95 protein-coding genes and 1 riboswitch (1 of these 96 only partly in view) are annotated in these 115,343 nt (G+C 49.3%); of the genes, 72 read left to right on the top strand and 23 right to left on the bottom strand.

Features of this window, described 5'->3' with window-relative positions; all coding sequences use genetic code 11:
• The first annotated feature begins 169 nt into the window (after positions 1-169).
• From JFN88_RS13560 to JFN88_RS13510, 11 genes are all read left to right on the top strand, one after another.
• On the top strand, positions 170-628 hold the full coding sequence (locus JFN88_RS13560; protein WP_199019821.1) for a hypothetical protein: 459 nt from the start codon (positions 170-172) through the stop codon (positions 626-628).
• A gap of 32 nt (positions 629-660) precedes the next feature.
• Entirely contained in the window at positions 661-1,812 is a 1,152-nt protein-coding gene (locus tag JFN88_RS13555; RefSeq protein ID WP_199019820.1) for a transglutaminase domain-containing protein, read from the top strand.
• A gap of 216 nt (positions 1,813-2,028) precedes the next feature.
• A complete protein-coding gene (locus tag JFN88_RS13550) occupies positions 2,029-2,775 on the top strand; it encodes a Cof-type HAD-IIB family hydrolase (RefSeq protein ID WP_199019819.1) in 747 nt (248 codons plus the stop codon).
• Positions 2,776-2,888: 113 nt separating this feature from the next.
• Positions 2,889-3,374: a DUF456 domain-containing protein gene (locus JFN88_RS13545; RefSeq protein WP_199019883.1), complete on the top strand. Its 486-nt coding sequence runs from the start codon at positions 2,889-2,891 to the stop codon at positions 3,372-3,374.
• Positions 3,375-3,401: 27 nt separating this feature from the next.
• On the top strand, positions 3,402-4,121 hold the full coding sequence (locus JFN88_RS13540; RefSeq protein ID WP_199019818.1) for a ThuA domain-containing protein: 720 nt from the start codon (positions 3,402-3,404) through the stop codon (positions 4,119-4,121).
• 33 nt (positions 4,122-4,154) lie between these two features.
• A complete protein-coding gene (locus JFN88_RS13535; RefSeq protein WP_199019817.1) occupies positions 4,155-5,810 on the top strand; it encodes a putative polysaccharide biosynthesis protein in 1,656 nt (551 codons plus the stop codon).
• 133 nt (positions 5,811-5,943) lie between these two features.
• On the top strand, positions 5,944-7,548 hold the full coding sequence (locus JFN88_RS13530; protein ID WP_199019816.1) for a copper amine oxidase N-terminal domain-containing protein: 1,605 nt from the start codon (positions 5,944-5,946) through the stop codon (positions 7,546-7,548).
• Between the two features lie 3 nt (positions 7,549-7,551).
• Positions 7,552-7,899, top strand: coding sequence for a thioredoxin family protein (locus JFN88_RS13525; protein WP_199019815.1), 348 nt, complete (start codon positions 7,552-7,554; stop codon positions 7,897-7,899).
• Positions 7,900-8,124: 225 nt separating this feature from the next.
• Complete coding sequence (locus JFN88_RS13520; RefSeq protein WP_379167001.1) at positions 8,125-9,057, top strand: COX15/CtaA family protein; 933 nt, start codon at positions 8,125-8,127, stop codon at positions 9,055-9,057.
• Positions 9,058-9,237: 180 nt separating this feature from the next.
• Positions 9,238-9,939 carry a Cthe_2314 family HEPN domain-containing protein gene (locus JFN88_RS13515; RefSeq protein ID WP_199019813.1) on the top strand — a complete coding sequence of 234 codons (702 nt, stop codon included), beginning with the start codon at positions 9,238-9,240 and terminating at the stop codon, positions 9,937-9,939.
• Positions 9,939-10,763, top strand: coding sequence for an SDR family oxidoreductase (locus JFN88_RS13510; RefSeq protein ID WP_199019812.1), 825 nt, complete (start codon positions 9,939-9,941; stop codon positions 10,761-10,763). Before JFN88_RS13515 ends, JFN88_RS13510 begins: the two co-directional genes overlap by 1 nt.
• Before the next feature lie 124 nt (positions 10,764-10,887).
• Here the strand turns inward: JFN88_RS13510 and JFN88_RS13505 are convergent, their stop codons facing one another.
• Complete coding sequence (locus JFN88_RS13505) at positions 10,888-11,133, bottom strand: NifU family protein (RefSeq protein ID WP_199019811.1); 246 nt, start codon at positions 11,131-11,133, stop codon at positions 10,888-10,890.
• An 80-nt stretch (positions 11,134-11,213) separates the two neighbouring features.
• On the opposite strand from JFN88_RS13505, the gene JFN88_RS13500 reads away from it, so the two are divergent.
• Positions 11,214-11,486, top strand: coding sequence for a YuzB family protein (locus JFN88_RS13500; protein ID WP_199019810.1), 273 nt, complete (start codon positions 11,214-11,216; stop codon positions 11,484-11,486).
• A gap of 18 nt (positions 11,487-11,504) precedes the next feature.
• Here the strand turns inward: JFN88_RS13500 and JFN88_RS13495 are convergent, their stop codons facing one another.
• Both JFN88_RS13495 and mqnE read right to left on the bottom strand, forming a co-directional pair.
• Positions 11,505-12,566 (bottom strand): NAD(P)/FAD-dependent oxidoreductase, encoded by a 1,062-nt coding sequence (locus JFN88_RS13495; protein ID WP_199019809.1) that lies wholly within the window; start codon positions 12,564-12,566, stop codon positions 11,505-11,507.
• Positions 12,567-12,647: 81 nt separating this feature from the next.
• Positions 12,648-13,751: an aminofutalosine synthase MqnE gene (gene mqnE / locus JFN88_RS13490; RefSeq protein WP_199019808.1), complete on the bottom strand. Its 1,104-nt coding sequence runs from the start codon at positions 13,749-13,751 to the stop codon at positions 12,648-12,650.
• Between the two features lie 384 nt (positions 13,752-14,135).
• On the opposite strand from mqnE, the gene JFN88_RS13485 reads away from it, so the two are divergent.
• The 3 genes from JFN88_RS13485 to JFN88_RS13475 all read left to right on the top strand — a co-directional run bounded on the left by JFN88_RS13485 (position 14,136) and on the right by JFN88_RS13475 (position 15,640).
• Entirely contained in the window at positions 14,136-14,498 is a 363-nt protein-coding gene (locus tag JFN88_RS13485; protein ID WP_199019807.1) for a HesB/IscA family protein, read from the top strand.
• Positions 14,499-15,164: 666 nt separating this feature from the next.
• Positions 15,165-15,377: a hypothetical protein gene (locus JFN88_RS13480; RefSeq protein WP_199019806.1), complete on the top strand. Its 213-nt coding sequence runs from the start codon at positions 15,165-15,167 to the stop codon at positions 15,375-15,377.
• Positions 15,374-15,640: a hypothetical protein gene (locus JFN88_RS13475; RefSeq protein WP_199019805.1), complete on the top strand. Its 267-nt coding sequence runs from the start codon at positions 15,374-15,376 to the stop codon at positions 15,638-15,640. Before JFN88_RS13480 ends, JFN88_RS13475 begins: the two co-directional genes overlap by 4 nt.
• Positions 15,641-15,817: 177 nt before the next feature.
• Here the strand turns inward: JFN88_RS13475 and JFN88_RS13470 are convergent, their stop codons facing one another.
• The 3 genes from JFN88_RS13470 to JFN88_RS13460 form a co-directional block, all read right to left on the bottom strand.
• Positions 15,818-16,786 (bottom strand): MraY family glycosyltransferase, encoded by a 969-nt coding sequence (locus JFN88_RS13470; RefSeq protein ID WP_199019882.1) that lies wholly within the window; start codon positions 16,784-16,786, stop codon positions 15,818-15,820.
• A gap of 292 nt (positions 16,787-17,078) precedes the next feature.
• The gene (locus JFN88_RS13465) at positions 17,079-17,219 is read right to left on the bottom strand and encodes a hypothetical protein (protein ID WP_199019804.1); all 141 of its coding nucleotides are present in this window, start codon (positions 17,217-17,219) and stop codon (positions 17,079-17,081) included.
• 8 nt (positions 17,220-17,227) lie between these two features.
• Positions 17,228-17,443 carry an alpha/beta-type small acid-soluble spore protein gene (locus tag JFN88_RS13460; RefSeq protein ID WP_199019803.1) on the bottom strand — a complete coding sequence of 72 codons (216 nt, stop codon included), beginning with the start codon at positions 17,441-17,443 and terminating at the stop codon, positions 17,228-17,230.
• 253 nt (positions 17,444-17,696) lie between these two features.
• Here JFN88_RS13460 and JFN88_RS13455 point away from each other — a divergent pair, with 253 nt between their 5' ends.
• The 5 genes from JFN88_RS13455 (at position 17,697) to pflA (ending at position 25,098) form a co-directional block, all read left to right on the top strand.
• Positions 17,697-18,368 (top strand): YheC/YheD family protein, encoded by a 672-nt coding sequence (locus JFN88_RS13455; RefSeq protein ID WP_199019802.1) that lies wholly within the window; start codon positions 17,697-17,699, stop codon positions 18,366-18,368.
• 273 nt (positions 18,369-18,641) lie between these two features.
• The gene (gene sda, locus JFN88_RS13450) at positions 18,642-18,785 is read left to right on the top strand and encodes a sporulation histidine kinase inhibitor Sda (protein ID WP_199019801.1); all 144 of its coding nucleotides are present in this window, start codon (positions 18,642-18,644) and stop codon (positions 18,783-18,785) included.
• 569 nt (positions 18,786-19,354) lie between these two features.
• Positions 19,355-21,958 (top strand): bifunctional acetaldehyde-CoA/alcohol dehydrogenase, encoded by a 2,604-nt coding sequence (adhE, locus tag JFN88_RS13445; protein ID WP_199019800.1) that lies wholly within the window; start codon positions 19,355-19,357, stop codon positions 21,956-21,958.
• A gap of 37 nt (positions 21,959-21,995) precedes the next feature.
• Entirely contained in the window at positions 21,996-24,269 is a 2,274-nt protein-coding gene (gene pflB / locus JFN88_RS13440; protein ID WP_199019799.1) for a formate C-acetyltransferase, read from the top strand.
• A 91-nt stretch (positions 24,270-24,360) separates the two neighbouring features.
• A complete protein-coding gene (gene pflA, locus JFN88_RS13435; protein WP_199019798.1) occupies positions 24,361-25,098 on the top strand; it encodes a pyruvate formate-lyase-activating protein in 738 nt (245 codons plus the stop codon).
• An 878-nt stretch (positions 25,099-25,976) separates the two neighbouring features.
• Here pflA and JFN88_RS13430 read toward each other — a convergent pair.
• Positions 25,977-26,981: an NAD(P)/FAD-dependent oxidoreductase gene (locus tag JFN88_RS13430; protein ID WP_199019797.1), complete on the bottom strand. Its 1,005-nt coding sequence runs from the start codon at positions 26,979-26,981 to the stop codon at positions 25,977-25,979.
• 281 nt (positions 26,982-27,262) lie between these two features.
• On the opposite strand from JFN88_RS13430, the gene JFN88_RS13425 reads away from it, so the two are divergent.
• Positions 27,263-28,456, top strand: a complete 1,194-nt coding sequence (locus JFN88_RS13425; protein WP_199019796.1) for an NAD(P)/FAD-dependent oxidoreductase — start codon at positions 27,263-27,265, stop codon at positions 28,454-28,456.
• A complete protein-coding gene (locus JFN88_RS13420) occupies positions 28,456-28,701 on the top strand; it encodes a hypothetical protein (protein ID WP_199019795.1) in 246 nt (81 codons plus the stop codon). The genes JFN88_RS13425 and JFN88_RS13420 overlap by 1 nt, the downstream gene beginning before the upstream one ends.
• A 157-nt stretch (positions 28,702-28,858) precedes the next feature.
• On the opposite strand, the gene hemQ is transcribed toward JFN88_RS13420, so the two are convergent.
• Positions 28,859-29,605: a hydrogen peroxide-dependent heme synthase gene (gene hemQ, locus JFN88_RS13415; RefSeq protein ID WP_199019794.1), complete on the bottom strand. Its 747-nt coding sequence runs from the start codon at positions 29,603-29,605 to the stop codon at positions 28,859-28,861.
• Between the two features lie 265 nt (positions 29,606-29,870).
• Between hemQ and JFN88_RS13410 the strand changes: the two genes are divergently transcribed.
• The 3 genes from JFN88_RS13410 (at position 29,871) to dnaI (ending at position 32,838) form a co-directional block, all read left to right on the top strand.
• Entirely contained in the window at positions 29,871-30,158 is a 288-nt protein-coding gene (locus tag JFN88_RS13410) for a YuiB family protein (RefSeq protein ID WP_199019793.1), read from the top strand.
• Between the two features lie 211 nt (positions 30,159-30,369).
• Positions 30,370-31,872, top strand: a complete 1,503-nt coding sequence (locus JFN88_RS13405; RefSeq protein WP_199019881.1) for a replication initiation and membrane attachment family protein — start codon at positions 30,370-30,372, stop codon at positions 31,870-31,872.
• A gap of 12 nt (positions 31,873-31,884) precedes the next feature.
• Positions 31,885-32,838: a primosomal protein DnaI gene (dnaI, locus tag JFN88_RS13400; protein ID WP_199019792.1), complete on the top strand. Its 954-nt coding sequence runs from the start codon at positions 31,885-31,887 to the stop codon at positions 32,836-32,838.
• A 226-nt stretch (positions 32,839-33,064) separates the two neighbouring features.
• On the opposite strand, the gene JFN88_RS13395 is transcribed toward dnaI, so the two are convergent.
• Positions 33,065-33,508, bottom strand: coding sequence for a protein-tyrosine phosphatase family protein (locus JFN88_RS13395; protein ID WP_199019791.1), 444 nt, complete (start codon positions 33,506-33,508; stop codon positions 33,065-33,067).
• Positions 33,509-33,791: 283 nt separating this feature from the next.
• Between JFN88_RS13395 and JFN88_RS13390 the strand changes: the two genes are divergently transcribed.
• The 7 genes from JFN88_RS13390 (at position 33,792) to JFN88_RS13360 (ending at position 39,792) form a co-directional block, all read left to right on the top strand.
• Positions 33,792-34,892, top strand: a complete 1,101-nt coding sequence (locus tag JFN88_RS13390) for a sulfate ABC transporter substrate-binding protein (protein ID WP_199019790.1) — start codon at positions 33,792-33,794, stop codon at positions 34,890-34,892.
• A 35-nt stretch (positions 34,893-34,927) separates the two neighbouring features.
• Entirely contained in the window at positions 34,928-35,773 is an 846-nt protein-coding gene (gene cysT / locus JFN88_RS13385) for a sulfate ABC transporter permease subunit CysT (protein ID WP_199019789.1), read from the top strand.
• A 10-nt stretch (positions 35,774-35,783) separates the two neighbouring features.
• Positions 35,784-36,644, top strand: a complete 861-nt coding sequence (gene cysW / locus JFN88_RS13380; protein WP_199019788.1) for a sulfate ABC transporter permease subunit CysW — start codon at positions 35,784-35,786, stop codon at positions 36,642-36,644.
• Between the two features lie 95 nt (positions 36,645-36,739).
• Positions 36,740-37,564 carry an alpha/beta hydrolase gene (locus JFN88_RS13375; protein ID WP_199019787.1) on the top strand — a complete coding sequence of 275 codons (825 nt, stop codon included), beginning with the start codon at positions 36,740-36,742 and terminating at the stop codon, positions 37,562-37,564.
• A gap of 102 nt (positions 37,565-37,666) precedes the next feature.
• Complete coding sequence (locus tag JFN88_RS13370; protein ID WP_199019786.1) at positions 37,667-37,870, top strand: YezD family protein; 204 nt, start codon at positions 37,667-37,669, stop codon at positions 37,868-37,870.
• Between the two features lie 55 nt (positions 37,871-37,925).
• Positions 37,926-38,495: an NADPH-dependent FMN reductase gene (gene ssuE, locus JFN88_RS13365; protein ID WP_199019785.1), complete on the top strand. Its 570-nt coding sequence runs from the start codon at positions 37,926-37,928 to the stop codon at positions 38,493-38,495.
• A gap of 274 nt (positions 38,496-38,769) precedes the next feature.
• On the top strand, positions 38,770-39,792 hold the full coding sequence (locus JFN88_RS13360) for a hypothetical protein (RefSeq protein WP_199019784.1): 1,023 nt from the start codon (positions 38,770-38,772) through the stop codon (positions 39,790-39,792).
• A 121-nt stretch (positions 39,793-39,913) separates the two neighbouring features.
• Here the strand turns inward: JFN88_RS13360 and JFN88_RS13355 are convergent, their stop codons facing one another.
• From JFN88_RS13355 to JFN88_RS13340, 4 genes are all read right to left on the bottom strand, one after another.
• A complete protein-coding gene (locus JFN88_RS13355; protein WP_199019783.1) occupies positions 39,914-40,696 on the bottom strand; it encodes an ABC transporter permease in 783 nt (260 codons plus the stop codon).
• A gap of 7 nt (positions 40,697-40,703) precedes the next feature.
• Positions 40,704-41,507, bottom strand: a complete 804-nt coding sequence (locus JFN88_RS13350; protein ID WP_199019782.1) for an ABC transporter permease — start codon at positions 41,505-41,507, stop codon at positions 40,704-40,706.
• Positions 41,504-42,484 (bottom strand): ABC transporter ATP-binding protein, encoded by a 981-nt coding sequence (locus tag JFN88_RS13345; RefSeq protein ID WP_332908476.1) that lies wholly within the window; start codon positions 42,482-42,484, stop codon positions 41,504-41,506. Before JFN88_RS13345 ends, JFN88_RS13350 begins: the two co-directional genes overlap by 4 nt.
• A 95-nt stretch (positions 42,485-42,579) precedes the next feature.
• On the bottom strand, positions 42,580-43,815 hold the full coding sequence (locus JFN88_RS13340; protein ID WP_233167792.1) for an MFS transporter: 1,236 nt from the start codon (positions 43,813-43,815) through the stop codon (positions 42,580-42,582).
• A gap of 240 nt (positions 43,816-44,055) precedes the next feature.
• On the opposite strand from JFN88_RS13340, the gene JFN88_RS13335 reads away from it, so the two are divergent.
• The 20 genes from JFN88_RS13335 to JFN88_RS13240 all read left to right on the top strand — a co-directional run bounded on the left by JFN88_RS13335 (position 44,056) and on the right by JFN88_RS13240 (position 80,413).
• A complete protein-coding gene (locus JFN88_RS13335) occupies positions 44,056-45,684 on the top strand; it encodes a response regulator (protein WP_199019781.1) in 1,629 nt (542 codons plus the stop codon).
• Between the two features lie 144 nt (positions 45,685-45,828).
• Positions 45,829-47,646, top strand: a complete 1,818-nt coding sequence (locus JFN88_RS13330) for a cache domain-containing sensor histidine kinase (RefSeq protein ID WP_199019780.1) — start codon at positions 45,829-45,831, stop codon at positions 47,644-47,646.
• Between the two features lie 109 nt (positions 47,647-47,755).
• Complete coding sequence (locus JFN88_RS13325; protein ID WP_199019779.1) at positions 47,756-48,682, top strand: ABC transporter permease; 927 nt, start codon at positions 47,756-47,758, stop codon at positions 48,680-48,682.
• A 26-nt stretch (positions 48,683-48,708) separates the two neighbouring features.
• A complete protein-coding gene (locus JFN88_RS13320; RefSeq protein ID WP_199019778.1) occupies positions 48,709-49,593 on the top strand; it encodes a carbohydrate ABC transporter permease in 885 nt (294 codons plus the stop codon).
• Positions 49,594-49,648: 55 nt separating this feature from the next.
• On the top strand, positions 49,649-51,211 hold the full coding sequence (locus JFN88_RS13315) for an extracellular solute-binding protein (RefSeq protein WP_199019777.1): 1,563 nt from the start codon (positions 49,649-49,651) through the stop codon (positions 51,209-51,211).
• 97 nt (positions 51,212-51,308) lie between these two features.
• Positions 51,309-56,756 (top strand): S-layer homology domain-containing protein, encoded by a 5,448-nt coding sequence (locus tag JFN88_RS13310; protein WP_199019776.1) that lies wholly within the window; start codon positions 51,309-51,311, stop codon positions 56,754-56,756.
• Positions 56,757-56,849: 93 nt separating this feature from the next.
• The gene (locus tag JFN88_RS13305) at positions 56,850-58,523 is read left to right on the top strand and encodes a carbohydrate-binding protein (RefSeq protein WP_199019775.1); all 1,674 of its coding nucleotides are present in this window, start codon (positions 56,850-56,852) and stop codon (positions 58,521-58,523) included.
• Positions 58,524-58,818: 295 nt separating this feature from the next.
• Positions 58,819-59,943: an ABC transporter ATP-binding protein gene (locus tag JFN88_RS13300; RefSeq protein WP_199019774.1), complete on the top strand. Its 1,125-nt coding sequence runs from the start codon at positions 58,819-58,821 to the stop codon at positions 59,941-59,943.
• Positions 59,940-62,888 (top strand): extracellular solute-binding protein, encoded by a 2,949-nt coding sequence (locus tag JFN88_RS13295; protein WP_199019773.1) that lies wholly within the window; start codon positions 59,940-59,942, stop codon positions 62,886-62,888. Before JFN88_RS13300 ends, JFN88_RS13295 begins: the two co-directional genes overlap by 4 nt.
• Positions 62,885-63,856: a carbohydrate ABC transporter permease gene (locus JFN88_RS13290; protein WP_233167790.1), complete on the top strand. Its 972-nt coding sequence runs from the start codon at positions 62,885-62,887 to the stop codon at positions 63,854-63,856. Before JFN88_RS13295 ends, JFN88_RS13290 begins: the two co-directional genes overlap by 4 nt.
• Before the next feature lie 3 nt (positions 63,857-63,859).
• On the top strand, positions 63,860-64,717 hold the full coding sequence (locus JFN88_RS13285) for a carbohydrate ABC transporter permease (protein WP_199019772.1): 858 nt from the start codon (positions 63,860-63,862) through the stop codon (positions 64,715-64,717).
• A 27-nt stretch (positions 64,718-64,744) separates the two neighbouring features.
• Positions 64,745-66,760 carry a YIP1 family protein gene (locus JFN88_RS13280; protein WP_199019771.1) on the top strand — a complete coding sequence of 672 codons (2,016 nt, stop codon included), beginning with the start codon at positions 64,745-64,747 and terminating at the stop codon, positions 66,758-66,760.
• On the top strand, positions 66,753-68,978 hold the full coding sequence (locus JFN88_RS13275; protein WP_199019770.1) for a DUF5696 domain-containing protein: 2,226 nt from the start codon (positions 66,753-66,755) through the stop codon (positions 68,976-68,978). Before JFN88_RS13280 ends, JFN88_RS13275 begins: the two co-directional genes overlap by 8 nt.
• On the top strand, positions 68,978-69,871 hold the full coding sequence (locus JFN88_RS13270) for a carbohydrate ABC transporter permease (protein WP_199019769.1): 894 nt from the start codon (positions 68,978-68,980) through the stop codon (positions 69,869-69,871). The genes JFN88_RS13275 and JFN88_RS13270 overlap by 1 nt, the downstream gene beginning before the upstream one ends.
• Entirely contained in the window at positions 69,868-70,839 is a 972-nt protein-coding gene (locus tag JFN88_RS13265; protein ID WP_199019768.1) for a carbohydrate ABC transporter permease, read from the top strand. Before JFN88_RS13270 ends, JFN88_RS13265 begins: the two co-directional genes overlap by 4 nt.
• Positions 70,840-70,883: 44 nt before the next feature.
• Positions 70,884-72,245: an ABC transporter substrate-binding protein gene (locus JFN88_RS13260; RefSeq protein WP_199019767.1), complete on the top strand. Its 1,362-nt coding sequence runs from the start codon at positions 70,884-70,886 to the stop codon at positions 72,243-72,245.
• Between the two features lie 418 nt (positions 72,246-72,663).
• Positions 72,664-73,371, top strand: a complete 708-nt coding sequence (locus JFN88_RS13255; RefSeq protein ID WP_199019766.1) for a 4'-phosphopantetheinyl transferase family protein — start codon at positions 72,664-72,666, stop codon at positions 73,369-73,371.
• Positions 73,372-73,703: 332 nt separating this feature from the next.
• Positions 73,704-76,730: a histidine kinase gene (locus JFN88_RS13250; RefSeq protein WP_199019765.1), complete on the top strand. Its 3,027-nt coding sequence runs from the start codon at positions 73,704-73,706 to the stop codon at positions 76,728-76,730.
• 136 nt (positions 76,731-76,866) lie between these two features.
• Positions 76,867-78,027, top strand: coding sequence for a response regulator (locus JFN88_RS13245; protein ID WP_199019764.1), 1,161 nt, complete (start codon positions 76,867-76,869; stop codon positions 78,025-78,027).
• Between the two features lie 283 nt (positions 78,028-78,310).
• Positions 78,311-80,413, top strand: coding sequence for a DUF5054 domain-containing protein (locus tag JFN88_RS13240; RefSeq protein ID WP_233167789.1), 2,103 nt, complete (start codon positions 78,311-78,313; stop codon positions 80,411-80,413).
• 273 nt (positions 80,414-80,686) lie between these two features.
• Here JFN88_RS13240 and JFN88_RS13235 read toward each other — a convergent pair whose 3' ends face one another.
• The 3 genes from JFN88_RS13235 to JFN88_RS13225 all read right to left on the bottom strand — a co-directional run bounded on the left by JFN88_RS13235 (position 80,687) and on the right by JFN88_RS13225 (position 84,956).
• Positions 80,687-81,088: a hypothetical protein gene (locus tag JFN88_RS13235; RefSeq protein WP_199019762.1), complete on the bottom strand. Its 402-nt coding sequence runs from the start codon at positions 81,086-81,088 to the stop codon at positions 80,687-80,689.
• 238 nt (positions 81,089-81,326) lie between these two features.
• The gene (locus JFN88_RS13230; protein WP_199019761.1) at positions 81,327-83,972 is read right to left on the bottom strand and encodes a glycoside hydrolase family 3 N-terminal domain-containing protein; all 2,646 of its coding nucleotides are present in this window, start codon (positions 83,970-83,972) and stop codon (positions 81,327-81,329) included.
• A 117-nt stretch (positions 83,973-84,089) separates the two neighbouring features.
• A complete protein-coding gene (locus JFN88_RS13225) occupies positions 84,090-84,956 on the bottom strand; it encodes a helix-turn-helix transcriptional regulator (protein WP_199019760.1) in 867 nt (288 codons plus the stop codon).
• 257 nt (positions 84,957-85,213) lie between these two features.
• Between JFN88_RS13225 and JFN88_RS13220 the strand changes: the two genes are divergently transcribed.
• Together JFN88_RS13220 and JFN88_RS13215 are read left to right on the top strand one after the other, a co-directional pair.
• Positions 85,214-86,437 carry an enolase C-terminal domain-like protein gene (locus JFN88_RS13220; protein ID WP_199019759.1) on the top strand — a complete coding sequence of 408 codons (1,224 nt, stop codon included), beginning with the start codon at positions 85,214-85,216 and terminating at the stop codon, positions 86,435-86,437.
• Between the two features lie 29 nt (positions 86,438-86,466).
• Positions 86,467-87,312, top strand: a complete 846-nt coding sequence (locus JFN88_RS13215; RefSeq protein ID WP_199019758.1) for an NAD-dependent epimerase/dehydratase family protein — start codon at positions 86,467-86,469, stop codon at positions 87,310-87,312.
• A gap of 71 nt (positions 87,313-87,383) precedes the next feature.
• Here the strand turns inward: JFN88_RS13215 and JFN88_RS13210 are convergent, their stop codons facing one another.
• Positions 87,384-87,530 (bottom strand): YqzM family protein, encoded by a 147-nt coding sequence (locus tag JFN88_RS13210; RefSeq protein WP_199019757.1) that lies wholly within the window; start codon positions 87,528-87,530, stop codon positions 87,384-87,386.
• A gap of 368 nt (positions 87,531-87,898) precedes the next feature.
• Here JFN88_RS13210 and uvrC point away from each other — a divergent pair, with 368 nt between their 5' ends.
• Positions 87,899-89,815, top strand: coding sequence for an excinuclease ABC subunit UvrC (gene uvrC / locus JFN88_RS13205; protein WP_199019756.1), 1,917 nt, complete (start codon positions 87,899-87,901; stop codon positions 89,813-89,815).
• A 110-nt stretch (positions 89,816-89,925) separates the two neighbouring features.
• Here uvrC and JFN88_RS13200 read toward each other — a convergent pair whose 3' ends face one another.
• Entirely contained in the window at positions 89,926-91,566 is a 1,641-nt protein-coding gene (locus JFN88_RS13200; RefSeq protein ID WP_199019755.1) for a CPBP family intramembrane glutamic endopeptidase, read from the bottom strand.
• Positions 91,567-91,894: 328 nt separating this feature from the next.
• On the opposite strand from JFN88_RS13200, the gene JFN88_RS13195 reads away from it, so the two are divergent.
• Positions 91,895-92,557, top strand: a complete 663-nt coding sequence (locus JFN88_RS13195; RefSeq protein WP_199019754.1) for a potassium channel family protein — start codon at positions 91,895-91,897, stop codon at positions 92,555-92,557.
• Between the two features lie 68 nt (positions 92,558-92,625).
• Here JFN88_RS13195 and JFN88_RS13190 read toward each other — a convergent pair whose 3' ends face one another.
• Positions 92,626-93,540: a LysR family transcriptional regulator gene (locus tag JFN88_RS13190; RefSeq protein WP_199019753.1), complete on the bottom strand. Its 915-nt coding sequence runs from the start codon at positions 93,538-93,540 to the stop codon at positions 92,626-92,628.
• Between the two features lie 256 nt (positions 93,541-93,796).
• On the opposite strand from JFN88_RS13190, the gene JFN88_RS13185 reads away from it, so the two are divergent.
• The 5 genes from JFN88_RS13185 (at position 93,797) to JFN88_RS13165 (ending at position 99,320) form a co-directional block, all read left to right on the top strand.
• Complete coding sequence (locus JFN88_RS13185; protein WP_199019752.1) at positions 93,797-94,471, top strand: succinate dehydrogenase cytochrome b558 subunit; 675 nt, start codon at positions 93,797-93,799, stop codon at positions 94,469-94,471.
• 42 nt (positions 94,472-94,513) lie between these two features.
• Positions 94,514-96,265, top strand: a complete 1,752-nt coding sequence (gene sdhA, locus JFN88_RS13180) for a succinate dehydrogenase flavoprotein subunit (protein ID WP_199019751.1) — start codon at positions 94,514-94,516, stop codon at positions 96,263-96,265.
• A gap of 28 nt (positions 96,266-96,293) precedes the next feature.
• Complete coding sequence (sdhB, locus tag JFN88_RS13175) at positions 96,294-97,058, top strand: succinate dehydrogenase iron-sulfur subunit (RefSeq protein ID WP_199019750.1); 765 nt, start codon at positions 96,294-96,296, stop codon at positions 97,056-97,058.
• A gap of 195 nt (positions 97,059-97,253) precedes the next feature.
• The gene (locus JFN88_RS13170; protein WP_199019749.1) at positions 97,254-98,294 is read left to right on the top strand and encodes a FecCD family ABC transporter permease; all 1,041 of its coding nucleotides are present in this window, start codon (positions 97,254-97,256) and stop codon (positions 98,292-98,294) included.
• Positions 98,295-99,320: a FecCD family ABC transporter permease gene (locus tag JFN88_RS13165; protein ID WP_199019748.1), complete on the top strand. Its 1,026-nt coding sequence runs from the start codon at positions 98,295-98,297 to the stop codon at positions 99,318-99,320.
• A gap of 85 nt (positions 99,321-99,405) precedes the next feature.
• On the opposite strand, the gene JFN88_RS13160 is transcribed toward JFN88_RS13165, so the two are convergent.
• From JFN88_RS13160 to corA, 4 genes are all read right to left on the bottom strand, one after another.
• The gene (locus tag JFN88_RS13160; protein WP_199019747.1) at positions 99,406-100,296 is read right to left on the bottom strand and encodes a DMT family transporter; all 891 of its coding nucleotides are present in this window, start codon (positions 100,294-100,296) and stop codon (positions 99,406-99,408) included.
• Positions 100,297-100,537: 241 nt separating this feature from the next.
• Positions 100,538-101,347, bottom strand: a complete 810-nt coding sequence (locus JFN88_RS13155; protein ID WP_199019746.1) for a histidinol-phosphatase — start codon at positions 101,345-101,347, stop codon at positions 100,538-100,540.
• 25 nt (positions 101,348-101,372) lie between these two features.
• Positions 101,373-102,275 (bottom strand): LysR family transcriptional regulator, encoded by a 903-nt coding sequence (locus tag JFN88_RS13150; protein WP_199019745.1) that lies wholly within the window; start codon positions 102,273-102,275, stop codon positions 101,373-101,375.
• Positions 102,276-102,483: 208 nt separating this feature from the next.
• Positions 102,484-103,419 (bottom strand): magnesium/cobalt transporter CorA, encoded by a 936-nt coding sequence (corA, locus tag JFN88_RS13145; RefSeq protein WP_199019744.1) that lies wholly within the window; start codon positions 103,417-103,419, stop codon positions 102,484-102,486.
• A gap of 439 nt (positions 103,420-103,858) precedes the next feature.
• A riboswitch (SAM riboswitch) is annotated at positions 103,859-103,966 on the top strand.
• Positions 103,967-104,052: 86 nt separating this feature from the next.
• Between corA and metA the strand changes: the two genes are divergently transcribed.
• From metA to JFN88_RS13090, 11 genes are all read left to right on the top strand, one after another.
• The gene (metA, locus tag JFN88_RS13140) at positions 104,053-104,970 is read left to right on the top strand and encodes a homoserine O-acetyltransferase MetA (protein WP_199019877.1); all 918 of its coding nucleotides are present in this window, start codon (positions 104,053-104,055) and stop codon (positions 104,968-104,970) included.
• Positions 104,971-105,004: 34 nt separating this feature from the next.
• Positions 105,005-106,165 carry an aminotransferase class I/II-fold pyridoxal phosphate-dependent enzyme gene (locus JFN88_RS13135; RefSeq protein ID WP_199019743.1) on the top strand — a complete coding sequence of 387 codons (1,161 nt, stop codon included), beginning with the start codon at positions 105,005-105,007 and terminating at the stop codon, positions 106,163-106,165.
• Positions 106,166-106,172: 7 nt separating this feature from the next.
• A complete protein-coding gene (locus JFN88_RS13130; protein ID WP_199019742.1) occupies positions 106,173-107,336 on the top strand; it encodes a trans-sulfuration enzyme family protein in 1,164 nt (387 codons plus the stop codon).
• A 359-nt stretch (positions 107,337-107,695) separates the two neighbouring features.
• Positions 107,696-108,829, top strand: a complete 1,134-nt coding sequence (gene mqnC, locus JFN88_RS13125) for a cyclic dehypoxanthinyl futalosine synthase (RefSeq protein WP_199019741.1) — start codon at positions 107,696-107,698, stop codon at positions 108,827-108,829.
• A 165-nt stretch (positions 108,830-108,994) separates the two neighbouring features.
• Positions 108,995-109,957 carry a putative sporulation protein YtxC gene (gene ytxC, locus JFN88_RS13120; protein ID WP_199019740.1) on the top strand — a complete coding sequence of 321 codons (963 nt, stop codon included), beginning with the start codon at positions 108,995-108,997 and terminating at the stop codon, positions 109,955-109,957.
• A gap of 376 nt (positions 109,958-110,333) precedes the next feature.
• On the top strand, positions 110,334-112,271 hold the full coding sequence (gene thrS, locus JFN88_RS13115) for a threonine--tRNA ligase (RefSeq protein WP_199019739.1): 1,938 nt from the start codon (positions 110,334-110,336) through the stop codon (positions 112,269-112,271).
• 60 nt (positions 112,272-112,331) lie between these two features.
• Positions 112,332-112,895: a 3D domain-containing protein gene (locus JFN88_RS13110; protein ID WP_269846558.1), complete on the top strand. Its 564-nt coding sequence runs from the start codon at positions 112,332-112,334 to the stop codon at positions 112,893-112,895.
• Between the two features lie 164 nt (positions 112,896-113,059).
• On the top strand, positions 113,060-113,566 hold the full coding sequence (locus JFN88_RS13105) for an RNA polymerase sigma factor (protein ID WP_233167787.1): 507 nt from the start codon (positions 113,060-113,062) through the stop codon (positions 113,564-113,566).
• Between the two features lie 83 nt (positions 113,567-113,649).
• A complete protein-coding gene (locus tag JFN88_RS13100; RefSeq protein ID WP_199019737.1) occupies positions 113,650-113,793 on the top strand; it encodes a hypothetical protein in 144 nt (47 codons plus the stop codon).
• A 163-nt stretch (positions 113,794-113,956) separates the two neighbouring features.
• On the top strand, positions 113,957-114,955 hold the full coding sequence (liaF, locus tag JFN88_RS13095; protein ID WP_233167786.1) for a cell wall-active antibiotics response protein LiaF: 999 nt from the start codon (positions 113,957-113,959) through the stop codon (positions 114,953-114,955).
• A gap of 8 nt (positions 114,956-114,963) precedes the next feature.
• On the top strand, positions 114,964-115,343 hold the 5' portion of the coding sequence (locus tag JFN88_RS13090; protein WP_199019735.1) for a sensor histidine kinase. Its footprint extends 676 nt past the window's final position; 380 of the gene's 1,056 nt are visible here — the first part of the coding sequence; it begins with the start codon at positions 114,964-114,966; its stop codon lies beyond the right edge, outside the window.

The raw sequence follows: 115,343 nt of genomic DNA, 5'->3' as shown, positions 1-115,343 counted from the left end.
ATTAACTTGTACGTTGCAAATGGACGGGTTATGCCAACTGTCTGTTCAAACGCCTTTTTGCCTGCCGGGATCAGACTTGTCCGTCCTGGACCTGGGTCCGTTTACGGGTAGCATCGGGTGGGTTATAATGTGTACTAGGCAACTTTAGGGAAATAGGGGGATATAAACCTTGGATTACAATTGGGAAACATGGTCTTTATTTTTAAAAGAGAATTGGATTATGCTGCTTGTTGCACTCGTTATTCTATTTATTGTCGTGCGAATTGTTAAGACCGTTGTGAAGTGGGCGATTGTTGCGGTGATTGTCTTGGTGGTCATTGTTTACAGCGGCTACAATCTTCAAGACCTTAAGAACGGCATGGACGGGCTGAAGGAAATGGGGAATCAGTTCACCGACAGCTTGACGGGCAGTGTCAAGCAGGAAGCCTTGAGTTTGATGGAAAAGGAAGCAGGTGAGGCGGTCTATACCTCCAATCCCGACGGCAGCTTCTCGGTTAAGACCAAAAATATCGAACTGAGCGGCAAAACAGGAGAAGATGAGGTAGCTGTAAGCCTGCGAGGCCTTCCGATTGGCAAATGGAAAATTGACGATACAATCAAAGGTCTGATTGAAGCCTCGAAGAAGTAAAAGATGCTTTACAGTTTGGGAGGAGATGCATCATGAAAGACTGGATTCAGGCGGTTGCGACAGTGGACCTGGTTTCTGTGATCGTCCTCCTTATTTTGGGTTTCTCTCTGCTTCAAGGGGTTCGGCGCGGGGCGGCCGGCTCGGCGGAGCATCTGGTGTTTTTCATCATGGATGTCATTTGGATGGTAGCTGCTTTGCTTCTGGCAGGCAGGGCTGCCTCATTCCTGTCCTCCCCTGTGCAAGGTTGGCTGGTTCAGCGCAATATTGAGCTGCCGCAAGGTGAAATTGGAGGGCTGACCCAGCTTTGGTATACGCTCATTACAGGCATCAGAGATTTCTCCATGCTGCGCTTTGGCATTTTGTTTATGATCAGTTATTTTGTAATCCGCCTCCTGTTAAATCAGCTGATTCCTTGGCTGATGTCTCTGATTTTCAGCCCGAAAAGAAGCAGGGAGCCGGGGCGAGATGCAGGATCAAAATTTTCAAGCCGTATTGTCGGTGCGCTGCTTGGCGGATTGCATGGTCTTGGAAGAGGGCTGATGCTGATGGCGGTCCTGTTCATTTATGTCTCGCTCATTCCTTCCGGTCCGCTGGTCGCAGATATTAGCAGTTCTCCCCTTTATAAGAAAGCGTCGGCAGAACTGATGGAACGGGCAGCCGGCCAGGTGCTGGCGAAGCAGGGACCGGTACTTGCGCAGGCGGTCGAAGCGGAATTCAAGCGTGTTCTGCAGCGCAAGTATGAGATTATTGATTATGATGTTCCGAACCAGATTCGGGAAGCTGCCCTCCATATAACCAGAGACATCGACAAGGAGGAGGACAAGGCAAGAGCGCTTTATGAATGGATCGGGTCCAGAATTGCCTATGATTGGGACAAAGCCAACAATTATGAGCAGCGTGGTGTCTGGAAGGAGCAGACACCACAAGAGACGTTCGACACGCGCAAGGGTGTCTGTATCGATGTGGCGCGTCTCTATTCCATGATGGCCCGCAGCTCCGGTCTTGAGGTGCGCGTTGTCACCGGTCTCGGCGCCGACGGTCGGGGCGGCTGGGGACCGCATGCGTGGAATGAGGTGTTGTTGTCTGAACAGAACAAGTGGATTCCGCTTGATGCGACATGGCAAAGCTCGGGGGATTGGTTCAACACGCCTGATTTCCATGAGACGCATATTGCCGATGTATAATCTAGACCTTTAATTTCTGGGTAGATGAGTGGAGAAAGACGCTTTCGGAACGTTATCCGGGAGCGTCTTTTAAATATAGAAAGAATCCTCTCAGCCGCAGGGTTCCCTCTCTCTGGAGTCAAGCCTGTTCTGATGCGAATCGAGGCATTCCTTGCTATTTTTAAACCTAGGCAAGTGTGCTAAAATGGCTGTAGAGCAAGGTGAGGGAGGAGCTTCATGCAGACATATAAATTGATTGCGTTGGATATGGATGGGACATTGCTCAATGATACAAGTGAAATTAGCAGTAAAAATGCAGCTTGGATTCATAAGGCGAGAGAGGCGGGGATGATCGTTTGCTTCTCTACCGGCCGCGGCTTTCAAAGCGCTCTGCCTTATGCAGAGCAGCTGCAGTTGGATACCCCGATGATTACCGTAAATGGCGGTGAAATTTGGCACCGGCCGCATGTGCTCTATCGCCGTACGTATTTGAATGAAGGAATTATAGGCCCGCTCTTGAAGTTGGCACAAGAGTACGATACCTGGTTTTGGGGCTATACCGTGGACAAGGTATACAATAGAGAAAACTGGCTTGAGCCGGGGCAATCGCCGGATGATCTGCATTGGTTGAAATTCGGTTATGACACAAAGGATGATAAAGCGCGTGAGGAGATCGTTCAGGAAATCAGCAATTGGGGGGGACTGGAAATATCGAATTCCTCCCCGACCAATCTGGAGATTAATTCGGGAGGCATCTCCAAGGCCAGCGCCTTGCAAGAACTATGCGGGCTGCTGAATTTGAATATGTCCCAGGTGGTTGCAGTAGGGGACAGTCTCAATGACATCGCAGCGATCCGGGAAGCAGGACTCGGCATTGCGATGGGCAATGCGCAAGATCTGGTCAAGCAGGCTGCTGATGCCATTACTGTATCCAATAATGAGGACGGCATTGCTCATGTGCTGGAACATATCGTGAAAATTTAAACGGATACTCTTCAAAGTCGATGCCCGAGCCTGTCCATCCTGTACGGTTGTCAGGCTCCGGGCAGACACAAGGCATATGCCAGTATGAAGCTTGAAGGGAGGAAGCAGGGATGATGGAAATCGTTGGATGGGTTCTGGTAGTCATCCTGTTTGCTATCGGAATGGCGGGCGCGATTTTTCCGATTTTACCTGGAGCGCTAGCCATTTACGGCGCCTTTTTTGTATACGGAGTTATGATCAGCTTCGAACCGTTTAACTGGTTTTTCTGGGCCGTGCAGACGTTGATTGTCATTGTGCTGTTTGTTGCCGATTACGCGGTCAACGCTTGGGGTGTCAAGAAGTACGGCGGCTCCAGGGCCTCCGTAATCGGCAGTACGATTGGCATCCTGATTGGACCGTTTCTCATCCCGGGCTTCGGCTTGCTCATTGGTCCCTTCATAGGCGCTGTTATTGGAGAGTTGATTGCCGGCTCCAATTCGAATCAGGCACTGAAGGTCGGGTACGGGTCAGTCATTGGCCTGTTCTCCAGTACAGTGGTCAAGATTATTTTGCAGTTGATGATGATTATCCTGTTTGTAGTGTGGCTGTTGATTTACTAATTTAAGGATTGGGAGTGTATAGCTTCAATGATTAAAGTGACTGTATGGAATGAATTCCACCACGAGAAGAACAACGAAGCTGTTGCGAAAATTTATCCGGACGGCATTCATGAAGCGATTGCCAAAGGAATTGCAGAGGGCGGGATTGAAGTTCGAACCGCAACGCAGGACGAGCCGGAGCACGGCTTGACGGAGGAAGTGCTGGCACAGACCGATGTCCTGATCTGGTGGGGACATCGAATCCATGATCAGGTCGATGATGCCATTGTTGAGCGTGTAAAAGCAAGAGTACTCTCTGGCATGGGTCTTATTGTGCTGCACTCGGGACACTTTTCCAAAATATTCAAGTCCCTGATGGGAACAAGCTGTGATCTGAAATGGCGTGAAGTCGGCGAGAAGGAAAGGCTGTGGGTTGTTAACCCGTCCCACCCGATTGCTGCAGGACTGCCTGAATATATTACCATTGAGCATGAGGAAATGTACGGAGAACATTTTGACATCCCGGCTCCAGACGAACTCGTATTTGTCAGTTGGTTCGAAGGAGGGGAAGTGTTCCGCAGCGGGTGCACATTTTATCGCGGACAGGGCAAAATCTTTTATTTCAGACCGGGGCATGAGACTTATCCAACCTATTACCATCCTGAAGTCCTCCAGGTTATCCGCAATGGAGTCCGCTGGGCAGCTCCATCGGGAGCGGCGGCCCCTGTCAGAGGCCATCATCAAGCGCTGGAGCCGATTAAAGGCTAGCCGGACGCAAGAACAGGCGGTAATGAATAAGAAATGATAAAGAAAGATTCTCTTCTCAAAGGAACTCTTATATTGGCGGCCGCCGCTCTGGTCGCCCGTTTTTTAGGCTTGTTCCAACGAATTCCCCTGGATCGTATACTTGGCGAGGCGGGCGGAACCTATTTCGCTCAGGCGAACAACGTGTATCTGTTTCTGCTTATTATCGCAACAGGCGGTATTCCGAGTGCAATCAGCAAGATGGTTTCCGAGCGCTATGCGCAGGGACGCGTACATGAGGGGCAGCAGATATATCGGGCCGCGCTGTTGTTCGGCGCGCTCTCCGGCATGGTAATGGCTGTGCTCCTGTATGTGCTGTCACCGTTTATTGTTGCTGAGATTTCCGGTTATCCAGGGGCGAAGCTGGCACTTCAAGCGATTGCCCCTTCATTGCTCCTGTTCCCCGCGATTGCGATGATGCGCGGTTATTTCCAGGGGAGACAGATCATGAGCGCGGGGGCTATCTCCCAAATCATAGAGCAGATTTTCCGGGTGATTACAGCAGTTGGACTGGCTCTGTTATTGCTGTCCATCGGTTATAACAGTGAATGGCTAGCAGCAGGAGCATCGTTTGGCAGCGTGCTCGGCAGCGTAGGCGCTTTCCTTGTCATGCTCTGGTATGCCCGTAAACTGCGCCGTCAGGATGCGGCGGACAAGACTATGCAAGCGACGATACAACATGAGAAAAACGCCGGTGTCGCCAAGCTGAAATTGAGAACAATCTATGGCGAGCTGTTTCGGCTGTCCGTGCCGATTGTCATTACAGCGATGACCGTGCAACTGTTATATATGTTTGACACCATGTTGTTCAACCGTGTGACGGGTGCTTTCTATTCTCCGGAAGATGCGCTTGCTGCTCTCAATTGGCTGGGGATGAGGGCGCAGGGGATTGCGGGCATCCCGCCGATTTTGGCCATTGCGCTTAGCACCTCGATTATTCCGGTTATCTCATCGGCGTACTCAGTCGGCAATATGACGGAGGTCCAGCGCCAAAGCTCGCTCGTAATGCGTATGGTGTTGTTTACGGGCATTCCTGCCGCCCTCTCGCTTACTGTTGCCGCAGTATCAGTCACCGGATTTTTATTTGAAGGCACCGGCGGCAGCGCCGTTGTTGCGGCCCTTACAGCCGGGACCATTTTTCAGATTACGATGATGACAACGAACTCCATGCTGTTCGGCATCGGCAAACAGACTAGTCCATTGCGGCATACGTTTGCAGGCATCGCAGTAAAAGTGATCGGCAGCATCGTACTTGGGCCTTTTCTTGGTGTATACGGTCTTATTATCGCTTCTACATTGTGCTTTATTATCATTACTGCACTGAACCTGGGCGTTATCCGCAAGGAGGTCAGTCTTAATGTGCTGGGTGGGCGCTGGGTTCGGTATATCCTGACGGTAGCGATTACGGGTACTCTGGGCTATGCGGTGGACGTTGGCGGAAGGACATTGCTGGAATCTTTGCCGAACAAGCTGCAGTTTTTCCTGTCGGCGGCATGTTCCGGTCTTGCCATGATTGCCAGCTATTTGATCCTGCTTGTACTGCTTAAAATTGTCACTGCGCAGGATGTGGCTTCGTTTCCGGGACCGCTGCGCAAAGTATTTACGCTGCTTCTTCGCCGTTTGGGAGGTAGTCCGTCACCGGGTCAGCCATAAAGGCTCCATGATGTTTACAGCCATTATTCAGCTGGTTATATAATAGTCGTACACCTAAATTCCCGTTACCAAAAAACAGTGGATATGCTACAATTAGTGCTGTTATCATTTATTATCGAAAGGAGAAAGAAACTTGAATAAAAAGCGGGTAAGCAAAAAAGGATTCATTGCATTATTGCTTTCATTAGTATTAATTATCGTAGCAGGCTGCCAATCCATAGGGGGGTTGGATTTTAACGCGGTTCTGAAGCAGTCCTTAAAGGTGACATCCTCTGAGGGCAGCCAAAATGTAGAGTTCAAGCTATTGTTGAAGGAGAACGCGGCAGAAGGGCTTGATCCTGATGAAGCAGCGTTGATGGAACTGTTCTCCAATATAAAGCTGGAATTGAAAGATATTAAGTTGAGTAAAGAGCAGCAATTTTCCACAAACGGTGTTCTTTCACTGGGCAGCGAGAATGTTGCATTCTCCGTGTACAGCGACAATAAGCAGGCAGTGGTACATATTGACGGGGCCAAGCGCCCATTTGTGATTACATTGAGCGACATTGCCAATTACGGCTATGGACTGGAGCCTGAAGAGGAGAATTTGGCCAATGAGCTTTCGAATGAGGAAGTGCAAAAAAAGGCTGCTGAACTCCAAAGAAAGGTCGCGGAGACTGCAGGCGGTTTTATTATTGATAAACTCCCGAATCCGAAACGGATTTCCGTCAAGCCAGGGTCTGAAACTGTTCATAATGAAAATTTGACTGGTCTGCATGTTGAGGCTGAAATTGACGGCTCTGAACTGCTGCCTTGGGCACAAAACTTCCTGTCCGCACTCATCTCTGACCCTGAAGGGATTCGCAATTTGCTGACGGAGCTGGTTCGCATTACATCCGAGCAAACTGATTTTTTGGATTCTCTTGGTCTTGAAGATCCGTTCTCCGAAGAAAATCTGGAAGGAAAAACAAAAGAGCAATTTGTTGCTGAAATCGCGGATCAGATTATCAACTTCCTCCAGGAAATCAAATCCCAGCTGGACAGCACAATCGAGGATGGCGATACAGAGCTGGCGGAAATTCTGAATGCCAATTCCTATCTGAAATTCAACCTGTTTGTAGATAGCAAGCTGGACATTCGCAAATCCGCCTTCACAGCAGTAATCAAGCCTGAAATCCCGCAGGAAGATGATGAGCTGAGCAATCTATTTGAAGGGGTCAGTCTTAATATTACAAGTGAAGCATGGAATGTGAACGGCAATGTAACTCCTGTTAAACCTGCTGAAACTTTGGCTTCGTATGGCCTCGAAAATCTTGTAAATGCCGAAAGTTTCCAAGTGATGGATTACTTCAATGAGTATTCCACGGTCTATAACTTGATGAAGAAGTTTGGTCTGAACAAGCAAACCTTGTATTTCAGCAATTATGCTTATAATCCGCCAATCTTGCTGCCGCAAGGCATTACATTGCTACCTCTGCGCGACACACTGGATCAGTTCGGCGCCAGTCTCGATTACACAGAGGATGATACGACATTCAAGATTTATGACAAACCGACCAACACAAGAATTTCACTTGTTAAAGGTTCCGATTCTTTGACTGTGAATGGAAATGTGGTAAAATGGTCCACACCAACAATCAATGTAGACGGAACGCTCTATGTGCCTGCGCGTGATCTGATTCAGGCTTTGGGCGGGAAGCTGCATTGGGAGGATTGGGGAGACGATTACAGAATCCTGATTGCAGAAAGGGAGCTGTAGACCATGCAAAAACTGCAGACTGAGCAGCAGTTTCGTGAACTAACGGGCAAGCAACAACTAACCATTGCAGTATTCAAAACGACATGGTGCCCGGATTGTCATTTCATTGATCCCTTTATGCCGGAGGTCGAAGAGAAGTACAAGGATCAGGTAACCTTCGTAGAAATCGACCGCGATGATCTGGCTGAACTGTGCAGCGAGCTGAATATCTTGGGGATTCCAAGTTTTATTGCTTTCTATGAAGGCAAGGAACTTGTGCGCTTCGTCAATAAGCTTCGCAAAAGCCGCGACGAAATTGAGCAATTCATTGACCGGGCCATTCAGGTGCAAGGTGCTTTGACCGGCAAGTAAGACTCGCGCAGTTGGGATGAATAGTAAGAATACCCGTAGTGCGGCCTGTAAAAATAGGGCTGTCCTGCGGGTATTTCATTTGGTATGGATTACGTGCTCATGAAGTGTGACAGGGTATTGACACGTTGCGAAAACCGTTGATTTGACGGGGATTGTCACATTTTCAACATGGCTTTTGCCCTTTTTTATCGCTATAATGGGTTGTAATTATTTATACGAAAAGTGGTGAATGTTTTGGTACCCAAAAGCTACCGCTTGCTTGCGCTTGTATCCTGCATAGGGATGCTGCTTGTACTATTGAACGGGGCGCTAGTAACCAACACAGGTTCGGGCAGAGGATGTGGAGATGATTGGCCGCTTTGTCATGGCAAATTCATTCCTGCCTATACGCTCGAATCTTTTATTGAATATTCTCATCGCCTGGTTACCGGGATGGTAGGAATTGTCGTTGTATTGGTATTTATATATACACTGCTCAAATTCCGCAGTCACAAGGAAGCGGTCCTTTATTCCGGAAGCGCGCTGTTTTTTACCGTATTGCAGGCGCTGCTTGGCGCTGCTGCAGTCATGTGGCCGCAGACACCGCCGGTAATGGCGCTGCATTTTGGCTTTTCGCTTATGGCATTTGCAAGCACGATGCTGCTTGTCATCTGGATATCGCGTTTCAGGAAGGGCAAGACGGAAGCCCAGTGGAATACGGTGCCAGCCTCTGTCTACAAGCTTTCGTTTGCTTTATTTGTTTATACGTATATTGTTGTCTACATGGGAGCCTATATCCGGCACACCAAATCAGGCGGGGGTTGTTTGGGCTGGCCGCTATGTAACGGAGAAGTGATCCCTGAGCTTAGTGGGGCATCCGGGATTGTGTTCCTGCACCGTATTGCCGCATTAATTCTTGTGCTGTTTGTTATCTTGCTGACCATCCATATTCACAAGCGCACCGCTCATGAAGGATTGCTAAAGGTCAGTCGCTGGGCCGTATTTTTGGTCGTTGTGCAAGTATTCAGCGGAGCGCTTTTGACGTATTCGATTGGTGATGAGAATGTGTTTATCTTCACAGGTCTGCTTCATAACCTGATTATATGCGGCTATTTTGCACTTCTAATCGATATATGCATTCAGGCATGGAGGTCCAAAGTGGGACATGCAAGGTCCTGAGTTTGAGCAAGACATGTCACTGATGTAGCTGCGCGGAGCAGTACATGATAAAATAAACAGGATGGATACCGTGCAGGGTTGTGGCTGGTGATGAAGAATATTTCAACCTTGCTTCACCATACTACCTAAGTAAGGCGCAAATTGTTGGCAGCAACAGAGTTGAGGAAAGGTGGCCTTGCGATGCTTCGTATGATGTTTGGTGAACCGCCGCGCAAGCTCGAAGGCCGATTGGGAGAGACCATTCATCTGATCCGGCGCTTCGTGTCCCTAATGCAGGAGCGGATCGAGAAAGACCCGCGGCAGGAGCATAAATTGCGGAAGTATGAAATCTGGACCCTGGGACTATTGGCTTCGCTGGATGAGCTGGAAGAGAGCCAGTATGCTGCCCATCGTTTTGCAGAACGGATCAAGACAACATCCATGGCGGAGATGACGGAAGAGGATTTGCTTAGCTATTACCGTCATGTTTATTTTGATAAAAATGCGTTTATACGCGTTTTTTCCTTGTTGGATAAACTGGGAACCTTGATGAACGATATGTTCCAACTTCAAACAGAGCGGGTTAAGCCGCATTTTTCGTATTTTACCGTTCTGCGCAATATGAGAGAGAAGAAATTGCACCCCCCTCTATCCAAAATACTGAATGAGCTGAAGGATGGCTATAAAGAACCTTTATCTCGATTGCGCAAAAGACGCAATACTGAAATTCACTACATGAACCCCGAAATGCAGGATGATCTACGCCGTCTGGACAGCATAAACAGTCAGGAAGCGGAGTTGGAGAACGTCAAAGAGCAGCTAATTGATCTGGACAAGGGCTGTGAAATGGTTGTGGAGTCCTTATACCATACGTTTGACTATGCTTACGCCAGATTTCGCTAATGGCACAGGGGCTATTTGGCGATCAAGCTGTGGAGAGGAGAAATTCCGTGGGTTTAAAGGGGAAAACAGCTTTAATAACCGGCAGTGCCAAAGGGCTTGGAAAAAGCACGGCGCTGCTTCTTGCCAGCCAGGGCTGCAATATTGTATTAAATTATGTCCACAGCGAGCAGGAAGCACTCCAGCTTAAAGCGTACATTCAATCTCTGGGTGTGGGAGCGGAGGCGGTTCAGGCGGATATTTCCGACCCCGAGCAGGTCAAGTTTCTGGCGGATGAGGCAGAGAGGACCTTCGGTAGCATTGATATTCTCATTAATAATGCTGGTCCCTTCATCAGGGAACGGAGAGTATTCCTGGATTATAGCACGAATGAGATTTATCAAATGCTGAATGGAAATTTGCTGGGCGTGATGCTGCTCGACCACCATGTGCTGCCAGGAATGCGTGAGCGTCGATGGGGGCGGATTATTCACTTTGGATTCGGTCATGCCGGAGAGGCAAGAGCGTGGCCCCATAGAGCCGTATACGCCGCAGCAAAGACAGGACTTGTATCGTTCACGAAGACGCTGGCTGTAGAGGAAGCGGCGCACGGCATCACGGTGAATATGATATGCCCGGGTGACATTCGCGGCATTAACAAAGAAAAGTCCATTGATGATGTGGAAGGGGAAATCGATGAAGAATCGCCTCGCGGCAGACCTGGGACGGGTGAGGATGTGGGGCGCGCCATCTATTTTCTTTGCGATTCGAGATCGGATTTTATTACGGGCAATATCCTGGATGTGACAGGCGGGCTTGATCCGATCAAGCGCACGCTTAAAGGATAGATCAAGCTCTAAATATAGAAAGCAAAAAAAGAGTCTGTCTGCAATATCGCCTCGGAAGGGGGCTGTGCAGACCAGACTCTTTGCTAAAGCTGAGCATGATCCGTTGTCAGGTACATGCATATCATTAAAATACTTGAACGACCTCTTGAATGCCCTCTACTTCTTCAACAAGGGCGCGTTCAATACCGGCTTTCAAGGTGATTGTTGAGCTTGGGCAGCTGCCGCAGGCGCCAACCAGCTTCAGCTTTACGATGCCATCCTCTACATCAACCAATTCAACGTCGCCGCCATCACGTTGCAGGAACGGGCGCAGCTTGTCGAGAACGTCCAATACTTCATCATACATGGTGCTTTGTGCGTTTTCGCTCATTGCCATTCACTCCTTTCTTTCTTTATTATAGTATAAAGCAAGTCAAATGAAAATGGAACTAACAAGGTCAGGTGACAAATATGCTTAAGCCAATGATTGAATTTTGCGCCAGCAATATGCATCATGGCACGTATCAGGTTATGAAACAGCTTGAAGAGCAACCGGAGTTTGAAGTCGCTGAATACGGCTGTCTGGGCAACTGCGGGGAGTGCTATCTTTCGCCTTATGCGTTGGTCGAAGGCGAGATCGTAGCCGTCGAGAATGTTGAAGAGCTATACGATCAAATTATGAAAGTACTCAAACGGCAAACAGACGATCAGGAAGCATTGGACAAGTTGCTTGATGATTTATAATCCAGCCGATGCAAGTTGTTAACCAAGATGGTGTTTCGACATCCAAAGCACTCCGCTTTTCAAAACCCGCGGCACATAGCCGATAATGGTCCGTTTGCCCATCAGGCCAAAGCCTGATTTTTTACCCAGAGAGCCGAGGACGCCCTTCAGCTTGATTTCGCCAAGCTTGCACTCTTTGTTATGCCAGATGGCATGTACAACCTCGGCGATCTGCTTGCCCTGCGCCTCAGCGGCCTGAGCGCTTGGCGAGAATGGCAGGCTGGCGCAATCTCCTAGCACGAACACCTCCGGGTGATCGGGAATCTGGTGAAGCTCGTTTATGATCAGCCGGCCTTGCGAATCCTTGGGCAGATCCATTTGCTGAACGAGAGGAACCGGCTGGATGCCGGCAGTCCATACTGTGACATCTGTTTCGATGCTTTTGTTCTGGTCGTATAGAACGCCTTGCTCCAGTCTGGTCAGTGAGACATGGCCGCACATCTCCACATGATGATTATAGAACCATGAGGCAACATAGTGTTGAAGCTTTGTCGGGAAGGCGGACAAGATATTGCTGCCGCGGTCCAGAATGCGAATGTTCAGGTCAGGCCGACTTTCTCTAAGCTCGGCGGCAACTTCGACGCCGCTCAGTCCGCCCCCGACAATCGTGACTTGTCCATAAGGCTTTACATCGCATAGCTGACGGTAGGTCTCCCGTGTTGCCGAGAACGTCTGAATAGAGGTAGAGAACTGTTCTGCACCTTCAATCCCGTGATAACGATCCGTACAGCCGAGGGCAATGGCAAGTCCGTCATATTCAATCGGGTCCTGCCCTTCTATGTGGACGGTACGGGTGTTAAAATCAATGCCGCTTACTTCCCCATAAGCAAGCTTCAGACGGGGATCAGACGGGAACGCCACTCTTAGCTCTAAATCAGAGGCCGTCCCCGCTGCTAATGCATAATACTCTGTCTTCAGTCCTTGAAAAGGCATTCTGTCGATTAAGGTAATTGTCACATCATCTGGAATCGTATCTTCGAGCAAACTTTGGGCGAGGGTAAGTCCGCCGTAGCCGCCTCCTAAAATTACAAACCGTTTCATGCGTATCCCAACCTTATCTTGTTTGGCTTTAATGAATTACTTTCATGACTTCCGGCCAGTTCTGCATTAGTATGTGCTGAATTACTCGTACACTTTCACTACGTTGTAGTAGGTATCGCGTTCGATTGGTGTCCGGCCTGCGCCTTTGACAAGCCAGATCAGATCCTCTCGAGTAATGCCCTCAGGCGTAAGAGCGCCTGCCGCGTGGCTGATGCGTTCCTTAACAATTGTCCCGTGGACATCGCTGGCTCCCATGGCCAAGGATACTTGAGTAAGCTGTGTTCCGATGTTGATGAAGTAGGCTTTGATATGCTGAATGTTGTCAAGCATCAGCCGGCTGATTGCGATTGTCTTCAAGTCTTCAAAAGCCGAGTTGCGGCGTCTGATGCCTGCCTTCGGATTGATCGGCTGCATGGACAGTGGAATGAACACCATAAAGCCATTCGTATCATCCTGCAGCTCGCGAATTTGCATCATATGCTCAATGCGCTGTTGATGGGTCTCAATTGAGCCATAAAGCATTGTCGTATGCGTGCGCAGCCCGAGTTCATGAGCAGTGCGGTGAACTTCTAAATACTGGCTGACATCCGCCTTGTTGACGCGCATTTTTTTCCTGTATTGGTCAGATAGAATCTCTGCACCACCGCCAGTGAGCGTGCCAAGTCCGGCATTGATCAATTCCTGCAGCACTTCCTTGTAGCTCAAGCCGCTAATACGGGAGAAGAAATCAATTTCCGCCGCCGTGTAAGCCTTCAAAGTAACTTCAGGAAAACGCTCCTTCAGCGCTTTGAGCGAATCGACATAATACTGGAAAGGCACATGCGGGTTATGTCCGCCGACAATATGGAACTCCCGTACGCCAGGGTGGAAATGCTTTTCTACATAATCAATCATTTCGGGACCGCTCAGCGTATAAGCGCCCTCGTCGCCCTGATCCTTGCGGAAGTTGCAAAAAGCGCAGTGCGCTTCACAGACATTGGTGAAGTACAGGCTCATATTTTCTATAAAATAAACGTTCTTGCCGTTCTTGCGAAGATTGACCTCATTGGCCAACTGTCCGACAGACAATAAATCATCGGTTTGGTACAAAAATATACCGTCCTCTAATGACAGGCGTTCGCCATGACGAACTTTCTCGGATATCTCCTGAAATCGCTTTTCTGGTGTAGTCACGACGATGTTCATGACCAAAACCTCCTTCAAAAATGACCTCTCATTCAGTGTTAACTCTTTTTGAAAATATAAGAATTTATAAAGTTCCTTCTATAAATGAGCTTATATTTCACCACGAAACGAAGTTTTTGCTCGTCCAAGGACGGCAAAGCCGTTTGCGCTTGACCAAAGCAATAAGACCGTCATCTCTACACTGATATCAGGCTATCAGGCAGGGATGCGGTTTGTGAAAAAAGTAACAAGCAATACCTTAAAGAATTAACTGTCCTCATTATAAACCTCTTGTCAAGCAGCAGCAACAAGAAAGTAGTGACCGGTGTCATTTGGAACGGTTGAGAGAAATGAAAATGTGCAGTATACTAAAGGGGCAAGACAGTCAGGTCAGGAGGGATATCCATGATTGAAATCAGTTCAGCTGCGACATCGAGAATTAAAGATATGTTGCTGGAGGAAGACACGCCGGGTCTGTTTCTCCGCATTGGCGTAAAAGAAGGCGGTTGCTCCGGATTTTCCTATGGAATGGGATTCGACGACGAGCAGCACGATAACGATAAAGAATTGTCCATTGAGGGGCTTAAGGTGGTCGTGGATGATGACAGCTTAAAATATTTAAACGGCCTGCAGATTGACTTCAAGGAATCGTCCATGGGCGGAGGGTTTACAATTGAGAATCCCAATGCTACTGCTACCTGCGGATGCGGCTCCAGCTTCAGAACGGCTGCCGATGCGGGCAAACCGGCTCCTGCGGGCGAGTGTTAATTGAAGAGCCTGCCAAGATTTTCGGGATTTTTAACGGTGGTTTTCACGGTGATTTATACCGGATTGCTTAACGTTGGCATTGACGATTTAGGGTTGATAGTTACAACGGATTTTTGAACGTTATAAATCCCGAATATAATAACAATCCCTAAATATTCATTTAAGGGTTGTCAATTACGCCTCTTTGACGATCTGTCTCGTACAGATAACCGTTAGGAGGCGTTTTTATTTGGCTTTAGCGAAATGTAAGAGAAAGATTCAAGTTACCTGACAAGAGTTTCCCGAACTAACGTTCCAAGAAGCATTGGATATGGTAATGGCTACGAAAAAGGCGGAGGGTCTTCGAGAACGTACTGTGAGGGACTACGTTAAAGGTTCGTTTACTTTACTGATTGGTTAACTAAATATCATCCGGGTATAACAATGGTTCTATCTCCTGCAATTTTTCGGGATCATATTGCGTGGATGAAGTATGAGGCACGGAGATAACTAGAACGAGATGGGTTGATAGGGGGAAATCATTTGCTGGCGTATAGCTCCTTCGCCAAGACGTTGATTTAACTAATTGTTTGTCCCGGGTTACAGGTGGAAACTCTTGTAAAAAGTGGTATAATTAACTTATTAGTGGCATACACTACGTTTAAAACTGTAGTGGAGGCTTGGTAAATGTCATCTGATTCTAATACATATAAGGAGGGAGACAGTGTGAAGAGCGCCCTCAAAAAGAAATACCCAAATCTTGACGTCAAAGTTGATTACGCTAAGTTGCTTAAAGAATTCGAGCTTCCGGAAATAAAGGGCGAAACCATCATACTAAACCCAGATAACCCCACACACAGAGATTGGTTGGAACCAGAAGATGTTGAAAATGAAGAGTGAGTTTGCACGAGCCGGGGAATGTCTATAAGGGAGAGTTTCAATATCAAGATTCTTCTAAAAAAAATTTCAGAAGAATGGTTTTAATTGATGTAGTAACACATAATGATGAAGAAGTTGGCCTGATGACGCAAATCACCGGGCAAGGGCCGAAGTTTCCCCCAGGATATTACGATCAATTTCGTGAACCGATAAATCATTGGCAACTAAGTGGTTTAACAAAAATGTCATATGCAAGAGTGAATAAAAACTTTTTCTCCCTGTGAATGTCCTACGCAAACCTATAGGTAAAATGGAAGAAGAAGAGTTTCTTAGGATAGCATCAGCGGCGCTCTCATACATTCGTGAAAATGGATTTAACCACTAGCCCCGGTAACCCCAACGTAATCAAACGGATACGATCCGAATGGTCTACGAAGGTTACGGGGCTTTTTTGCGTGCATTTAACTATCAATTAACAGCAATATAATAGAAGACAGCGAGAAGCAGGCGCTGATCAGGAACAGAAATGAAATCACTTGTACAGGTTTGAGTCCTGTATGCAAAAGCCGGTAATGTATTTGGGTGGCATCCGCTTTATAAATCGGCTTTTTTTGTATGAGCCGCTTGAACACAACGAACAGATTATCGAAGATCGGAACGCCAAGCGCCAGAATCGGAATGAATAGCGAGAGTACAGTTGCCTGCTTGAACGCGCCATCCAAGGCAATTACGCTTAGTATGAAACCGAGGAACGTCGCTCCCGCGTCCCCCATAAATACCCGTGCAGGCGGTTTGTTGTATCGCAGATAAGCTAATGCTGAGCCTGCCAAAATAATCGCCATAATCGCTGATTCTGTCTGTCCCATTGCAAGGGCGACAATAAACAGCGTCGCAGAAGAAATTGTGGATAAGCCTCCAGCAAGACCATCCATCCCATCAGAGAAATTAATCACAGTCGTCACGCCGAATATCCAGGCGATCGTCAAAATAAATTGCAACATATAAGGAAGATGAATAAATTCAGAGGTAAAAGGATTAATAAAGCCTTCAAACGCGATGCCCGAGAAAAAAACGATTGCGGCTGCCATGACTTGTACAATAAATTTGGGCAGCGCCGGGAAGTCTTTGCCGCGTGTCTTGTACCAGTCATCGAGCGTACCGATTGTCAGAAGCAGCACAGATCCCGCCAAAATAGCGTACGTCCCGGGGGTAATTTTCTGTGTAAAGATGAAGTACGCAATAAAAAAGCCTGAAAATATAGCATAGCTTGCTGTAAGCGGAATCGGCTCTTTATGTATTTTTCGTTCAGAATCTTGTCTTGGCTTATCCAGGAAATCAATACGAAACGCGAGCCTGCTAAGTGGAGGAATCAGAAAAAGAACAATTGCAAATGCTGTTGAAAATGAAGCCAGGTAAACAATAAGGATCAGCTCCTATTCTTATAAGATTCCTTTTTGCCCGTCAAAGAACGGAAAACCCATTGCGCTTGAAAAGTGAAATTTGTTGAGGTTTGTTGGTCTCTCTGCACGTTCATCGCTGAAAATAGGCTGAATTTGATTCATTTCGAGCTTTTTTACAATTTTTTCATAGTATTAGACGATGTACAAGTCGAAAAGGTTTCAAAAATACCCGTGGTTCAGGCGGATTCCAACAGGAATTCACCAAAGCCGCCGGGTATTTTTTAATAAAGATTTTATAAACTTCTCATAAAAGGAGCAGGGGTCAGCTTTCTTGCTCCTCGCGCTGCTGATAGGCAATCACGACGATGTCCTCGCCTGTGATGTCCCGGCAATGCGCCTCAAACTTCTGCAATTCCTCCAACAGGGAGTCAGGGAGCTTGGCCGGAAGATACTCGTTGTCCATAGCAGAGCCTAGATGGAACGGGCGCCGAGTTGCTCCTGAGCAATCTGCACCAGACGGCGGGTGATGTATCCACCGAGAGACCCGGCGTCACGGGTCGCCATGTTGCCATAATAGCCGTCCGGAGGAATTTGAATGCCGAGCTCCTGCGCGACCTCGTATTTCATTTGCTCCAGTGCTGCACGCGCTTGCGGAACGAGGAGTTGATTGGAACGGTTTCTTGCCATAATATCCACCTCCTGATTTATTCATGAGTATTATGTAACCAGTATCGTTGCTTTATGCACAATATGGTGTGGAACCATAAATTTTCCTCGACATGATGAGAAGTTTTCTAGCTGTCAAAGAACGGCAAGAGCCGCTTACGGGTGGTCGAGCATAGCCAATTTTAAGGCGTCTGACAGGTGTCAATCATCCAAGAGACATCTGTCTCTCATACATACATATAGAGTATAACCCCAAGAAAGGAGACTTGAAGAGATGGGCGAAGGTATCGGAAGGCAACTTGCCAGCAAATGGGCTAAGACATCTGCATTGCTGTCGCACCCGCGGATTGCTCCCCATATTCCTCCGACACGAATGTATACGAAAGAAAATCTGCGCAGCATGCTCTCCTCCTATGGCATGGTCGTCATCAAACCGGTCAGGGGGGCAGGGGGACATGGCGTTATTAAAGTCAGCCGTACACAGGGGGGCTATAGCTATACGTATTACTCTCACCGAAAAAGCTTCTCCTCCTTTGAAGCCTTGACCTCTTCCTTGGCGAGCACGAAGAAAAACCGCAAGTATTTGATCCAGCGCGGCATTCACCTGGCTACTATTAGCGGCAGGCCGATTGACTATCGGGTTAAGAACGTCAAGACAGGAGAAGGCTGGGCTATCCGCTCCATGGTTGGGCGTCTGGCGCGTCAAGGGCTGTTCGTCACCAATTTGTGCCGGGGAGGCACACGATTGACAGCTGCTCAAGGGATTAGGGGGTCGCTTTCGGCTGGATTGGTCAAGCGCAAGAAGCGGGAAATGCGGGAACTGACCCGAATATCCACACAAGTGCTGGAGAGCAGATATCCGGGAATCGGTCAGCTTGGCTTCGACTACGGTTTGGACAAAAACGGGAAGATATGGATCTTTGAAGTCAATACCCGGCCGCAATAATAGAGAAGAAACGCGCAGGGAACGATGAATTTTAATTCAGGAAAATTTATCAAAGATTGGATATTCATTTGATTTTTTTATGGAACTGTTCTGAAAATAGCATGTGAATAAAATTATCCACATCATCCCCAAGGGATTTTCCTCACAATTCGACGTCTGTCCACAATCTATGCACATGATTTCCACATGGTAATGTGGATAAATGGAACAGTTGTTCTGATAAATAGGACATGTTAAGATGATGAGGAAGAAAAAGGGAAGGATGTGTTGGACATGGAGATCCTTTCAGATGAAATGCTTGTCGACAGTTACAATCTGGCGATACAGTTGGACTTGGACCCTGAATTTATTGGCATGCTTTTCGAGGAAATTACAAAAAGAGATATTGAGCCCAAAAAGTATCGGCTGGGTGCGTAAGGGGTAGGGGGTCATATCCCATACGATTTCCACTCGGCAACCATGATTTCCGTCACATTCCCGCGTTTCTCGCAGTGACAATGATGCTGGCAGTAGAATGGATTGCGGGGGTTGGACAAGTGTCCCGCTTCAATCATTCATAGGCTGATAGGGAACGTAGGCCCCGTTCTTTTTGGCCTCTTCCATCATCATGCCGTCACATGCAGGACATTCAACTGTCAACACATGAATTTCATTGCACACCGGACATAGCATCGGCAGGGTGTTCTCCTTTGGCCGTTAAGCGCTTGCTTGACGTCGTTTGAAGCCAAAGGCAGGATGCCCTGTCTTTATATTTTTAAACCAAACGAGTTCGACTCCCTCCAGATTTGATGCTTCGACAATGGAACATATTTTAGCACCAATTTATGTGAAATAAATCACATACAAATAAAACTATCCCATGTACGATAAGGGTAACAACAGTGATCCCACTTCAGAGACTGCTGCAGCAATCTTGTCACAAGGTCCAGGCTTCATGTTAGAGCGGCCCTAGCAGGATGTCCGCATACTCAAAAGGAGGAATTATCATGGCTGTTAAGGAGAGCAATTTGAATTCCATGCCTGCACAGGAGGAAGTCAATCAATTAGTGACACGCGCAAAGCGCGCGCAGGAGGCGTATCTGAGACTGGATCAGGCACAAGTCGACCGGATTGTCCAATCCATGGCGCTCGCAGGACTGGACCGTCATATGGAGCTTGCTAAAATGGCGGTTGAAGAAACGGGACGCGGCGTATATGAGGACAAAATCACGAAAAATATTTTTGCAACGGAGTATATTTACCACAATATTAAAAACAACAAAACGGTTGGCATTATTGAGGAAAATTCCTATGAAAGCTATCAGTTGGTGGCGGAGCCGATTGGTATCATTGCCGGAGTTACACCAGTTACCAACCCGACATCGACAACGATGTTCAAGACACTTATCGCAGCGAAGACGCGCAACCCGATTATTTTCGCCTTCCACCCATCAGCACAGAAGTGCAGCGCAGCGGCAGCAAAAACATTGCTTGAAGCTGCTGTGGCAAGCGGAGCGCCAGCGCATTGTGTGCAGTGGATCGAATCCCCTTCCCTGGAAGCGACACAGCTATTAATGAATCACCCGGATATTTCCCTTGTACTTGCAACAGGCGGCGCGTCGATGGTGAAAGCGGCATACAGCACCGGCAAGCCAGCGCTTGGGGTGGGACCTGGCAATGTGCCTTGCCTGATCGAGAAATCTGCTGATTTGGAGCAGGCCGTGACCGATCTGATCCTGTCTAAAACGTTCGACCACGGCATGATCTGCGCCTCGGAGCAATCCGTCATCATCGAGGAGCCGGTCTATGATCAGGTGAAACAACTAATGAAGGAAAACGGCTGCTATTTTCTGACCAAGGCGGAGACAGAACAGGTTTCGGGGCTCGTCATTAATAAGGAGAAATGTGCGGTTAATGCCGTTATCGTTGGACAAAGCGCGGTGAAAATTGCAGCGATGGCGGGCATTCAAGTGCCAAGCGATACAAAAATATTAGTCGCAGAGCTGCAAGGCGTCGGGGAAGCCTACCCGTTGTCCGCCGAGAAGCTGAGTCCTGTACTCGCCTGCTATAAAGTAAAAACGGCGGAGCAAGGCATCGAACGAGCCGCTGAAGTCGTCGCTTTTGGCGGGATGGGCCACTCGTCGGTCATTCATTCGCGCAACAGCAAAGTCATCGATAAATTCGCGAATCGGTTGAAAACCGGTCGCGTCATCGTCAATGCGCCTTCGACGCACGGAGCGATTGGTGACTTGTACAATACGAATCTGCCATCGCTCACACTGGGCTGCGGCTCGTACGGGCAAAACTCGACAACCTCTAATGTAACAGCCGTCAATCTGTTGAATATGAAGCGCGTCGCCTTCCGGACAGTTAATATGCAATGGTTTAAGGTTCCGCCTAAAGTCTATTTTGAGAAAGGCTCGACGCAGTACCTGGAGAAGATGCTGGATATTTCCCGGGTCATGGTTGTCACCGATGCAACGATGGTGAAACTGGGCTATGTGGAGAAGCTGGAATATTATTTGCGCAAACGTCCGAATCCGGTCTATATCGAAGTATTCTCGGATGTTGAGCCGGACCCGTCGGTCGATACAGTGGAGCGGGGCAGAGCGATGATGGAGGACTTTCAGCCAGATTGTATTATAGCGCTCGGCGGAGGCTCGCCAATGGATGCGGCCAAGGCAATGTGGCTGTTCTATGAGTATCCCGACACTAGCTTTCATTCGCTCAAGCAGAAGTTCCTTGATATCCGCAAGCGGGTGTACAAATATCCGCGGCTCGGCCGCAAAGCCAAATTCGTAGCGATCCCGACAACTTCGGGTACCGGTTCGGAGGTGACCTCTTTCGCCGTCATTACCGACAAGCGGGAGGGCAACACGAAGTATCCGCTGGCAGATTATGAGCTGACGCCGGATGTGGCGATCATTGATCCGGATTTTGTCTACAGCCTGCCGAAGACAGCGGTGGCGGATACGGGGATGGATGTGCTTACTCACGCCATCGAAGCGTATGTGTCGGTCATGGCCAACGACTACACGGACGGCTTGGCACTGCAGGCGATCCGGCTCGTCTTCCAATACCTGGAGCAGTCGTATCATGAGGCGGACCCCGTGGGCCGGGAAAAAATGCACAATGCTTCGACGATAGCCGGCATGGCTTTTGCCAACGCATTCCTCGGCATCAATCACAGCCTCGCGCATAAATGGGGTGGTCAATACCATACCGCTCACGGGCGCACCAATGCGATTTTGCTGCCGCATGTCATCAAGTACAATGCCGGGAAACCGACGAAATTTGCTTCGTTCCCGAAATATGCCCGCTTTATCGCGGATGAGCGGTATGCGGAGATTGCCCGGATGCTGGGATTGCCGGCGAATACCAAGGAGGAGGGTGTCCGCAGTCTGATCGAAGCGATCCGCAAGCTGAACCGCTCGCTTGGCATTCCGGAGAGCTTTAGTGAGCTGGGCTTTGACAAGGCGGATTTTGAAGCGAAGGTTGCTGGACTGGCAGATCGCGCCTTTGAAGACCAGTGTACAACTGCCAATCCGAAAATGCCGCTCGTGACCGAACTGGCAGATGTTTACCGCAATGCGTTTTATGGCAAATTTTAAGGATTTGAATCCATTCAACCTTGGAGGTGCTATTGAGATGGCGATGAAGGAACGGGAAGTTGCCGCACGGACTCAGCAAGGAAATCAGGCATGGCGCGGATTCGAAGGATTGTCATGGAAAAGAAAGATTGATATGAATGCCTTTCTGGAAAGCAATCTCATCCCCTATGCCGGGGATGAGTCTTTCCTTGCAGGACCGACGGCTCGGACGGAGGAGCTATGGCAGCGTGTGAGAGAATTGCTCCAGGCGGAGCAGCACAATGGGGGAGTGCTGGATATTGATGTTCGTACGGTATCCTCGATTACTTCTCATGCTCCAGGCTATATTGACAAGGACAAAGAGACCATTGTCGGCTTGCAGACCGATGCGCCGTTGCGAAGAGCGATTCAGCCCTACGGCGGAATTCGGATGGCCGCTGATGCGTGCTCCGCTTACGGCTACCAGCTGCCGGATGAACTGTTGCGGCTGTTCACCGAAGTTCGCAAGACACATAATCAGGGTGTATTCGATGCTTATACCACAGAGATGCGAACCGCACGCAGAGCGGGGATCGTTACGGGACTGCCGGATGCTTACGGTCGTGGACGAATTATCGGGGATTATCGGAGAGTAGCGCTGTATGGCGTAGATCGGCTGATTCAAGGTAAGCAGGAGGAATTGCTCCAGCTTGAGGTTGATGCCATGAGCGAGGAGGTCATCCGGCTGCGCGAAGAGCTGTCGGAGCAGATTCGCAGCCTGAATGAACTGAAGAAGATGGCGGCCTCTTATGGATTTAATATTTCACAGCCTGCGGGCAATGCGAAGGAAGCGGTCCAGTGGCTCTACTTTGCCTATCTTGCGGCCATTAAGGAGCAGAATGGCGCGGCGATGAGCCTCGGGCGTGTATCAAGCTTTTTGGACATTTATCTGGAGAGGGATTTGACCGAAGGGATACTGACAGAGGAACAGGCGCAGGAGTTAATTGACCATTTTGTCATGAAGCTGCGGATCGTGAAATTTTTACGTACGCCGGATTACAATGAGTTGTTCAGCGGCGACCCGACCTGGGTAACGGAGTCGATTGGCGGGATGGGGCTGGACGGAAAGACGCGGGTGACGCGAACCTCCTTCCGCTTCCTTCATACGCTGTACAACCTGGGACCGGCGCCAGAGCCGAACCTGACCGTGCTGTGGTCCCAGCAGCTTCCGGAGAAGTTCAAGCGCTATTGCGCCAAGGTCTCATCGGAGACCAGCTCGATCCAATATGAAAATGATGATTTGATGCGGCCACGCTTCGGAGATGATTATGGGATTGCCTGCTGTGTATCGGCAATGAGGATCGGCAAGCAAATGCAGTTCTTCGGAGCACGCGCTAACCTGGCCAAGGCGCTGCTGTACGCGATTAATGGCGGTGTCGATGAAAAGCTCGGCATTCAGGTCGGGCCGCCGATTGCCCCCGTCACCTCCGAGGTGCTTGATTATGAAGAAGTGGCGGCAAAATTCGAGGTCATGCAGGAATGGCTGGCAAAGCTGTATATGAACACCTTGAACGTCATTCACTATATGCACGATAAATACTGTTACGAGCGTATCGAGATGGCGCTGCATGACCGGGATATTGTACGTACGATGGCTTGCGGCATCGCCGGATTGTCTGTGGCGGCCGACAGCTTGAGCGCGATCCGTTATGCCAAGGTGCGTCCGGTACGCAATGAACAGGGGCTGGCGGTAGATTTTGAAATCGAAGGGGAATATCCGCAGTATGGCAACAACAACGATCAGGTCGACAGCATCGCCGTACACTTGGTTGAGGGCTTCATGGAGAAGCTGCGCAAGCATAAGCCATACCGCAATGCAATACCGACCATGTCGGTGCTGACAATTACGTCTAATGTTGTATACGGCAAGAAGACGGGGACGACACCAGACGGACGAAAGGCGGGCGAGCCGTTCGCGCCAGGCGCTAATCCGATGCATGGCCGTGACCGTAAAGGGGCGCTGGCATCTCTAAGCTCGGTTGCGAAGCTGCCTTATGATTGCAGTCTGGATGGCATCTCCAACACCTTCTCAATTGTTCCCAAGGCGCTTGGCAAGGAGGAGGAAGCCCGATTCTCCAATCTCGTTTCATTGCTTGACGGCTATACGGCAAGCGGCGGGCACCATTTGAACGTCAACGTATTCGACCGGGAGCACTTGATAGACGCGATGGAGCACCCGGAGAAATATCCGCAGCTTACGATTCGCGTATCCGGCTATGCTGTCAATTTCAACAAGCTTACCCGCGAGCAGCAGCTTGATGTTATTAACCGGACCTTCCACGGTTCTGTATAAATCGCCGGAGTGTGAAAGATTCTGAAGAAGCGAAGCGCTCGCATTCGTTCAACTTGTATAGGGAGCAAGGATTTGTAAGGGGGCGTTCGTTATGAAAGGCCGGATTCATTCCATGGACACGTTCGGCACCGTAGACGGTCCGGGCATCCGATTCGTATTGTTCATGCAGGGCTGCGCGCTGCAATGCCAATTCTGCCATAACCCGGATAGCTGGGATACCGCGCAAGGGCGTCAAATGTCGGTCGACGAGGTAATTGCGGAGCTGGAGCCATATCTGGTGTATTACCGCAAATCGGGAGGCGGCATAACCGTGACCGGTGGAGAGCCGACTTTGCAAGCTTCCTTCGTTGCCGAACTGTTCAAGACGGTCAAAGAACGGTTCGGCCTTCATACGGCGCTGGATAGCTCCGGTTTTTGCGAACCAGCGAACGCCGAGTCACTGATTGCGCACACGGATTTGGTGCTGCTCGATTTGAAGCAGATGGACAGTGCCAGGCACCAGCAGCTTACAAGCCAGCCCAATGAGCGGATTCTTAAGTTTGCCTCATGGCTGGCCGAGCTGAAAAAGCCGATGTGGATCAGGCATGTGCTTATCCCGGGAATTACAGATGCGTGGCAGGATTTGACTGCACTCGGCCGGTTTGTCTCCGGACTGGATTCGGTCGAGCGGATCGAATTGCTTCCTTATCATCGGATGGGCGTGTACAAATGGCAGCAGCTTGGGCGCAGCTACCCGCTGGAAGGCATACAGACACCATCAGCGGCAGAGTTGGAGCGGGCAAAAATCATTATTGAAACCGCAAGAAAGAAATCGGCAGCCTCACCCTGAAGGGTTGCCGATTCCTTTTGTCTTGACGTGTCCCTGGAGTCTGTAAAATTTAGTTGTCGCGTTTCATTTTACAATCCGGAATTTATAACTAAAAGGTAAAGGCGCTGGGCCAGCGCTCGGTTGAAAGCTTTTCAGCTTAGGCACTATTTTACGAGTAACCGAAATTTAAAAGTTTGAGGACTTTTGGTTGAATGCAACATAGCGTGATATTGCCCTTAACAGTAATGGCTGGAAAAACACAATCATTAACTTTTGAGTGAAGCCTTTAATTATGATTTTATCTACGTGATCAAAAGTTTAATCTAACCATTTAAACTTTTCTTAGGGGAGGTAGAGCTTCTAAAAAAATATCACTAATTAAATGAATTAATTCTTACAAGTTCTTTTTATTTTTACCAATAAAATGTATGACTAACCCTGTGACAAATGATACTTGAATTGAAATTATTATTAGTACAACAAATACATCCTCTAACCCTCCTGATGACCCGAATACGTTTATTAACAAAATATAAATAAAAAGTGAAATTATAATACTTAAAATCATTGTACCTATGATTTTAATCATTAAATTACCTCCAAGAAATTGTCTGGTAAGGCCCCTACCAGACTTAAACTTATGTTGATTACAAGTCAAATTCAATCCCATAATCTTGCGTATCAACTGTAATTCCAGGAGTAACGGCTAGTCCAATCGGGTAAATTCCTACCCCTACAGTTCCTCCTATTTTATTATGACCATAGCGTAGAGTCGTGGTCGTACTTTTCAATCAAAATCGGCCCTTGATTCCTATATAGGGAGACAAGGGCCGTACTTGTAACATCGGGTTATTCAGAAACGTAGAACCCTGACGATAAATATTAAAAAGGAACAGGTATTATAGCTTCATATTACTGCTGTGACCCGGAGAAAGCTTGGCTGAAGGATCGATGTATACTTTGGCATTGTTGACGGCGGTAGGCGCTTCTCCAAATCCGACAGCGATCAATTTGAGCTTGCCGGGATAAGTTGTAATGTCCCCTGCGGCAAAAATCCCCGGAATATTAGTCTCCATGCGAGTATCCACAACGATGGAATTGCCTTGAATCTCAAGTCCCCATTGTGAGATTGGCCCCAGCGATGAAATGAACCCGAAATTAACGATTACAGCGTCGACATCCACAATTTTTTCTTCCTGAGTCTTAACATCGCGAATTGTAACGGCATGAATGCGGTCGTCACCGTGCAGGGCAGAGATTTCCGTCGGTGTCAGTACGTGGACCGAAGACTCCATCAAATTTTGCACACTATGCTCATGGGCACGGAACTTGTCGCGTCTATGGACGAGGGAGACGCTCTTGGCGATCGGCTCCAGCATCAGCGCCCAGTCGACAGCGGAGTCCCCGCCCCCGCTGATGACAACGTTCTGTCCTTTGAATTGATGCAGATCACTGACAAAATAATGAAGGTTCTTGCCTTCATACTTGTCGGCGTCATCCAGCTCCAGACGGCGTGGTTCGAAAGCGCCGACGCCTCCCGAGATGATCACTGCCTTGGCGTGATGGATAGCCTTGTTCGTATGAATTTCAAAGTGGCGCTCACCTTTTTTGATGACATTGAGCACCTTTTCTTCCAGGCAAATTTCCTGCTTGAAGTGATCCATCTGAGTTTTAAGCTGATTAACCAGTTCCTGGGCCGTTACTTTGGGAAAGCCAGCGACGTCATAGATATATTTTTCAGGGTATAGTGCTGCAAGCTGCCCGCCAAGCTGGGGCATACTCTCGATAATTTTTACCGAAGCCTGCCGCATTCCTCCGTAAAAAGCTGCAAACATCCCGGCCGGGCCTGCGCCGATAATGGCAATGTCCACTATATGATCTGATGAAGCTTCAGAATGACTCATTAACAAACTGCACCTCCATAAAGTTAGGTAATAACACTATTATATTAACAAAAAAGTTTAAAAAATAAAACTTTGTATGTTTCTCTAAAGTTTTTCGTATTTTTATCTCTTGAACTTTTAGTGAAAAGCCGATATGATTTCAGATGTATATACGCGGAGACCATTATCGAACTAACAAGATGCTGATAAGCACGGTTCGGTTGACATAAACTAGATCCTGGAGACATAGAATTACAATCTGGTTTGTGTAATTTTTCACATGGAATGGAAGGGATTAAGTAATGAGTAGCATACCGAAGATTGTCATTCTTGGAGCAGGGTACGGCGGAATTCTTACAGCGCTTCGTCTGCAAAAAGAATTAAATTACAATGAAGCCGACGTGACCCTTGTCAACAAGCACGACTATCACTACATTACGACCCATTTGCATATGCCGGCTGCCGGAACGGATAACCCGGAAAATGCCCGAGTCAGCATTTCCAAGCTTATTGACGAGTTCAAGATTGATTTTGTAAAATCAACCGTTGTTCAAATCCGTCCACAAGATAAGAAAGTTATTCTGGAGGATGGGACTCTCTCTTACGATTATTTGGTCGTTGGCGTTGGCGGTGAGCCGGAAACATTCGGTATCCCCGGCATGAGCGAGTATGCGATGAATATTCGCAGCATCAACTCGGTTCGTCTGATCCGTGAGCACATTGAATACCAGTTTGCCCGTTACAAGCGTGAGCCTCATCGTTCGGACTATCTGACATTCATCGTAGGCGGCGCCGGTTTTACAGGGATTGAGTTTGTAGGCGAACTGTCAGACCGTCTGCCAGAACTGTGCAGGCAGTTCGATGTCGATCCGTCTATCGTGAAACTTTATAACATAGAAGCGGCTCCAACCGCTCTGCCTGGCTTCGATTCCGAACTGGTTGAATACGGCATGGAAGTGCTGAGAAAGAAAGGCGTTACGTTCAAAATCGGCACAGCGATCAAGGAATGCACGCCTGATGGCGTTATTGTAGGGGAAGGCGAGGAGATTCGTTCCCAGACCGTTATTTGGACCGGAGGCATCCGCGGCAACCGTCTGATCGAGGAAGCGGGCTTTGAGACGATGCGCGGACGCGTCAAGGTTGATGAATATTTGCGTGCTCCCGGCAGTGAGAATATTTACATCGTCGGAGATAATTCGCTCGTATTCAATCCGGAGGGCCGCCCATACCCGCCAACTGCGCAGATTGCGATGCAGCAGGGCGTCGTATGCGCCCATAATCTGGTCGCTTCTATCCGCAACCAGTCGCTCAAATCATTCGAATTCAAAAACAAAGGCACGGTAGCTTCCCTTGGCAAAGGAGAAGCAATCGGGATTGCTTTCGGCAAGAAGTATAAAGGCAGTACGGCAGCCTGGCTGAAAAAGCTGATTGACCTTCGATATCTGTTCATTATCGGCGGGATACCGCTCGTCCTGCGCAAAGGGAAGTTTCTGTAATGAGACATTGCAGCGTACAGGTACGCGGACTGCTGACCAGAGAGGAACTTGATCGCTACAATGCCTTGATGGAGGTCGGCTCGTTTCTGGAATCGCAGAATCGGTATGATTTGGCTTACACCGTACAGCAAGAGATTGATCGTCTGATTGTACCCGGCATTGAGCGGCTCAAGGAAAAGGGCCGTGAGCGTGATCGTGCCACACAGCAATACTTGGAGGAAATGAATAAGGAGGAAGCTGAATAGCAGCTTCCTCTTTTTGTTCAAATGCAGAATCGCTTGATGATTTTGGCGCAGCACCTCAAAAAGCCCCGCTAGCCTTCATGGTGAAGGTTGGCGGGGCTGAATTTTAATCAAAAGACGCTAGAGCAACAACAAGCAGTAGCTGGAATCCGTTGGCGCTCTAAATGCTTAGCAGTTTGCCAAGCTTGTCCGAATCAAGCAAATTGCCTACGTAGAAGTCGCCAAAATCGCCATAGCGGGCGCTCACTTCATCAAAGCGCATTTCATAGACGAGCTTCTTGAACTGGATCGGGTCATCCGCGAACAGCGTTACGCCCCATTCCCATTTGTCAAAGCCAACCGAGCCTGTAATGATCTGCTTGACCTTGCCGGCGTAAGAACGGCCGATCATGCCGTGGCTCCGCATCATGCTACGGCGATCGTCCATGCTCAGCATGTACCAGTTGTCATTGCCTTCGCGGCGCTTGTTCATCGGATAGAAGCAGATATGGGCTGCTTTTGGCAAAATCGGCTTGAGTCTGGCGGCAATCTCAGGGTTTTCCGAAGGATCCGTGCCCGGCTTCGCCATATAGTTGCTCAGTTCAACTACGCTCACGTACGAATAGACGGGTGTTGTGAATTGGGCGAATGCAGACTTGTTAAAAGCGGTCTCCAGTTCGTTCAGTTCCTCCAGCGTTTCCCGCAGGTGCATGAAGATGATGTCGGCTTTTTGGCCAACGATGCTGTATACAGCGGTGCTGCCTAGCTTGCTGTCCTCGGTTGCGGACCATTCGCCAATAAAGGACCTGAGCTCGTCCTCCGCCTGACGGCGCGCATCTTGGCTTGCCAGCTTCCACGCAGACCAGTTGATGGTGCGGAAATCATGGAGCGCAAACCAGCCCTCCAGTGTTTGTGCTGCTTCACTCATTGAAATCTCTCCTTCTTCGGCCGGTAGGGATGTACACTTGCGGCCTGCAATTGTCGGTTATATTCCTCTTGCTTCGTATATAATGCCGAAATATCCGGCCAGATGGCCTAATAACGTCATTTCATATTGTAGCTTAAATATGGAAATGAGGGCAAATGGCGGTCTTGTGACAATTGGATTGGCGCAATTGACTTCACGCAAGCGTTTCTATAAACTACAGTATAGCATGTACAAGAACGTGACCGTAGAAAAGGAGAAGCGCTGAATGCTCCAGATGATTATTGCCATGATGCTGTTTTTCGTTATGATGTTTGGCATTGGCTTTATTTTAAATATGCTGATGAAGACGACCTGGTTTCCGGTATACCTGTTCGTCATCGTCCTGCTCCCGATCGGAATCTATTACACATGGGATGATTCACTGGCTTTTGTAGACAACTTGCAAGCCTACACGTATGTAGATATCGCTCCGGCTGTCACGGCTCTGATCGGCGCCTTCGTGAGCGGATATACGATTCGCGCGCTGCGCCGCGGCGGCTATAAGATGTTCTAGTTCAAACTACAATTGAATCAGAAAGCTCTCCTTAAGCAAGGTTGCGGCTATTAATGCCGATGCTTGAAGGAGGGCTTTTCCTTTTGGTTGCTCGCCGAAGGACGGCAAAGCCGTTTACGCTTGGGCATCGTAAGGCCGTGTAATTTATGTTAAACTATGTAGACGATGCTAGGAACGAGTGCATATGAAGACAATGAAAGAGGTGGGCGGGGTGCGGATCGGAAACATTCTTCATTTCACGGAGCATCACCGTTATTACATATACCGGGATTTTTCAATCGGCAGCATGGACTTAAAAGTGCTTCAGATGATTTACCAGCCTATGGTAGGGGCGGCAGCGGCGAGTCTCTATCAACTGTTATACCATCATATTCCGACAGACCAGGTAGGCTATTCGCAGCTGGAATCGCAGCGCCGACTGTTCCTTAGCCTCGGGCTGGAGATGAATGAGCATGGCCGCAGGAGCTTGATCGATTATGCCTCTCGGCTTGAAGCTGTCGGTCTTTTGCAAACATCAAGACTGGCTTTACCGCACGGGGAAGATACCATCTTTGAATATGAGCTTGCAGAGCCGCTGGGGCCGGAAGAGTTCTTTGAGAATCAGCATTTGACGATGTATCTGCGGGATAAAATCGGGAAGTTCGCGCTGATCTCCTTGCGGCAGGAGTTTGTATCGAGGGAACCGGATGAGCTGGCGCATGCCCAGTTGGAGAAGGAGAACATCTCAATTCCGTTCTACGAACTGTTCTCGCTGAACACTCATTCCGTGGACAGTGAGCTGGAGCAGGCGCTTTCCGAAGTAGCCCCTTCCAGGCAAACTGCAAGGGCTATTCCGGATAGCCCGGAGACTGCTGGTATCCAGTACGGCGAGATTATTTTGCGTTTTCCCCGCCATTCGGTAAACCGTCCATTCGTTGAGCGGCTGCGAGGCGATCAGAAGCAGCTTGCAAGGCTAAATTACGTCGCTTACAAGTACAACCTCAATGTAGTGGATCTATGTCGCTTACTGGATGAAGACGGGATTTTCTCCCGGGGAGGAGAGTTGATGGAGGAGGAGCTTCAGTTGCGCGCCAATCAACTCTATCGCCAAGATCGCAAACGGGGGGACGAGCGGGAACGCAAGCTTGCCAAGATGGCTGTCATGCAGCAGGGGGACGTCGAGGAGGACATGCCTCAGGAGCATGCAGTGCAGGCCGAGAATTGGCTGGAGGTGCCGGTGCAGCTTGCCGGTCGCTGCGATAAGGCCCAATACAACATGCTAATGCGCAACGAGCCGCATACGCGCTTTCTGGCTCGCTTTTTCCCCGGTGCTGTGCCGGAGTGGATGGAACGGGTATTCGAACGAATCGACCTTAATTATCGCTTGCCGGGCGCTGTCATCAATGTGCTCATTCATTATGTGCTTGGCGAGAAGAAATCGCAGCGTGTCAGCAAAACCTTTATCGATGCTGTAGCTGGCAACATGCTCGTCCAGCAGGTAGACACCTTCGAGAAGGCGGTGAGCTACGTGAGGGAGCAGGATAATGTCGAGGAGCGCCGGAAACATACGGACACTCGTGCGGCTGCCCCAAGGGCGAGCACCCAGAGAACCCGCGGAAGCCGCAAGCCGAGCATGCCGATCGTTGAAGATGTGCCGTCGGGGGCCGCTCCTACGCCGGAAGAACTGGAAGCGGCGCTCCGACTTGCGCGCAAACTGGACGGAAAGATGGAGTAGGAGGTGAGCGGCATGGAGTCGCTTAGTGAAGTGCTGAAGCAGTGGCCTGTGGGAAATAAAATGTCGGACAAAGCCAGGCAGCTTCAGGAAGAGCTGCTGGATCACCCGCTCGTCATCAAGCTGCGGGCCAAGTATCCGGAGTTGAATGAAGACAGTATTCGGCTCAATCTGAACCGGGTCTACCAATATACGAAAGAACACGGGAACTGCTCCAATTGCCCGGGGCTTGACCTTTGCCCGAACGACTTTGAAGGCCATTATACGATGCTTTCGGGGGAAGATCAGGGTGGTGTCACACAACTGGTCGACCGCAAGGTGCCGTGCAAGAAGTTCCTTGCCCGCCAAAGCGAGCAGCAAGTTCGCAGCCGGGTGCGCAGCTTCTATGTGGATGATCTGGCGCTCTCGCGGGGGTATTCAGCCGAGGAGATTATGTTCAAGGACCTGGAGCGGCTGAAGTCCGCCCAGCAGGTGATGGGGTATATTGACCAGACCAAGCAGGAGGGACTGCAGACACGCGGATTGTATCTGGGCGGCAAGTTCGGAACGGGCAAGACTTTCCTCATGTGCTACATGCTCTATGAGCTGGCGAAGGCCGGATATTCAGGCGTTATTGTCTATGTCCCGGAATTCGTTGAGGATTTGAAGTCGATGTTTCAGGAGCCGCAGAAGCTCAAGGAGACGGTGGAATTGATGAAATCGACCGATCTGCTTGTGTTCGATGATATTGGCGCGGAAAATCTGAACCCGTGGGTTCGCGATCATGTGATGGGAACGATTCTGAATTATCGAATGAACCGCAAGCCGACTTTTTACACTTCGAATCATGACCTGGACATGCTGGAGAAGCATTTCAGCTTTACCAGCAAGGACGGCGATGAACTTCACAAAGGGCAGCGCCTGATGGACCGTATTCGCCCATTTGTAGACTATGTGCTTGTATCAGGTGAAAACAAACGAGGCAAATGAAGTCTGTTGAAGAAGCTGCGAAGCTTGACTTGATTGTCTGATAGGTTGCTCTCCCAACAAGAATAAAGCCGTCCCGCAGCATGGAACGGACAGCGCTGTGAAAGCTCTGCTGTCTGCCGGATATGCTGATGCAGGACGGCTGTTTATTTTACCCGTAAAACAAGGCGTTTGCCCTTCAAAGGACGGCAAATCCGGTTACGCTCGATAAGATTGCGGGCGAAGCCTGTTATGGATACAAGTCGTGCAGGGAAGCAAGGAGCTTCACATCCGTACCGCAGTCCGGCCAGAGATTGTGCAGCTTCTTCTGTGCCTCGTGAATCGTTGCCGCACAACCGAGCCTGATCAGCACTCCCGTTGCAACGCAGGCGGTTCGGCTTCGGTCCTCCGAGCAATGCAGCCCCAGCCTGTAGCCAGTCTCCGCCATCTCACCGATCCAATCGACGGCTTGGCGGATGCGTTGTTGCTGATTTTCCGTATCAGCGGCAATTGGAATTTGCACGTAGTGCAGGGGATGCTCTTTGCCGGTAAGCACCTTTTCCGCTCTCAAATCGACGATCACCTGACAATGTTCTTTTTCAATCAACGAAGTCATGTCGCCTAGACCGCCAATCCATACTTTTCCTTCTACCAGCTGCTTGCAGCTGTTCCATGCTGTCTTGACTTTTGGCAAGCGGCCATCCCTCCCTGCACGTTCAATAGCCCATTAAGTTGGTCATTCAGCTTCTTATAAGTGTATTAAAATCCCATCTTTTACATGACTAAATCATATAAGAATTATGTCTCCATTTGTTCAATAAATCTAAAAAATATATTGACACTAGACCCATCTCCTGATATTATCCATCCATAACCAACTAAAAAGGTAGGGATTGACAGGAAGTTTACGCCCAGAACAACTGGAGTAAATCTGGACGAGCCTGTGCGTTGGTTCAAATATGGAGGGGGATTATTAAATGAAACAAACGCTTATGTTTTCATCCCGTATTCTCACAGTTGCCTTAGCTCTTACACTAGCTCTTACGGGCTGCGGTTCAGGCAACGGTGGAGGAGGCACAACCGGTACATCCGAAGGCACCCCGCAACAAGAGAAGGCAACTCCACAGAATGAGGCCAAGAAGCCAGTTAAATTGCTCAACGTCTCTTACGATCCTACACGTGAACTTTATGATGAATACAACAAGGCTTTTGCTGCCCACTGGAAGGCCGAGACCGGGCAGGATGTCACGATTGAGCAGTCGCACGGCGGCTCCGGCAAGCAGGCACGTTCAGTTATTGATGGCCTGAAGGCCGATGTCGTTACATTGGCGCTCGGCTACGATATCGACGCTCTGGTTGGACCGGGACTTCTAGATAGCGAATGGCAGAAACAATTTGAACATAACAGCTCGCCTTATACGTCCACGATTGTATTCCTTGTGCGCAAGGGCAACCCGAAGAACATCCTTGACTGGAATGATCTGATCAAGGATGGCGTAGAGGTAATTACACCGAATCCGAAAACCTCTGGGGGAGCGCGCTGGAACTATCTGGCTGCCTGGGGTTATGCGCTGAAACATAACAATAATGATGAAGAGAAGGCCAAGGAATTTGTGAAGGAACTGTTCAAGCACGTTCCGGTTCTGGATTCGGGAGCCCGCGGTTCAACGACGACTTTTGTCGAACGGAAGCTTGGGGATGTTCTGCTAGCCTGGGAGAATGAAGCACTGCTCTCGCTCAAGGAATTCGGAGAAGGCGAATTTGAAATTGTAACGCCTTCGATCAGCATTCTTGCAGAGCCTCCGGTAGCTATCGTTGATAAAGTTGTGGATGGTCGAGAAACTAGAGAAGTTGCGGAAGCTTATCTCCAATATTTATACAGTGAGGAAGGGCAGGACATTGCGGGGAAACATTTCTATCGTCCGATTTTGCCTGCTGCAGCGGAGAAATACAAGAGTCAGTTCAAGGAAGTAGAACTGCTCCAGATCGATAAGGATTTCCAAGGCTGGAAGGCTGCTCAGGAGAAGCACTTCAATGATGGCGGTACATTTGACCAAATTTACACTCCGGGCTCCTAGCATGGCGGCTCGTACATAGGGGGGACTCACTTCACATGAAAGGTTCCAAACCAAAAGCCAAAGCCAAAAGCGTCTTGCCGGGTTTCGGGATTTCTATGGGTTTTACGATTTTTTACTTATGCCTTATCGTCATTATTCCGTTGTCTGCAGTATTTATCAAGACATCAGGCATGACGATGGTGCAGTTCTGGGAGACGATCACCAATCCTCGGGTGCTCGCCTCCTATAGGATCAGTTTTCTGACAGCTTTCGCTGCAGCGCTAATCAATGTCGTGTTCGGGCTGCTGGTCGCCTGGGTGCTTGTCAGATACAACTTCCCGGGGAAAAAGCTCATCGATAGCCTGGTAGATTTGCCGTTTGCCTTGCCCACTGCAGTAGCAGGCATCGCTCTGACGGCAATCTATGCCCCGAACGGATGGATTGGAAGTCTTCTGCAGCCGCTCGGCATCAAGGTTGCGTTCACACCGCTTGGGATTACCATCGCACTGGTCTTTATCGGGCTGCCTTTCGTAGTTCGGACTGTCCAGCCTGTGCTTCAGGATTTGGAGAAGGATACGGAAGAAGCGGCGGTCATGCTCGGCGCTTATCGGTTGCGGACGTTCATCAAAGTCATTTTGCCGGAACTGATTCCGCCGTTGCTCACTGGATTTGCAATGGCGTTTGCCAGAGGGCTTGGTGAATTCGGTTCGGTCGTCTTTATCTCTGGCAATATGCCGCTCAAGACGGAGATCGCACCGCTATTAATTATGACCAAGCTGGAGCAGTTTGACTATATGGGAGCAACAGCGATTGCGCTCGTCATGCTGGTCATTGCCTTTGTTATGCTGTTAATTATTAATGTACTGCAGTGGTGGTCCGGCCGCCGCGCTATCGCAGGATAGGGGGCAGAAAATGGCAGGAACAGTTACCGCTCATTTGGATCACAAAGCAGCGCAGCGACCGCAGCATATTAATGAATCCGGGCCGATGCGCATAATACTGATTGCAATTGCGTTGTTGTTTTTAACATTGGTTGTCGTATTGCCGTTAGTTACCATCTTTATCGAAGCTTTCAAAAAGGGTGTTGATGTGTATGTGGCTTCGATTACCGAGCCATACGCATTATCGGCCCTCAGGCTGACATTGCTCACGGCAGTGGTTGCAGTTCCGCTGAATACTTTGTTTGGCGTTGCGGCTGCCTGGGCGATCGCCAAATTCCAGTTTCGCGGCAAAAATATTTTAATCACTTTGATTGATTTGCCGTTTGCCATCTCCCCGGTTATTGCCGGTCTGATTTTCGTGCTGCTGTTTGGCGCCCAAGGTTTCTTAGGGCCATGGCTGGATCAGCAAGGTATTCAGATTATTTTCGCGCTTCCGGGTATTGTATTGGCAACGATTTTCGTAACGTTCCCATTCGTAGCACGGGAGATTATTCCGCTGATGCAGGCGCAGGGAACCCAGGAAGAAGAGGCTGCAGCCAGTCTCGGAGCCAGGGGGTGGCAAATATTCTGGCGGATTACGCTGCCGAACATCAAATGGGGCTTATTGTACGGCATTATTCTATGTAATGCCCGCGCAATGGGCGAATTTGGCGCCGTATCCGTTGTTTCCGGTCATATAAGAGGTCAGACGAACACTCTTCCGCTTCACGTGGAAATTTTGTATAATGAGTATCAGTTTGCCGCTTCGTTTGCAGTAGCATCTTTATTGCTGCTGCTGGCTGTTCTTACGCTGGTAGCGAAGGCGGTAATTGAATGGAAATCAGAAAAATAAAAACATAGTAATTCGGTAGGAAAAGTGTTATTATAAATTTAACGACTACGAAATTATATGTTTACAACATTTCTAACAGGAGGCGGCGTTGCTGAATGGAGAGAACAATTACAATTAAGAGTGGACAATGGAATCTGGCAGCAACGCTGCACTATCCGGAGGCAACTGATAATAGTCATAACAGAGAACGTTATCCCATTATTGTGATATGCCACGGTTTTGTAGGCAGCAGAATTGGAACGGACCGGCTATTCGTTAAAGCGGCCCGCGAGTTCAGCAAGCACGGGTTTATGGTATTGCGGTTTGATTATGCCGGATGCGGCGAGAGCGACGGGGAATACGGGGAGACAGGGCTTGATTCATTTATTGAGCAGACCCGCTATGTTCTGGATTACGCTTTGGATATGGACTGTGTAGACCCTGAACGCGTCATCCTGCTCGGTCATAGCCTTGGCGGAGCGTCAGCGTTGTTGACAGCAGTGAATGACAAACGCGTCAAGACGCTGCTATTGTGGGCGCCGGTTGCGCATCCGTACACCGATATTGTGAAAATTACGGGTCGAGATGTACATGATAAGGCAATGACTCAGGGGGAGGCAGATTATCTCGGCTATAATCTGCGTCCGGTATTCTTTGAATCCCTGACCAAATACCAACCGTTGCGTGATCTGAAAGATTTCAATGGCGATGTGCTGCTCGTTCACGGTACTTCTGACGATGTAATTCCGGTTGATTACACGTTTTTATATCAGAAGCTGTTTTGGACCCGCTATGATGGGCAATGCGACAAAGAGGTTATTTTGCAAGGAGATCATACTTTCTCCTCACAGGCCAGCTTGACTGTATTGCTGAACAGCACAGTCAATTGGCTGTTGGAATTGGAGAGAAAGAAAAGAGATTGGAATGGTTGGGTGATTTAGAGCGTGTGAGCAGCGCAGCAGCTGCATTATCCTGATTAGCTTCACCGCTTTTCTTGCTCACACCGCGCTTTATTATATTTAAAGAAAAGAGGAGAGATTATCATGCCAAAGCCTTTGCAAATTGATCAATTTTGGAATGACAGAATATCCGATCAATTAAATGGACTTGAATATGGCTCGGTATTGATTACCGTCCATGACGGCAGAATTGTACAAATCGACCGGACAGAGCGCAAGCGGTTTGATCCTCCTGCTTCGGCGGAGAATCGGCGTAGTAGCGATAATCCTATTAAATCGGTTAAATAGACATTTGAAGCCACATACACATCAACAATGATTATTTACAGGAGAGTGAGCAATAATGGCCAAGATTGTTGTCATTACAGGAAGTCCATCCAGAAATTCCAGATTGTTCGGTATCGTAGATTACGCCATACAAGCTCTTGAGCAAAAGGGTTTTGAGGTTTCTGCCATTCATGCCACCGATTTGCCGGCAGAGGATCTGTTGTTTGCCCGCTTTGACAGTCCGGCTGTGCAACAGGCCGTACAGGAAATTTCCTCCGCCGATGCCGTTATTGTGGCAAGTCCGGTCTACAAAGCAGCCTATACTGGTTTGCTAAAGACATTGCTTGATCTGCTTCCGCAAAAGGGATTGACGGGCAAGCCTGTTCTGCCGCTGTTTATCGGAGGCACGATTGCCCATTTCCTGAGCATTGACTACGCACTGAAGCCAGTGTTGTCCTCCCTTGGAGCAAGACATTTGCTGACCGGCGTATTTGCAGTAGATGCCCAGATTACTCGCGATGAACATGGAGTCGCTGTTTTGAACGAGGAGCTTCGTACCCGTCTGGATGTATCGGTGGACGAATTTGAAGAAATCGTGCGTCTTGTTACAAGCAAAACCCACGATCAGCAAACAAGCGCAATTTAGCCATTATTCATACTACGCAACAAGGCTCCCGTTAGGAGGGTACTGCAAAAGTCTACTTTTGCAGCAGCCTTCAATAGGGAGTTTTTTATTTGTAAAACTTGGAGCAGGATAGAAATTAGCTAATTAAAAGCTCAACCTATTAAATACAGGGATTTTGAGCCAAATTAAACCTATAAAATTTAATTTTCTCCCATAGGTATTCCTTCGCATGATTGCTACGATAGTATACAAAACCTATTGCCCCGAAGAGACGATCCTGAAGCGAGGGATGCCTATGAAAAAGGTTCTGGAAGTTATGTTTCCCCCGATTACCACTTACATGACACATGCTTCTGTTCTTTCAGTTGTGATGCAACATGAACAAGGAATCAAATGGCTGCTCGACAACTATTTGCAGCTTTCGGTTGTTGATTCGGGCGGAATTGATTTTTTGGGGCTCGAACCGCCTTTAAACTGCCCGATTTTACATTATCAAATCATGGACCATGAGCTTGTCGACCATCTGTTTAAGGACCCCGTACAGTTTATCATCCATGCCATTAATCAGGACTATTATCTTTTTCTTTTGCTTGAGACCTCCCAAATCCAAGCAGCGAACACAAATGTTCCCCGTCCGCACCCCGTATTTATTTATGGCTATTGTGAGGAAACGGAGACCTTCCATATTGGCGAATTTTTTGACTTTAATAATTTTTCTTTCATGACGGCGTCCTTTGAGGAAATTCGCAGCGGGTGGCTGAATTATGCCGGCTATGACTATTGGTTTAAGGGGAATCGACTTTTCAAATATTCATACAAGGATGACTATGCTCCAGAATACGAAAGACTCGTCACCATGATTGAAGACTATGCCACCTCGCAAAATACCATACTTGGATTTCATAACTTTAACTCCCGTCTCTCTTTCGGCCTGGATGCTATCGCGAATCGTCTGCAGCTTGAGCTAACGCGTTTTGGCAATGGAGAGCATTTTGACCGGGTAGCTTTTCCGATTATTTGCGATCATAAAGAAGTAATGTTGCTTGCAATTGAGCAGTTGGAGCAAAAAGGCTATTTGGACAGAACTTTTCCTTCAACATTTCATGCAGAATATGAGTGTCTAAAAAAGAAACTGCTCATGTTAAGAAATAAGTACTTAAAAATTGCTATAAACGGGAAGTATCACCGCGTTGAGGCTCTTCAACTGGAAGTAGGGCAGTGGTTTGAGCAAGAGAAAAATCTACTCATGAAGATAATAGAAAACTGTAAAGCCCGATTCCCTCTGCAACCCCCCATTAATACAGGAATCGGGCTTTAACAGCGATCGGAAGAATATTCTGCCACGCAGCGTTTCCACTCTCCAGGTCAAGCACTGAGTTTGGTTTTGGCTAAAAAAATAAATCAAACGTCCGGCAAATCACTGCCGGACGTTTTTTAGATCAGGAGCCTGTCGACCGATAATGACGGACGCCGATGTTCCAGACCAGCAGGCAAGGGAGGAGAAAGATAATACCCGCAGTGGGGGCAAGCATATACAGAATGCCGTTGCCTTCCGTTTTGTCCAGAATGTACATCAACGGCAGATAGTTGATACACCCGAATGGGATGACGAAGGTGAAAAAGCGGGCGACCCATTTCTGATAAATATTCAGCGGATACTGGGCCATCTCTTTGCCGCCGTCGGTTAATATATGAACGACCTCGAGCCCTTGTATGGTCCAGAAGCAAAACGTCGCAGCCAGTATGAAAATACCTGTAAAAATAAACACACCGCAGCTGATCATCAGGATCAGTGTTACTGTTTTTAGAGGTGTCCATTCTATAGTCAGGCTGCTCAGGGCGAAAAACAATACTAACAGGCTCTGAAGCAGCCGCCCAGCCCTGGCGAATTCAAATTTGGAGCCGAGCACCTGGAGAATAGTGCCGCGCGGACGGACAAGCACGCGGTCAAATTCGCCTTGTCCAACCATAGTGGAGAACAGGTCAAACCCTCGCGCGAAACATTCCGTGATTGCAAAAGCAGTATGGATAACTGCAAAACAGACTGCGACTTCAGGAAAACTCCAGCCTCTGATTTGTCCGAACCGTTCAAATAAAAAATATAACCCGGCAAACACTGCAAGCGGGGTCAAACACTGCCCTAGCGTAAGCAGCCAAAATGAAGCCCGGTATTGCATCTGGGATTTGAACAAAATCCATACATATTTCCAATAGAGTCTCATGGACAACCTACCCTCCTTGTACAACAATATTCCGGAGCGCTCTGCTCATTAGCCACTTGCCCACGACAAAAAGAACGGCCAGCCAGATCATCTGTATTCCGATACCGACCAGTGCCTCAGAAGCGGGGATGTGTCCCGAATAGACGCGAAACGGGAAGTCAGCCGTGAAGTGGAAGGGTAGCGCGTAAAGTATTTGTTGCAGCCATTGCGGCAAAAGCGGGATCGGAACAATCATTCCGGACAGAAATTCTCCGAGAACAGCAAACATCAGAAACGACCCGGATGGGGACAATGTAGCAAACACGGAGATGTAGATTAACATGGAAATGGCGGTAACGAGCAGCAAGCCAAGCAGGAGCGAGATGATGAACAACCAAAATGCGAAGCTGTCAGGCGGCGACATAAGACGATAAGGATGCGGCAGGAAAAAAGAAATGATCAGAATCGGCGAGCAGCGGAGCGCTGCACCGGATAGCCGTTGAGCCAGCAGCTTGGCGTACCAGAAGTTGTAGATGCCGCTGGGCCTGCACAGATCATAGGCAATATTGCCACTGGTAATCAAGTCTGACAGTTCACTATCACGAAGCCAGAGAATGACCAATATCAGAAAGGCTTGCTTCAGCCATATGTAAGAGATAAGTTCGGGCAAGGACATGGGAGGCTGCGACAGCGCCTGGCTGTAGAAGGCTTCAAACACCATGATCGCAATAAATCCCCAGAAAAATTGCGTGACGATACCGGCCAGTGCAGCGGAGCGGTATTGCAGTCCGTTGTACAGGCGGAGCTTGAAGACAGACCAATACATCCTCATGATAACTGGTGCTCTTTATACAACTGGATAATCAGATCTTCGATCGGTTGCCCATCGATTGTGACATCCAGCAGTTCGACCTGGCTGGAGAGTGCGGCGAGTACCTCAGAGACAACGATTTCACCTGTATTAATGGAGAACTGTGCCCGTTCCGGCGACCAGGACAGTATCGCAGCGCCGGGAATTGCAAGTGGGCGATGGCAAGTGCGATAATCAGCCGTAATTACTTTTCGCGTGCTAAATTGGCTGCGCAGTCCTTGCAGACTTCCGTCATGCAAAAGCCGTCCTTTGCCGATCAGAATAATTCGCGAGGCAAGAGCTTCGATGTCGCTCATATCATGAGTGGTCAGGATGACAGTAACCCCTCTCTCTGCATTAATCGTTTGAATAAAGCGCCGGACAGCGATTTTGGACATGGCATCCAGCCCAATCGTTGGCTCATCGAGAAAGAGCACGCTTGGGCTGTGAAGCAGAGAGGCGGCGATTTCACAGCGCATCCGCTGACCGAGACTGAGCTGACGCACTGGTATGCCGAGCAGTTCCTGCAGATCTAGCGTCTCTGTCAGCAAGCTTAAGTTGCTCTGATATTCTGTCTCTGGCACCTTGTAAATATCGCGCAGCAATTCGAACGAATCGATAACGGGGACATCCCACCACAGCTGTGACCGCTGTCCGAATACAACGCCGATGTGCTTCACATAGGAGACGCGCTGCTCCCATGGTGTATACCCCATGATGCTGCATATGCCGCTATCCGGTACGAGGATGCCGCTCATGACTTTAATTGTTGTTGATTTTCCAGCTCCGTTCGGTCCGATGTATCCGACAATTTCTCCTGGTTCAATAGAAAAGGAGATGTCCTTGAGCGCTTCAATAGCCTTGTATTCCCGATGAAACAATGCCTTGACCGCTTGTCCAAGCCCTGTTGAGCGTTTGGCAACACGGAAGGTCTTGTGCAAACCACGGACTGTAATCAAATTAAAAATCCTCCACATTTGTATTGGGAAGGAAAATACTATCATCGCCTTCGGAAACTGTCAATCTTTTTTTGTTAGAGATGGCTTGAAAGGCTTCACTTAGCGGACTTATTATCGGAATCTGCCGGCTTGATTGCCAGGAGCGCGGTTAGTCCTGCGGCAATGGATACTGCGGCAAAGGTATAGAACAGGGCCGGGATATGACTCATAATCAGCGCGGCGATCAAGGGTCCGCTGGCGACCCCGATAAACCTCATGCTGCTGTACAGCGATGTAATTGTACCCCGCTGTTCTTTCTCAATCCCTTCAGTAATCAGGGCATCCAGACAGGGCAAAGATATGCCGATTCCGATTCCAGAAGCGGACAGCAGTATAAGCAGATTCAACTTTTGCTCCGGATTCCATATTGCAATTGCAAGCAGCGCAGCGGATTGAATGACGATGCCAGCAACGGTCGTCCATTTCATGCGTGGTTTGTTTTTGCCGACAAACTTGCCCCCAATAAATGAAAAAAGGCAAACAGCTACAAGCGGAATCGACAGAAGAAGCCCTTTCCAAATTCCTTTAATATGATAGCGGTCCTCCAAAATACTGGAGAGATAAAATAAAAAACCGAACAGTACAAACATTGCAATGCCGCCAATGGCAAAGATCGCGTACAGCCATCTCCCTTCGTCCTTCAGCAGTTTCTTTACCCCGGATATAAAATCGCCCAAAGCAACTTTGCTATCGCGGTCTGAGGCTGATTTTGGGACTTTGACCAGCCGTGCTACTGCGGCTATTGCTACTAAGCAGAAGGGTGGAATAACCAGGAAAGGCAAATACCATAATACGAGGGCAAGAGCGGAACCAACAATCGGGCTAAGCACTTTGCCCATTGTATTGGAGGTTTCCACAATGCCTAGACTGCTGCTTACATCCTCTTCATTTTGGAACATATCGCCAATAAGCGGCAGCACGATCGGAAAGGCGCCAGCCGCCCCGATTCCTTGAATGAATCGGCCTGCGAGAATAATCCAATAAGCCGTAAACCCTTGGAACCACCAAGCCCCGAGGCCTGATACCACACCGCCGGCGGCAGCAACAATCAGACTAGGAATAATGACATTTTTCCGACCGAAACGATCGGATAAGTATCCGGCAATCGGGATAAAAATGATGGCTACAGCCGCATAAACTGTGATGATCAAACTTCCCTGTGTCGAATTGATATTCAGCTTTTTCTCCATCAGGGGGAGTATCGGAATCAACATGGAATTGGCCAGCGTCATGATGACAGGAATTGATGCGATTGCTGCTAGATCCCACTTCTTTTTGGCTTCCAATGCCATGTCCCACCTTTCCTGCGTATCAGGCTGAGCGAAATCAACACGAATGACAATATTATAGGTGAGATCGATGAAAACTATTCAGGCTTGATTAGGCATCAAATCGATCTCTATCTTGTTTCAGTTTAAAAATTCCCTAATAAATTTTTGATTACACCCGTGTATTCTAAAAGAGGTTGATGTAATATTAATTTAGAAGAGACTGAATATTCCTCCATTAACCTTAATATGGAAGGTGATCAAATGCTAAGTGCTTTAATCGTAGATGACGAATGTGAAATTCGTAACGGATTATGTAATCGCTTTCCTTGGGAGAATTTCGGATTCAATGAGGTGCTTGTAGCAGATGATGGCGATACGGCTTTAATAATTGCAATGGATAAACGTCCCGATATGATCCTTACTGATATTAAGATGAAAAAGAAATCCGGGCTCGATTTTCTCCGTTACTTGCAGGAGGCAGAGGACTATAAGCCAGAGGCTGTTGTTGTCAGCGGCTATGACGACTTTGGTCTGGTGAAGCAGGCCATGCAAATAGGGGTATTGGACTATATTTTAAAACCGATCAACCTGGATGAGCTGTCGGAAATTGTACGCAAAACGGTCGATATTATCCATAAAAAAAGAATGAATCAGCAAAACGAACAGATGCTTAGCCAAATCCGGTTTGCCATTCCCAAAATGAGGGAGGAATTGCTGAGGGAACTGCTTGAACGTAATTATGATGCTTCCCGGATTATGAGAATTCAGCATCGCATCCATACATTGAATCTCAATTGGATGACCCAGGAGTATATGACACTGATTGCAATTGAAGCCGATGATTTGAAAGCGATCGGGAATCGGCGCGGCCATGATAAAGAGCTGGTTATTTTCGGAATCGGCAATGTGGTGAATCAGACATTGGAGGAGGAATACCCTTATCCGTTTACCCTTTGCATGGACAGCGCCAACAGATGGGTTATACTGCTGCGCAGCAGTCCGGGGGAACAATCCAATCTGGCCCGCGGAATCGCCAGCCTGTGCTTGCAGCGGATCAATGATTTTGTGAAAGTGAATGCAAGCGCCGGCATTAGCGGGGCAGCAGGAACAATCGGACAACTGCATGAACTGTTCCTGGAGGCGACGGATTTGCTCGAGCATAAAGTTGTATACGGCGGCAACCGCGTGCTGACAAAAGGTCTGCTGCATGACAGTGAAGAATATGAAAACGGTCTGCCGGAGGACCCGGCTGAAGTGATCGATTTTATTAAATATGGCTCGGACGAGGAAATCTCCGCGGCTATGAACGGTTTTGTGGAATTGGTACAGTCATGGCAACTGACCCATCTTCGCGATATTCAGCAGCGGATATTTGAGTGGCTATTTGAAATTTTTCGCCTTGCGGCCGCAGCGGGAGTGCCGAGATATTCTTCCCTCAGCAATCCAATTACAATGTGGGAACTGCTGGAACAGTATGATACGCTGCAGTCTTTGCAAGAACAAACAGAGAAATTTTTGCTCAATTTGGCGATAGACTTCCGCAAGCTATCTGCTTCGCCAAGCCAGATCGTATCGGAAGCCGAAAAAATGATTCGTTCCGAATATGCCGATAACCTGACTTTGCAAAGCGTGGCTTCATCGGTTCATGTCACGCCGGTCTGGCTGAGCAAACTGTTTAAGAAGGAGAAGCACAAGACATTCCTGGAATATCTGACGGAAGTGCGGATTGAGAAGGCGAAGGAAATGCTTTCGGACATCAAGTACAAGGTATATCAGGTGTCGTACCAGGTTGGCTACAAGGACCCCGTCCACTTTTCCAAGCTGTTCAAAAAGCAGGTTGGATGCACGCCCAAGGAGTTCCGCAGACAAAGAGGGCTGTCCGACGAATAATATCGGATGCAGCTCAGAATTTATACACTAAAGACTTCAAACGTAGAAGAAGGAGGCAGTTCTAAGCGGTAGAGTGATCGCCCTTAGAACCGCCTCCTGTCTCTGTCAGCAGCCTTTCTGCGTTTGCCAAAGGCGGGATTATCGATGAAAACCAGCACCTTTCAATTGTTCTCTTCCTTTCGAAATCGGGTTATCTTTATTTTTTTCTTAATAATTATCGTGCCTTTTCTATTATTTGCTTATTATGCTCATATCAAGTCCATAGAGGGCATTTCGGAAACCAACTCCAAAATGTCTTTCAGCTATCTGCTTCAAGCCAGAAAGAACTTTGAAAACTATTTGACTAAGCTAAGCGATCAGATTAATGACCTAATCGGAAACAAGCAGCTTCAGGACCTGATGCTGAACATGTCTGGCACACAGGTTGAAGAGGAGCAGATTACTGTGAATCTAATTACGCTGCTTTACGAAAAGACGCCTTCAATTGATGCCTTCCGGGTCAGGGTCTATCCGATTGAACCGGAGCGTTATCCGGCTTATATGATGACGATTGACGCTTCGGTAGAACTGGCTGAGCAGGATTGGTTCCGCAATTCCCGGGAGATGGTCAGCCCGACCTGGTATTTGACGATGCCCGAGCGGGGCCAATATAACAAGCCGCTGCTTACATTCGTCAAGCGATTCACCGGACTTTATGACCGCAACCCCCGGGGAATTATAGCAGCAGACTTGTCGGAAGACCATCTGAAACGTTACTTTTCCCCTACCGATCAACTCAAGGATCAAAAACTGCTGCTGCTCAACCAGAACGGCGAGGTCAGTTATGATTCTTCCGGCAACGCATGGACAGGCAAACCGTTTCCCTCTTTGGAGTTTACAAGCTTTATTCAAGATGGCAGGGAAGGCTCCAAAGCGATCACGGTCGAAGGATTAACTTATCTGGCAACCTATGTTCAGCTACGGATGGAGAGTCAGCTTTGGTCAATCGTCAGTTTGACGCCTCTTCATGAATTAACCGGGACTATAGACGAAATTAACCGGTTGCTGATTATTTTTCTGATCGTTTATTTGATCTGCTGCATTGGTGTGGTCATTTATATTACGGCCCGTTTCACCGAGCCAATCGCCCATCTCGTCCGACTGATGAGACGGCTGGAGTCAGACAATTTGCACAAGCTGCTGCCCTGGTCTTCGCGTCAGGATGAAGTGGGATGGCTGTATAGGGGGGTGGGAAGCCTCGTTCAGAGAATTGAGGGGCTGGTGGAAGAGGCATCGCGCTCAGAGCGCAAGAAGAAAGAGTTGGAGTTTCAGGTACTCAGTCACCAGATTAATCCTCATTTTCTGTACAATACGCTCGAGTCGATTCGCTGGAAGGCAGAAAATCACGGTCGGAGCGATATTAGCGAAATGGTGTCTGCCCTGGGCAATCTGCTTCGTCTCAGCTTGAACCAGGGGCGGGAAATTACGACGCTGCGCCGCGAGCTGGAGCAAGTCAAAGCATATGTATTGATTGAGCAGGCACGCATGGGCAAGCAGGTGCGCATTATGTACGCCTGCGACGAAATTCTGCTGGATTTGCCGTTCTTGCGTCTGCTGCTGCAGCCGCTTGTAGAGAATGCCATCCAGCACAGTGTGCGGGATAATTTTGAGAAGGGCAAAATTATTATTTCGGTCAGGCGTGAGGTGGGCGACATCATTACCGAAATTTATGATAACGGCGATGGCATTCCGCAGGAGATTCTCGATCGTCTTGATGAGATGAAAGAAGAGAATGGGGGAAGCACGGTCATGCGTAGAGGCGTGGGACTGCGGAATGTGAATGACCGGCTGAAATTGTATTTTGGTGAGAACTACAGGCTCAAGATCGAGACAGAGCCCGGACGCGGCACCAAAATTATGATCAAACATCCGGTGCTCCAGGAAGGTGTCGATGTGTCTGCTCGTGACGGACACGGTCTGTAACCGATGGCAAAGCAGGATAAAACTGAACTGCAAAGGATAAGATTGGCTCATGGCAAGCTTTTTCATCTCTCTTTACAATAAAAGCATAACTCATGAAAGGGACATGAACATGAAAACAAACGGAGTATTGAAGGAGCTTTTTCATAATCGGACGTTGCTGCTTATGTTCCTGCCCGTCGCGGTACTTCTATTCCTGTTCAGTTACTTGCCTCTTGCCGGTCTTATCATTGCTTTCAAAAACTTTGATTTTTCCAAGGGCATATTCGGAAGTGACTGGATGAATCCGCTGTTTGACAATTTCGATTATTTATTTTCCTCCGACTCGGCATTCCGGGCGGTCCGAAATACGATTTTGCTGAACGCCCTATTTATTGTGGTAGGACTTATCTTCGAGGTTGGGCTGGCTCTGTTGCTTAATGAAATTCGCAACAAATACTTCAAGCGGGTGACCCAATCGCTGACTTTCCTGCCGTTCTTTATTTCCTGGATCGTTGTCGGCGTATTCGCCTATAATCTTCTGAATTTTGAGAGCGGGGCCGTTAACCGTATTCTGGAGATCTTCGGTTTTAGCCCGATCGACTTTTACAGCGAAGCAAGCTTGTGGCCGCTTATTTTGACCATTGCCATCCGCTGGAAGGTAACAGGCTACGGTACGATTATTTATCTGGCAGCGCTGACTTCTATTGATAACTCCTATTACGAAGCGGCTTCTATTGACGGAGCGAGTCGTTGGCAGCAAATCCGATACATTAGCATTCCGATGCTCAGGCCGACGATCATCATCCTGACGCTGCTGGCAGTCGGACGAATTATGAACGCAGATTTCGGTATGTTCTATGCAATGGTAGGGGATGCTTCATTGCTGTTCCCGACAACCGATGTTATTGATACTTTTGTCTACCGAAGCTTGAGAAAATCAGGAGATATCGGTATGGCTTCCGCAGCCGGTTTCCTTCAGTCGATGATCGCGTTCGTGCTTGTTCTGGGCAGCAACTACGCGGCCCGTAAAATCGACAAGGACTCGGCCATTTTCTAAAACCAACACGGATGGAGAGGAAGCCTATGCTTGGCAAAAGAACGTCATTTTCTCAATGGATCATGATCTTGTTGATTTCACTATTCAGTTTGTCATGTCTGTTGCCTTTTGTGATGGTCATCTCCGGGTCGCTTAGCACAGAGCAGGACATTATGCAGTATGGATACAGCCTGTTCCCCAAAACAATCACCTTTGATTCCTATAAAATCTTGTTCCTCGGCTCCAACCGGATTATTGATGCATATGGAATCAGCATATTTGTAACCGTTGTTGGAACCGCGCTGTCCCTGTTTGTAACTGCGATGGGCGGTTATGTGATGGCGAGACGCTCATTTAAATATCGGAACATTTTATCCGTTTATGTCATCATCACGATGCTGTTTAACGGCGGGCTCGTACCCTGGTATATCATCTGCGTGCGTTATCTGGATTTGAAAGATACGCTTTGGGCTTTGATTTTGCCCATGCTCGCCAATGCATTCAATATGTTTCTGATTCGCAACTTTATGCTTTCGATCCCCGAGGATTTGCATGAATCGGCCAAGATGGACGGGGCGGGGGAATTCCTGATTTTTTACCGGCTGATCTGTCCGCTGGCGCTTCCCGTCCTGGCAACTGTGGGCTTGTTCGTATCCCTGAGCTATTGGAACGATTGGTTCCTCGGACTGATGTTCGTCGACAAGCAGGAACTTCAACCGCTGCAGCTATTGCTGCGGACGCTTGTTTCCAACGTAGAGTTTTTGCGAAGTTCCAGCAATGCCGCCGCCATGCAGCGAATCTCGGCGCAGATTCCGTCGGAATCGATGAAGATGGCGCTGACCGTCGTTACCATTGGTCCAATTGTCTTTTTATACCCGTTTGTCCAGCGCTTTTTTGTCAAGGGCCTGATGGTAGGCGCGGTGAAAGGCTGACTATCCCGGCTTCGGCCGTATAGTATAAAACATCTTGCAGGGGGAGGAAGAACAGATGCAATTCACATTAAAAAAACTGTCGCTTGCTATTGTAACAACCATGCTGATGGTTATGGTCCTTGGAGCTTGCGGCAGCGGGGAAACAAATAACAAACCGGCTGAGTCAAGCTCGCCAAAACCTGCGAACAATTCCGAGCAGCCTGCCAGCTCTGAGGGGGAGGTGACACTTAAATTTTATTTTGGCGGGGACAAGAAAGCGGCGACCGATGAGGTATGGTCCAAGATTAGCGAGTATGTGAAAGGAAAAGGCTTGAACGTCAAATTTGACATTAATTTCATTCCGTTTGGTGACTTTAAGGACAAAATGCTCGTTATGGCGGCATCTGGCGACAGTTGGGATATGAACTTTGATGGCGACTGGCTGTCCTATAAGCAAATGGCGGCTAAAGGCTCTTACATGGCAATCAATGATTTGCTGCCGGAGTATGCGCCGAACCTGTACAAGAAATATCAGGAGCAGGGCACGCTTCAAGCTGCAACAGTGAACGGACAGATTGTAGGTCTGCCTTGGACGATGAAGATGAATGAACGCAAATTCGCAGCCTGGCGTTCCGATCTGGCGAAGAAGGCAGGTCTTGAGATTGAGCCAAACTCCATTAAGACGATTGAGGACATAGATAAGCTGCTGCGCGATCTGAGAAAAGCATACCCGAATGAAAAGCTTTCGCGTACATCACCGCTGTCGCTGTACTACATTCGCGATGAGTGGGTTGATCTGAACTTCCATGGACTGGGCTTTTATTTGAATGACCCTGCAATCAAAGTCCAGGCCGTTGAACAGCAGCCGTTCTATCTGGAGGCATCCAAGCTGGCTAAAACCTGGTACGACGACAAACTGATCAATCGTGATGCGATGATTGACAAAGAAGACGGGGCTGCCCAGTGGCGCAACGGGAAGACATTGTTTACAGTAACGTCGCATGAGTGGGTATATGCCAACCCTGGTTTTGCTGATCCTTCGTTTGCTCTGGATATGTCTTTGCTCTACCCGGACAAAAAATATGTCAACCGTACTGCTCTGGCTAACGTAGTTGCAATCAATCGGAATTCCAAAAATCCAGACCGTGTCCTGCGATTCCTGGATATGGTGGAGACCGATCAAACCTTGTATGATCTGCTGCAATACGGTATTGAAGGCAAAACCTATGTTTTGAACGGCGAGACGGCCGAATACCCGCAAGGCATGCAGACCACAACGAGCAACTACATGGAGTGGGGAGGACAGTGGGCATTCTGGAAGCCGCAATTCATGCGCCCGACAATGACATACGCCAAGGACTTCTGGGTAAGGGAAGCTGAATTCGCCAGTGAGCCAATAAACGTGAACTCACCGATTGACGGTTTGTTTATTGCAGAGGATACGGTCAAAAACGAGATCGCCAAACGTGACCAAGCGATTGAGGAGCTGCAAAGACCAATCGAATTCGGGCTTGTCAAAGATGTGGATAAAGCAGTCGCAGATTATATTGAGACGCAAAAGAAAAATGGACTCGATAAAATTATTTCGGAAACACAAAAACAAATTGATGCATTCTTGGCTTCAAAATCCGCATCATGATCTTACAGGGAACCGGCCGCAGACTTGGGGCGGGTTCCTTTCTAAGGACAAATTGTAAGCGTTCACAACAAATCTATTATTAAATGGAGGGACAAGGATGATGAGTGAGGGGATACGCACGAGAGGCCGACAATTTATGGTCTTTGTGCTTTCTTTGTTGCTGTGTTTGCCAACCTTCAGCCAACTGACACCGAACAAGGCTGATGCCGCTGCTCCTGAAAGCGTCAGTATTGCGCTTGGGGAAACGCCGGTTGCAGACGGAATCACGCCAAGACCGGGTGATGGGCAGGCAGAGCATCTGCAGACCGGAGAGATTAATGGCAAGAGCTACTGGAAAACCAACTCTACGGTGAGTGAGACCGATCCTGGCGCCAATATTCTCTATTTCTACTTTAATGTCAGAGATGATTTCCTGTTCGAGAATACAACCCATGACGTATTTGTCACAGTAGAATATTACGATAGCGGGAACGGCAGCATGAAATTGCAATATGATTCCCTTAATGCCAGCTTCAAGGATGCACCGGAATTTCAATATAAGGATACGAAAACATGGAAAACAGAGACGTTCAAGCTTGGAGATGCCTGGTTTGCCAACCGGACCAATGGCTCCGACTTTCGTCTCCATGTAAGCGGCTCCAAGCCAACCGGGCAAAATCCGGAGCTGCATGTCGCTTCTGTCAAGGTTGTGAAATTGCCGAAACTTAATATTAGCGCGACAACGAAGGTCTATGAGACGGATTACGCAACATCGGATGTCGTTATTGCGAATATTAGTGTTGCGGATACCGGAGCCATAGGCGACGGGGCTTCCGATGATACTCGTGCTTTTCAGGAGGCGCTTAGCTATGTGGGAGACCGTGGAGGCGGCGTTGTATTTGTGCCGTCGGGAACCTACAAAATTACAGGGACGCTCCTTGTTCCGACTGGAGTTACCTTGCGCGGGGACTGGGTAAACCCGGATTCTGTAAATGGGGAAGTCCAAGGAACGATTCTGGCTGCATATGCCGGACGAGGGGATACCGAGGAACTCAGCTTCATTCGTCTTGCCGAGGGAAGTGGCGTGACGAATTTGTCCATTTGGTACCCGGAGCAGACGCTTGACAATCCCGTACCCTATCCATGGACCATCGAGCAGCTCAGCGGTGACAGCGCCACCGTAAAAAATGTGACGCTTGTCAACGCTTATAACGGTATCAAGATCGGGCCGGTATGGAATGAACTTCATTATGTGCGGAATTTGTACGGGACGGTACTGAAAACAGGTATATTCCTTGACTTCACAACCGATATCGGCAGGTTGGAGCAGATCAAGCTGTCGCCCGACTACTGGGTCAAATCGAAGCTTCCCAATGCACCGGCAAAAACAGATTTGTTTGCGTACATGACTGCGAATGCAGAAGGGATCGTCATGGGCCGGTCCGACTGGGAGTATATGTCCGACATCTATATTTCCGGCTTCAAGAATGGACTCCGGGTTACGACGCGGACGGACAGCAATGAGACAGCCAATGCCCAGCTCTACAAGATCCGAATTGAAGATTCTAATGTGGCCTTGAAGATTGAAGGCGTCAACAGCTATGGCTTGCTGATCTCGGACAGCAGCTTTAAAGCCAGCGTCGGTCCTGAGCCGAAAGCAATACATGCCACGCCAGGCTTTACTTCTATCGTCCAGTTCAACAAGGTTGCAGTCGGCGGAAATCCGCATCATGCCGTGCTTAATGAAGGCAGCGGCGTACTGTCGTTCGAGAACAGCAGCTTTGAGAATTGGAACGCTCAGGGCGGGGGCTATGCAATTGATGCCCGGAACGGCTCGCTTATTCTCGGACAGTCTTCCTTTGCCCTGGAGGCGAATCATATTCATTTAGGCAGCAAGGCTGCTGAATTGAAAGCCATCAACTCCGGCAATGCAGGCAAACTGGACATTCGTGACGATAGCGAAGCAGGGGAAATTAGCGAGCATCACGATCCGCGCTATCAGTTGGAACAGCTGCCGTCCGTATCCTCGCTCGACATAGCCAGCCAACCAAGGCCGGCAACAAACCAACTGTTCAATGTTGCGGAGGCGCCGTATTCGGCAGATAAGACGGGACAGACCGATGTAAGCAGCATTATACAGCAAGCACTGACAGCAGCCGGGCAGGCAGGAGGAGGAACGGTTTATCTGCCAGCCGGGATTTATCGTGTCGATCAGGCGCTCACTGTACCTTCTGGCGTTGAACTGCGCGGCTCCTGGGATGTCCCGCATCATACCAATGGGGGCGGCACCGTCCTGTTCACCAATCACGGAGAGAACCAGGAGCAGGCAGCACCGTTCATTTCGCTGGAGGCTTCCGCCGGTATTCGGGGATTATCCGTCTATTACGACAAGCAAAGCTGGAATGTCGTCAAGCCTTATGCCTGGACCGTTCAAGGCAAGGGCAGCGGCGTATATCTGATTGACACGACGCTTATTAATCCGTATAAGGCTGTTGATTTCGGCACTTATAATACAAGCGGGCACTACATCGATTATGTAGCAGGTTCTCCATTGAAGGAAGGCATCTTCCTGGGCGGAGGAGCGGAGGGCGGATTCCTGAGGAACGTCCAGTTCAACCCGCATTATTACGGAAGGAACTTCTATCCGAATCATCCGTCCACCGATGAGGACTTCAATAAAGTATGGGACTATCAGAAGGAGAATCTGGACGCATTCCGAATCGGGAATGTGCGCAAGCAGCTTATTTTCAACACCTTTGTTTACGGTTCGGAATTCGGAATTCACTTTGAGAAGCAGCAAGGCACCGGTCCCGAGGCGTTGACAATCGGGCACGGCACAGACGGCAGCAAGAAAGGTGTTGTCATTGACGGCGCCGGAGCTGGCGGACTGTCCTTCATTAATACAGAACTGGTCTCCATGAGTACTTCGGATAAAGTGTACATTGTTACAAGCGAGGACTTTGACAGTCAGGCTACCTTCTTCAATACCTCGATGTGGGGAGACACAACCCGCTCAGTCGATGTGTTTGGCGGCAAGCTCCGTTTGCAGCAGAACAACTTTGCCAAGGTGGGAGAGCGGGGCATTAATGCGCTTGGCGGAGATACGACGCTGTATAATTCGTATTTCCAGGAGTCGGGCACGACCCATGTCTATGCGGGGCCGGACATTGAGAAGCTCATTGTATCCAATAATCTGTACCATGGCGGCATGCAGCTAGTGAATGAGTCTGTTGGCAAAGTATCGGGAACAGATATTACCCCGGTATCGCTAAGTGTTCAGAAAACAGCATTCAATGAGGGGCAGCCTGCACATCCGGCAGCCGTCCTGAAACTTGCAAATGCTACGGAGGCAACACCGATCAGCGGCAAACTGGAACTGATTGAGCCTGCTGCTTATGCAAGCCAAATGGTTCCCGTACGATTCGAGAATATCCCGCTGCTGGGTACAGTGGATATCCCGCTGCCATTTATCTCGGCGGATACGCTGCAGTATCGTATTACGCTGGATAGTGGATTTACGTATAAGACATCCGTCAGTACGGGGCAATCTTTCGCGTCCAAGTCAGACCTTAATTCGGACGTATGGCCGGATATTGAGGTCACTAGTCCGCACCATTATTCAAGCATTGGCGGCGAGTGGGGCGGCCCGAACGATTTGAGCGCGAAAGCCCGATTGAAGTGGGATAACGAAAACCTTTATGTGAAGGTAACAGTAAAGGATAATATCCATCACCAGACCGCGTCGAGCGGAGATATCTGGCAAGGAGATAGTCTTCAGCTCGGAATTGATCTATCCAGACAGGACGGCTCTGCGAGCAAAAACGTAAATGAACTGGGCTTTGCCCGTACAAATCAGGGTACAGTTGTCAAATGGCGCTGGAGAGCGCCGGAGGGGGTCGAAGGAGGAGCGTTGAACGCAGCTCAGGCGTCGATTACCCGAAATGAGAATGACAAGACGACGCTCTATGATCTTATCATTCCGTTCGCAGCGCTTCACGGTCCTAACGCTGCTTACACGCCGGGGCAAACGATCGGGTTCGCTCTGCTCGTCAATGAGAATGACGGCAATGGCCGCTCGGGCTTTATTGAGTATAACAAAGGTATCGGCTCGACCAAGGATGCTACGCAATTCGGGGACGTCTACTTGCTGCAAGGCGAGTACTCCGCTCTGTTGGGGCAATCGGCGGAAGCAGCTGTCGTTCGGGCCGAGCAGAACAGAGGGAAGACCGCAATTGACAGTGCGACTAACTTCGTCCGCATCCTGCCACCAGGTTCGATAAAATCTGGGCTGGAACATCGGCTTGCGAATTTGACGGATGTATCCAATCCGAATCCGGGTGGCTCCGGTGGCTACTACCCCTCATCTTCTGATCCGTCCATTACGACGCGTTCTGATGGTTCGGTACAGGTCAAACTGAAAGCGGAGCTTGATAAAGACAGCTCCTTAGCCAAAAGCACCATTTCTAATTCTCTGCTCAGCAAGCTGTGGAGGGGAAGCAAGACATCGGACAGCGGCAAGCAACTGATTTCCATTCAGTTGGAGGAAGTGGCGAATGCCGAGGGATATTCGCTTGAACTCCCTTCAGTTGCGCTGACCTCCGATCAGCCGGAGAGATGGATTGAGGTTGTGACTCCGATTGGCGTCATCACGCTGCCAAACGCTATACTTGCTTCCGGCAAAGAACAATCGGGCGGCACTATTACTGTAGCAATCCGCAAAACCGACCTCAGTTCCTGGAGCAAGAAGGCCGCAAAACAAATCGGCAGCAGGCCGGCAGTAGACGTTACGCTTTCAGCGAATGGAAAAGCGCTCGTATGGAATAATGCCAAATATCCGGTTACGGTATCTCTGGCTTATACGCCTACGGCCGCCGAGCAGAAAAATAAGGAACGTCTTGCAGTCTGGTTCAGGGACGATAAGGGCGAAGCCGTATCGATTCCGGGAAATAAACATGATGCACAGGAAAATCGCATTGCATTTGAATGGACTCGCTCAGGTCAGTATGCCGTTGCTTTCCTGAATGCGGCTTTCCGTGATCTGGATCGCGTGCCATGGGCGACAGAAGCTATTGAAGCGCTGGCTGCGCAAGGTGTTCTTCCGGTTGAGGAGGATGGTTTGTTCCATCCCCAGACGCAAATAAACCGCGCCGGATTTTTGAAGCTGCTGGTAGACGGTCTTGGGTTGAGCGCCCCGGAAGGAAAAGCATTCAACGATGTGAAGCCGGGCGCGGACTATTACGAAGCAGTCGGCATTGCACGTCAGCTTGGCATTGTGAATGGTTACGGGAACAACAGCTTTGGCCCGGATGCGCTGCTAACAAGAGAGGATGCTGCGGTTCTTATTGACCGCGCGCTCCAGGCTGCAAAAGCGGAGCTGCCGGAAGCTGAAGGCGCACTGGAGACTTTTGCCGATGCGAGCAAGCTATCCGCTTATGCGAAGGCAAGCGTGGCGCGGTTGGTCGCGGCGCGGCTCCTTCAAGGAAATGGAATCAAGCTGAATCCGCAGGGCAGCTTGACCCGCGCTGAAGCAGCAGTACTGATATTCCGCATACAAGCACAGAACTAACGGCCAGAACCATTTTTTTTGGAGCCTGTCTCTTCAGGCGGCCTCTGCCATGCAAAAGCAGGCTCCAAACCCACCTAACAAAGGAGGATAAAAATGAAGAACAAAAGTAGAAAACGATTTGCTTTTATTGCTTTGGCCCTGTTGCTCGTAGTGGCGTCCTTCCCGCAGGGATTTGCCCAGGCTGCTTCTTTCTCCGCCTTCAATACGATTATTGCATCAAGCTTCACCTCGCAATCCGGTATTCAGCTAGAGTCCTCAACCGAGGGCGGACAGAACGTGGCCTATATTGACAATGGCGATTATATTGCTTTTGACAGCATTGATTTTGGAAGCGGTGCAACATCTGTGCAGTTCCGCGTAGCCAGCAACACGACTGGAGGGAATATTGAAGTAAGATTAGGAAGTCTTAACGGCACATTGGCCGCAACCTGCAGCGTACCGAACACCGGAGGCTGGCAGAATTGGATTACTAGAACATGCGCGACCAGCAATATTACTGGAACGCATCATGTGTTCCTGAAATTTACGGGAGGTGTGGGCAACCTGTTCAATGTCTATTCATTTAAATTTGCAAGCGCTTCCGGCGGGGATGTCGTTGGCCATATTTTCGCGGGATATCAAGGCTGGTTCACAGCTGGCGGGGACGGATCGCCGCTGAATAACTGGACGCATTGGACCAAGAACGGAGCCAGTCCGACCCCGAATTCCAACGTTAATTTTGAACTTTACCCAGACCTTCGGGAGTATACGAATTTGTACCAGACGAACCTGGGAAATCTGGGCAACGGACAACAGGCCAAACTGTTCTCTTCGTATGACCAGTCTACGGTGAACAAGCATTTCGAGTGGATGCAGACCTATAATATTGCCGGTGCGGCGCTGCAGCGGTTCGGAGCCGATATAAGCAATACGCCCAACAGTTGGAAGACGAATCGCGACAGTGTGGCAGTCAAGGTAAAGAATGCGGCTGAAACATACAACCGCAAATTTTATGTGATGTATGACATTACGGACATGAATCCGAGCACCTGGGTAAACGCCGTCAAAAATGACTTTACGACGAATATTCAGAATGCCATGAATCTCCCTGCTTCCACTGCTTATGCCAGACAGGACGGCAAGCCGGTCATCTGTATCTGGGGCATTGGCTTTAATGACCGTCCGGGTACGGCAACCGAGGCAGCCGAACTGATTACATGGTTCAAAAATCAGGGTTTCTATGTCATTGGCGGCGTACCGACTTACTGGCGCACAGGCACAGGGGATTCCAAATCTGGTTTCCTGGATGTGTACAAATCACTGGATATGCTGTCTCCATGGTTTGTTGGCCGTTTCAGCGGCACTGCCGGAGCTGATCATTACAAGACGAACCAATGGGAGCCTGATCTTGCTTTCACCAACCAGAACGGCATCGTCTACCAGCCTGTCATTTGGCCGGGGTTCTCCTGGAAGAATTTGCACAACGGGCCAATCAATGAAATCCCGCGTCTGCACGGTGACTTCATGTGGCGGCAGGCTTATAATCTGAAGAGCATCGGTGTCAATACCGGTTATGTCGCGATGTTCGACGAGTATGATGAAGGTACTGCGATTGCCAAAGCTGCCGAGAACAGCTCCATGATTCCGAACAACCAGTATTTCCTCACGCTGGATGCCGACGGGGTAGCGGTCTCTTCGGACTTCTATCTGCGCTTGACCAGCGATATTCACAAACTGTTCCGCGGTGAAATTCCGCTGACCGCACAGCATCCGACGAGTCATCAATAGGACTTGCAGGAAAGCCGATTTCCGCTGGGATAAGCAGCCGACACATAATCATTGCGGGCAGCTGTGCTAAATGAATAGAACTAAAAGGGCCATTCGTTCAAGGCAGATCTGGAACGAATGGCCCTTTGCTATTACTTTGGGGGCAAGCTATGCAAGCTTTATGTGCCCAACCGGGGATAAAGATAAATTTTGACTGGAAAAGCATAGATCAACTTATATTTTTACTTCCTTTTTTAATGGTAGCATTAAAAGAAAAACGACCTTAGATTAAAGGTTCTGGAAGGGAGGAGCAAAGGTGGGAAGCATCACGTTCAATCATGTCTACAAGCACTATAAGGGTGAAGCCCGGCCTGCGGTCAACGATTTCCACCTGTCCATTGAAGAGGGGGAGTTCCTTGTACTTGTCGGTCCCTCCGGCTGCGGAAAATCCACGACGCTTCGCATGCTGGCCGGTCTGGAGGAGATTTCAGAGGGGGATTTGTATATTGATGAGAAATACGTCAATTATTTATCGCCAAAAGATAGAGATATCGCGATGGTGTTCCAAAACTATGCGCTTTACCCGAATTTATCGGTCTATGAGAATATTGCGCTTGGACTCAAGCTGCGTAAGACCGCCAAGCATGATATTGAGCTGCGGGTCAACCGGGTAGCGAAAATTCTGGAGATCTCCCATCTTCTCGAACGCAAGCCGAACCAGCTGTCCGGCGGGCAGAAGCAGAGGGTGGCGCTCGGCAGGGCGATTGCCAGGGAACCGCAGGTTTTTCTAATGGATGAGCCGCTGTCCAATCTCGATGCCAAGCTGCGCGCCCAGACTCGTGCGGAGATTATCAAGCTGCAAAGTGAATTGAAGCGGACAACGGTTTATGTCACGCATGATCAGGTGGAAGCGATGACGATGGGGACGCGGATTGTGGTCATGAAGGACGGGGTTATCCAGCAGGTAGCACCGCCTCGCGCACTGTATGAACAGCCGGCCAATCTGTTTGTTGCCGGATTCATCGGTTCGCCGCAAATGAATTTTATCCAGGGTTCAGTTACAAGAGAGGACGGCTATTTTTATTTTGTGAACAAACGGCTCAAGCTGCCGGTTCCCGAGCACCATTATCCGAACTTTAATCGGGACAGGAATGGCATCAGTTTTATTATGGGCGTGCGCCCTGAACATGTTTTCTTGAAAGCGGATACAGGCACGGAGGAGGAAGGTTGGATTCGCTGCGAGGTGGAGATGACAGAAATTACCGGCGCTGATTCTTATGTCTACGTCAGGCTGGGGGAGCAGACGGTGATCGTTCGTACCGATCCCGACAGGTTCTACAGGAAGGATGACAAACTTCTGGTTTCCTTCTCGATGAACAAGGTTCATTTCTTTGACGAACAGTCCGGCGACTCGGTTGCGCTCAGAGGGGATGCAAAATGAGAAAGCGCAACGCGAGATCACTTGCGATTCGTCTTGCCTTGGCAATAGCGGTTATCGCCGGAGTATATTACTGGGCTTCCGCCGGGAAGACCGTCCTTTACAGCAGCAATGTCCAGGCCAAGCAATTATTGTCCTATGAAGCCAGGGATGGTCGTCTCCCCTACGCGAAGCTGATGCTGGAGCATCCGGAAGCGTTCGAGAACAAGAGCGCCACAGCAATAGTCCATCTGGATCCTGCCGCATACACGGCTGCCGCTCCCGAAGCTGCCCTGAGAGCCGGAAGCGGAGAGGAGAGGCAGACGCTGAACTGGGACAATGAACGGGGTTGGGTAGAATGGACCTTCCAGTCTCCAAGCGCCGGGTGGTATGAACTGGAAGTGGAGTATCAGCCGCGCGAAGGCGGCAACAGCTCGGTTATCCGGGGCGTCCAGATTGACGGCCGATACCCCTTCGTCGAAGCCGAGCGGATCGAACTGGAACGTCGGTGGAAGGATTCCAAATTCCCTTATGACCGCAATGAGATTGGCCAGCAAATTCGACCGTCTCAGGAGGAAATCAGGGGATGGTTTACCAAGAGGGCCGACAGCTTTAGCGCCTCTTCCGAGCCGCTGCTCTTCCGTCTTGAACAGGGCGAGCATACGCTGCGGCTGGTCGGGGTGAAGGAAGGCGTGTCGCTGCGCCAGCTTGCTTTCCATCCGCGAAATCAACTGGCTGACTACGAGAGCTATAAGGCTTCGCACCCTGAGAATGGCGCTGCGCCAGATTGGTTTCAAGTCATTGAGGCGGAGCAGTTCAAGCAAAAATCCAGTCTGTCGATCCAGACCGATTACTGGTCGGAGCCCAACATTTCACCCGACCCTAAAGGTCGCATCACCTATAATGTGCTCGGCGGCAACCGTTGGCGTCTGCCTGGCGAGTGGGTAGAGTGGGAGTTTTCCGTACCGAATAGCGGTTGGTATGAGCTGGATCTGAAGGCTTTCCAGAATTACCGGAACGGTTTCTATGCATACCGGACCATAGAGATTGATGGCGCTGTTCCTTACCGCGAGATGTTTCATTACGGTGTGGATGATATGAAGGAATTTGATATTGTACCGATAGCTGACGATGAGGGTGTGCCGTATCGGTATTACCTTGAGGAGGGCAAGCACACGCTGCGGATGACGGCAGACTCCTCGACCGTGCAGCCGCTTTTCCTGGCACTCAAGGCTACACTGGAAGATCTGGCTGACTTCGACCGGCATTTGCGTCTGCTGACAGGCAACTACAGCAAATCGGCCTTCGACAGCAATACGGACTCCACCAGGACGTGGAATATGCTGCGGTTGGAGCCGGACATTCATGCCAAGATCGAGAGTTTCATTCACAGGCTGAGAGAAATTCAGGATTATATGAATGGGATGAACCGTAAAAATTCGGATTTGTCACAGGCGATTAACTCTTCGGTCGCGCTGCTGGAGAAGATGCTGGTGGATGTGGACGAAATTCCGAACAAGATCAATGATTTTTCCACCATTCAGAACAATATTGGCACGTGGATGGCAACGCTGACCCAGCAGCCGCTGTTGCTTGATTACATTGTCGTCAAAACGCCGGGTACGCAAACGGGGCTGAAGACCGCTACTTGGGTCTCACGTATCCCGTACTCTTTTAACGAATTTGCGAACTCCTTTATCCTGGACTACGATGTCCGCAAGCATAACCGCAAAGAGGCGTTGACGGTTTGGGTACAGCGGGGGCGGGATTATGTTGAACTGCTGAGGGAGATGGTCGATCAGGATTTTACACCGCGAACAGGTATTGAAGTCAATATTAATCTCATGACCAACCCGAACATTCTCATCCTCGGCAACGCAGCTGGAGAGGTCCCCGATGTGGCGCTTGGTATTGCTGAAGCTTCGCCTGCCGACTTTGCCATGAGGGGAGCGGTGGAGGACTTGTCGGGCTACCCTGATTTTGAAGAGGTGTTTAACCGTTTTATTCCGGGTGTTCGAAGGGCTGTAACCTATGACAACGGCGTATACGGTCTGCCGGAGGTGCAGAACTTTCAGATGTTGTTTTACAGGACGGATATTCTGGAACAGCTTGGTCTTCAAGTTCCGCAAACCTGGGACGATATGTTTACGATATTGCCGACGCTTCAGGAGAACGGGATGACGATCAACTTCCCGAAGGGGGACTTCTCTACATTGTTCTTCCAGCAGGGGGCTGAGTTTTATTCACAGGACGGTATGAAAAGCAATCTGATGAGCGAGGGCGGCCAGCAGGCGTTCAACCGCTGGGTCAACTTGTTCCGCAAATATAACCTGCCGATTGATATCCCGGCATTCTTCCAGCATTTCCGGGATGGAGATATTCCAATCGGGGTCGCAGATTTCAATACGTATGTGCAGCTTCTCGTAGCCGCTCCGGAGATTACGGGGCATTGGAAAATGGCGCCGCTCCCCGGCGTGAAGAACAGTAGCGGGGAAGTCGAAAGATGGTCGCCCCAAGGCATTACAGGGGCGATGGTGATGAAGAAGAGCGAGCGAAAAAACGAGGCATGGGAATTCCTGAAGTGGTGGACCTCGGACGAGGTTCAGTCACAGTACGCCAAGGATATCGAGTCATTCTACGGTATTGAATTCCGCTGGAATACGGCCAACGTAAATGCCATGGGCTCATTGGCCTGGCCGAGCGAGGACCTGAAGGCGATTCAGGAACAAATGCGGTGGGCGAAAAATGCGCCTTATATTCCCGGTTATTACTTCCTTGGGCGGGAAATGGAGTTTGCCTGGAACCGGTCGGTATTCGACGGTATTCCGCCGTTGGAATCGCTTGAGCAGGCCGACCTCTCCTTGCAGAGAGAGATGATCCGCAAGCAGAATGACTTTGGAGTCAAGGGAAAGAACCTGAATATTCCCCAAATCGACAGACCTTATGAATGGGAGGATGCCGCAAAATGAAAATAGAGCTTTCTCCCGGTTTACCGCAAAGGCGGCGTTCGTCGGCAATTCGGCTCAAGTGGAACCAGTTTTGGCTGCAAATCTGGCGTGACCGGGTCAGCTATCTGTTTTTGGCGCCGTTTCTGATCTGCTTTTTGCTCTTTATCGTGATTCCGGTTATTATGGCCGGGTTGCTCGGGTTCACGTCCTATGACGGCTTTGGGGTGCCGAGGTTTGTCGGTCTGGAAAATTATATCGTGATGTTCACACAGGACATTATTTTTCTGACCAAGGCAATCCCGAATACGTTCCTGTTTGCTCTCATTGTCGGTCCCGGCGGCTATATACTTTCCTTCCTGTTCGCATGGCTGATTCATCAGCTGCCCATCAAGATACGCGATTACTACACCCTTGCTTTTTATGCGCCTTCCATGGCCGGAGGGGTTGCGCTATCCGTCGTCTGGATTGCCGCCTTCAGCGGCGACAGGGTCGGTTATGTGAACAATTTTCTGCTGGATATGGGCTGGATCGACAGCCCGATTATCTGGCTGCAGGATAAGAAATATTTGCTGAACATCATGATTATCGTATCGCTTTGGACCAGCTTCAGCGTCGGCTTTTTGTCCATGTTGGCCGGTTTGCAAACGGTGAACCGGGAACTGTATGAGGCCGGGCGCATTGACGGCATATCCAGCCGCTTGCAGGAGGTCTTTTACATTACGCTCCCGTCGATGCGGCCGCAAATGCTATTCAGCGCGGTCATGGCGATTGTGGGAACACTCAAGGCCGGCGGCATCTCAACCCAATTGACGGGTATGGCGATTACTCCCTCTTACGCAGGGCATCTGGTCATCAACCACATTGATGATTATGCTTTTATCCGGTTCGAGCTAGGGTATGCGTCGGCAGTGTCTGTCATTCTGTTGATCATCAGTTTCTTTGCGATGCGCTTTGCCTACAGGCTGTTCGGCTCAAAGGAGGAACTGTAGATCATGATGCGCAGACTACGCAAAATTACGCCGTTTCAAGTCGCTTTGGTAACCAGCTTTACGGCGCTGGCGGCCTTTATGTCGCTGCCGATTATTTTTATTCTGAACCATGCCTTCAAGCCGCAAAATGAGCTGTTTTTATTCCCGCCGAGGTTTCTGGTGCAAAATCCGACGTTGCGCAATCTGGAATCGCTGCTGCTGCATGCTTCCAATGCGACGGTGCCGTTCACCCGTTACCTGTTCAACAGTATGATCGTCGTTGTGCTTACGCTCGTATGCGTCATTCTCGTGAGTACCATGGCGGGGTACGTGCTGGCGAAGAACAAATTCCATTTCAAGCAGCTTGTATTATCCCTGATCACGCTCTCGCTGATGTTCGCGCCGGAGACGGTCGGCATTCCGCGGTATTTGATCATTAGCGGACTTGGCATCAATAACACGTATTTTGGCCACATCCTGCCGGCGCTTGCTTCCCCGGTTGCCGTATTCATGCTGATCGGGTTCATCTCGCAAATTCCCGGGGAGGTGCTTGAGGCCGCCAAGATAGACGGAGCGAGTCAGGTTGGCATATTCACCCGGATTGTGTTGCCGCTCTCGATGCCGGCTGTCGCCACCATTTCGATTTTTACGTTTCAGGGCGTATGGGGCGATGTAGAGACTTCGACCCTGTTCATGCAGGAGGAGACGATGCGGACGATGGCCTTCTATGTCAACAGTTTGCTAAGCGGCTTGCAGAACAGTGTGGCCGGACAGAACATGGCCGCTGCTGCTGCGTTGCTCATCTTTGTGCCCAACCTGATTATTTTCCTGTTATTCCAGCGCAAAGTGCTTGAGACGATGGTTCATTCCGGGATCAAGTAATTCCAATTAGTAAAGGAAGTCGTGAACATGAAGAGATTGATTGTATTCCTGCTTCTTGCGGCGACCTCCATGCTTGTCTTGCCAGAAGCGGTCCATGCACAGCTTCCCTACCGCACCTTTTATTACGACAGCAACCTGAGCACATGGCTGCGTATCCAGGCGGTGTATACCCCGGTGCATACGAATACGGCGAGGCTGTCGGAACCAGCCGACCTGCATGTAGGGGCCGATGACAAGGTATATATCGCCGATAAAGGGGCTGGCAAGATCGTGGTCCTGGACAACGAGGGAGCCTTGCTTGGAACGATGGGAGGCGAGGAGGGCATCAGCCAGTTAAGCGCGCCGGAAGGGTTGTTTGTTACGCCTGACCATCAGGTCTATGTCGCCGATTCCGGCAACCAGCGAATTGCCGTGTTCGGAGCAGACGGCACGTTTCTCAGGGAGTACAAGAAGCCGGATTCCCCGTTGCTTGGGCAGGAGCATTTTGTTCCAACGAAGCTGGTTGTAGACCGCAGGGGGGTTATGTATGTCAATTTGAATTCCTCCTATCAGGGCTTGGTGCGTATTAACCAGGATGGGGAATTCATGGGCTACTTCGGAGCCAACAAAGCGAAGCAGACGGTGATAAGCTGGCTGAAGAGGGCATTGCTGAACAAGGAGCAAATGGCCAAGGAACTGGCCAATCTCCCGAGCCCGATTACGAATGTGGCGCTGGATAGAGACGGCATGATCTTCACCATGACCGCAGGCGACTTTGGCAAAGGAGCCATCCGCAAGCTGAATGCCGGGGGCGTGGATTCCTTCAAGAACAAAACCTTGATTGCCGGCCATGGCATTGTGGATGCTGCAATGGATGCGAACGGATTCATCTACAACATCGATATGGATAGAGCCTCCATTAATGTGTATGACCAGAACGCGGAGGCGCTGTTCTCCTTCGGGTTCATCGATAATGAGACCCAGCAATATGGGGTGCTTGGCTTCCCGACGGCGATCGGCGTCGACTCCAAGTTCAATCTGTGGGTGTCCGACAGCCGTACGGGAACTGTTCACAAATTCATCCGTACGGGCTTTGGCAGCGATGTACTGAATGCTCTTGCTCTTTATATGGAAGGAAAATATGAACAGAGCAAGCCGTATTGGGAGAAAGTTTATGCGCGCAATGATATGTACAACGGCGTCTTCCAGGGACTGGGCAAGGTATTTCTTCATGAGGAGGATCATGGAGAAGCACTTTCTTTCCTGAAGGTTGCGTTCGATACCAAGAGCTATTCCAAGGCGTTTTGGCAAATACGGCTGGAATGGATACAGGAGCATTTTATCTTGCTGATAGCCGGAATTATCGGGGTGATTGCGCTGCTGCGCGTAATCCCGATTCTGATTCGCAAGTTGCTCGAGCGGTATCCGCCATCACAACGGTTGAAAGGGTGGCTCTCAGTGCCTGGCCAGCTCTGGCATGTGATGCTGCACCCGTATGAGGGATTTTATCGGCTAAAGGAGAAGCGGATGGCTCCGGGCGTAATTTTGTCCGTCCTCGCCCTGACGTTGATTTTGAAACTGGTTTCCTTGTACTATACAGGATTCTTATTTCACCCCGTGGAGTTGTCCTTGATCAACTACTACGGCAGTCTCGGTTTGTTCGTTCTGCCATGGGTAACCTGGGTCATTGCGAACTATCTGGTATGCAGCGTCAAGGACGGTGAAGGAAGATTCGGAGAGGTCATTCAGGGCAGCACGTATGCGCTGGCTCCTTATCTGTTCTTCTCTATTCCGATTCTCATTCTGTCTAACGTTGTGACGCTGGATGAGAGAGTCATTGTCGATGCCCTGAGTGTCATCATGTATATCTGGATGGGTGTCATGATGCTAGTCATGACACAGGTCATTCATAATTTTGATTTTCTGGAGACGATCAAGAACACGGCGATTACCATTTTTACAATCGGGCTGATCTGGCTGTTTGTCTTTATCGTGTTCGGTTTGTCCTACAATCTGTACGATTTCTTCTACCAGCTATACAAGGAGGTTATGCTCTATGTTTAAACTTGTCAGGCATCCTCCTGTGTGGATCAAGCTGTCGGGAGCGATTTTGCTGATTGTGATCGCGCTTCTGCTTATCATCCTGTCGCAAGGCGGAGAAATGCCTATGCAGACGGCGTTAGAGAAGACCGGCATTGCCAAGCCGCAGGCTGTGCGCGCGCCATTGTACGAGGGGCAGGAGTGGAAGCCGGCAGCCGGCCCTGACGGGTATGCGCTGGCGGCGGAGAATGCGTCTTATGCCTTGTATGCGGAACCTGCCAGTTCGCGGATTGCCGTCCTTGACAAGCGGACAGGATTTCGCTGGACCAGCAATCCGTCCAAGGAGCAGCTTGAACGGGAGAAGGTGAAGGGCGGGTTGCTTGCTAACCTGCAATCGCCATTCGTCCTGACGTATGTCCGTACGGAAGGAAAGGACCAGACAATCCGCGAGGTGGTGAACGCGCTCGATCCCAAAGTCAAGACGACAATGGTAAAGTCCGATCAGGGCTTGCAGGTTGCATATCAATTTCCCGAGAAGGGCATAACGCTGACGATTCAATATGAGCTGACGGATAAAGGGCTCAAGGCGCGTCTGCCTGGAGAAGGAATGAAGGAGGAGGGAGAGTTCGCCGTATTTTCTGTCGATCTTCTGCCTTATTTCGGGGCGGCGTCGCCGGAAGAAAACGGGTATCTGTTCGTGCCGGACGGCCCTGGCGGACTGATTTATTTCGACAGAGACCGTGCAAATGTATCCAAAGGCTACATCCATCAGGTTTACGGGCTGGAGATTACGAATGTAGCCAACTGGAGCCGTTCGGGCGAGAGGAGAGAGAACATTGCCTATCCCGTTTTTGGCGTCAAGCGAGGAGATCATGCTTTTATGGCGGTCCTTAGCGCCGGAGGAGATTCGGCCAGCATTGCCGCTATGCCGCCGGGACTGAAATCGTCCTTATACAATGTCTATTCCAACCAGATTTACCGCGAGGAATATCTGTATCGCACCAGCCGGCTGGCCGCTCCGCTCAAGGCGGTGCAGAAGCAGCGGCTGGATACGGACCGCGAGGTGGAGTTCCGGTTCTTAAGCGGTAAGGATGCTGGCTACGTTGGTATGGCGAACGCCTACCGGGATTATTTGACGGAGCATGGCAAGCTGGCCGAACCGCTGGCGTCGGTAGATCATATGCCGTTGCGACTGAAAATCATGGGCGGCAATTATGCGCAGGCCTTCAGTCAAATTCGGTATATTACTGCGACTACCTTCTCCCAGGCCGGAGATATCGTGGACGACTTGAAGCGTCGCGGCATTGCCAATCTGAGTGTTATCTACTACGGCTGGCAGCAAAAGGGCGACTATGACAAGTATCGTCGCTTCCCCATCGAGTCCTCGCTCGGAGGCGAGCAGGCCGCGAGGGAGTTTATTAGCAAGATGAAGGCTGGAGGTGTCCCGGTCCTGTTCGAGGAGGATTTTGTCTGGCTGGACCCGTATTCGAGTCTTTCCGGCAAAACAAACGGCATTCGCGGCATTGAGGGTACGGTATTCGTCGATGAAGACTGGTATATCAGCAAACCGGCCCGCACCGTAGCCATGGCCTACGAGACGATTGACAAGCTCAAGGATATCGGCGTATCAGGCATCCATTTCAACTGGATCGGAGAGCTGGTATTCCATGACTACGATGTGCATGGTATCTCGACGCGTGCCGATACAATCGGGATGTATAACGGCTTACTTGGTTATACGCGCAGAACGCTGGGGCAGGCATCCGTCTACCAGGGCAATGATTACACACTGAACCAGACGGATTATATTGCGAATCTGTCTTATGAATCGAGCTACGATTTTATGGTGGATGAGACGGTGCCGTTCTATCCGATTGTGCTGCATGGGCGCGTCCCGTATTCATTTGATGACAGCAACCTGCGAAATGACGTGCAGGAGGAGTTTTTGAAGGCAATCGAATATGGAGCCGTACCGTCCTACTTCCTGACGCATGATGATTCCAGGAAGCTGAGATATTCGGCATCGGGGTATCTGTACAGCACCCGGTACGACAAGTGGGCGGACCGCATTCAGGAGGAATATGAGGCGTTCGATGCTCTAGCCGGTCTGTACGCCCAGCAGATTGTCAATCATGAGCGATTGTCAGCCGATCGGTTCGCAACAACCTATGAGGACGGGACCCGCGTCATTGTGGATTACGGCCGTAAAACGTTCGAGGTGGAGAAAGGAGCTGGCGCCTAATGCAGGCAAAAGAGAGAGTGCGCGCCAAGCGCCTGTATATCATGGGACGGTACGGCACCGGTCTGTTGTTCATGCTGCCGTGGATCATTGGCTTTGCTACATTTGTGCTTATTCCGGTCAGTTGGTCGCTGTTCATGGCTTTCAACAAGGTGCAGGTCGCGGCAGGAGGGTTGAAGTACGAATGGATCGGCATGCGCAACTTCCGCGATGCGTTCCTGAAGGATAACGTGTTTCCTATTGAGCTTATTACCTACTTTCAGGAAATGCTGCTCATGGTGCCGATCATCGTCATCTTCGCGCTTCTGATTGCCCTGATGCTCAATCAGAAGTTTCCGGGACGCTTCATTTATCGGGCGCTGTTCTTCCTTCCGGTTATCTTCGCAACCGGTCAGGTACTCTCGGAGCTGTTTCTGCAAGGGGCGGGAGATATCCCGTTCCTGGACCAATACAATTTGCAGCCGATGGTTGAGGAATATGTAGGCAAGCAATTCTCCGAAACCGTGATGGCGGTACTCGGCCGGGCGGTGCTTATTTTATGGTACTCCGGCGTGCAGATTCTGATTTTTATCGCTGGTTTCCAGACGATATCGCCGACCATCTACGAGGCCGTTCGCATTGACGGGGCGTCTCCCTGGGACAGCTTCTGGAAAATTACGCTTCCGGCGTGTATTCCGTTTATTAGTCTGAACATGCTGTATACGATTATTGACCTGTTCACCTTCCCGCTCAACCCGGTGCTCAAGCATATTCGGGACAACATGTTCAAGGTGGATACCGGCTACGGTTATGCAAGCGCGCTTGCATGGGTCTACTTTGCCTTCATCTTCGCGCTTATCGCCATTGTATTGTGGCTGTTCAATCGCAGTCTCAATAAAAGGAGGGTTCGCTCATGAATGCCAGGCTGGAAAAAATCAGCCGTATCGCCAAGGCGGGCCTGTGGGGCCGCCGGACACAAAAGGCCAAAATGCTTATCCTGGGGCGCAGCTTATCCGACGGTCTCCTGTTCAAGCTGGCGATCTATCTGCTGCTGTCGATTGTCGCTTACCTGTATTTGCAACCGATTCTCTATATGGTCAGCACAATGTTCAAGACGCTTAGCGATCTGCTTGACCCAACAGTCAAATGGATTCCACGCGAGATAACCTGGGAAAATGTGAGCAAAGCGATCAACGGCCTGCAATATCCGCAGGCTCTGCGCAATACGGCGATCATTGCCCTTAGCTGTTCGATTGCTCAGGTGCTCGTCTGCGCCATGACCGGCTATGCGCTCGCCAGACTTGCTCTGCCGTTCAAAGGACTATTTATGGCGCTTATTATATTGACGTTTCTGATTCCGCCCCAAATTATTATCATTCCGCTGTATGTCATTTTCAGCAAGCTGGGGCTGCTCAATACAATTTTCGTCTTCCTTATCCCGGCCATATTCGGGCAGGGTCTGAAGGGAGCACTGTTCATTCTAATCTTCATGCAATTCTTCAAATCGCAGCCGCCGAGCCTGGAGGAAGCTGCCAAGCTTGACGGGGCATCGACCTCACGGCTGTTCTTCGGCATTATGCTGCCGCTTGCTCGCTCGGCTTGCCTTGTCGTCTTTCTGTTCTCCTTCATCTGGTACTGGAACATGTACTATGAGCCGTCGATGTTTCTGGCCAAAGGTTTTACGCCATTGTCCATCCGCCTCAATATGCTGGAGGAAGTCTTGAATCCGACGCTTCTTGGCAATACCCGGACAATTATAAATCCGGTGACAGAGAGCACGAAGATGGCTGCCGCTTTTCTGATAATTGCCCCGCCGATTCTGATCTTTATGTTTTTACAGCGGTGGTTCGTAAGCGGTATTGAAAGAACCGGGATTGTGGAGTAGAGAGAAATCCATCACATACACATTCATTAGGAGGGTTTTAAACAATGACAAACAAGCAAAATATCGGTTGGAAGCTTATGCTGCTGTGCCTTATCTTTGTGTTCCTGGCGGCATGTTCTTCAGGCAATACGCCTGCCAACAATCCCCCTGCCAAGAGCAATAATGTGAAGACAGAGGAGGGCGACAAGCAGCCGCCGCCGGACGAAAAGAAAGACCCGGTCACACTCAAGCTCATTTCCTGGTCGGACTCGTATACCGAACTGTACAAAAAGTTTAACGAGAAATATCCTTGGATTACGATTGAACAAATTCCGGTGAATTCACAGCCAATTATGGAAATCATCGCAGCATTGGAAGCGGCCGGAACACCTGCCGACTTGACATGGATTGATACGGATCTGATCAGCTTCGATCAGAGCGGACTGCTGGAAGACTTGACTCCTTATATTGAGAAGGACTCGACATTCCAATCCGTCAAGCTGCCGGACGGCTTCTATGACACAATGACTTACAAGAACAAAAAACTGGCTGTTCCGTTCGTTGATGTGCCGATGTGGATTCTCGTCAACAAAACGTTGCTGGATAAGCATGGCGTAGAGATGCCGGGCAACGACTGGACGTATGATGATTTCCGCAGCGTCGCCAAGCAAGTGACCGACCCGGATGCAGGCGAGTATGGTCTCACGACCCAGCCGGAGTTCCAGATGCGTCTGACGAGCACGAAGGCCATTGCAGACGGCCACGCCGCCAATCTGCAATACTTGAATGCAGATTTGACGCAAAGCTTGCTGAACACGCCGGATGTTATGAACGATATCCGCTGGCTGGCTGAGTTTGTATCCAAAGACGGTTCGATGCAGAGCAATGCCAAAGCGGCAGAGCAAGGCGATGTGACGCGCGAATTCATTAACGGTAAAACCGCATTCGCCATCGGCGGCGACTGGGTGCTGCCGAACCTGAAAGAAAACGCCAAGTTCGAGTGGGATGTTCTGCCGTTCCCGAAAGGAAAGGTTAGCCAGCCTGGTTACAGCATCTACGGCCCGCTGTCCCTCTTGAGCGGCTCCAAGCATAAAGAAGAAGCGTTCCTGTGGATCAGCTTCCAGTTCAGCAAGGAAGCCCAGAAGTGGAAGATCGACCAGGGTGCGAATGCATCGGTTATCGATCCGGAGCTGACGGCTTACTATGAGCAGACGCCGATGTGGCAGGGCAAAAACATTGAGGCGGTCAAAATCGCCAAAGAAAATGCTGTTATTCAGCCTGGTGTCACAATTCCGGCCTGGTCCGAATACAACTGGAACAACATCGTCAATGAAATTGTATTCGACGGAGCGGACATCAACAAGCTGATTCCGGAGACGGACAAATGGAACAAGCGCACGCTTGAGGTACGCGATCAATTGAAGTAAACAGCTTCATGGAGTACTGAAAAGGCAATAGAACTCTCCCGCATTCATCAAGTTGAATGCGGGAGAGTTTGTTGGTTTAAGACATATTTTGCAATGGGTTGAGATCGTAATTGTCCGGTGACAACCATTACTGTTTGACCAGGAATTGAAGTAGGAAAAAGTTGACAAAATGGAGAACAAGTCTGATAGTGGTAATATATGCAGGTGGCAGTCATGACTACACGTTAAATCAAGACAAGCTTTCGGGATGGGGCCATTATACGACAGATCTTTTCACTTCCCATACAATTGCGGGAGACCATTTCTTTATCCGGGAGCAGTCCGCGGAAATTTTAAAGCTGATTTCCTATTATTTTAAAAAATCTTATATTTATCCACAATCTTTTAGAAAGCTACCTTAGGAAGGAGTTAAGCAAAGATGACAATTTCCCCGGCTGTTTATGCCGTTAAAGTTCCCGGGGGAATCGGCCCGGAACTGCTGGAGCGCGGCATGAGCCTCATATCGGAGGAACGGAGACGGCGGATTGCCAGATTTCATTTCCAGGCGGACAAATACCGCTCCTTGCTTGGGGAGTTGCTGATCCGTCATGTGCTTTGCACCGGATATGCATTTTCGAATGCAGATATCGTGTTCCGTACGGGGACGCATGGCAAGCCGTCTCTTGAAGGCGGCGGGCCGCGCTTTAATTTCAGCCATGCCGGGGATTGGGTATGCGCTGTGTTTCATACGGAGGAGACCGGCATTGATATTGAACAGCTTCGCCCGATAGAACTGGATGTGGCGAAGCGTTTCTTTGCTTCGGAGGAGAGCGCCATGCTCTCCCGTCTTGAGGGAGAAGCATGGCGGCGTGAGTTTTACCGGCTGTGGACGATGAAGGAAGCCTATGTGAAAATGCGGGGAGCAGGGCTGAACATTCCGCTTCATACGTTCACTTTTCAGGAGAAGAGTACCGGCACAGGTCAGTATCATATTCTGGAAAACGGCAGCGTCCACCCAGGCAGCGTCCACACGCTTCCCTGGGAGGGCGATTATGCCTGCGCGGTCTGCTTCGCTGGCGATGCTGCTCCGGATACCCCTGTCATTTATCAGGCTGAATCCTTATTGGAGTATGCATCCATTCACTGAGTATCAAGAGTAAGGCTTTGCCGTCCTTGACGAGCAAAAGCTTATGTATAAGTTGAACGAAAGAAGGTCGGGCAAGGCCTGTGTGTGAAAGGTTCTTCCGATCGCGGTTGTTCCCGGATTTCTTGGATGAATGGTCGTAATTGGGGAAATCCGGGAACAAAGGCGAACGCTTCGCTTCTCCAGAATCCTTTCACACTCCGGCTACCCACTTCCGTTTCTGTAGTTCAACTGATATAGAAGCCGAAATTTGATAACCATTTCCCGCCAAACTGTGATACAACAAGAACATAAGCATTATTTAGACGCATCGCTTGCATGGAGGGAAAGCATCATTGGGCCGCATATTGAAAGATAAGTTTCTGTTGAGTTTACTTGTACTGACGCTGCTGCTGGCTATTGGAATATGGCTGTCTGTAGTGCAAAAGCAGACAGGGCCTGAAATCAAGGTGGGTGTGCTTGATCTGCAGGGCTGGGACCCGGCTGCTCAGGCTGTATTTGATCTGGATGGGGAGTGGGAGTTTTATCCACAGCAGTTGATTTCTCCAGAGCAGATGCCTGAAAAGTTGAAGGGACGTCAGTATATCAAAGTTCCGGGCAACTGGAACGGCGTGAGGGCCGGGGATGACCAAATTATGAAGGGCTATGGGTTCGGGACATACAGGTTGCTTATTCGCCATGCTCCAAAGGATCAGCTTCTTGGTTTGTATAAGGAGTATGTCCGCTTCTCGGACAGGCTCTATATCAACGGCAAGCTGATGGGAGAATCCGGATCACCGGGTGTATCTCGGTCAAGCTATGAACCGAGAAACGTCCCTTATACGGCTTTTTTCCATGCTGAAGACGAAGTCGAACTGCTGCTGCAGGTTGCCAATTTCGATTACAAAGCTGGAGGAATCCATAGTTCTCTGCAGTTTGGACTTGGACATGCGATTGCGATTGAGAAGAAGCTGCAGAACGGTCTGGAGCTAATGGGCGCTATGATTTTGTTGTTTTTTGCCCTCCTGTACACCTGGCTATATGTAGGTTTTCAGCGGAACAGGCTGTTTTTGCTTTTTGGAGCCTTTTTCTTTTGCTTTGCCCTCAGCGTTCTCACTAACGGGGACAGATTGTTTTTGCAGTTATTTCCGAATGTTTCATTTGAACTGGCTTTCAAGATTAAATGCATAGCCGTCTACTCCACGCCAGCTCTTCATTTTTATATTACATGGCTGATAATGGGGAAAAGAGGGGTCCACAAGCTTTTCCTGTTTGCAGCAATTGTTTTGGCTATTTATTGTGCATTAATTTTCATTTTGCCGTTTCATATGTATTCTTCGCTTCAGGGCGCCTTCTATCTCTTTCAAAATCTCATTTATGCCATCATTATTGGAGTGCTGCTGGTTTCCTACGTCAAGGGCCGATATGGCATGCTCAACAAGCGGCAATTCCAATTTTATTTGTATGCGGCCTGGTTTTTGTTATATACAGGTGTGATTACCATTCTGAATAATTGGAATGCAATATCGATGGTTCTGAGCCAACTGACGGTCTTAATGTTTGTCCTCTCAATATGTATGATGATGCTCCATCATTATGTCGGCACTTATACTTCAATGAAGGCGCTCACGAGGCAGCTTCAAGTGGCTGACCGGATGAAGGATGAATTTTTGCTGCTAACCTCCCATGAGTTGAATACGCCATTACACGGTATTATTCATTTGTCGCAGTCCATGCTCAAGGTGCCTGTGAGCAAGGCAGCGGAGAGCAGCATCAAGGAAAGGCTGCAATTAATTCGCAATACGGCCTTTCGGATGTCCAATATGGTGGGCAACATTATTGACGCAGCCAGGATCAAGGAAGGGCAACTGGAGACAAGTATCAAGCGGGTAGACTTGCTGACTTGTATTTCGTTGGTCATTGAGGGCTTCGGATTTTTGGCAAAAGGAAAAAATACACTTCTGATTCAACGGATAAAGCCCGACGCGAGATATGTGCTCGCTGATGAGAACCGGCTGATGCAGGTGCTGTACAGTGCATTAAGCTACAGTCTCCGCCATGTTCAGAATGGCGAAGTGATGATTGCGAGCTGCAATCAGGACGAGCTGACTCTGATTTCCATTACTTTGACGGGTCAGTCAGCCGAAGGGAGCGGTCATGAGGCGGAAGGAGACATATACAAGGAAGGCGCGTTTGCGACCAGCTTGTCCATCGTCTACGAATTGGTGGCGCTTATGGCAGGCAAATTGGACATTGACGACGACAAGGGGCAGATTACAATTGTTCTGCCGTCCGCCGCAGCGGATGTAGTTCCGGCGGTCGACGGGGTGACCCATGTTAATGATTCCAGGGAGCAAAAGTACCCGGATACCGTCCGGGATGTGCAGGAATCGCCTAAAATCCTGATTGCTTCCGCTGACCCTGTTAATGTGGAGTATCTATTCGGAATGCTGACAAATGAAGGTTTCCGCGTTGAATATACAGGAACAGGCAAGGATACTTATAAAATGGTCACCCGGCTGGATCGGCCTGATCTGATTTTGCTTGATGTCATGCTTCCAAGCGAGAATGGTTATGAGCTGTGCCGCCAAATTCGGGAAATCTTCACACAAGTGGAGCTTCCTATTCTGTTCATTATGGCGCGCAGCACGCCGGCCGACATTGAAGCGGCAATTGCCGCAGGCGGGAGCGACTTCATTGCCCGCCCGCTTGATGCGGGTGAAATTCGGGTAAGAATTCATACTTTGCTGTCGATGAAGCGTTTGGTTAAGGAGGCTGCAGTCAATGAGATGGCCTTTCTGCGTTCCCAGATCAAGCCGCACTTTCTGTACAATGCGCTCGGCACAATCATGTCTCTTTGTTATACGGACGGCGTAAGGGCAGGAGAGCTTTTGGGCATATTCAGCCGGTATTTGCGCATTATTTTTCATATGGATAACACGGAGGAGACGGTGCCGCTGCGCAAGGAGATGGAGCTGATTCAAGCTTATATTAACATTGAAAAAGAACGGTTCGGCAGCAGAATCAAATTTGAGTACGATGTGGATGAGCAGTTGTATGGCTGCCAGATTATACCGCTCACAATTGAACCGCTTGTGGAAAATGCGATCCGCCACGGTGTGTCCAGGAAAGTTAGCGGTGGTACAGTAAAACTCATTATTCGCAAGGAAAATGAATATATGCAAGTCATTGTCGAGGATGACGGCGCAGGTATGCTGCCTGAGCAGGTGCAGTCCATTTTGAACAGGGAGGGCCATGGACAGGGAGTAGGGTTTCAAAATATTATGCGGCGTGTCTCCTATTTGTCCGGCAAACAACCGGCTGTGGAAAGCGAGCCGGGCATTGGGACCAAAGTTACGATCTGGCTTCCGCTTTCTTATTGATGATCCCGCTATGTTAAGCGTTTGTTTACCGTCGTTTGATACAATGAAGCTTAACGGGCGATTTGGCTAAAATCAAATAATGGCGGGTTTTTTATTCGCGGATCAGTAACGTCGTGAGCAAGGGAGGGCAGGAACAATGATTACAGCATTTATGGTCGATGACGAAGAGCATGCGTTAACCATTTTGGAGTTATTCTTGAAGAAAACAGGTCAGGTACAGGTCATCGGAAAATCGGGCAACAGTTTCGACGCTCTGCACCAGTTGGAGAAGCTAAGCCCGGACGTGCTGTTCCTTGATATTGAGATGCCCGAGATGAACGGGATTGAGCTGGCTGAGGTCATCAAGAGTAGAACCCCCAATGTCAGCATTGTTTATTTGACAGCTTATGACCAATATGCCATCACTGCATTTGAGCAATCAGCGCTGGATTATATTTTGAAGCCGCTGGAGATGGAACGGCTCTCCAAGACAATAAATAAAATTAAGCGGGAACTTGAGTTGCAAAACACCATATCGGCAAACAACCAGCAGGCGGATGAACACATGAAGGCAGCGAGACTGGAAATCCAGTTGTTAGGACAGATGTCGATGGGAATCGCAGGGGGAGAGAAAATCAAATGGCGCATCTCGAAGGAAAGAGAGCTTCTGGCCTACCTTGCATTGCATGGGGAAGTACATAAGGACAAGATTATTGAAGATGTATGGACGGATGAAAATTACAATAAGGCGAAAATTTATCTTCACACCTGTATCAGCCTTCTTAGAAAGCATATGAAACAACTCGGCTTCGACAATGTTTTGCACTATGAGGAAGAAAAATATTTTCTGGACATGAGCAGGATAGGACTGGATATCAGCAATTTTAAAGCAGGGCTGATCAGGATCAGACAGCAGGAGTATGCAGCTCCGGAAGATATTGAAGAAGTGCTTGCTCTCTACCAGGGGATCTTGCTGGCGGAGCAGGATTATCTGTGGGTCGGGCAGGAGGCTCAAATATTGGACCAAACAGCCATACAGCTGCGTTTGCTGCTTACTGAGCGCTGGATAGAAGCGGGGGAATATCAGAGGGCGGCTGAGATGGCGGAGCAGATTATTAGCCATTCCCCCTATGATGAGGAAGCTTATCGCTTGCTTATGAAGGCCTTTCATTTGAGAGGCAAAAATGATCAGGCGCTGTTGACCTATAACAGATTGGCAAGCAGGCTGGAGGAGCTGCTGGTAAATCCGTCGACGCTAACCCATCAATTGCTGGAGAGCATAACTTCTGGAAGCCCGTCATTTCCGTTACAAGGATAATGACGGGCTTCTTGTAATTAAGCAGGATCTTTATAGTTTTCCTGTTATGCAAGCTAAACGTTGCTGTCTAGCGACAAAGTTGCTATAATCAGGCTAACTTCCACTAAATGCATGAGCGGATTTTTTCTTTAGGTGGTCAAGCGCTTTCCCAAAGTTGAAAAGCCGATTTGTCTGAAGATTAATGTTCTTTAAATTCCATTGGGAGTTCATGCTGCTGTCGGTATATGTTATCGTCAGTTTGATCGTTTCAGTGACTATAGTTTCTAGGAAAGCAGGGATTAGATTGAGCGAAATTAAAAAGGTGCATGTTATCTTTAAAACGCACCTGGATATCGGCTTTACCGATCTGGCCCATCGGGTTGTCGATCGTTATATGAATGAATTTATCCCAAAGGCAATTGAATTGTCTGAACGGCTGGATGCTCGCGGGGGCGAGGAACGCTTTATCTGGACAACCGGCTCCTGGCTGATGGACCAGGCATTGATTCAAGCGGACGCAGAGGGCGCAAAACGTGCCCAGAAGGCGATGCAAGAAGGTCGCTTGGCATGGCATGGCCTGCCTTTTACCCTGCATACCGAACTGCTGGATGAATCGCTGTTCCGATACGGCATGTCGATTGCGGCCAGACTGGACAAAAAATTTGGCAAAAAGACGATTTCGGCAAAGATGACGGATGTTCCGGGCCACACGATCAGCATGGTGCCGCTGCTTGCTGAGTCAGGCATTAAATATATGCATTTGGGTGTCAATCCAACCTCCAAAAACCCGGCGGTACCGCTGATGTTCCGGTGGAAAGTCGACGGGCAGGAAATTATTGTTCATTATGCAGGCAACTACGGGGAGACTTTCCTTCTCGAAGGATTTGAGGAAGCGCTTGTGTTTGCGCATACAGGAGACAACTGCGGACCACCTTCCGTTGACGGAATTGTCGAGCAGTTCGAAAGTATTCGCGCCCGCTTTCCTGGAGCGCAGGTGGTAGCTTCAACACTGGACAACTACGCGGAGAGTCTGTGGGCGCATCGTCATGTGCTTCCGGTTGTAACTGAGGAAATTGGCGATACCTGGATTCATGGCGTTGGCTCAGATCCGTTGAAAACGGCCCAGTTCCGGGAGCTGTCCCGTCTTCGCAAGCAATGGATTGAACAAGGCGTGCTGAAGAAAGATTCCGAAGCGCATGAGAAATTCAGCAATGCGCTGCTGCTTGTAGCTGAGCACACCTGGGGACTGGACGTAAAGAAATTTCTTCCGGACTTCAAGCATTATTCCAAGGAAGCGTTCAATGAGGCAAGAGAGCGCGATATCATCCCGGATGAAGCGGTAACGGACAAGTACAGCTATATCGGCGCCTTCGCGATGAATGAGGATGATCGATTGTCTGCCGGCCTGTTCGCTTCGGAAGGAAGAATCAATTCCTACACCCAGATGGAGCGTTCATGGACCGAGCAGCGTGAGTATATGGCGACTGCGCTTGATGTTCTCCCACATGAGCTGCGCAAGGAAGCGGAAGCACGGCTCAAACCGCTTGAGGTCCCACAAGGGGAAGCTAAGGTTCTGTGTGCGGAACAGCGTTTTCAATGGGGCGGCTATGAGGTTGCGTTCGGTACAGACGGCTCGATCGTGTATCTTAAAGATAGCAAGGGCAAAGTATGGGCGGATGCCGATCATCGCATCGCATCTTATGTACATGAATTATTCGGTGTTGAAAATTACGATGCGTGGTTCCGGGACTATATGGAGAATCTGATCAAGACCCATCCGTGGGCAGACGCGGATTTTGGCAAGCCGGGCTTTGAATACGCGGTCCCCAAGCCAACACATCGGGAATACCGGCCTATTCTGGACAGCCTGAAGCTGATCGGAGGGGACAATAACGGGACGGTCGTTGCAGAGTTGAGAATGCCGCAAGAAGCTGTGAGCCTGTATGGTGTGCCGTCAAGGCTGGTTCTGGTATACCTTCAGCCGGAAGATAGCTCCGAGTTGCAAATCCAATTGCATACGTTCGGCAAGCAGGATTGCAGACTGCCGGAAGCAAGCTGGCTGTCCATTAATGTGAAGGTGGATAATCCGAACTTGTGGCTGCTGGATAAGATCGGCGGCTGGATCTCTCCGCTGCGTGTGGTTAAGGACGGCAACCGCAACCTGCACGCTACGGATACTGGTGCTCTGTATGAAGGGACGGACGGCACAGCGAGAGTCGAGTCGCTTGATTCGCCTCTTGTGTCTCCAGGCGAGCCTCGTCTGGTCCGGTTCGATAATACTTTTGCCGATTTGGACGGCGGCATTCATTTTAATTTGCACAACAACACTTGGGGGACAAATTTCCGAATGTGGTTTGGTGAAGATATGATCTATCGTTATACAGTGCGCCTGCGAGCCAACTTGTAGTTGCGGTTCCAACGGATCATTTCATGCAAAAGATGCACAGGAAGCAAAACGACGGAGCTGTCCGGAACGTCAGTAAAACCTGACTCCTGGACGCCCCGTTTTTATTGAAAGTTAAGGGCAATTGGTGTTCCGTAGATTATCCTTGCGGGGTCTGGATAAGCTGCCTGATACTTTCCTAACAGAAACAAATACATAAAAAAGTTGGACGGAAACCATGCTCCGCCCAACTTTTTTGATTTTAACACTTATGGGACATCCCCATCTGATGATGGTTTATTTTTTTACACCTGTCGTTTTTCCGCTCGACTGCTTTTTAGCAGCGTCCGGAATTTCAGAAGTTTTTAATATTTTTCCTTCTTGGGCATTCGCTTTAATGTCTTCCACATTCACGCCTTCTACTTCCTCGAGTGTAACCTGATCTTTACCTGCTTTATCTGCATTTGCAGTGCCTGTCTTTTGGCCATTCAATCCTTTACGCACGGACTCAGGAATTTCTCCCCTAGCCTTTAATTCGCCTTTAACACCATTGCCTGGCTTCCCAGCTTTCGTTGCGCTAAGGGTAGGTGTCTGAACATCCTTCGAAGAAGCCTCTGACGCTGCAAATACCGAAGTGCCGCTTAATGCCAAAACGCCTGCTAGTGTCAATCCGATTACCTTTTTCTTTGTAAGTACCATTTTTATATCTCCTTTTTATGTTTGATTTTGGTTTCTCTCTGTAATAGGCTGCGCAACCTGTAAATGAAGTATAGCAAACTGAAAGTTGAGGAATCGTTAGTTTTTGGTTTTTTTTAGGTTTTTTAATTTTTTTCGTTTGAGAAAAAAAAAGGCCAGCCAGTAATTCTGGCTAACCTATAATACGAAAATGTTATACGGGCAAGTCATGTTCATGGGGGTTCACCGTCTTCGGGTCGTGTCAGACCACGATAAAATCGGCTTGCAACGCGATGCGGTCGGAGCTTGGACCGACAAGCGCCTGGAATGTGCCCGGCTCAACCGTCCATCTCAAATCCTTGCCAAGCGTGCTGAGGTCTTTGGGAGTTATGGTAAAGCTGACGGTCTTTTTCTCGCCGGCTTTCAGATGAATTCGCTTGAAATGCTTGAGCTCTTTTTCCGGTCGGGCTACCGAACTGAAGACATCTGCAATATACAGCTGTATAACCTCATCACCGTCGCGCTGTCCGCAATTCGTAATGTCAACGGTGACGGATACATCATCGCCCGGTCGAATCATTCTGTCGGCGTGGATAAGTAAATTGTCATATTGAAAGGTCGTATAGCTAAGCCCGTGCCCGAAAGCATAAAGCGGTCTGTTATCGCCTCCGGCATAGTGCTTGCTGCCTCCCCGACGGCGGTTGTAGTAGACCGGAATCTGACCGATTGTCCGGGGGAAGGAGATCGGCAGTCTGCCTGCCGGGTTATAATCGCCGAACAGAACCTCGGCAATCGCTTGGCCGCCAAGCTCGCCCGGATACCAGGCTTCTATAATTGCGGGAATATGCTTGGATTCCCAATCCAGCGTCACAGGGCGTCCGTTCTGAAGCACCAGGACAACCGGTGTGCCCGTATCATAGATGGCTTTCAGAAGCTGAAGCTGATTGCCCGGCAGATCTAAACTGTCGCGGTCAACGCCTTCGCCGCAGGTTTTCTCATTGTCTCCCAAGGCAACAATGGCGACATCTGCCTGACTTGCAATGGCAACAGCCTGCTGAATGCCTTCTGCCGTATGGCTCCAGCCCAGCATAATTTCAACTCCATTCGTATCTTTGCAGTATTCGACGCGAACATCGTACGCTTTACCGGCTTCAAACGTTACCGGGACACTCTTTCTCGCACTTTTGCCCTGGCCCCAGCCGTCTATGATCAGTTGGCCGTCCAGCCACAAGCGCATGCTGTCCTGGCTGACCGTTCCAATATACCCGTCCAGTGTCTGCCTCGGAATAAGCTTGCCGGTCCAGCGAACTGAAAAACCGGAGGTATGGACGTTCTCGCCGGGCTTTGTAATGACCCAGTTGAAATCAATGGAAGCATCATGTCTGGTGAGAACGGGCTCGCCCTCAAGATTCGGATTATTGAAATACTCGGCCAGCAGCCCAGGATTGCCGCCGCCGTCTGTCAGGCACTCCAGCGGAATCGGCTCCAGTTCATCGGCCAGTATCCCTGTCCCCTTGGCATACAGCACTTTGGTTTTCGGTGAAACCAGCTTTTCAATGCCTTGCCGTATCGTTGTCGGAACAAAACCCTGGATATAAGGGGTATAGTCTCCCAGTCTTGCATGGTCCGCGCTCGGGCCGATAACTGCAATCACCGGCGTTGTCTGACCTAGCGGAAGCAGCTGCCCTTTGTTTTGCAGCAGGCAAATGCCTTCGCGAGCCACCTGGAGCGCTGTCTGCCGGTGCCGGTTATGGCGAATGACCTCTCGCGATAGATGAGGATCAACATAGGGGGTTTCGAACAGCCCGAGCATAAATTTTACATTCAATACACGACTTACAGCGGTATCCACCACTTCGATATCAAGTTCACCGCTCTCTATCAATTCGATAATGGCTCCCTGATAGACGTCATGCGGATAGTCATAGTACTGCATATCGGTTCCAGCCTGCAGCGCTTGACGGATTGCTTCTTTCCCGGAACTGGCTGTGAAATGGGCATGTTCCAGTCTGGAAATAGCGCCAAGATCGGAGCGGACAAAGCCCGGCATATGCCACTCATCCCGCAGTACCTCTGTGAGCAAACTGTAATCGGCCGCGCACGGAACACCGTCAATCGAGTTATAGGAGCACATTGCATTGATCGCTCCAGCTTCGACAAATGCCGCTTCGAAGACCGGCAGATGATAGGACCGCATATCGTTCATACCGATGGAAGCGGGGGAGTGGTTCAGTCCGGCTTCGGGGATGCCATGAACGGCAAAATGCTTCGGCTCGGCAATAATGCTGCTGCTTGAGGCGAGGTTGTCTCCCTGCAGCCCCCGAATCATTGCAACTGCCATTCGGCTGGCCAGATGGGTGTCCTCTCCGTATGTTTCCTCTACACGGCCCCATCGCGGTTCCCGCGCCAAATCCAGGACAGGTCCGAACGTCTCATGAATGCCCAGGCTTCGGGTCTCCGCAGCAATTCCTTTGCCAACCTGTCCGACCAGCTCGGGATTCCATGTGGAAGCCATCGTTATCGCATGTGGATAGACGGTGCAGCCCGGACGCAGCAAGCCGTGAAGAGCCTCTTCACTGAAAAGAATCGGAATGCCTAGCCTTGTCTGCTCGATCGAATAGCGCTGTATGGCATTGTTCACCTCAACCGTCCCGTACAGGTCATGAATGCAGCCGATCCCTTCCGTTCCAATGGTTTCTTTGATTTTGTCCCAACGGATTTCAGCGTCGTCAGCCATAACGGTATGCATATGCGGGTGGGCGGCGCTCATGAAGGATGCGCCAAAGTATTGGTCGAGCTGGCGAACTTTCTCCTGGAACGTCATCCGCTGGAGCAGGTCCCGGATTCTGTCCTCTATCGAAGCGGCAGGGTCTTTATAGAGCAGCGTTTCATTTCCTGCTTGGATCATAGCTTGTTTCCTCCTTATATATTAAGTCCTGATTCATCTTGATCATTCAATAATGCTGTTAGCTTTACTATAAAAAAATAGCGCCGATCTTTCTTGTCACAGATTGATCGGCACCTGTCATTTTTTGCTTCGGTATGCTGTAGGTGTGCAGTTATTCTGTTTTTTAAATACCCGGTTAAAGGTTTCGATGCTGTTGAACCCGACTTGGTAGGCAATGTCGGTGATAGAGGCCTCACGGTCTTGCAGCAGAAGCTTCGCTTTGTCAATTCTGAAGGCGTTTACATAATGAATGAAATTCATACCCGCCGTTTCCTTAAAAAACCGTGAAAAGTGATGAATGCTGAAACCGCAGACAAGTGCGGCGCTTTGTAATGTAATTTCGGATTGGTAGTTCTGATCGATATAACTGAACACCTGATCAAGCCGTTCGAGTTGCCGGAGCCTGAGGGAACGTTCCTCCGGCGGGTAGGCTTCCATGGGCAAGTAGCGGATCATCGCGGCGGCCAAATCATGAAAACGGGCTTTGATGACCAGCGTATGGCCCGGCATTTTTTGCTCTGTTTCTTGATAGATATCAAGAATATGGCGCTCCACCACAGGATGCAGAAGTCGATGCTCATTTGCAGGGAGCAGACTGTCAGGGGGGAGTTGCGGTATTTTGAATTTCCGATTCACCATCTGATCAGCGTAATCTCCGAAGATGGATTTATCCAGCTGCAAGATAATTTTGGTACAGCCGAGCGGGTTCGGATAGTAGCGGTGAATATCACAGGAGCCGATAAACAGAAGATCGCCGCGGCTCAGTGTGTGGCGAACTGTATTAAGCCCGATCTGCATGCTGCCTTCGATAATATAGACGATCTCGATTTCCTTGTGCCAGTGGGCGGAGAAGCCATTTTCCACCGAACTGACAATGACGTTGTAGGGCTCATGTTGTTGTTTTGCTATTTTTTCATGCCACGGATTTTCTTTTTCGTCCAGCATGGACAGGCCTCCTTGTCAATTTGCTATCCGCTGCCCGGTTTTCAAGCTATGCCGTTCTCCAGGGTTGGAGTGGATTTGTTTATGGTCTGATTTTATCACTAAATGCCGTTTATGACATTCCCTCTTCAAACTATATAATAATGCGGCATAAAGTTTAAAACTGTCTCATTAAGAAGTCTCGGCGTTTCCATTACACTTTAAATAAGTGGGATAAACATTCGTTTATCGGAAATAAAAGGGGCAAAGGGAGGAGAAGCATGGCTAAAATAACAGGTGTATCATGTATTCGTACCAGGAAGAACGGGGTCTGGACGATTGTTAAAGTAACGACGGATCAGGATGGGCTTTACGGAATCGGTTCAGCGTCTGATATGTATAATCCGGATGCGGTTGTCCACATTATTGAGCAACTGCTCGCACCTGTCATTATCGGCCGGGAGGCTGCGAATATCGAAGATTTGTGGCAGACGATGCATCTGAGCGGCTATTGGCGCAATGGGGCGCTGTTGCAGACGGCTATCGGCGGCATTGATATGGCATTGTGGGATATTAAGGGGAAAGAAGCCGGACTTCCGGTCTACCAATTGCTTGGGGGAGCATGCCGCGCGGCTGTGCCTTGTTATGGTCATGCCGGCGGATCTTCGATTAGTGAGCTCAAGGAAGAGGTTCACCGTTATGTGGAAGAAGGCTATACTGTCATTCGCGCCCAGCTTGGCGGTTACGGGGGAGGCGGCTTTGTCGGGAAGGAGCAGGCCAGGCTCCCGGTAAAAGCATGGTCGAGCGAAGCGGTCTTTGACGAGCATGTATATGTGAACAGCATTCCGAAGATGTTCGAGCAGCTCCGGCTGGAATTCGGCTTTGACGTCCAATTTACGCATGATGTTCATGAGCATTTGTCGCCGATTCATGCGATTTCACTGGCCAAGCGGCTGGAGCCCTACAGCCTTTTCTTCCTGGAGGATGCGCTTCCTCCAGAGCAAACCGGCTGGTATCGGCAGCTGCGACAGCAGACTTCTACGCCGCAGGCGGTGGGCGAGTTGTTCATTCACCCGCAGGAATGGACGGAACTTGTCAAGGAGCGGCTGATCGATTTCATCCGCGTCCGTGTTTCCAAGGCTGGGGGAATTAGCGCCTGCCGGAAAATAGCGGCGCTGTGCGAAGCTTTTGGCGTACGTACCGCCTGGCAGGAAGGCGGAGAGAATGATCCGGTTAATCAGGCTGCGGCTGTCCATCTGGATATGGCGATCTGGAATTTTGGAATCCAGGAAATCAATCATTTCAAACCAGAGGAACTGGAGACCTTTCCCGGACATATCACAAGAATCGGCGGCTATCTGTATCCTTCCGACAAGCCGGGGCTTGGGATCGATCTGGACGAAGTCAAGGCCGTGCAGCTTGTCGGGGAAAGCTGGAACAGGAAAGCATATTTCAATCCATATCCATTGGACCGTAAAGCGGACGGGACGCTTGTTCGTCCGTAATGGCATATTGAACAGGAGGGTCAAAAGCGATGAAAAAAATTGCCGTTACCGGAGGCAGCGGAAAGCTCGGCTCACAACTGGTACATGCGCTTCAGCAGCAAGGCTATGAGGTCACTTCATTGGACAACCGAATGTCTGATCAACTGCATTGCCGGAAGATTCAGGTTGATTTGAATGATTTTGGTCAAGTGGCAAGCGCACTCCATGGCGCGGATGCCATTGTTCATCTTGCCGCGATACCGGCGCCGTTGTTTCATCCGTATCCTTATATATTTGCCAATAATGTACTTGGGAGCTATCACATTCTGGAGGCGGCCTCCGTGCTTGGAATCAGCAAAGTCGTCATGGGATCGAGCGAGTCCTCTTATGGCTTTGCCTGGGCGCCTGAGCCCTTTTCCCCGGATTACCTGCCGCTCGATGAGGCTCATCCGCAAAAGCCCCAGGAATGCTATGGGCTGTCCAAGGTTGTAGGCGAGACCACAGCAGAGATGTTCTGGCGCAGAACGGGCATGCAAGTTATATCTTTGCGCTTCTCGATGATTACCAGGCCGGAGGAGTATCCCTCATTTGCCAGGCGTGACCCGAAGTCTTTCAAGACGATTCTGTGGAGCTATATTGATATCCGTGATGCGGTTCGGGCGTGTATTGCTTCGCTTGAGGCTGAGAACTGCGGGGCTGTCAGTCTGAATATTACAGCGGATGATACACTGAGCCATTGGGAGACGAAGGAGCTGCTGGCGGAATTTTATCCGGAAGTGACAGAACTGCGGAGTGTTTTTGCCGACAGGACCGCAGTGGTGAGCAATGCGAAGGCCAAATCGGTGTTGAACTGGAAGCCGCAATATTCCTGGGCGGATCATCTGTCGTCTGAATAGTGCTTATCGGTCACAAACATACAGGCCAAGACAAGCAGCTGCTTGTCTTGGCCTGTATGTTTGTGGATGGACTAGGAAATGACGAATTTGATAATAACCGCGACCGCGAAGATAACTGTCATAAAGCCTGCCATGCCGGCAAAGCCCATGGCGACATCAGAAAAGTCGTGCCGTGGTTCCTCGTTATAGTGCTCGCGCGGATCTCTTACATTTTCCATTCTATATCCTCCTCGGCCCGACAGTAGCGTATTTATGGCTGCGTATGACCTGCTGCAAGGCCAATGTCCACGCAAGGAGCCTGCGGCGTCTGTCCGGTCTGACTCCTCAGCGTCACTGTCGTCCAGTTTGTTCATGTCTCAGTTTTAGCTTATCCTAGTATACCCAACTTCATGAGCAATTGTAAAGAATAATTAACCAAAATGAAGGCGTTTTATGGATAGAACGTGCAACCTTTTCAAGCTGATCTGCCCCCGGGCTTGATTCCTGTGATACAATAAAAGGAGTAAAGTGCGAACATACAGACGCGTTACGGAACGAGTTTACGGATATAGATGGATGAACTACTGATGAAGGCAGGGGAAAAATCATGGGAGGGTCAACAACAGACCAAGGGCTGGCGCTGACGGAGGAGATAATTCGCAACAAGCTGGCGCTGCTGCCTGATCAGCCGGGCTGCTATTTGATGAAGAACGGGGATGGCACGATTATTTATGTCGGCAAAGCCAAGGTGCTGAAGAATCGTGTACGCTCATACTTTAACGGCAGCCATAATGGGAAGACGCAGCGTCTTGTATCGGAAATTCGGGATTTTGAATATATCGTCACCGCCAGCAATATGGAGGCGCTGATTCTGGAATGCAATCTGATCAAGCAGCATCATCCTCGCTATAATGTGTTGTTGAAGGATGACAAGTCCTTTCCCTATATCAAGGTTACGAATGAAAAGCATCCGAAGCTGGAGGTTACGCGGCGCGTCATTAAGGATAAAGGCAAATATTTCGGGCCGTACCCGAATGCCTTTGCCGCCCAGCAGACCAAGAGGCTGCTGGATCGCCTGTATCCGCTGCGCAAATGCAAGACTCTCCCCGACAAAGTTTGCCTGTATTATCATATGGGGCAATGTGTAGCGCCATGCGAGTTCGAGGTGGAGCAATCTACCTATGATGGAATGGTGCAGGATATTATTCGTTTCCTGAATGGGGGACAGAATGAGGTCAAGAAACAGCTCCAGGCGAAGATGGAGGCTGCTGCCGAAGCGCTTGAATTTGAACGGGCAAAGGAATACCGCGATCAGATTCTCGCTATTGAAGCGATTATGGAAAAGCAGAAGATTACGATGTCGGATGCGCTCGACCGCGATGTGTTCGGCTATGCAGTAGAAAAGGGCTGGATGTGCGTACAGATTCTGTATATGCGCTCCGGCAAGATGATCGAGCGCCATGCGACGACATTCCCGTATTATGGAAATTCGCATGATGATTTTATGTCGTTCGTGGCTCAGTATTACAGCGATAACCCTGCCCTGCCGAAGGAAATCTTCCTGCCGCAGGGCCCTGAGCAGGACTCGCTGGAGCAGGGACAAACCGCCGGGGAGTCAGGGGAAGAGGAACTCCATACAGCGGCGGGGGAGGAAGCTCATACAGCCCCAACCGCTGAGGAAGGAGGCGCTTTGTTGCAAAGCTGGCTGAATATCAAGGTTGTTCTGCCGCAGCGCGGGCGCAAGCGGCAAATCGTCGAGATGGCCAACCAGAATGCAAAGGTTGCGCTGGATGAGAAGTTCCGGCTTATTGACCGTAATGAGGAACGCAGCGTCAAGGCGGCCAGCGGACTCGCAGAGTATCTGAATATACCGTCAGCCCGCCGCATCGAAGCCTTTGATAACTCCAACATTCAAGGTACAGACCCGGTATCGGCCATGGTTGTTTTCGTTGACGGGAAGCCCGACAAGAAGGAGTATCGCAAATATAAGGTAAAGACTGTGCAGGGGCCGGATGACTATGAGACGATGCGCGAAGTCATTCGACGCAGATATGAACGGGTGCTCAAGGAAGGACTGACGCTACCGGATGTGATCGTAGTGGATGGCGGCAAAGGACAAATCTCTGCGGCGATCGACGTGTTGGAGAATGAACTTGGATTGTTTGTGCCTGTGTGCGGCATTGTCAAGGATGCACGCCATAAGACAGCCCAGTTGATGACAGGGGACCCGCCGGAGATCGTGCCGCTGCCGAGGGACAGCCAGGAATTTTATTTGCTCCAGCGGATACAGGATGAAGTGCATCGCTTTGCGATTACCTTCCATCGTGAGCAGCGCGGCAAGTCTATGATCGCCTCCAAGCTCGACTCCATCCCGGGGATCGGGGAGAAGCGGCGCAAATCGCTGCTCAAGCATTTTGGCTCGATCAAGAAGATTAAAGAGGCCCGTGTAGAGGATTTTAAGGCAGTATCGATTGGAGAGAAGCTGGCAACACAAATTATTGCAGCATTAAAGGATGAGTCGTAAGCGGCTCATCCTTTGTTTTCATGCAAGATTTTATATATCTCCGCGAAACGGAGCTTTTGTCCGATCAATGAGCAAAGCTGGTTACACTTGATATTGCGTCATTGTTGAAGCTACGTTGCCTGTGAGGGCTTGAAGCGGCGGTGCAACCCGCGCAACAGCCAGGCGATAATGACAGGAAGCACAAGATAGAATAGCGCGGCGGCAATATTGACGGCATCACCCAGGAAGAACAGCATGACGCACATCATGACCGTATTGAATATCGCATGGGTAAATACGGCGGTAATGAATCCGAACCGGATCAGAATGTAACTGAAAATCAGACCGATAATGACCAATTCGAACAGGCGAGTGGTTGATGGATAGAGCGGATACGTTACGTGTCCCATCGCCCAAATGACGGTTGGAATCAGCGACGCGATAAATGTATTTTTCAGCCATTTGCGCAGCAGACCGATACCGAACAGCCGATATATGGCTTCCTCCGAAATCGCTGCGCACCAGGCGATAACCGGAAACAGCCACGGCATTTTCATATTGTACGGTGATTGCGTTACATCAGTGGTTGTCCAGACGCCAAGGACATACTGCAGCACCAGCAAAATGAGCGTTTGTATTCCCAGCAGCATCAAGGCAAGCAAATAGCCCTGCTTCATGCTTCTCCATACGGTTTCTCCAAAGCCCTGCTCGCCAAAGCGCGGCCATAGCTTGAAGCCCATCTGGCGCCATAGGCCGTCCCCTGCGATCAGGGCAAAATAGACCGAAACAGCCAGAATCAGAGACAGGAGGCTTGCTATAATCAGCTTGACCGATACGTTAAGCTCTGCATCCGGGTTTTCCCCCATAATGGACATGACCCCATCGGCCATATTGTAATTGGAGGCAATATAGAATACGGCGAATACAATCGTCATGATTAATCCTCGTTTGAACGAGGAATGTTGACGATAAAGCACTGCATAGATAATGGACAATACAAACAGCAGTCCGCTCATCACAAGGTTGCCGAAAAACGCCATGGCGTTGGCCTGCTTGTCTTGCCTGGCGACCAGATCAGTGTAACTTGCCGGCACCTTGAAGGAAGGCTTATAGGTTAGGATTTGAGTCCGCCCATCAGGCATTTTGACCGGCTGAATTCTTAGTTGCAGCTTGGCTTCCCCGATTCTAGTATTGTCCAATACCATAACAGTCGTATGGCTGCCGTCCTCGGATTGAGACAAGATATCAAGCTGTTCCGGCTTGAAACCACGCTTCTGCGCGAAGCCGATAACAGCCTGTCTGGCCTCATCGGGATTCGTGATGCGCTGCTCCTCATCAATCAGGGCTCCAAGCCTATTCCAGGCGACGATATTTCCAGTTTGCATATGAACATACACATAATATTGCGTGACCGCGCCAGCGCTGTTAATTCTGGGAGAGGTGACTTCAACCTGATACGTATCGACCGGAAATTGTTTGTCATATTCCTTATTATATGTATCCGTCAGCTTTTCTTTGGCCAAATAGCCGCTTAACGATTTGCTGGACTGATGTATGGCATGGGAAGAAAGGACGGATTGTCCGAATTCCTGGAGGATGAAGTCTTTGGCATGTCTCTCTGCTTCCGATTTTTCAATCAGCTTCAACTGCAAGCCGGAAGCTTCCGGGCTCGCTATTGAAGGCAAGATTTGGAGCAAAATATAAATTAGCAAGCCGGACAAGCTTACCCAGGCCCATTTTTTCAGGGGCCAGTCGTTGTGCAGCGAATTCATAATAACACCTCTGGTGATGAGTTTGGTTTTTCAACAACGGTTGCAGCCGATATAGCCTCGTTTACGTGCGTATAATAACCATAACATAGTTTTTGCTAATCCTCACAATTCCACGCTCCGATTTTTAACTCTTTTTGAAGAAAAACAGCTCATAAATCTGTTAAACCGGCTTTTTGTTGCGATTTTAACCGGAATTCGAGCGGCCAGGCGCTATTTTTGCAAGTATATACGCTTTGTACTCCACAGACTACACATTGTATAATCGAACACGTTCAGAGAAAAAGCAGCATCGGCACAATGTTTAGTCTGGCCAAGGGGAGCGAATGTATTGAAATCCAGTCAATTTGTCATTATCGGTCTGGGCCGTTTCGGATCGAGTATCGCCAAGGAGTTAATCGCTTTGGGTCATGAAGTGCTCGGTATTGACAGCTGTGAGGAACGTGTGGACGAGATGAGTCCTATTTTGACCCATTCGGTCGTAGCCGATTCAACAGATGAAGAAGTGCTGCGTTCACTTGGGGTGCGTAATTTTGACTGTGGTGTTGTATCGATTGGTGATGACATTCAGTCCAGCATCCTGACAGCGATTTTGTTAAAGGATCTGGGTGTCAAACAGGTAGTAGCCAAGGCGATGAGCGATTTGCATGGTCGTGTGCTTGAGAAGCTCGGTGTGGATCGCGTCGTTTACCCGGAGCGTGACATGGGCATTCGGGTAGCTCACCAGTTGGCATCGCCCAACCTGCTCGATTACATTGAACTTTCAAAAGATTATACGATTGCAGAGCTTGTAGTGCCCAAATGCCTTGCCGGCATCTCCCTGCACAAATTGAATCCGCGGGCTCGGTTCGGCTGCAGCATTGTTGCGATCCACAAACCGCAAGGGATGATTATAGCCCCGGCGGCTGAGGACGTGCTGCATGAACGCGATGTGATGATTATAATCGGAACGAACGCACAGATCGAGGACTTCGAGCAAACAGTGATCAAGTAGCCTGATCTTCGGATGTTTTTTTATTATAATGGTAAATATAGAAGCAGGGTTTGGCAGTCGCCCTTTTTTTACATTTCCGGCTTTATAGCCAGTCCATCTGAAAAATGAGCCTTGATCTCTTCAACCCATAGCGGCAGCGCGCCCGGAAGTTCGGCAGAGCGATTGTAAATCAGGGAGGTCGTCCGACGTGTATGCTCCAGTCCCTGCACAGGCAGTATGCTCAGGTCATTATCCCGAAGCAACTGCTCGCGTACATAAGATTTAGGCAGCAAAGTTGCAGAACGGCATGTGTGCAGCAAACGCAATATGGCCTCGAAGGAATCAATCTCCATCCGTACATCCGGAGACAGGTTATGGGTATGAAAAAGCTCATCGGTTAATGTTCTGTACCACGTACCCTTGGAGAACAGGATCATCGGCAGGCCGTTCAGAATACGGATATCGGTTGCGCCTTTGTCCATGACAAATTGATTTTTCGGCACCACGACCTGAAGATGATCGTCAAACAAAGGGATGCAATGAAGGCTCGCTTCATGGATATCCGAAGCTACAATGCCCAAGTCAATTTTTTGTTCCCTTACCAGCGATACAATTTCATGTGTTTTTCCGGTGACCGCTTTAATTTCCAAGTCCGGCGCCGTCTTGCTCATCACTTGAATCAAATCGGGCAAGGTCGTCTGCAATGTTGTCAGGCTGGCTCCTATGGTCAGCAGGGTGCGTCCGGCAGATTTAAATTCGGTGACACTCTGCAAATAACGCAATTGAAGCTTGCGAATCTCCAGCGCAAATTCATAAGTGACCTTTCCAATTCGCGTCAGCTCCAGCCGTTTGCCGACCCGCTTGAACAATTCGACGCCCAGTTCTTCCTCCAGCTTGCTGATTTTACGCGAGAGTGCGGGCTGAGTGACATTCAGTAATGCCGAGGCGCGGTTCAAGCTGGACTGCTCGACGATAGTCGCAAACACGTGCATGTCTTCGAGCATGATGGTCCCCCTTAATGTATGTGATAATAATATGATTCGCTTATGCATTTTACTTATAACTGATTATACAGAATAGGCAATTCCATTATAAGCGAAAAAGGAGTACGATAGGAACTGTGACTATTGTGTGAATGGTAAAATTGGCCCGCTTTATTGACGCTTGTCAGGGGCAAAGGTACAATGGAAGTTGGTTTTATGCTAATTATGGGAATGTTTTAAATCGTACGTTCAGTCTGGAAAGGAGAAAGCAAAAGGTATGAAAGGAAACTCGTTTTACTCGCGCAAGATTCACTCGCTTCTTGGCGTGATTCCGCTCAGTCTGTTCATCGTTGAACATGCGCTGACGAACTTTGCGGCCGTAGAGGGGGGACCGCAGGGCTTCAAGGATGCTGTAGCATTTCTGAACGGTTTGCCGTTAGTCACTTTCCTTGAGATTTTCGGTATCTTCCTCCCGTTGTTGTTCCATGGCGTGTACGGGCTTTATATCGCCTATCAATCCAATTTGAACACAGGGCAATTCTCTTATGGACGTAACTGGGCCTTCGCCTTGCAGCGGATTTCCGGTGTTATTACGTTTATTTTTGTGTTTTGGCATGTGTATCAGACCCGCTTCCAGGTTGCGCTCGGCAATGTAACTCATGAGCAGCTTGGTTCATCTATGCATGATATTGCCAACAGTCCGTTCTTCTTCACTTTTTATGTAATCGGAGTCATCGCAGCAACTTTCCACTTCGCCAACGGAATGTGGGCGTTCCTCGTGAGCTGGGGAATTACAGTCGGACCGCGTGCGCAGCGGATTTCCTCTTATATATGGATGGTGGTATTTGTTATTGTTTCGGCAATGTTCCTGTTGTCGCTTAACGCATTCCGCGGGGATGAGTTCAAGGAAGCAGCCGCAGCTCTTGATGTGTTTACCCATACGGCAGCTTAAGGCGATGCAGACGCAGTTTTAAGACAAGGAGCGATTCAGATCATGGCTAAAAATAAAGTTATTGTCGTAGGCGGCGGCCTGGCAGGCCTGATGGCAACCATTAAAGCGGCCGAAGCCGGCGTACACGTTGATTTATTTTCTCTTGTTCCGGTAAAGCGTTCTCACTCCGTATGCGCGCAGGGCGGAATTAACGGCGCTGTAAATACAAAAGGTGAGGGAGATTCACCATGGGAACATTTTGACGATACGGTATACGGGGGAGACTTCCTGGCCAACCAGCCGCCGGTTAAAGCAATGTGCGATGCTGCGCCGGGAATCATCCATCTGATGGACCGTATGGGCGTCATGTTCAACCGTACGCCTGAAGGCTTGCTTGATTTCCGTCGTTTCGGAGGCACCAAGCATCACCGGACAGCATTTGCAGGGGCAACTACCGGACAGCAGCTGCTGTATGCGCTGGACGAGCAGGTGCGCCGCTGGGAGACAGCCGGTCTTGTAACCAAATATGAGTTCTGGGAGTTCCTTGGCGCTGTTATTGATGATGATGGCGTGTGTCGCGGCGTATCCGCACAGGATCTTCGTTCCATGGAAGTTCATACAGTGTCGGCCGATGCAGTCATTTTGGCTACAGGCGGCCCTGGTATTATTTTCGGCAAATCCACCAACTCCGTTATCAATACAGGTACGGCTGCAAGTGCGGTTTATCAGCAAGGTGTTGACTATGCGAACGGTGAATTTATTCAAATTCACCCGACAGCGATTCCTGGTGATGACAAGCTGCGTCTGATGTCGGAGTCGGCGCGCGGAGAGGGCGGACGCATTTGGACGTACAAGGACGGCAAGCCATGGTACTTCCTGGAAGATAAATATCCGGCCTACGGAAACCTCGTACCGCGTGATATTGCAACACGTGAAATTTTCAGCGTCTGCGTGGATCAAAAGCTCGGCATTAACGGGGAGAACATGGTGTATCTGGACTTGTCTCACAAGGACCCGAAAGAGCTGGACGTCAAACTGGGCGGTATAATTGAAATTTATGAGAAATTCATGGGCGATGACCCGCGGAAAATTCCGATGAAAATCTTCCCTGCTGTTCATTACTCCATGGGCGGCATGTGGGTAGATTATAATCAGATGACGAATGTTCCAGGCCTTTTCGCTGCTGGCGAATGCGAGTATCAGTACCATGGCGCGAACCGCCTGGGCGCGAACTCGCTGGTTTCCGCCATTTACGGCGGCATGGTCGCCGGACCTAAGGCAGTGGAATATATTAAAGGCCTGAACAAATTTGCCGAGGATATTTCTTCCTCTGTATTCGATCGCGAGAAGAAGCGCCAGACGGACAAATACGAGAAAATTCTCAAAATGGACGGCAACGAGAACGCTTATGTCCTTCACCGTGAACTTGGCGAGTGGATGACCAATAATATGACGGTGGTGCGCTACAACAACAAACTTGAAGAGACAATCAACAAGATCAAAGAGCTGAAGCAGCGCTATACCAAAATCAACATCAATGACACCAGCGGCTGGAACAATGCAGGCGTAGCATTCACACGTCAGCTTTGGAACATGTTGGAGCTAGCCGAGGCCATGACAAAGGGAGCGTTGCTTCGCAATGAAAGCCGCGGCGCACACTATAAGCCGGACTTCCCTGAGCGTGACGACGACCATTTCATGAAGACGACCCGGGCCAAATGGACGGCGGACGGACCGGAAATTTCGTACGATGACATCGACGTATCGCTGATCACACCGCGCAAGCGCGACTATACAACTGACAAAAAGAAATAAGCGCGAAGCTTAAGGAAGGAGAAAGAAGATGGCTGAAACGACTGTGGAGAAAAAAACAATCAAGTTTGTAATTACCCGGCAGGATAAACCGGACGCGCAGCCTTATAAGGAAACCTTCGAAATTCCTTACCGGCCGAACATGAACGTTATTAGCGCGCTCATGGAGATTCAGCGTAACCCTGTTAAAGACGACGGCAATAAAACTTCCCCGGTCTGCTGGGATTCCAACTGTCTGGAAGAAGTCTGCGGCGCATGCTCGATGGTGATCAACGGCAAGCCAAGACAGGCTTGTACGGCACTCATCGATAAGCTTGAGCAGCCTATCCGGTTGGAGCCAATGAGTACGTTCCCTGTTGTTCGCGACTTGGTGATCAACCGTGAACGTATGTTTAATGCCCTGAAGCGTGTTAAAGCCTGGATTCCAATCGATGGAACCTATGATCTTGGCCCTGGTCCGCGCATGAAGGAAGCTAAGCGCCAATGGGCATATGAGCTCTCCAAATGCATGACTTGCGGTGTCTGTCTGGAAGCATGTCCGAACGTAAACGAGCGCAATACCTTTATTGGTCCTGCTGCTATTTCCCAAGTACGCTTGTTCAATGCGCATCCGACAGGGGAGATGAATATGGAAGAGCGTCTGGAGACTCTGATGTCCGATGGCGGCATCGAGGGCTGCGGCAACTCGCAGAACTGCGTACGCGCTTGTCCAAAGGGAATTCCGCTGACGACGTCTATTGCTGCGATCAACAAAGATACGACAAAACAGATGTTCAAAAAATGGCTCGGCATGTAATCTACACTGGGCAGCGCCACAAAGCTGTTGCCACCAACTGATGCAAATGCAATAGAACAAGCCGTATAACTCTGTTGTACGGCTTCTTTTTATTTTCAAAATGATTATCAGTGATTGCCGGTCTGATTTTTCTGCTATATAATGAGATTGAGAATTATTATCGCAGGGAACAGTCATTTAGTAAAGGTGGTCATCATGGCAATACAAGTAGACAAATCTTCATCGAGGCCTCCCATCAAGTCAAGACCTGTAGCAGCCTCTCTCATATTAATGATGGGGATTGCCGGTCTATTGTTAGGGATTGCAGCGTCCATATCGTTCGGAGCGGCTGATATTCATCTGGCAACGGTTTGGGAAGCTGTATTCAGATTCAACCCCGATCTGACGCAACATCAGATTATTCGAGAGCTGCGTATGCCTCGTGCAGCAGCGGCTACATTGGTAGGCGCAGGCTTTGCAGTGTCAGGCGCCATTATGCAGGGAATGACGCGCAACCCGTTAGCCGATTCCGGCTTGCTTGGAATTAACTCAGGCGCAGCTTTTGTCATTGTCATCTGTTTTGCCTTCATGAAAGGCCTTTCGTTTACTGCGTTGATGCTGTTTTCCTTTGGCGGCGCCGCGCTTGGGGCCGGACTTGTATTCGGAATCAGCTCGCTGTCGCGCGGAGGTTTAAGTCCGGTGAGGCTTGCACTGGCCGGTGCAGCAGTCAGTGCGCTGCTATCCGCGCTGGGAGAAGGAATTTCGATTCATTTCCGTATCGGACAAGACTTGGCGTTCTTCTACGCAGGCGGTGTTGCCGGAGTCAAGTGGGAGCATGTGAAGCTCATTTTGCCTTGGGTGTTTGGGGCGCTTGCGGTTGCCATGGCCCTTTCTCGCTCGATTACTCTGCTCAGCCTCGGGGAGGAGATCGCAACAGGTCTGGGACAGCGCACCGGGGTTGTCAAAATTATCGGGATGGTGGTTGTATTTGTGCTTGCCGGAGCATCTGTGGCTTTAGTTGGCTCTATCGGCTTTGTAGGTTTGATCATTCCGCATTTGACCCGCTTTCTGGTCGGGGTGGATTATCGGTGGATTATTCCGTGCTCTGCTGTGCTTGGGGGATTGCTGATGCTGCTGGCGGATTTGGCGGGAAGATTGGTTCATCCGCCGTATGAAACGCCGGTAGGCGCATTAATTGCAGTGATTGGCGTTCCATTCTTCCTCTATCTTGCCAGGCAACAAAGGAGGGAGATGTAGATGGATTCCATACATAGCGCAGATAAAGCGCGTGCCAGAAGGGCTGCGCTGGTTATGGGGATACTTGGTCTGCTAATTTTAGTGGTGTTTATCATTTCCATGAATTCAGGTGAAATCAAGCTGGGACCGCTTCAAGTTATCAAGACGTTGTTCGGTTTCGGGGATGCCAGGCAATCGTTGGTATTATTCGAATTCCGTTTGCCGCGGATCGTGATTGCCATTTTAATTGGCGCTTGTTTTGCTGTGTCCGGCTGTATTATGCAGGGGATAACGCGCAATGCACTGGCTGATCCGGGGATTCTTGGAATAAATGCCGGAGCCGGTCTGGCTGTTGTGCTGTATGTTTCGTTTTTTCCGGTTAAAACAGCAGCTTCACCATTTTTGATGCCGTTCCTCGCCTTTATTGGAGCAGCGCTTACTGCTTTGCTCATCTATTTGCTTGCTTATAAACGTCATCAAGGGCTATCGCCAACTCGTATGCTGCTCGTCGGGATCGGGGTTGCGGCAGGGATTTCAGCGGCTATGATCGTCTTGACGATTTTGTTGGACCCGAACCAATTCCAATTCGTCCAAGTCTGGCTTGCCGGCACTATCTGGGGGACGACATGGAAGTTTGTTCTCGCGCTGCTGCCATGGTTTATCGTTCTGATCCCGTTTGCTTTCTCCAAAGCGAAGGTAATGAACATTCTGACGCTCGGTGAACAGACGGCGACTGGCTTGGGAGCGCCGGTGGAGAGACAGCGTCTTCTGTTGCTTGCTGCCGCTGTAGGCCTTGCTGCGAGCAGTGTAGCTGTAGGCGGAGGAATAGGCTTTGTCGGCCTGGTTGCTCCCCATCTGGCCAGAAGGCTGGTAGGTCCGCAGTACCAGTATGCATTGCCAGCATCCGCTCTTGTCGGAGGTCTGCTAGTTATTGTTGCCGATACAATTGGCAGAACGATCAGTTCGCCTTCCGAGATTGCTACAGGGATTGTGGTCGCTGTAATCGGCGCTCCATATTTCCTGTACTTGCTTGCTCGCGCTCGTTAATCGAAATCGCCCCGGCTGGAATGAGTCAGCCGGGGCGATGTTATGATATCCGTTCAAGAATGCCGATACAATCATTGAGATTCAACTAAAGTCGGATCATGACGAGTCCGCCCATGGTACACACTAGCGAGAACACTTGCAAAGGCGTCAGACGCTCGCGGAACAGCAGGATTGCTCCGAACGCGACAACCAGGCTATTGGTGGCGAAGATTGGAGCAGCCAGGTTTGCTTTTCCGGTCTCCAGCGCCACCGCATATAGTTGCAGTCCGCCATAGGAGAAAAGACCGGAGAGCAATCCCCAGACCACTCCTGTGCGTAGCTTGCGGGCTCCTTCCAGTTGGCTTTGAGCGGAGGTCAGTGTGCGCTGCTCCGACCACTCCTTAAGGGCTGGCGGGAAGAACCAGATGATGGACAGCAGATAGGCGATAAATAATACAGCGGAATTTGCCATAGCGAGTTCCTCTGTCACTTTCAGACCGCCGTTGCGGAAAGCGAACAGGATGATGGCTGCGGCGATGTAGACAAACCATTTCTTTTCCGGTGCAGAGAGCGGTTCTTGACGTCGTGCCGAAATGATTACAACCGAGAACAGCAGCAGTGCAATCGCGAGCCCTTCGGTTATAGCAAGTGTTTCCTTATAGAAAAGAGTACTCATAAGCACGACGAGTACAATGTTCACATTCGTAAGCGGTGAAGTTAGCGCAGCCGGACCGTAATCCAGCGCCTTCATAAAAATGGCGTTGCCCCACGCAGAACCTGCTCCGATGACCGCTCCTGCGACCCAATACTTCCAATCAAGCATCACATTCCAGTCCGTGTCCAGGTAAATGGAATGAGCGGCAAAACCAAGCGTGCCTGTTATGTATAAGCCGAGCAGCAGCATATGGACCGACCCTTGCTTCATCTGGGATACTTTCATCCCCAGGCCGGCGAGGCCGAACAGGACCGCACTGCCAATGGCAATAAAAAGCCACATGTGATTCTTCATCCTTTGATTGAAATCGTTAATATTGAGCTGCTTTCTCCTGTTTGTCAAGCACTGATTTTAAGGTTGAGCCAAATTTGTTACACAAATGAAATGGTTCTGTTATCATTCGTTTACATTCGTGGGCTATTATAATTAACAAGACCCCCTTTTTTAATATAGAATGTTTTGGGACCTGCCTATAAGCGGGTCCACTTTTTTTGTACATCGACCCGATAAAACCTCATCCATCCTATAGCGGAACAATTACCGGCTTCTTTTGCCGGAAGAAGACCCAGCTTGTAAAGCCGATTTCCTTCAGCCTTTTGCTTACGAGTTCAAAGTCGTCTCCGATTCGGGACGGCTTGTGAGCGTCGGAGCCGAAGGTTACGGAAACCCCAAAGTGGAGCGCCCTCTCCAAAATTTCATCGGATGGATACCAGCCGCCGACATCTTTGGTTTTGCCGGAGGTGTTGATCTCAATGGCAACTCCTTCGCCTGCAATGACCTGAAGCGTCTTATCTATAGCAGCAGCGGCTGGAATGTCGGAGAACGCAGGGTAATAGCCTTTCATTGCATCGATATGACCGAGCGACTGGAACAAGCCGCAGCGAGCTGACTGGGCAATAAGCTCATAATAGTGCTCTTTCTCCTTAATCTGCTCCTTGGTGTTCAGCTTCTTCCAGCGGTTCCGGTTGAAGATGCTGATCCCCCTTGTCTGATGGACGGAGCCGATGATGTAATCCATCGGGTACTTATCATACTCCGCCTTGTAGATCTGCCACAAATCCGGGTAAAAGTCAGATTCGACACCAAGCAGCACTTCGATTTTACCTTCATATTTAGCTTTTAATTCAAGCACCTGACGTATGTAATTCGGAAACTCGCTGCGGGCCATTGCAATTTTGGGCTGGGGCTGGTCCTTATCGCTGGAAAAATAAGGGGAGTGGTCGGAAATGCCCACAACTTGAAATCCCGCCTTAATTGCGCTTTGGATATAATCCTCAATGACGCCATCGGCATGTCCGCAGCGCTCGTGATGGGTATGCAAGTCAAATTTCATGACGGTAGGTACGCCTCCTGTACAATTACTCGCTGCCGATAAACTGATTCTCCGGCATGCCTTTCAAATCGCTCAAAAATTGATGCATGGCGGAGCTCAGATAGCGCCCGGATTTATAAGCAACACCAACCGGGTGGGTCAGCTCAAGCTCATTGACTTTGATCATTTTCAGTGTCCCCAATTGAAGTTCGCTGCCAATGGAAAGCTTGGATACAATAGCAACGCCCAGATTCAGTTCAACCATACGTTTCACTTCCTCGCTGCTGGGCAGTTCCATCACAATGTTGGGTTCAATCCCGTACTCGCGGAACATTTTGTCAATGAACCGTCTGCCAAAAGTATCCAGTGACAGCATGATGAAGGGGACATCCTTTAGCTTGTCCACAGTTGTATGTTTTAAGGCACTGAGAGGATGATCCGGGGAAACAACAAGCTCATAGGTATCATAATAAAGAATGGATGTTTCGATATTGGGATTGCGTTCTGATAAATAGGTAATACCGATATCCACGGTTCCTTTCTCGACACTGTTGATAACATGGGAAGAGGGCATGGATTGTATCGTGGTTTTGATGAGCGGGAATTGATCCTGAAAGTATGAAAGTACCCGGGGCAGGATTTGGATAGCTATTGAAGTGGTCGTACCGAGTACAATATGTCCTTGCGGTGTCTGATTAAGATCATAGAGCTTCTGCTTCAGTTCTTCTACCACATTTAATATGCGCTCGGCATGTTCAAGAAAGACTTGTCCCCGGTCAGTTAGTGTAACGGGCTGGCTGCGGTCAATCAATACGGTTTTAAATTCATCCTCGAGGCTTTTGATTTGGGCTGAAACGGCAGGTTGCGTCAAATTAAGCAGCTCGCCCGCTTTCCGAAAACTCATCGTTTTGGAAATGGCAAGCAGCGTTTCAAGCTGACTAATATTCATTAAACTCCTCCCGGTGATTTAGTATGATTACCGACGTACATCGAAGGTTAGTACTATCTATTATAGGATAAAGCCCCCGTTACAGCAAAGTAGGGCCAGACCAAAAATTTTCACATCGGATCAGAACCGACTTTATATAAACAAAAGGAACCAAAAGCGGAAGGCCTTCGGTTCCTTTTATTTAATATTGAAGTCATTGAGGATTGGCTTAAAGCCAATCCTTTTTACGAAAAATAAAAAACATCCCTAGTCCCACCAGCAGCATGAAGCCAAGCAAAATGTATGAAGCTCCGTAAAAATGCAATCCCGGGATGTAATCGAAGTTCATTCCGTAGATGCCAGTAATGAACGTTAATGGCATAAATATTGTTGTGAGCGCGGTAAAGACACGCATGATCTCGTTCGCGCGGCTGGCGATCGAGGATTGATATGCTTCGCGCAAGTTGCCCATCAAATCGCGATACGTCTCAAAGGTCTCGCTGATCTTGACGGTATTCTCGAAGATATCGCCAAAATACTTTTGCAGCTTCACATCAATGAGCTTCAATTCCTTCTTATTCAAGGCCGCAATAACTTCCTTCTGCGGCCCGAGCACTTTTTTGAGCCATAGAATTTCGCTTCGCAAACCGATAATTTCATTCAAATGCGTCTTCTTGGTGTTCATCAATATATCTTCTTCCAGCTTCTCGATGCGGGCCTCAATCCGGTCGCTGACCAGGAAATAGTTGTCGACGACAAGGTCCATAAAATGATATAAAAAATAGTCAGGACGGTCGACCTCCTGCTCCAGCAGGATCGGCTTGAGGGAGCGCAGTTCATTGATTCTTTGCTTCGTTACGGTAATGATGTAATGTCTCCCAAGGAAAATGTTCAGCGCACGCAGAAAAATTTCCTCATCATCGAAGCGGATACTGTTCATCACAATAAAATAATGGCTTTCATGGATTTCAATTTTCGGACGCTGCTCCTCGTCATGCATACAGTCTTCAACGGCCAGATCATGCATGCCAAATAGCGGCTGGAGCACAACCAGATCTTCGACGTCCGCGTCAATCCAATAAAAGCCTTGTTCCGGCGGCTTCACGGCCTCCTCAATTTGATCGATAATTTCAAATACGCCATTGTGCACCAGACGGATTTTCACGGATCTCACTCCTTCGCTTCTTTCTTGCTACATGATTTGCAGCAGTACGAAATCAGCGCACAGTGAAATCGCGGTCCGTGGCACTCACATTGGAAAAGAGAGTACAGGCGCAGGCGACCGCAGAATTCCAGGCAGCTGTTTCGTACCGGTTATAAAATTGTTACTGTACCTGGGCCTCGGTCCGTCGCTTTCCATGCGAATCAAGCACCTCTTTCATTTATAATCCTTGTCTAGTATACTCCCATCATTGCTTGACATTCAAGCCTAAATACTAGGTTTTCCTAGTACTATCTTATGCCCAGATGAAGCTTATGTGCAGGGGGGTTCGCGCAATTTTGCAAAAACCAGCAGACGGTTCTTGACGAGTATTCCTGAATAGGATAAAGTAATGTTTAGCAGTATAAGAAAAGCAGTATAAAAAATTGAATAGTAGGCATTTTTCTTATCAAGAGCAGGCGGAGGGACCAGCCCGATGAAGCCCGGCAACCGGCATAAAGCACGGTGCTAATTCTTGCGGAGACATTTTGATGTTTCTGAGAGATGAGAGAGGCGCATGACGACAACCATACGACCCTTTCTCATTTTGGAGAAGGGGCTTTTTACATGATTACGCATGACGAGGGAGTGAAGCATATGCCGATTAAAATACCGGACGGCCTTCCTGCAAAGGAAGTGTTGAATAACGAGAACATATTCGTCATGGACGAAAGCGTGGCTTATCAACAGGATATCCGTCCACTGCAAATTGCCATTTTGAATCTGATGCCAACGAAGGAGACGACAGAAACGCAACTGCTGCGTCTGATCAGCAATACCCCGTTGCAGGTTGAGGTCACATTCATTCATCCGAAAACCCATGTGTCCAAAAATACGTCTGCCGAGCATTTGGATATGTTCTACACGACTTTTGATGAAATTGAACACAAGCGGTATGATGGACTTATTATTACCGGAGCCCCAGTAGAACAGCTTCCTTTCGAAGACGTAAATTACTGGGAAGAACTGCAGAAAATTATGAGCTGGAGCGTACGGAATGTAACCTCTACCTTCCATATTTGCTGGGCGGCGCAGGCAGGGCTCTATCACCATTACGGGGTTCCAAAGCATGAGCTGGATGAGAAAATCTTCGGCGTCTATCCACACACGGTTGAGAAGCAGAATGTGAAGTTGCTGCGAGGCTTTGACGAGTTGTTCTACGCGCCGCAGTCGCGCCATACCGAATTCAAGCGCGAGGATATTGAGGCGATTTCCGACCTGGAAATTTTGTCCCAATCTGATGAAGCTGGCGTCTATATTGTAGCTTCCAGAAACGGCAGGCAATTTTTTGTCACCGGACATTCCGAATATGATCCGATGACGCTGAAATTCGAATATGACCGGGACGTTGCCAAGGGCTTGCGGGTGAATGCGCCGAAAAATTATTACCCTGGCAATGATGTGACCAGACAGCCGCTGTCTACCTGGCGCGCTCATGCGAATTTGTTGTTCTCCAACTGGCTGAACTATTATGTATATCAGGAAACTCCGTATGAGCTTGGGGCTGGAATTTAAACTATCTGAGGGAAAAAAGGAGCGCTTCAGTTCTATGAAAATCGAAAGCCGTTTGGCACAAATCGGTTCCCAGAAGGAGCCTGCAACGGGAGCAGTCAGCTACCCCATTTACCATGCAACTGCATTTCGTCACCCAAAGCTTGGGGAAAGCACTGGATTTGATTATACCCGTACCAAGAATCCTACCCGCGCCGTGCTGGAAGAGGCGGCAGCGGATCTGGAGTCCGGTGACAGGGGCTTTGCATGCAGTTCCGGCATGGCGGCGCTGCAAACCATCTTTGCTCTCTTGAGTCAGGGAGATCATATGGTTGTATCCCTTGACTTATATGGCGGCACTTACAGGCTGCTGGAACAGATTATGTCCCGGTTCGGGATCACGGCATCCTATGTCGATACCAATGACCTGGATGCGATTGCAGCGGCTACCCAGGACAATACGAAGGCGCTGCTCATTGAGACTCCGACGAATCCGCTTATGATGATTACCGATTTGAAGCGGGTATGCGGTTGGGCCAAGAGCCGCAATATTTTGACTATCGTGGACAACACGTTGCTGACGCCATACTTCCAGCGCCCGCTGGAGCTTGGAGCGGATATCGTCATCCATAGCGCAAGCAAATATTTGGGTGGTCACAATGACGTACTGGCCGGACTGATTGTGACCAAAGGGGCGGAACTCTCTGATCAGATGGCCTTCCTTCACAACTCGATTGGGGCTGTCCTTGGGCCGCAGGACTCGTGGCTATTGATGCGTGGGATGAAAACATTGGCGCTGCGGATGGAGCGCCATCAGTCCAATGCGACACAGATTGCGGAGTACCTGCTTAAGCATGAAGCAGTGGACCAGGTATACTACCCGGCGCTCAAGACTCATCCGAATCATGAGATACAAAATGAGCAGTCTTCCGGCAATACCGGCATTTTCTCCTTCCGTCTGAAGGATGCCCGTTATGTGGAGCCGATTTTAAGACATATCAAGCTGATTGCTTTTGCGGAAAGTTTGGGCGGAGCGGAATCGCTGATGACTTATCCGGCTGTGCAGACACATGCCGATATCCCGCTGGAAATTCGGCAGAAGCTTGGCGTAGACGACCGTTTGCTGCGTTTTTCTGTCGGCATCGAGCATGTGGATGATCTGATCGCAGATTTGGAGCAGGCATTTGAGGCGGCGAGATTGGAAATTGAGGGGGTATAAGCAGGGCATGAGCTATACAGGAGAAAATCGGGACAAGCAGTTTGCTACCAAACTAATACATTTCGGTGGAGCAATTGATAAGACGACGGGCGCCTCCAGCGTGCCGATTTATCAAGCTTCCACCTTCCATCATGAAGATATTTTTAATCCGCCCGAGTTTGATTACAGCCGTTCCGGCAACCCGACCAGACAAGCTCTGGAGGATTATATCGCGTTGATTGAAGGCGGTACACGCGGTTTTGCGTTTGCTTCCGGGATGGCGGCAATATCGACAGCTTTCCTGCTGCTTTCGGCAGGCGACCATGTCATTGTTACCGAGGATGTCTACGGGGGAACGTACCGCTTGTTGACGACCGTACTGAACCGCTTGAATATTGAAACTACTTTTGTGGATATGACGGATCTAGATGCAGTCAAGGCGGCGCTCAAGCCAAACACGAAAGCGGTGCTGATGGAGACGCCATCCAATCCGACACTGAAAATTACCGATATCGCAGCGGTTACTGCCTGGGCGAAGGAGCATCGTCTGCTGACAATGCTGGACAACACGTTCATGACGCCATATCATCAGCGCCCGATCGAACTCGGGGTAGACTTGGTCCTGCACAGCGCAACCAAGTTCCTGAGCGGTCATAGTGATGTGCTGGCCGGTCTGATCGTGACAGCTGACGATAGTCTTGGCCGCCGTGTGAAGCAGCTTCAGAACGGACTGGGCACTGTACTCGGACCACAGGATTCGTGGCTGCTGATGCGCGGCATGAAGACGCTGCAAGCGCGTATGGCGCATAGCGAGCAGGCAGCGCACAAACTGGCCCATTGGCTTGTGGAGCAGCCAGAAATCAGCCAGGTGTTCTATCCTGGACTAGAGGGGCATACGGGCCGGGAAATTCATGAGAAGCAATCTCGCGGCTATGGTGCAGTGGTATCCTTTGATGTAGGAAGCGGTGACCGAGCCAAGGAAGTGCTGAACAAAGTGAAGATTCCGATCGTTGCTGTCAGCCTGGGTGCTGTAGAGAGCATTCTTTCCTACCCAGCGATGATGTCTCATGCCGCGATGCCAAAGGAAGTACGCCATGAACGGGGAATTACCGACGGTCTGCTGCGCTATTCCGTAGGACTTGAAGATATCGACGATCTTATTCATGATTTGGCACAATCCTTGCGTTCCTAGGCTTAAAATGGCGAATCCCTGTGCGTGACGGGGGTTCGCCATTTGTGTTACACTGATTTTATGGGCTTGGTTTAAAAAGCAAACGTCATTATGCTTTTGGTTTTTATTAAAAGCTGATTTCGAGCAAAAGGCTGTGAGATGAAGGGTTTCTTCCGATTGCTGTTAAAGACCGATTTCTTCGATTACAGGTTCCATAAGTAAGAAATCGGTCTTTAAAGGCAAACGCTGTCGCTTCTCCAGAAACCCTTCATCTCTTCACCAGCTCATTTGGCAGAATCCAGCATGTTAAGAAAGAGCCGAATGATTTGACTTATCTTTATAAATGCAGGAACGGGATTGAAGGAAGGAGTGCTGTACAAATGACTATTGACGGTATACTAAATAAAGCGCTGCAAGGGCAAAGACTGACACTGGAAGATACAATTACGCTGTTTGAATCGGACCAGATTGAGAAAATGGGCCATGCGGCCAATCAAATTATGCTGAGGCATCATCCGGAGCCGATTACCACTTTTGTAGTGGGCCGCAATATAAACTATACGAATGTATGCGACGTGTATTGCCGGTTTTGCGCCTTTTACCGCAAACCTGGATCTCCCGAAGGTTATGTGCTGCCGGATGAGTTGATTTTCAGTAAAATTCAGGAAACTATCGATGTAGGCGGAACAGAGATTCTGATGCAAGGCGGGACGAATCCAAACCTGAAATTTTCTTATTATACAGATCTGTTGCGCGGAATCAAGCAGCGATTCCCGGAAATTACGATGCACTCTTTCTCGCCTGCGGAGATTCATAAGATGAAGGATGTTTCTGACGGACTGTCTCTGGAGGAGGTCATTCGCCAGATTCATGTAGCAGGCCTTGATTCGCTCCCTGGAGGAGGCGCAGAAATTCTGGATGACCGTACCCGACGCAAGATCAGCCGCTTGAAGGGCTCATGGACGGACTGGATGGACGTTATGAAGATTGCCCACAGAATCGGCATGAATACGACCGCGACGATGGTAATTGGCTTCGGCGAAGAGATGGAGGAGCGGGCGCTCCACCTGCACCGTGTGCGCGATGCCCAGGATGAGTGTATGGCAAACGGCTATGATTCAAAGGGATTCCTGGCATTTATTCCATGGACATTCCAGCCGGACAATACGAATATGAAGCGGGAGAAGGCTACGCCGGAGGAATACTTGAAGACACTGGCGATCAGCCGGATTACGCTTGATAATATTGCCAATTTCCAATCTTCCTGGGTTACGATGGGACCAGAGGTCGGCAAGCTGTCGCTATCCTATGGCTGCAATGACTTCGGCAGCACAATGATTGAGGAGAATGTCGTTTCCGCTGCGGGCACGACGCATAAAGTCAATATTGAACTGATCTTAAAGCTCATCCGTGAAGCTGGCAAAGTGCCTGCACAACGCAATACCCGTTATGAAATTTTGAAGACCTATTATGAAAATGATAGCGTAAAGCAGGATTTCGTGATGCAGAACTAGGGTACACTTCTATAACCAGTAAAGTCACTCGGCTCAATTCGGAGTGATTTTACTGGTTATTTTTATTGGGGAGCTTGTCCACACTCCTCTCCTGTTGCCACATCCTTCATCGTATATCCGGCATCTTTGGACCATATACTGAATATGAAGAAGGGGAGTGTGGATATGGAACTGTTTACTGCTTGTTTGCTGCCCTCCAATGAGCAGGAGGTTTGGAAGCTGTCCCGTTATTTAAGTGAAGCATTCGCACCGTTACATATGGCTGCAGGTTCAGATATACTGGGGTGGGATATTGATGCGGAGAAGGGACGAATAAGCTGCTTCGAGCTGCCGGGCAATTCTTCGCAGTCGCTGGCCAGAGCGGATGTTATCCGTCAAGCGGCTAAAGGCATCGCGGATTATATATTGTATGAGTTGGAGCCCGCATTGCTGCGCTCATTGCTGCACAAGGAATCCGGCTACACGGACACTACGGAGCTGCAAAAAATTGAGTCAATCAGCAGGGAGCTCTTGTACGGTGAGAACCATGAGCCTTTGTCTATAAATGAAGAGCAGCTCGCTGACTGGCGAAAGCGTCATAATAAAATATCTGAAGAGCTTGGGGAATTTTTGAGTTTGAACACAACTGTACATGTGCATGGATTTATAACGTTTCGTCTTGCAAGTTATTGGGACACTCTGAGGGAAACGGCCGAGTACGCAATTGACGAATATGTTATGGAGAAGCAGTATCAGGATTTTATTTCGCTGCTTCGTTATTTTGTCGCCATGCAAGATACGAAGACATCGGTGGTTCATCTGTTCCAAATGGATGATGGACAGTTTCAGTTGTGCAACTCTCAGCTGCTGCCGCTTGAATATCGCAATTCCGATCGCATTGTAGCGGATATGCTGGAAGCTGAAATGAATGTGGAGGACCGGGTTGTCAGTACCCTGATTGCCGCCTCGCCGAGACAAATCCTGATCCATACCCGCTCTGCCAACCAGCAGGTTATTCGTACAATTGAATCCATATTCGGGGATCGGGTGCAGGTATGCAGCGGCTGTGGCAATTGCAGCAGATTTTTCGAACAAATGGAGACGGCAGGTTCCGTAATCGGGGAAGCCCCGTACAGCAGTGAAATCTGATGTCGAGCTATTGACTAGATGGAAAGCGGCCAAGTATAATGGGAAGCATATAGGATCTTCACTTTTTGTGGAGTCTGCAACAGCGAGGACAAAGACACGGCTTGCCGAAGACACGGCTCAGAGAGAGGAAACTTGGCTGCGATTTCCCCCCGATGACACGGCAGATGCTACCCCTTTGTAGCTGGATAGTTGAAGCTCTTGGACAGAGTGGTAGACTATAACGGTTCATCTCCGTTAACAGATGGCTCAAGGATACAAGAGCGGCTTTGTGCTACTGTTGTATTAAATGAGGGTGGAACCACGAGAGTATCAAGCGCTCGTCCCTTTACGGGGCGGGGGCTTTTTTGCATTTGTACAAAGGGAGGATTATGAAAAAATGTCTATTCAAATTACATTGCCCGATGGCGCGGTCCGCGAATATGAGGCAGGAGCAACAATTGAGGATGTAGCGGGATCGATTAGCTCCGGTCTGAAGAAGAATGCTGTGGCCGGTAAAATTAACGGCAAGGTTGTTGACCTGTATGCGCCGATTGAAGACCAGGACAAGATTGAAATTGTAACTCTTGATTCAGAGGATGGACTGGAGGTTTATCGTCACAGTACCGCTCACTTGATGGCGCAGGCCATTAAACGCATCTATGGAGAAAAGGCTGTTAAGCTGGGAATTGGCCCGGTTATCGAAGATGGCTTCTATTATGATATCGACATGGAGCAATCGCTCACGCCTGACGATCTGGAGAAGATCGAAAAGGAAATGGACAAAATTACAAAAGAAAATCTCGATATCCGTCGGCGTGTTGTCAGTCGGGACGAAGCCATTGCTATTTTTACGGAGCTTGAAGATCCATTGAAGCTGGAACTGATCCGCGATTTGCCGGAATCTTCAGTGCTGACCATTTATGACCAGGGCGAATTTTTTGACCTGTGCCGTGGTCCGCATTTGCCGTCCACTGGACGCATCAAAGCATTCAAGCTGCTCAGTGTGGCCGGCGCTTACTGGAGAGGCGATTCCAAGAACAAAATGCTGCAGCGGATTTACGGTACTGCATTCCCGAAAAAGGCCCAGCTTGATGAGCATTTGCACTTCCTGGAGGAAGCGAAAAAGCGTGATCACAGAAAGCTCGGACGCGAACTGAAAATGTTCACTTTCTCTCGCGAGGTCGGGCAAGGTCTCCCGCTTTGGCTGCCTAACGGCGCCAAATTGCGCCGTACTATGGAACGTTATATTGTGGACCTGGAAGAAAAACTCGGCTACGACCACGTCTACACGCCTGTGCTGGCGAATGTCGAGTTGTATAAAATTTCTGGCCACTGGGAGCACTACTCCGAGGATATGTTCCCCAAGATGGAAATGGACAATGAGGAACTGGTGCTGCGCCCGATGAACTGTCCGCACCATATGATGGTGTACAAGAGCGACATGCGAAGCTACCGCGATCTGCCGATCCGTATTGCAGAGCTTGGAACGATGCACCGCTACGAGATGTCAGGCGCATTGACAGGACTCCATCGTGTACGCGCTATGACACTGAATGACGCGCATATCTTCTGTCGTCCGGATCAAATCAAGGAAGAATTCTCCCGTGTTATCCAGTTGATCCGCAAGGTGTATGAAGACTTTGGCATCAAGGAATACCGCTTTCGTCTATCTTACCGTGATCCTAAGGATACCGAGAAGTATTTCCAGAACGACGAGATGTGGGAAATGTCTCAAAGAATGCTTCGCGAAGTTGTGGAGGAGCTTGGACTGCCGTTCTTTGAGGCGGAGGGAGAAGCAGCGTTCTACGGACCTAAACTGGACGTTCAGATCAAGACCGCGCTAGGCAAGGAAGAGACATTGTCGACAGCGCAGCTGGACTTCTTGCTGCCGGAGCGTTTTGAATTGGAATATGTCGGCGATGATGGGAAAAAACATCGTCCGGTCGTTATCCACCGGGGCATTATCAGCACAATGGAGCGAATGACAGCGTTCTTGTTGGAAAACTTTGCAGGCGCTCTTCCGCTCTGGCTGTCTCCGGTCCAGGCCCGTGTGATTCCCGTTTCACTGGCGTACGCAGACTATGTAAAACAAGTGGAAGAACAGTTGCAGGCTGCGGGTATTCGTGTGGAAACTGATCTGCGCAATGAAAAGCTTGGTTATAAGATTCGCGAAGCCCAGCTTGAGAAAGTTCCGTATATGCTGATTGTCGGTGAAAATGAAGCGGGCAGTGGCTCTGTATCGATCCGCAAACGCGGCGAGGGAGATATCGGCTCCAAATCCGTGGAAGAACTAGCCGGACAACTTCAACAGGAAATCCATAACAAAGAGATTTAAGCTGACGGTATAATTGCGCTCTTCTGGGGGGAACCTTCTATGCAGGGGGGACTCTCCAGAATGAGAAGCATGAATGTTTACCTTTTGAAAAAAGCAAGTTTGCTTTTTATTGCAGCTATAGTTATTGTCACTCAGCCCTTAGTGGCGATGGCATCATCCGGCTTTGTGGCCGGGCAAGGGCTACTGCCCTTTGACAGCAATCCGAATCATGGCAATGCCCGATCAGTTGAGGTAATGGCAACAGGCTATACCGCAGGTGTTGAATCAACAGGAAAGAGACCGGGGAATCCTGGATATGGCATTACCTACAGCGGGGTCAAAGTCAGACGGGATTATGTATCTACGATTGCCGCTGATCCGAAGGTATTTCCGATCGGAAGCATTTTGTATATTCCCGGATACGGCTATGGCGTTGTGGCGGATACTGGATCGGCAATAAAGGGACATAAAATTGATCTCTATTTCGAGACGATTAAGCAGGTATATAAGGAATGGGGCAAGCGCTCCGTTACTGTACAAGTGATTCATCAAGGCGATGGAAAAATGACGGAAGCATGGCTCCAGAAAATCAACCAGGTTGTAAAAGCAGAGCAGCGCATTCCGCAATCCATGTTTGCCAGTTAAGAGGCCGCATGGGCCAAAGGACTTAGCTTATATCAAATTTTAATAGGAAGATTGTCGCAAGAAAAAGTTTTGAACAATTAACGACAAATCTTCTTTTTTTTTCTGGTTTTTTGTGGTATAATTTATATCGAATTGTAAATGTTATCAGCTGCGAGGCGGTATGGATGAGAAAATGGTTGTCTCAAAGTCATGATCCGATGGGGATGGAGCTTGAACAATACGAGATTTTACTGCGAGATTTGTATAATCAGATGACTCGTGTTGCTTACTCCAAAGTCCGTAACAAATCGGATGCTCATGATGTCGTGCAAGAGGCGTGGGTGCGGATATTGTCGAAGCAAGATACGCTCAGGGAAGAGAGTAAGCTGACCGCGTGGGCCAAGACCATTACAGCAAATGTCGCTTATAATGTGAACCGTCGTAACGGCAAGTCATCGACTGGATGGTTTGAACCTCAGGAGCCATCATCATCTTCTCCAACTGAGGCGGAATTGTTATTGGAGATTTCTGAACTGCTTGGAGCATTGGACCCTCGTTCCAGAACAATGATGCTCTATAAGTTCTATTACGGCTTTAAAGATCAGGAAATTGCAGATGCAATGAATTTACCGCTTGGTACAGTAAAAGCACGGATTCATCGAAGTCGCGAACGTCTCAAACATTGGATTTAATTCCGCAAATTGTATCTTTGTTGTTTTACATAAAGGCTTCCCCGATCTTCCATACTAGTTAAGGACGGGGAGGTGAATGAACCATGGCTAAGAACAACAAAAACAACAAATTGAACAACCAAAACAATAATCAGTACAATGCCGAATTTGCTGCTGAAGAATTGAATCAGCAACAAAGCACGACTAAACAGGCTGCTAGAGCTGCTACTGAAAACGTAAATAAATAAGGATTTTCTACACGGGGCCGAGTCGGATGACTCGGTCTCTTTTTGCAACTCCTCCGTCTTCAGACGGAGGCTAATTTCAAACCTGCGTCCGTTTTAAACAAGTCATTCTGTCGGCTATACTACAAGTAATCAATCTTTAATCAGTGTGATGGAGGCAGATCGTATGAACAGTCATTTTTTTAGACGTTTTTTATGGGGACTTATCATTGTGTTTGTCGGGCTTAATTTGCTTATGGGACAATTCGGCTGGGGAGGATTTACGCTCGGACATATAATCTCTACTTTTTGGCCGGTTATATTAATTTTGATCGGGATTGATGCCTTGTTCAAGCGGGGCGGTTCAGGCTGGTGGGGGATTATTCTGATTGTTCTGGGCGTGCACTTCCTTTCCGGCACAATCGGTTACCGTTTTTTTTCCATTGGGGATATCATCCGTTATGCGATACCGGTCGTGGTCATTTTATTCGGATTAAAAATGATTTTTAAGACAAAGCGTAGTAGCCGGCCACAAACGCAAGATAACGATAACTGGCAGTCGTATCCGAAGCACTCGCCGATTCCGCCGCCGCCGCCGCTTCATCCTGATCCAACTAGGCCGGGAGCACATACATCTTCGCAGCAGGAAGATTATTACGAGCCTTTTACAGAAGATTCTCATATGGACGACTATAAATCTTACAAAGAAAAATATAAGCATTACAAAAAAGAATATAAAAATTACAAGAAACATCATGATCACCACCATGATCATGGACGCACAGAGTGGTGGAATTCGGATCCGGGAGCGCAAAACCGCTCTGGCTTTATCGGGGATATATACGTCGGCTCAGACTATTTTGAGCTGCGACCGATGAATATCTCTCATTTCATTGGGGATACGGTTATTGATCTGACCAAAGCTGAAATTCCTTACGGCGAGACGAAGCTGACCATTTCTTCCTTTATCGGAGATGTGAAGATTTTTCTGCCGAATGATTACGACGTAGGCATTAATGTGGTGACCAGTACATTTATCGGCGATACTAAAGTGATGGATCGTAGGGACGGCGGGATGTTCCGCAACACCAATGTTTACAGTCCGGCCTACGAAGATTGTGACAAAAAAATCCGGCTGGTCGTCAGCAGTTTTATCGGTGATGTCGTTGCGACCAAGGTGGGGTGAGATCATTTGTGGTTGTTCGTTTATTAAGGAGTTCCAAATGGGAGCTCATTCTTTTCTTTATTGTAGCGGCAGCGGTCTCGCTGATTTTGTACAACGGCCTGCCGTCCTGGCTGCCCGATTCGATCAGGCCGAGTGACAAGCATCTGATATCCATTGCATTAATATTGCTGCTCAACATCGGGGCGGGCTACTGGGCCGCGCAACGCGTCTTGAGACATATCGATACGCTGCATGTGGCGCTTAAGCAAGCTGCAAACGGCAATTTGGGAGTGCGACTGCCGGAAGACGGGAGAAGTTCATTTACGTCCGCATATCGGGAGTTTAATGTCATGGTGGCTGCGATGGAAGAGAGATTGCAAATTATTCAACAGGTCGGCGAAGAACAGGT

Origin of the sequence: Paenibacillus roseus (assembly GCF_016424485.1) — a bacterium.
Taxonomy (GTDB): domain Bacteria; phylum Bacillota; class Bacilli; order Paenibacillales; family Paenibacillaceae; genus Paenibacillus_D; species Paenibacillus_D roseus.
This window is presented reverse-complemented; position numbering and strand designations above follow the sequence as displayed.

Bases quoted from the DNA above. Each gene is read 5' to 3' on its own strand.
- JFN88_RS13555 (WP_199019820.1), top strand. From the start codon at position 661: ATGAAAGACTGGATTCAGGCGGTTGCGACAGTGGACCTGGTTTCTGTG.
- JFN88_RS13550 (WP_199019819.1), top strand. From the start codon at position 2,029: ATGCAGACATATAAATTGATTGCGTTGGATATGGATGGGACATTGCTC.
- JFN88_RS13545 (WP_199019883.1), top strand. From the start codon at position 2,889: ATGGAAATCGTTGGATGGGTTCTGGTAGTCATCCTGTTTGCTATCGGA.
- JFN88_RS13540 (WP_199019818.1), top strand. From the start codon at position 3,402: ATGATTAAAGTGACTGTATGGAATGAATTCCACCACGAGAAGAACAAC.
- JFN88_RS13535 (WP_199019817.1), top strand. From the start codon at position 4,155: ATGATAAAGAAAGATTCTCTTCTCAAAGGAACTCTTATATTGGCGGCC.
- JFN88_RS13525 (WP_199019815.1), top strand. From the start codon at position 7,552: ATGCAAAAACTGCAGACTGAGCAGCAGTTTCGTGAACTAACGGGCAAG.
- JFN88_RS13515 (WP_199019813.1), top strand. From the start codon at position 9,238: ATGCTTCGTATGATGTTTGGTGAACCGCCGCGCAAGCTCGAAGGCCGA.
- JFN88_RS13510 (WP_199019812.1), top strand. From the start codon at position 9,939: ATGGCACAGGGGCTATTTGGCGATCAAGCTGTGGAGAGGAGAAATTCC.
- JFN88_RS13505 (WP_199019811.1), bottom strand. From the start codon at position 11,133: ATGAGCGAAAACGCACAAAGCACCATGTATGATGAAGTATTGGACGTT.
- JFN88_RS13500 (WP_199019810.1), top strand. From the start codon at position 11,214: ATGCTTAAGCCAATGATTGAATTTTGCGCCAGCAATATGCATCATGGC.
- JFN88_RS13495 (WP_199019809.1), bottom strand. From the start codon at position 12,566: ATGAAACGGTTTGTAATTTTAGGAGGCGGCTACGGCGGACTTACCCTC.
- mqnE (WP_199019808.1), bottom strand. From the start codon at position 13,751: ATGAACATCGTCGTGACTACACCAGAAAAGCGATTTCAGGAGATATCC.
- JFN88_RS13485 (WP_199019807.1), top strand. From the start codon at position 14,136: ATGATTGAAATCAGTTCAGCTGCGACATCGAGAATTAAAGATATGTTG.
- JFN88_RS13480 (WP_199019806.1), top strand. From the start codon at position 15,165: ATGTCATCTGATTCTAATACATATAAGGAGGGAGACAGTGTGAAGAGC.
- JFN88_RS13465 (WP_199019804.1), bottom strand. From the start codon at position 17,219: ATGGACAACGAGTATCTTCCGGCCAAGCTCCCTGACTCCCTGTTGGAG.
- JFN88_RS13460 (WP_199019803.1), bottom strand. From the start codon at position 17,443: ATGGCAAGAAACCGTTCCAATCAACTCCTCGTTCCGCAAGCGCGTGCA.
- JFN88_RS13455 (WP_199019802.1), top strand. From the start codon at position 17,697: ATGGGCGAAGGTATCGGAAGGCAACTTGCCAGCAAATGGGCTAAGACA.
- sda (WP_199019801.1), top strand. From the start codon at position 18,642: ATGGAGATCCTTTCAGATGAAATGCTTGTCGACAGTTACAATCTGGCG.
- adhE (WP_199019800.1), top strand. From the start codon at position 19,355: ATGGCTGTTAAGGAGAGCAATTTGAATTCCATGCCTGCACAGGAGGAA.
- pflB (WP_199019799.1), top strand. From the start codon at position 21,996: ATGGCGATGAAGGAACGGGAAGTTGCCGCACGGACTCAGCAAGGAAAT.
- pflA (WP_199019798.1), top strand. From the start codon at position 24,361: ATGAAAGGCCGGATTCATTCCATGGACACGTTCGGCACCGTAGACGGT.
- JFN88_RS13430 (WP_199019797.1), bottom strand. From the start codon at position 26,981: ATGAGTCATTCTGAAGCTTCATCAGATCATATAGTGGACATTGCCATT.
- JFN88_RS13425 (WP_199019796.1), top strand. From the start codon at position 27,263: ATGAGTAGCATACCGAAGATTGTCATTCTTGGAGCAGGGTACGGCGGA.
- JFN88_RS13420 (WP_199019795.1), top strand. From the start codon at position 28,456: ATGAGACATTGCAGCGTACAGGTACGCGGACTGCTGACCAGAGAGGAA.
- hemQ (WP_199019794.1), bottom strand. From the start codon at position 29,605: ATGAGTGAAGCAGCACAAACACTGGAGGGCTGGTTTGCGCTCCATGAT.
- JFN88_RS13410 (WP_199019793.1), top strand. From the start codon at position 29,871: ATGCTCCAGATGATTATTGCCATGATGCTGTTTTTCGTTATGATGTTT.
- dnaI (WP_199019792.1), top strand. From the start codon at position 31,885: ATGGAGTCGCTTAGTGAAGTGCTGAAGCAGTGGCCTGTGGGAAATAAA.
- JFN88_RS13390 (WP_199019790.1), top strand. From the start codon at position 33,792: ATGAAACAAACGCTTATGTTTTCATCCCGTATTCTCACAGTTGCCTTA.
- cysT (WP_199019789.1), top strand. From the start codon at position 34,928: ATGAAAGGTTCCAAACCAAAAGCCAAAGCCAAAAGCGTCTTGCCGGGT.
- cysW (WP_199019788.1), top strand. From the start codon at position 35,784: ATGGCAGGAACAGTTACCGCTCATTTGGATCACAAAGCAGCGCAGCGA.
- JFN88_RS13375 (WP_199019787.1), top strand. From the start codon at position 36,740: ATGGAGAGAACAATTACAATTAAGAGTGGACAATGGAATCTGGCAGCA.
- JFN88_RS13370 (WP_199019786.1), top strand. From the start codon at position 37,667: ATGCCAAAGCCTTTGCAAATTGATCAATTTTGGAATGACAGAATATCC.
- ssuE (WP_199019785.1), top strand. From the start codon at position 37,926: ATGGCCAAGATTGTTGTCATTACAGGAAGTCCATCCAGAAATTCCAGA.
- JFN88_RS13360 (WP_199019784.1), top strand. From the start codon at position 38,770: ATGAAAAAGGTTCTGGAAGTTATGTTTCCCCCGATTACCACTTACATG.
- JFN88_RS13355 (WP_199019783.1), bottom strand. From the start codon at position 40,696: ATGAGACTCTATTGGAAATATGTATGGATTTTGTTCAAATCCCAGATG.
- JFN88_RS13350 (WP_199019782.1), bottom strand. From the start codon at position 41,507: ATGAGGATGTATTGGTCTGTCTTCAAGCTCCGCCTGTACAACGGACTG.
- JFN88_RS13340 (WP_233167792.1), bottom strand. From the start codon at position 43,815: ATGGCATTGGAAGCCAAAAAGAAGTGGGATCTAGCAGCAATCGCATCA.
- JFN88_RS13335 (WP_199019781.1), top strand. From the start codon at position 44,056: ATGCTAAGTGCTTTAATCGTAGATGACGAATGTGAAATTCGTAACGGA.
- JFN88_RS13330 (WP_199019780.1), top strand. From the start codon at position 45,829: ATGAAAACCAGCACCTTTCAATTGTTCTCTTCCTTTCGAAATCGGGTT.
- JFN88_RS13325 (WP_199019779.1), top strand. From the start codon at position 47,756: ATGAAAACAAACGGAGTATTGAAGGAGCTTTTTCATAATCGGACGTTG.
- JFN88_RS13320 (WP_199019778.1), top strand. From the start codon at position 48,709: ATGCTTGGCAAAAGAACGTCATTTTCTCAATGGATCATGATCTTGTTG.
- JFN88_RS13315 (WP_199019777.1), top strand. From the start codon at position 49,649: ATGCAATTCACATTAAAAAAACTGTCGCTTGCTATTGTAACAACCATG.
- JFN88_RS13310 (WP_199019776.1), top strand. From the start codon at position 51,309: ATGATGAGTGAGGGGATACGCACGAGAGGCCGACAATTTATGGTCTTT.
- JFN88_RS13305 (WP_199019775.1), top strand. From the start codon at position 56,850: ATGAAGAACAAAAGTAGAAAACGATTTGCTTTTATTGCTTTGGCCCTG.
- JFN88_RS13295 (WP_199019773.1), top strand. From the start codon at position 59,940: ATGAGAAAGCGCAACGCGAGATCACTTGCGATTCGTCTTGCCTTGGCA.
- JFN88_RS13290 (WP_233167790.1), top strand. From the start codon at position 62,885: ATGAAAATAGAGCTTTCTCCCGGTTTACCGCAAAGGCGGCGTTCGTCG.
- JFN88_RS13285 (WP_199019772.1), top strand. From the start codon at position 63,860: ATGATGCGCAGACTACGCAAAATTACGCCGTTTCAAGTCGCTTTGGTA.
- JFN88_RS13280 (WP_199019771.1), top strand. From the start codon at position 64,745: ATGAAGAGATTGATTGTATTCCTGCTTCTTGCGGCGACCTCCATGCTT.
- JFN88_RS13275 (WP_199019770.1), top strand. From the start codon at position 66,753: ATGTTTAAACTTGTCAGGCATCCTCCTGTGTGGATCAAGCTGTCGGGA.
- JFN88_RS13270 (WP_199019769.1), top strand. From the start codon at position 68,978: ATGCAGGCAAAAGAGAGAGTGCGCGCCAAGCGCCTGTATATCATGGGA.
- JFN88_RS13265 (WP_199019768.1), top strand. From the start codon at position 69,868: ATGAATGCCAGGCTGGAAAAAATCAGCCGTATCGCCAAGGCGGGCCTG.
- JFN88_RS13260 (WP_199019767.1), top strand. From the start codon at position 70,884: ATGACAAACAAGCAAAATATCGGTTGGAAGCTTATGCTGCTGTGCCTT.
- JFN88_RS13255 (WP_199019766.1), top strand. From the start codon at position 72,664: ATGACAATTTCCCCGGCTGTTTATGCCGTTAAAGTTCCCGGGGGAATC.
- JFN88_RS13245 (WP_199019764.1), top strand. From the start codon at position 76,867: ATGATTACAGCATTTATGGTCGATGACGAAGAGCATGCGTTAACCATT.
- JFN88_RS13235 (WP_199019762.1), bottom strand. From the start codon at position 81,088: ATGGTACTTACAAAGAAAAAGGTAATCGGATTGACACTAGCAGGCGTT.
- JFN88_RS13230 (WP_199019761.1), bottom strand. From the start codon at position 83,972: ATGATCCAAGCAGGAAATGAAACGCTGCTCTATAAAGACCCTGCCGCT.
- JFN88_RS13225 (WP_199019760.1), bottom strand. From the start codon at position 84,956: ATGCTGGACGAAAAAGAAAATCCGTGGCATGAAAAAATAGCAAAACAA.
- JFN88_RS13220 (WP_199019759.1), top strand. From the start codon at position 85,214: ATGGCTAAAATAACAGGTGTATCATGTATTCGTACCAGGAAGAACGGG.
- JFN88_RS13215 (WP_199019758.1), top strand. From the start codon at position 86,467: ATGAAAAAAATTGCCGTTACCGGAGGCAGCGGAAAGCTCGGCTCACAA.
- JFN88_RS13210 (WP_199019757.1), bottom strand. From the start codon at position 87,530: ATGGAAAATGTAAGAGATCCGCGCGAGCACTATAACGAGGAACCACGG.
- uvrC (WP_199019756.1), top strand. From the start codon at position 87,899: ATGGGAGGGTCAACAACAGACCAAGGGCTGGCGCTGACGGAGGAGATA.
- JFN88_RS13200 (WP_199019755.1), bottom strand. From the start codon at position 91,566: ATGAATTCGCTGCACAACGACTGGCCCCTGAAAAAATGGGCCTGGGTA.
- JFN88_RS13190 (WP_199019753.1), bottom strand. From the start codon at position 93,540: ATGCTCGAAGACATGCACGTGTTTGCGACTATCGTCGAGCAGTCCAGC.
- JFN88_RS13185 (WP_199019752.1), top strand. From the start codon at position 93,797: ATGAAAGGAAACTCGTTTTACTCGCGCAAGATTCACTCGCTTCTTGGC.
- sdhA (WP_199019751.1), top strand. From the start codon at position 94,514: ATGGCTAAAAATAAAGTTATTGTCGTAGGCGGCGGCCTGGCAGGCCTG.
- sdhB (WP_199019750.1), top strand. From the start codon at position 96,294: ATGGCTGAAACGACTGTGGAGAAAAAAACAATCAAGTTTGTAATTACC.
- JFN88_RS13170 (WP_199019749.1), top strand. From the start codon at position 97,254: ATGGCAATACAAGTAGACAAATCTTCATCGAGGCCTCCCATCAAGTCA.
- JFN88_RS13165 (WP_199019748.1), top strand. From the start codon at position 98,295: ATGGATTCCATACATAGCGCAGATAAAGCGCGTGCCAGAAGGGCTGCG.
- JFN88_RS13160 (WP_199019747.1), bottom strand. From the start codon at position 100,296: ATGTGGCTTTTTATTGCCATTGGCAGTGCGGTCCTGTTCGGCCTCGCC.
- JFN88_RS13155 (WP_199019746.1), bottom strand. From the start codon at position 101,347: ATGAAATTTGACTTGCATACCCATCACGAGCGCTGCGGACATGCCGAT.
- JFN88_RS13150 (WP_199019745.1), bottom strand. From the start codon at position 102,275: ATGAATATTAGTCAGCTTGAAACGCTGCTTGCCATTTCCAAAACGATG.
- metA (WP_199019877.1), top strand. From the start codon at position 104,053: ATGCCGATTAAAATACCGGACGGCCTTCCTGCAAAGGAAGTGTTGAAT.
- JFN88_RS13135 (WP_199019743.1), top strand. From the start codon at position 105,005: ATGAAAATCGAAAGCCGTTTGGCACAAATCGGTTCCCAGAAGGAGCCT.
- JFN88_RS13130 (WP_199019742.1), top strand. From the start codon at position 106,173: ATGAGCTATACAGGAGAAAATCGGGACAAGCAGTTTGCTACCAAACTA.
- mqnC (WP_199019741.1), top strand. From the start codon at position 107,696: ATGACTATTGACGGTATACTAAATAAAGCGCTGCAAGGGCAAAGACTG.
- ytxC (WP_199019740.1), top strand. From the start codon at position 108,995: ATGGAACTGTTTACTGCTTGTTTGCTGCCCTCCAATGAGCAGGAGGTT.
- thrS (WP_199019739.1), top strand. From the start codon at position 110,334: ATGTCTATTCAAATTACATTGCCCGATGGCGCGGTCCGCGAATATGAG.
- JFN88_RS13110 (WP_269846558.1), top strand. From the start codon at position 112,332: ATGAGAAGCATGAATGTTTACCTTTTGAAAAAAGCAAGTTTGCTTTTT.
- JFN88_RS13105 (WP_233167787.1), top strand. From the start codon at position 113,060: ATGAGAAAATGGTTGTCTCAAAGTCATGATCCGATGGGGATGGAGCTT.
- JFN88_RS13100 (WP_199019737.1), top strand. From the start codon at position 113,650: ATGGCTAAGAACAACAAAAACAACAAATTGAACAACCAAAACAATAAT.
- liaF (WP_233167786.1), top strand. From the start codon at position 113,957: ATGAACAGTCATTTTTTTAGACGTTTTTTATGGGGACTTATCATTGTG.